This window comes from Chromohalobacter moromii (assembly GCF_023091865.1).
GTDB classification, from domain to species: Bacteria; Pseudomonadota; Gammaproteobacteria; order Pseudomonadales; family Halomonadaceae; genus Chromohalobacter; species Chromohalobacter moromii.
The window spans coordinates 574,904-690,246 of sequence record NZ_JAHXDI010000001.1 but is presented as its reverse complement, the minus strand read 5'-3'; the positions used below and the strand labels follow the sequence as shown (position 1 = coordinate 690,246).

Annotated in this window: 93 protein-coding genes, 1 tRNA gene and 1 pseudogene (1 of these 95 cut by a window edge); 47 read left to right on the top strand and 48 right to left on the bottom strand. The window is 61.2% G+C overall.

The window, feature by feature from the left end:
- Positions 1-1,470: the 3' portion of an aldehyde dehydrogenase (NADP(+)) gene (locus KZO83_RS03115; protein ID WP_178999357.1), read on the top strand. It extends 108 nt beyond the left edge of the window; only the last 1,470 of its 1,578 coding nucleotides appear in the window; its start codon lies off the left edge, out of view; its stop codon occupies positions 1,468-1,470.
- Between the two features lie 145 nt (positions 1,471-1,615).
- On the opposite strand, the gene KZO83_RS03110 is transcribed toward KZO83_RS03115, so the two are convergent.
- Positions 1,616-3,325: a DEAD/DEAH box helicase gene (locus tag KZO83_RS03110; RefSeq protein WP_178999356.1), complete on the bottom strand. Its 1,710-nt coding sequence runs from the start codon at positions 3,323-3,325 to the stop codon at positions 1,616-1,618.
- A 395-nt stretch (positions 3,326-3,720) separates the two neighbouring features.
- Between KZO83_RS03110 and KZO83_RS03105 the strand changes: the two genes are divergently transcribed.
- Positions 3,721-4,179 (top strand): YaiI/YqxD family protein, encoded by a 459-nt coding sequence (locus KZO83_RS03105; RefSeq protein ID WP_178999355.1) that lies wholly within the window; start codon positions 3,721-3,723, stop codon positions 4,177-4,179.
- Positions 4,180-4,188: 9 nt separating this feature from the next.
- On the opposite strand, the gene KZO83_RS03100 is transcribed toward KZO83_RS03105, so the two are convergent.
- Entirely contained in the window at positions 4,189-5,190 is a 1,002-nt protein-coding gene (locus tag KZO83_RS03100) for a glutathione S-transferase family protein (RefSeq protein WP_247619724.1), read from the bottom strand.
- Between the two features lie 115 nt (positions 5,191-5,305).
- Positions 5,306-6,220: a LysR family transcriptional regulator gene (locus tag KZO83_RS03095; protein ID WP_247619723.1), complete on the bottom strand. Its 915-nt coding sequence runs from the start codon at positions 6,218-6,220 to the stop codon at positions 5,306-5,308.
- 93 nt (positions 6,221-6,313) lie between these two features.
- Between KZO83_RS03095 and KZO83_RS03090 the strand changes: the two genes are divergently transcribed.
- Together KZO83_RS03090 and KZO83_RS03085 are read left to right on the top strand one after the other, a co-directional pair.
- Complete coding sequence (locus tag KZO83_RS03090; protein WP_247619722.1) at positions 6,314-7,162, top strand: pirin family protein; 849 nt, start codon at positions 6,314-6,316, stop codon at positions 7,160-7,162.
- Positions 7,163-7,351: 189 nt separating this feature from the next.
- Positions 7,352-9,013, top strand: a complete 1,662-nt coding sequence (locus KZO83_RS03085) for a peptidoglycan DD-metalloendopeptidase family protein (RefSeq protein WP_247619721.1) — start codon at positions 7,352-7,354, stop codon at positions 9,011-9,013.
- 76 nt (positions 9,014-9,089) lie between these two features.
- On the opposite strand, the gene KZO83_RS03080 is transcribed toward KZO83_RS03085, so the two are convergent.
- Positions 9,090-10,304: a CmpA/NrtA family ABC transporter substrate-binding protein gene (locus tag KZO83_RS03080; RefSeq protein ID WP_247619720.1), complete on the bottom strand. Its 1,215-nt coding sequence runs from the start codon at positions 10,302-10,304 to the stop codon at positions 9,090-9,092.
- Between the two features lie 9 nt (positions 10,305-10,313).
- Positions 10,314-10,892, bottom strand: a complete 579-nt coding sequence (locus tag KZO83_RS03075) for an ANTAR domain-containing response regulator (protein WP_040244177.1) — start codon at positions 10,890-10,892, stop codon at positions 10,314-10,316.
- Between the two features lie 363 nt (positions 10,893-11,255).
- Between KZO83_RS03075 and KZO83_RS03070 the strand changes: the two genes are divergently transcribed.
- Positions 11,256-12,611, top strand: coding sequence for an MFS transporter (locus tag KZO83_RS03070; RefSeq protein ID WP_178999349.1), 1,356 nt, complete (start codon positions 11,256-11,258; stop codon positions 12,609-12,611).
- Between the two features lie 98 nt (positions 12,612-12,709).
- Here KZO83_RS03070 and KZO83_RS03065 read toward each other — a convergent pair whose 3' ends face one another.
- The gene (locus KZO83_RS03065; protein WP_247619719.1) at positions 12,710-14,215 is read right to left on the bottom strand and encodes an NCS1 family nucleobase:cation symporter-1; all 1,506 of its coding nucleotides are present in this window, start codon (positions 14,213-14,215) and stop codon (positions 12,710-12,712) included.
- A 623-nt stretch (positions 14,216-14,838) separates the two neighbouring features.
- Between KZO83_RS03065 and KZO83_RS03060 the strand changes: the two genes are divergently transcribed.
- From KZO83_RS03060 to preA, 4 genes are all read left to right on the top strand, one after another.
- Positions 14,839-15,705 (top strand): nitrilase-related carbon-nitrogen hydrolase, encoded by an 867-nt coding sequence (locus KZO83_RS03060; RefSeq protein ID WP_110062116.1) that lies wholly within the window; start codon positions 14,839-14,841, stop codon positions 15,703-15,705.
- Between the two features lie 37 nt (positions 15,706-15,742).
- Complete coding sequence (gene hydA, locus KZO83_RS03055) at positions 15,743-17,185, top strand: dihydropyrimidinase (protein ID WP_247619718.1); 1,443 nt, start codon at positions 15,743-15,745, stop codon at positions 17,183-17,185.
- 186 nt (positions 17,186-17,371) lie between these two features.
- Positions 17,372-18,748 carry an NAD(P)-dependent oxidoreductase gene (locus KZO83_RS03050; RefSeq protein ID WP_247619717.1) on the top strand — a complete coding sequence of 459 codons (1,377 nt, stop codon included), beginning with the start codon at positions 17,372-17,374 and terminating at the stop codon, positions 18,746-18,748.
- Complete coding sequence (gene preA / locus KZO83_RS03045; protein ID WP_247619716.1) at positions 18,748-20,046, top strand: NAD-dependent dihydropyrimidine dehydrogenase subunit PreA; 1,299 nt, start codon at positions 18,748-18,750, stop codon at positions 20,044-20,046. Before KZO83_RS03050 ends, preA begins: the two co-directional genes overlap by 1 nt.
- Before the next feature lie 74 nt (positions 20,047-20,120).
- Here preA and KZO83_RS03040 read toward each other — a convergent pair whose 3' ends face one another.
- Positions 20,121-20,741: a TetR/AcrR family transcriptional regulator gene (locus KZO83_RS03040; RefSeq protein ID WP_075369997.1), complete on the bottom strand. Its 621-nt coding sequence runs from the start codon at positions 20,739-20,741 to the stop codon at positions 20,121-20,123.
- A 174-nt stretch (positions 20,742-20,915) separates the two neighbouring features.
- On the opposite strand from KZO83_RS03040, the gene KZO83_RS03035 reads away from it, so the two are divergent.
- Positions 20,916-21,392, top strand: coding sequence for a peroxiredoxin (locus KZO83_RS03035; protein WP_247619715.1), 477 nt, complete (start codon positions 20,916-20,918; stop codon positions 21,390-21,392).
- A gap of 73 nt (positions 21,393-21,465) precedes the next feature.
- Here the strand turns inward: KZO83_RS03035 and KZO83_RS03030 are convergent, their stop codons facing one another.
- Positions 21,466-21,909 carry an Lrp/AsnC family transcriptional regulator gene (locus KZO83_RS03030; RefSeq protein WP_247619714.1) on the bottom strand — a complete coding sequence of 148 codons (444 nt, stop codon included), beginning with the start codon at positions 21,907-21,909 and terminating at the stop codon, positions 21,466-21,468.
- A gap of 105 nt (positions 21,910-22,014) precedes the next feature.
- On the opposite strand from KZO83_RS03030, the gene KZO83_RS03025 reads away from it, so the two are divergent.
- The 3 genes from KZO83_RS03025 to KZO83_RS03015 all read left to right on the top strand — a co-directional run bounded on the left by KZO83_RS03025 (position 22,015) and on the right by KZO83_RS03015 (position 24,476).
- Positions 22,015-22,614: a LysE family translocator gene (locus KZO83_RS03025; RefSeq protein WP_247619713.1), complete on the top strand. Its 600-nt coding sequence runs from the start codon at positions 22,015-22,017 to the stop codon at positions 22,612-22,614.
- Positions 22,615-22,971: 357 nt separating this feature from the next.
- A complete protein-coding gene (locus KZO83_RS03020; RefSeq protein ID WP_247619712.1) occupies positions 22,972-23,985 on the top strand; it encodes a serine hydrolase domain-containing protein in 1,014 nt (337 codons plus the stop codon).
- Between the two features lie 59 nt (positions 23,986-24,044).
- A complete protein-coding gene (locus tag KZO83_RS03015) occupies positions 24,045-24,476 on the top strand; it encodes a GFA family protein (protein WP_247619711.1) in 432 nt (143 codons plus the stop codon).
- Positions 24,477-24,531: 55 nt separating this feature from the next.
- Here the strand turns inward: KZO83_RS03015 and KZO83_RS03010 are convergent, their stop codons facing one another.
- Entirely contained in the window at positions 24,532-26,022 is a 1,491-nt protein-coding gene (locus tag KZO83_RS03010) for a CoA-acylating methylmalonate-semialdehyde dehydrogenase (RefSeq protein WP_247619710.1), read from the bottom strand.
- 185 nt (positions 26,023-26,207) lie between these two features.
- Positions 26,208-27,551, bottom strand: a complete 1,344-nt coding sequence (gene aptA, locus KZO83_RS03005; RefSeq protein WP_247619709.1) for an omega-aminotransferase AptA — start codon at positions 27,549-27,551, stop codon at positions 26,208-26,210.
- Between the two features lie 169 nt (positions 27,552-27,720).
- On the opposite strand from aptA, the gene KZO83_RS03000 reads away from it, so the two are divergent.
- Positions 27,721-28,662, top strand: a complete 942-nt coding sequence (locus KZO83_RS03000) for a LysR family transcriptional regulator (RefSeq protein WP_247619708.1) — start codon at positions 27,721-27,723, stop codon at positions 28,660-28,662.
- Here KZO83_RS03000 and KZO83_RS02995 read toward each other — a convergent pair.
- Positions 28,646-29,590, bottom strand: coding sequence for a DMT family transporter (locus KZO83_RS02995; RefSeq protein WP_247619707.1), 945 nt, complete (start codon positions 29,588-29,590; stop codon positions 28,646-28,648). The two genes, KZO83_RS03000 and KZO83_RS02995, sit on opposite strands and share 17 nt — an antisense overlap.
- A gap of 96 nt (positions 29,591-29,686) precedes the next feature.
- Between KZO83_RS02995 and KZO83_RS02990 the strand changes: the two genes are divergently transcribed.
- Positions 29,687-30,625 carry a LysR substrate-binding domain-containing protein gene (locus tag KZO83_RS02990; RefSeq protein WP_247619706.1) on the top strand — a complete coding sequence of 313 codons (939 nt, stop codon included), beginning with the start codon at positions 29,687-29,689 and terminating at the stop codon, positions 30,623-30,625.
- Between the two features lie 16 nt (positions 30,626-30,641).
- On the opposite strand, the gene cobA is transcribed toward KZO83_RS02990, so the two are convergent.
- Both cobA and KZO83_RS02980 read right to left on the bottom strand, forming a co-directional pair.
- A complete protein-coding gene (gene cobA, locus KZO83_RS02985) occupies positions 30,642-31,457 on the bottom strand; it encodes a uroporphyrinogen-III C-methyltransferase (RefSeq protein ID WP_247620173.1) in 816 nt (271 codons plus the stop codon).
- A 49-nt stretch (positions 31,458-31,506) separates the two neighbouring features.
- Positions 31,507-34,194 carry a nitrate reductase gene (locus KZO83_RS02980; protein WP_247619705.1) on the bottom strand — a complete coding sequence of 896 codons (2,688 nt, stop codon included), beginning with the start codon at positions 34,192-34,194 and terminating at the stop codon, positions 31,507-31,509.
- Between the two features lie 596 nt (positions 34,195-34,790).
- Between KZO83_RS02980 and KZO83_RS02975 the strand changes: the two genes are divergently transcribed.
- The 3 genes from KZO83_RS02975 to nirD are packed head-to-tail and all read left to right on the top strand — an operon-like array spanning position 34,791 to position 38,987.
- Complete coding sequence (locus KZO83_RS02975) at positions 34,791-36,056, top strand: NAD(P)/FAD-dependent oxidoreductase (RefSeq protein ID WP_247619704.1); 1,266 nt, start codon at positions 34,791-34,793, stop codon at positions 36,054-36,056.
- Between the two features lie 2 nt (positions 36,057-36,058).
- Positions 36,059-38,596, top strand: a complete 2,538-nt coding sequence (nirB, locus tag KZO83_RS02970) for a nitrite reductase large subunit NirB (protein ID WP_247620172.1) — start codon at positions 36,059-36,061, stop codon at positions 38,594-38,596.
- A gap of 28 nt (positions 38,597-38,624) precedes the next feature.
- Entirely contained in the window at positions 38,625-38,987 is a 363-nt protein-coding gene (nirD, locus tag KZO83_RS02965) for a nitrite reductase small subunit NirD (protein WP_247619703.1), read from the top strand.
- A gap of 14 nt (positions 38,988-39,001) precedes the next feature.
- Here nirD and iadA read toward each other — a convergent pair whose 3' ends face one another.
- The 3 genes from iadA to KZO83_RS02950 are packed head-to-tail and all read right to left on the bottom strand — an operon-like array spanning position 39,002 to position 43,658.
- Complete coding sequence (gene iadA, locus KZO83_RS02960) at positions 39,002-40,171, bottom strand: beta-aspartyl-peptidase (protein ID WP_247619702.1); 1,170 nt, start codon at positions 40,169-40,171, stop codon at positions 39,002-39,004.
- On the bottom strand, positions 40,168-42,807 hold the full coding sequence (gene cphA, locus KZO83_RS02955; RefSeq protein ID WP_247619701.1) for a cyanophycin synthetase: 2,640 nt from the start codon (positions 42,805-42,807) through the stop codon (positions 40,168-40,170). Before cphA ends, iadA begins: the two co-directional genes overlap by 4 nt.
- On the bottom strand, positions 42,804-43,658 hold the full coding sequence (locus tag KZO83_RS02950) for a cyanophycinase (protein ID WP_040244207.1): 855 nt from the start codon (positions 43,656-43,658) through the stop codon (positions 42,804-42,806). The genes cphA and KZO83_RS02950 overlap by 4 nt, the downstream gene beginning before the upstream one ends.
- Positions 43,659-44,008: 350 nt before the next feature.
- Here KZO83_RS02950 and KZO83_RS02945 point away from each other — a divergent pair, with 350 nt between their 5' ends.
- The 4 genes from KZO83_RS02945 (at position 44,009) to KZO83_RS02930 (ending at position 50,108) form a co-directional block, all read left to right on the top strand.
- The gene (locus tag KZO83_RS02945) at positions 44,009-45,310 is read left to right on the top strand and encodes an ATP-grasp domain-containing protein (protein WP_247619700.1); all 1,302 of its coding nucleotides are present in this window, start codon (positions 44,009-44,011) and stop codon (positions 45,308-45,310) included.
- A gap of 42 nt (positions 45,311-45,352) precedes the next feature.
- Positions 45,353-47,395 carry a CocE/NonD family hydrolase gene (locus tag KZO83_RS02940; RefSeq protein ID WP_247619699.1) on the top strand — a complete coding sequence of 681 codons (2,043 nt, stop codon included), beginning with the start codon at positions 45,353-45,355 and terminating at the stop codon, positions 47,393-47,395.
- Between the two features lie 159 nt (positions 47,396-47,554).
- Positions 47,555-48,463 carry an NAD-dependent epimerase/dehydratase family protein gene (locus KZO83_RS02935; protein ID WP_247619698.1) on the top strand — a complete coding sequence of 303 codons (909 nt, stop codon included), beginning with the start codon at positions 47,555-47,557 and terminating at the stop codon, positions 48,461-48,463.
- A 232-nt stretch (positions 48,464-48,695) separates the two neighbouring features.
- Positions 48,696-50,108 (top strand): PhoH family protein, encoded by a 1,413-nt coding sequence (locus KZO83_RS02930; protein ID WP_075369981.1) that lies wholly within the window; start codon positions 48,696-48,698, stop codon positions 50,106-50,108.
- A 149-nt stretch (positions 50,109-50,257) separates the two neighbouring features.
- On the opposite strand, the gene KZO83_RS02925 is transcribed toward KZO83_RS02930, so the two are convergent.
- From KZO83_RS02925 to KZO83_RS02910, 4 genes are all read right to left on the bottom strand, one after another.
- Positions 50,258-50,500, bottom strand: coding sequence for a hypothetical protein (locus KZO83_RS02925; RefSeq protein ID WP_245798110.1), 243 nt, complete (start codon positions 50,498-50,500; stop codon positions 50,258-50,260).
- A 133-nt stretch (positions 50,501-50,633) separates the two neighbouring features.
- The gene (locus KZO83_RS02920; RefSeq protein WP_247619697.1) at positions 50,634-51,266 is read right to left on the bottom strand and encodes a DUF938 domain-containing protein; all 633 of its coding nucleotides are present in this window, start codon (positions 51,264-51,266) and stop codon (positions 50,634-50,636) included.
- Positions 51,266-51,940, bottom strand: coding sequence for an alpha/beta hydrolase (locus KZO83_RS02915; RefSeq protein WP_075369980.1), 675 nt, complete (start codon positions 51,938-51,940; stop codon positions 51,266-51,268). Before KZO83_RS02915 ends, KZO83_RS02920 begins: the two co-directional genes overlap by 1 nt.
- 121 nt (positions 51,941-52,061) lie before the next feature.
- Positions 52,062-53,831 (bottom strand): SLC13 family permease, encoded by a 1,770-nt coding sequence (locus KZO83_RS02910; protein ID WP_075369979.1) that lies wholly within the window; start codon positions 53,829-53,831, stop codon positions 52,062-52,064.
- A gap of 120 nt (positions 53,832-53,951) precedes the next feature.
- Here KZO83_RS02910 and KZO83_RS02905 point away from each other — a divergent pair, with 120 nt between their 5' ends.
- Positions 53,952-55,529, top strand: a complete 1,578-nt coding sequence (locus KZO83_RS02905) for an alkaline phosphatase family protein (RefSeq protein WP_247619696.1) — start codon at positions 53,952-53,954, stop codon at positions 55,527-55,529.
- Positions 55,530-55,554: 25 nt separating this feature from the next.
- On the opposite strand, the gene KZO83_RS02900 is transcribed toward KZO83_RS02905, so the two are convergent.
- The 3 genes from KZO83_RS02900 to KZO83_RS02890 all read right to left on the bottom strand — a co-directional run bounded on the left by KZO83_RS02900 (position 55,555) and on the right by KZO83_RS02890 (position 59,309).
- Positions 55,555-56,544 carry a TerC/Alx family metal homeostasis membrane protein gene (locus tag KZO83_RS02900; protein ID WP_178999326.1) on the bottom strand — a complete coding sequence of 330 codons (990 nt, stop codon included), beginning with the start codon at positions 56,542-56,544 and terminating at the stop codon, positions 55,555-55,557.
- Positions 56,545-56,768: 224 nt separating this feature from the next.
- Entirely contained in the window at positions 56,769-57,014 is a 246-nt protein-coding gene (locus tag KZO83_RS02895; protein WP_075369976.1) for a hypothetical protein, read from the bottom strand.
- Positions 57,015-57,215: 201 nt separating this feature from the next.
- Positions 57,216-59,309 (bottom strand): methyl-accepting chemotaxis protein, encoded by a 2,094-nt coding sequence (locus KZO83_RS02890; RefSeq protein WP_247619695.1) that lies wholly within the window; start codon positions 59,307-59,309, stop codon positions 57,216-57,218.
- Between the two features lie 376 nt (positions 59,310-59,685).
- Here KZO83_RS02890 and KZO83_RS02885 point away from each other — a divergent pair, with 376 nt between their 5' ends.
- The 7 genes from KZO83_RS02885 to KZO83_RS02855 all read left to right on the top strand — a co-directional run bounded on the left by KZO83_RS02885 (position 59,686) and on the right by KZO83_RS02855 (position 64,017).
- A complete protein-coding gene (locus tag KZO83_RS02885) occupies positions 59,686-60,300 on the top strand; it encodes a sigma-70 family RNA polymerase sigma factor (RefSeq protein ID WP_247619694.1) in 615 nt (204 codons plus the stop codon).
- On the top strand, positions 60,297-61,070 hold the full coding sequence (locus tag KZO83_RS02880; RefSeq protein ID WP_247619693.1) for an anti-sigma factor: 774 nt from the start codon (positions 60,297-60,299) through the stop codon (positions 61,068-61,070). The genes KZO83_RS02885 and KZO83_RS02880 overlap by 4 nt, the downstream gene beginning before the upstream one ends.
- Positions 61,071-61,183: 113 nt before the next feature.
- Positions 61,184-61,615, top strand: a complete 432-nt coding sequence (locus tag KZO83_RS02875; protein ID WP_247619692.1) for a DUF7282 domain-containing protein — start codon at positions 61,184-61,186, stop codon at positions 61,613-61,615.
- A 232-nt stretch (positions 61,616-61,847) separates the two neighbouring features.
- Entirely contained in the window at positions 61,848-62,444 is a 597-nt protein-coding gene (locus KZO83_RS02870; protein WP_247619691.1) for a GbsR/MarR family transcriptional regulator, read from the top strand.
- Positions 62,431-63,105: a cysteine hydrolase family protein gene (locus tag KZO83_RS02865; protein WP_247619690.1), complete on the top strand. Its 675-nt coding sequence runs from the start codon at positions 62,431-62,433 to the stop codon at positions 63,103-63,105. The genes KZO83_RS02870 and KZO83_RS02865 overlap by 14 nt, the downstream gene beginning before the upstream one ends.
- 28 nt (positions 63,106-63,133) lie before the next feature.
- Positions 63,134-63,577, top strand: coding sequence for a glycine betaine ABC transporter substrate-binding protein (locus tag KZO83_RS02860; protein WP_247619689.1), 444 nt, complete (start codon positions 63,134-63,136; stop codon positions 63,575-63,577).
- Positions 63,502-64,017, top strand: coding sequence for a glycine betaine ABC transporter substrate-binding protein (locus tag KZO83_RS02855; RefSeq protein WP_247619688.1), 516 nt, complete (start codon positions 63,502-63,504; stop codon positions 64,015-64,017). The genes KZO83_RS02860 and KZO83_RS02855 overlap by 76 nt, the downstream gene beginning before the upstream one ends.
- 157 nt (positions 64,018-64,174) lie before the next feature.
- Here the strand turns inward: KZO83_RS02855 and KZO83_RS02850 are convergent, their stop codons facing one another.
- The 8 genes from KZO83_RS02850 to KZO83_RS02815 all read right to left on the bottom strand — a co-directional run bounded on the left by KZO83_RS02850 (position 64,175) and on the right by KZO83_RS02815 (position 73,817).
- The gene (locus tag KZO83_RS02850) at positions 64,175-66,856 is read right to left on the bottom strand and encodes a bifunctional acetate--CoA ligase family protein/GNAT family N-acetyltransferase (protein WP_247619687.1); all 2,682 of its coding nucleotides are present in this window, start codon (positions 66,854-66,856) and stop codon (positions 64,175-64,177) included.
- A gap of 35 nt (positions 66,857-66,891) precedes the next feature.
- The gene (locus tag KZO83_RS02845) at positions 66,892-67,920 is read right to left on the bottom strand and encodes a zinc-dependent alcohol dehydrogenase family protein (RefSeq protein ID WP_247619686.1); all 1,029 of its coding nucleotides are present in this window, start codon (positions 67,918-67,920) and stop codon (positions 66,892-66,894) included.
- Between the two features lie 106 nt (positions 67,921-68,026).
- Positions 68,027-68,569 (bottom strand): 2,4'-dihydroxyacetophenone dioxygenase family protein, encoded by a 543-nt coding sequence (locus tag KZO83_RS02840; RefSeq protein WP_247619685.1) that lies wholly within the window; start codon positions 68,567-68,569, stop codon positions 68,027-68,029.
- A gap of 91 nt (positions 68,570-68,660) precedes the next feature.
- Entirely contained in the window at positions 68,661-70,115 is a 1,455-nt protein-coding gene (locus tag KZO83_RS02835) for a carbohydrate porin (protein ID WP_247619684.1), read from the bottom strand.
- A 64-nt stretch (positions 70,116-70,179) separates the two neighbouring features.
- Positions 70,180-71,466 (bottom strand): MFS transporter, encoded by a 1,287-nt coding sequence (locus tag KZO83_RS02830; protein ID WP_247619683.1) that lies wholly within the window; start codon positions 71,464-71,466, stop codon positions 70,180-70,182.
- Positions 71,447-72,463 (bottom strand): alcohol dehydrogenase catalytic domain-containing protein, encoded by a 1,017-nt coding sequence (locus KZO83_RS02825; RefSeq protein WP_247619682.1) that lies wholly within the window; start codon positions 72,461-72,463, stop codon positions 71,447-71,449. Before KZO83_RS02825 ends, KZO83_RS02830 begins: the two co-directional genes overlap by 20 nt.
- On the bottom strand, positions 72,463-73,281 hold the full coding sequence (locus KZO83_RS02820; protein WP_247619681.1) for an SDR family NAD(P)-dependent oxidoreductase: 819 nt from the start codon (positions 73,279-73,281) through the stop codon (positions 72,463-72,465). The genes KZO83_RS02825 and KZO83_RS02820 overlap by 1 nt, the downstream gene beginning before the upstream one ends.
- Before the next feature lie 8 nt (positions 73,282-73,289).
- Positions 73,290-73,817: a 2,4'-dihydroxyacetophenone dioxygenase family protein gene (locus KZO83_RS02815; RefSeq protein ID WP_247619680.1), complete on the bottom strand. Its 528-nt coding sequence runs from the start codon at positions 73,815-73,817 to the stop codon at positions 73,290-73,292.
- Positions 73,818-74,087: 270 nt separating this feature from the next.
- Here KZO83_RS02815 and KZO83_RS02810 point away from each other — a divergent pair, with 270 nt between their 5' ends.
- Both KZO83_RS02810 and KZO83_RS02805 read left to right on the top strand, forming a co-directional pair.
- On the top strand, positions 74,088-75,884 hold the full coding sequence (locus KZO83_RS02810; protein ID WP_247619679.1) for a sigma-54-dependent Fis family transcriptional regulator: 1,797 nt from the start codon (positions 74,088-74,090) through the stop codon (positions 75,882-75,884).
- A 248-nt stretch (positions 75,885-76,132) separates the two neighbouring features.
- Positions 76,133-77,155 (top strand): annotated as a pseudogene (locus KZO83_RS02805) (integrase core domain-containing protein); the annotation flags it as partial.
- Positions 77,156-77,217: 62 nt separating this feature from the next.
- Here the strand turns inward: KZO83_RS02805 and KZO83_RS02800 are convergent.
- The 9 genes from KZO83_RS02800 to KZO83_RS02760 form a co-directional block, all read right to left on the bottom strand.
- Positions 77,218-78,249: a DNA cytosine methyltransferase gene (locus KZO83_RS02800; protein WP_247619678.1), complete on the bottom strand. Its 1,032-nt coding sequence runs from the start codon at positions 78,247-78,249 to the stop codon at positions 77,218-77,220.
- Between the two features lie 18 nt (positions 78,250-78,267).
- Positions 78,268-80,037 carry an ATP-dependent nuclease gene (locus tag KZO83_RS02795; protein ID WP_247619677.1) on the bottom strand — a complete coding sequence of 590 codons (1,770 nt, stop codon included), beginning with the start codon at positions 80,035-80,037 and terminating at the stop codon, positions 78,268-78,270.
- A gap of 324 nt (positions 80,038-80,361) precedes the next feature.
- Complete coding sequence (locus tag KZO83_RS02790) at positions 80,362-80,730, bottom strand: nucleotide pyrophosphohydrolase (protein ID WP_247619676.1); 369 nt, start codon at positions 80,728-80,730, stop codon at positions 80,362-80,364.
- A 107-nt stretch (positions 80,731-80,837) separates the two neighbouring features.
- Complete coding sequence (locus tag KZO83_RS02785) at positions 80,838-83,228, bottom strand: DNA/RNA helicase domain-containing protein (protein WP_247619675.1); 2,391 nt, start codon at positions 83,226-83,228, stop codon at positions 80,838-80,840.
- Positions 83,229-83,336: 108 nt separating this feature from the next.
- Complete coding sequence (locus KZO83_RS02780; protein WP_247619674.1) at positions 83,337-84,005, bottom strand: GntR family transcriptional regulator; 669 nt, start codon at positions 84,003-84,005, stop codon at positions 83,337-83,339.
- Between the two features lie 63 nt (positions 84,006-84,068).
- Complete coding sequence (locus tag KZO83_RS02775) at positions 84,069-85,268, bottom strand: alpha-hydroxy acid oxidase (protein ID WP_247619673.1); 1,200 nt, start codon at positions 85,266-85,268, stop codon at positions 84,069-84,071.
- Between the two features lie 14 nt (positions 85,269-85,282).
- Positions 85,283-86,563: a TRAP transporter large permease gene (locus tag KZO83_RS02770; protein ID WP_247619672.1), complete on the bottom strand. Its 1,281-nt coding sequence runs from the start codon at positions 86,561-86,563 to the stop codon at positions 85,283-85,285.
- Positions 86,560-87,078, bottom strand: a complete 519-nt coding sequence (locus tag KZO83_RS02765; RefSeq protein ID WP_178998018.1) for a TRAP transporter small permease — start codon at positions 87,076-87,078, stop codon at positions 86,560-86,562. Before KZO83_RS02765 ends, KZO83_RS02770 begins: the two co-directional genes overlap by 4 nt.
- A 72-nt stretch (positions 87,079-87,150) precedes the next feature.
- Positions 87,151-88,155, bottom strand: a complete 1,005-nt coding sequence (locus KZO83_RS02760; protein WP_247619671.1) for a TRAP transporter substrate-binding protein — start codon at positions 88,153-88,155, stop codon at positions 87,151-87,153.
- Positions 88,156-88,463: 308 nt separating this feature from the next.
- Here KZO83_RS02760 and KZO83_RS02755 point away from each other — a divergent pair, with 308 nt between their 5' ends.
- The gene (locus KZO83_RS02755; RefSeq protein ID WP_247619670.1) at positions 88,464-89,612 is read left to right on the top strand and encodes a PD-(D/E)XK nuclease family protein; all 1,149 of its coding nucleotides are present in this window, start codon (positions 88,464-88,466) and stop codon (positions 89,610-89,612) included.
- Positions 89,613-89,640: 28 nt separating this feature from the next.
- On the opposite strand, the gene KZO83_RS02750 is transcribed toward KZO83_RS02755, so the two are convergent.
- Both KZO83_RS02750 and KZO83_RS02745 read right to left on the bottom strand, forming a co-directional pair.
- Entirely contained in the window at positions 89,641-90,078 is a 438-nt protein-coding gene (locus tag KZO83_RS02750) for a type II toxin-antitoxin system VapC family toxin (protein WP_261505556.1), read from the bottom strand.
- Positions 90,075-90,317 (bottom strand): FitA-like ribbon-helix-helix domain-containing protein, encoded by a 243-nt coding sequence (locus KZO83_RS02745; protein WP_247619669.1) that lies wholly within the window; start codon positions 90,315-90,317, stop codon positions 90,075-90,077. The genes KZO83_RS02750 and KZO83_RS02745 overlap by 4 nt, the downstream gene beginning before the upstream one ends.
- A gap of 269 nt (positions 90,318-90,586) precedes the next feature.
- Here KZO83_RS02745 and KZO83_RS02740 point away from each other — a divergent pair, with 269 nt between their 5' ends.
- Complete coding sequence (locus tag KZO83_RS02740) at positions 90,587-91,819, top strand: cation:proton antiporter (RefSeq protein ID WP_247619668.1); 1,233 nt, start codon at positions 90,587-90,589, stop codon at positions 91,817-91,819.
- Between the two features lie 315 nt (positions 91,820-92,134).
- Here the strand turns inward: KZO83_RS02740 and KZO83_RS02735 are convergent, their stop codons facing one another.
- The 4 genes from KZO83_RS02735 to KZO83_RS02720 all read right to left on the bottom strand — a co-directional run bounded on the left by KZO83_RS02735 (position 92,135) and on the right by KZO83_RS02720 (position 95,175).
- Entirely contained in the window at positions 92,135-93,877 is a 1,743-nt protein-coding gene (locus KZO83_RS02735) for a sodium:solute symporter family protein (protein WP_247619667.1), read from the bottom strand.
- Between the two features lie 329 nt (positions 93,878-94,206).
- Entirely contained in the window at positions 94,207-94,398 is a 192-nt protein-coding gene (locus KZO83_RS02730; RefSeq protein WP_247619666.1) for a hypothetical protein, read from the bottom strand.
- The gene (locus KZO83_RS02725) at positions 94,395-94,985 is read right to left on the bottom strand and encodes an ATPase (RefSeq protein ID WP_247619665.1); all 591 of its coding nucleotides are present in this window, start codon (positions 94,983-94,985) and stop codon (positions 94,395-94,397) included. The genes KZO83_RS02730 and KZO83_RS02725 overlap by 4 nt, the downstream gene beginning before the upstream one ends.
- Before the next feature lie 113 nt (positions 94,986-95,098).
- A tRNA-Ile gene (locus KZO83_RS02720) sits at positions 95,099-95,175 on the bottom strand.
- Positions 95,176-95,270: 95 nt separating this feature from the next.
- Here KZO83_RS02720 and KZO83_RS02715 point away from each other — a divergent pair.
- The 10 genes from KZO83_RS02715 to fhuB all read left to right on the top strand — a co-directional run bounded on the left by KZO83_RS02715 (position 95,271) and on the right by fhuB (position 109,046).
- Positions 95,271-95,879, top strand: coding sequence for a hypothetical protein (locus KZO83_RS02715; protein WP_247619664.1), 609 nt, complete (start codon positions 95,271-95,273; stop codon positions 95,877-95,879).
- Positions 95,880-95,882: 3 nt separating this feature from the next.
- A complete protein-coding gene (locus KZO83_RS02710; RefSeq protein WP_247619663.1) occupies positions 95,883-96,644 on the top strand; it encodes a 4'-phosphopantetheinyl transferase family protein in 762 nt (253 codons plus the stop codon).
- A gap of 128 nt (positions 96,645-96,772) precedes the next feature.
- Positions 96,773-98,869, top strand: a complete 2,097-nt coding sequence (locus tag KZO83_RS02705) for a TonB-dependent receptor (protein ID WP_247619662.1) — start codon at positions 96,773-96,775, stop codon at positions 98,867-98,869.
- 330 nt (positions 98,870-99,199) lie between these two features.
- The gene (locus tag KZO83_RS02700) at positions 99,200-100,792 is read left to right on the top strand and encodes a pyridoxal phosphate-dependent decarboxylase family protein (protein WP_272493570.1); all 1,593 of its coding nucleotides are present in this window, start codon (positions 99,200-99,202) and stop codon (positions 100,790-100,792) included.
- A 28-nt stretch (positions 100,793-100,820) separates the two neighbouring features.
- Positions 100,821-102,200 carry a lysine N(6)-hydroxylase/L-ornithine N(5)-oxygenase family protein gene (locus KZO83_RS02695; protein ID WP_247619661.1) on the top strand — a complete coding sequence of 460 codons (1,380 nt, stop codon included), beginning with the start codon at positions 100,821-100,823 and terminating at the stop codon, positions 102,198-102,200.
- On the top strand, positions 102,197-104,725 hold the full coding sequence (locus KZO83_RS02685) for a GNAT family N-acetyltransferase (protein ID WP_272493569.1): 2,529 nt from the start codon (positions 102,197-102,199) through the stop codon (positions 104,723-104,725). Before KZO83_RS02695 ends, KZO83_RS02685 begins: the two co-directional genes overlap by 4 nt.
- Complete coding sequence (locus KZO83_RS02680; RefSeq protein ID WP_178998001.1) at positions 104,722-105,258, top strand: RNA polymerase sigma factor; 537 nt, start codon at positions 104,722-104,724, stop codon at positions 105,256-105,258. Before KZO83_RS02685 ends, KZO83_RS02680 begins: the two co-directional genes overlap by 4 nt.
- Before the next feature lie 83 nt (positions 105,259-105,341).
- Positions 105,342-106,109 carry an ATP-binding cassette domain-containing protein gene (locus KZO83_RS02675; RefSeq protein WP_011506354.1) on the top strand — a complete coding sequence of 256 codons (768 nt, stop codon included), beginning with the start codon at positions 105,342-105,344 and terminating at the stop codon, positions 106,107-106,109.
- A gap of 8 nt (positions 106,110-106,117) precedes the next feature.
- Positions 106,118-107,044 (top strand): ABC transporter substrate-binding protein, encoded by a 927-nt coding sequence (locus KZO83_RS02670; protein WP_247619660.1) that lies wholly within the window; start codon positions 106,118-106,120, stop codon positions 107,042-107,044.
- A complete protein-coding gene (gene fhuB, locus KZO83_RS02665; protein WP_247619659.1) occupies positions 107,037-109,046 on the top strand; it encodes a Fe(3+)-hydroxamate ABC transporter permease FhuB in 2,010 nt (669 codons plus the stop codon). Before KZO83_RS02670 ends, fhuB begins: the two co-directional genes overlap by 8 nt.
- 194 nt (positions 109,047-109,240) lie before the next feature.
- Here the strand turns inward: fhuB and KZO83_RS02660 are convergent, their stop codons facing one another.
- Together KZO83_RS02660 and KZO83_RS02655 are read right to left on the bottom strand one after the other, a co-directional pair.
- Positions 109,241-111,316 (bottom strand): TonB-dependent siderophore receptor, encoded by a 2,076-nt coding sequence (locus tag KZO83_RS02660; protein WP_247619658.1) that lies wholly within the window; start codon positions 111,314-111,316, stop codon positions 109,241-109,243.
- Between the two features lie 127 nt (positions 111,317-111,443).
- Entirely contained in the window at positions 111,444-113,117 is a 1,674-nt protein-coding gene (locus tag KZO83_RS02655; protein WP_247619657.1) for a multidrug ABC transporter permease/ATP-binding protein, read from the bottom strand.
- Between the two features lie 265 nt (positions 113,118-113,382).
- Between KZO83_RS02655 and KZO83_RS02650 the strand changes: the two genes are divergently transcribed.
- The 3 genes from KZO83_RS02650 to KZO83_RS02640 all read left to right on the top strand — a co-directional run bounded on the left by KZO83_RS02650 (position 113,383) and on the right by KZO83_RS02640 (position 115,166).
- Positions 113,383-114,258 carry an AEC family transporter gene (locus KZO83_RS02650; protein WP_247619656.1) on the top strand — a complete coding sequence of 292 codons (876 nt, stop codon included), beginning with the start codon at positions 113,383-113,385 and terminating at the stop codon, positions 114,256-114,258.
- Positions 114,259-114,377: 119 nt separating this feature from the next.
- The gene (locus KZO83_RS02645; RefSeq protein WP_075369904.1) at positions 114,378-114,575 is read left to right on the top strand and encodes a CsbD family protein; all 198 of its coding nucleotides are present in this window, start codon (positions 114,378-114,380) and stop codon (positions 114,573-114,575) included.
- A gap of 66 nt (positions 114,576-114,641) precedes the next feature.
- Positions 114,642-115,166: a hypothetical protein gene (locus KZO83_RS02640; RefSeq protein ID WP_075369903.1), complete on the top strand. Its 525-nt coding sequence runs from the start codon at positions 114,642-114,644 to the stop codon at positions 115,164-115,166.
- Positions 115,167-115,343 lie beyond the last annotated feature (177 nt).

Here is a 115,343-nt window from a genome sequence, read left to right as displayed (position 1 = left end):
CCCAGTGCCGATAGCAAGCAGGTCGAGCGCGCCTGTCAGCTCGCTTGGGACGCCTTCGATGCGTATCGCGAAACCTCTCTGGAGGAACGGGCCAAGTTTCTGGAGACCATCGCCGAGGAAATCGAACACTTGGGCGGTGGCCTGATCGAACGTGCCATGAGCGAAAGTGGCCTGCCGGTCGCACGCCTGGAAGGCGAGCGTGGACGTACCTGCAACCAGCTACGCCTTTTCGCGGGTGTCGTCCGTGCCGGCGAATGGCTCGATGTCCGTGTCGATCCGGCGCTGCCGGAACGCACGCCCATGCCGCGCCCTGATCTTCGCCAGCGTCACATTCCTCTAGGACCCGTCGCGGTCTTCGGCGCCAGCAACTTCCCGCTAGCCTTCTCCGTGGCCGGCGGTGACACCGCTTCTGCATTGGCATCGGGCTGCCCGGTGATCGTCAAGGCACACTCGGCGCACCCCGGCACCTCCGAGCTAGTGGCACGTGCCATCCAAAGCGCCGCCAAGAAGTGCAACATGCCTGAAGGCGTGTTCTCCATGCTCTTCGATGCCGGTTACGAAGTGGGTACCTCGCTGGTCAAGCATCCCAACATCAAGGCGGTCGGTTTCACCGGCTCGCGCAAGGGTGGCTTGGCGCTGCAACAAGCCGCGCAATCGCGCCCCGAGCCGATCCCGGTCTATGCCGAGATGAGCAGCATCAACCCCGTATTCTTGATGCCCAAAGCGCTTGAAGCACGCGGTACCGATCTCGCCCAAGCCTTCGTCGGCTCTCTTTCCATGGGCGCAGGCCAGTTCTGCACTAACCCTGGCCTAGTGATCGGTCTCAAGAGCCCGGCACTGGATAGCTTCATCGAAGAAGCCGGCAAGGCGCTCAAGGAGACGCCTGCGAATACCATGCTGACGCCCGGAATCCATTCAGCCTACGAGCAGAGCGTCGCCAAGCTGGCGGGCAATGCCAAGGTGAACGAAGTGGGCCGTGGCCTTACCGGCGAAGGCGAAAACCAGTGCCAAGCCGGCCTCTTCACCACGCAAGGCGCCGATGTGCTGGCCGATGAATCGCTGCAGGAAGAAGTGTTCGGCGCCACGTCTCTGGTCGTGATCTGTAGCGACATGGACGAGATGAAGCGTGTGGCCGAAGCACTGGAAGGCCAACTGACCGCTACCCTGCAGATGGACGAAGGCGACACCGACGCCGCCGCACGCCTACTGCCCACGCTGGAACGCAAGGCGGGTCGCATCATGGCCAACGGCTGGCCGACTGGTGTCGAGGTCTCTCATACCATGGTCCACGGTGGTCCCTTCCCGGCCACGACCGATTCACGCACCACCTCCGTAGGCAGCGCCGCGATCTTCCGCTTCCTGCGTCCGGTGTGCTATCAGAACCTGTCCGATTCGCTGCTTCCCGAGGCCCTCAAGGAAGCGAACAGCCTCAGCCTGAAGCGTCTCGTCGACGGCAAGCGCGAGGGATAAACATTCCCTCCTGATGTGCCTGAGCCCTTCCGGACAAGAGCCATCAGCAACGCAAAACGCCCCATGGCAGCAACATTGCCATGGGGCGTTTTTCATGGCCGCTCGTCACCTGACGAGCGGCGCGCGTGAGCCGCTAGCGGCTAGATCACGCTTGCGAGCGCTTCCGCTGAGGAGCGTCTCCGTTTTCACGTTGACGCCGCGGGGCACGCTCCGTCGAGCCGTGATCTTCGGCAATCTCCAGCGGACGGCCGGCGACACGCGCTTGGCCGATACGCGACAGCACAGCGGTCGGCAGCGTACTCGGCAATTCGACCACAGAGAAGGCATTGCGGATGTCGATACGGCCGATTTTGCCACCGTCGATGCCGCCTTCATTGGCCAATGCACCCACCAATTGGCCGGGCTTGACGCCATCCTTGTGACCCACTGACACGCGGTAACGCGTCATACCAGCGCTCGGGCCACGATCACGACGATTGGGTTTTTCGTCGCGACCGCCTCCCTGGCGAGCGGGGCGACGCTCACCCGGCTTCGGCAAGCGACCGATGGGGGCCTCACCGGAACGCGCCATGCTGGCCATGGCACAAGCCAGATCCACGGGATCATAGCCGTCGTCGGCCAAGCCTTCGATCAACTCACGCTGATAGTCGCTGCCTTGCTCCAGCGTCTTCAGCACGCGCTCACGAAACAGCTTGTCGCGATGGGCACGGATGACGGACTCATCGGGCAGTTCGACTTCCTGCATCTGTTGACCGGTCACACGCTCCATATCACGTACGCGGCGCTGCTCGCGGCCACCAGCGAAGGTAATCGCCACGCCCTTGCGCCCAGCGCGCCCCGTCCGCCCGATGCGGTGGGTATACGCCTCGCCGTCTTGCGGCAGGTCGTAGTTGAAAACGTGCGTGATACGCGGCACGTCGAGACCGCGCGCGGCGACGTCGGTGGCGATGAGGACATCGACCTTGCCACGCTTGAGGCGATCGACGGTCCGCTCGCGCAGGCTTTGATCCAGGTCGCCGGACAGCGCCGCCGCGTTCACACCACGCGCCAACAATTGCTCGACCAGCGTGGTGCAGGCGGCACGTGTGCGCACAAAGGCAATAGCGGCGTCCACCGGCTCTACCTCGAGCAAGCGCGATAGCGCCTCCAGCTTGGCGCCACCTTCGATACGCACCAAGCGCTGCTCGATGCCTTCGGCCGTCTTGGTCTTGGTTTCGATCATGATCCTGAGCGGATCGACCAGGTAATGATCGACGATGCGCGAGATTTCGTTGGGCAAGGTCGCGGAGAAAAATACGCGCTGCGCCTCTTTCGGCGTGTCGGAGACCACACGCTTGACGTCATCGATGAAGCCCATGCGCAGCATTTCGTCGGCCTCGTCGAGCACCAACGCATTGAGGCCGTCGAGTTTAAGGCTGCCACGATTGAGGTGGTCGATCACGCGTCCCGGCGTGCCCACGATGACCTGGGCGCCACGGCGTAATCCACTGAGTTGTTCGCGATACTCTTGGCCACCACACAGGCTGAGAACCTCAAGCCCCTTGAGATCACGGCCGTACTGGACGAAAGAAGCGGCAACCTGCTGTGCCAGCTCACGCGTCGGCGCAAGCACCAGCACTTGCGGCTCACGACGCTTGAGGTCAAGACGCGACAGCAGCGGCAAGGCAAAAGCAGCGGTCTTGCCAGTACCGGTCTGGGCTTGACCCAGCACATCGCGCCCTTCAAGCAGCGCGGGAATGGTTTTAGACTGAATCAGTGAGGGCGTCTCATATCCCAATGATTCGAGCGTAGAAAGAAGAACAGACGGCAGCGAAAGCTCGGCGAAAGTCGGCGAGGCAGCGGGAGTCGTGGTCATGTCACACCTTGGATAGCCGGAGCGAACCGGCGGAAAAATTCAAGGCGCCTTCATTGCCCATCGGCCGCTCGGCCTGGGGCATCGAAACAAAAGGCGCCGGTCGCAGCACCTGCGTCCTGCCGCATATGCGGCAGCTGTGGCGACCTTACGCGTCGTGGCGCGCCATCGATGCGGCAAGCGCTCTCACGGCCGGCTCGAAGCGAGCGGGCAATGCGCCTTGCGCAGAAACGTCCTTTAGGCTCTATCCACGTTGGGTGGAAGGCACATCGCACAGGGACGAATACAGGATGGAGGGGTCAACACATGCGAGGAGATGGCATACTACCATCGACTAATGGCTTTGCCCAATCTTATTCGTACATCAAGCTCTATTCGATTATCGAGGAAGTCTCCCCATGCCGACGTTGTGGATCGACGCCGACGCGTGTCCGCGTCATGCCCGCGAAGTCATCGTACGTGCCGCCGAGCGCACTCAAACGCCGACACGCTTCGTCGCCAATCACCGCCTGCCCTTGCCGCCCTCGGCCTGGGTCAGCGCGCTGGCCGTCCCCGGTGGCTTCGATGCCGCCGACGACGCCATCGTCGACCGAGTGGCGCCGGGCGATCTCGTTGTCACCGCCGACCTACCACTGGCGGAAGCCGCGTTGGCGCGCGAGGCCGAGGTCATCACCAATCGTGGCGAAACGCTGACCCGCGACAGTATTCGCGCCCAGGTACAGATGCGTGACTTCATGGAAACCCTGCGCGCCAGCGGCGAGCATACCGGCGGCCCCAAACCTTATGGCGACGTCGAACGACGCACCTTCGCAAATGCGCTCGATCGCTGGCTGACACGCGCCCAGCAGCGACGCTGATACATCGATCTAAGCACCACGAATGCCCCGCCCCGGCAACCGCTCGCGGTCATGGGGACGTTCCAGCGCCAGTACCGGCCCCTTGGGAACGATGCGCGTGGGGTTGATGGTGTCGTGGCTATAATAGTAATGGCGCTTGATGTGATCGAAATTCACCGTCTCGGCAATGCCTGGCCATTGATAGAGCTCGCGCAGATAATTCGACAAATTGGGATAATCTTCGATACGCCGGAGATTGCACTTGAAGTGTCCGTGATAGACGGCGTCGAAGCGGATCAACGTGGTGAATAGCCGAATGTCCGCCTCGGTCAGCCACTCACCGGCAAGATAGCGCTGGGTGTCGAGCCGTGACTCGAGCCGCTCGAGTGCCTCGAACAACGCCGTGACGTGTTTCTCGTAGACCGCCTGCTGCGTGGCGAAGCCGGCCTTGTAAACACCATTGTTGATGTGGTCATAGACATCGGCGTTGACGGCATCGATGGTCTCGCGGAGATCTACCGGGTAAAGATCCAGCCGGTTGCCGGTCAAGTCATCGAATGCCCCGCCCAGCATGCGCACCAAATCGGCGGACTCATTGTTGACGATACGTTCCTCACGCTTGTCCCACAGCGCCGGCACCGTCACGCGCCCTGTATAATGCGCATCGGTCAGCGTATAGAGCTGGTGGTGGTAGTCGACACCATTGAGCGGATCGCCACTCGAGCCTTCATCGGTGGCGTAGGACCAGCCCTGCTCCAGCATCAGCGGACTGGTATGTGATACACCGACCAAGTCCTCGAGCCCCTTGAGCTTGCGCATGATCAGGGTGCGATGCGCCCACGGGCACGCCAGCGACACATACAGATGGAAGCGCCCCGCCTCGGCCGCGATACCCGGCTGGCCTTGCGGTCCCGGCGTACCGTCCGGCGTCACCCAGTCACGCAACTGGGCGGACTCGCGAACGAATTCACCGCCGTGCTTCTTGGTGTCATACCACTGGTCGTGCCAACGTCCTTCGATCAACAGTCCCATATCTGCTCTCCTAAACCGATCCTGACGCTTATTGAGCGGGTGGCCGGCGTCTGGCCACTCTCGATGCCGCTCAGCATAGGACGATTGATTCGATGCTCAAGCGCATTAAAGCGCCCTAATCATTCGTTTCTATCGAATGTTCATCACAGCAATCGGCCACGGCTTCGTGCAGGGCCGCCGCCAACGCCCGCGTGGCAGGCCCGGCGCGGTCCCGGTCGCGAAAGATTAACTGCATCGGCGTTTCGCGACGCCCCCCGAGCGCCAGAGGCAAGGGGACAAGCGTCCCCATACGCAATGCCTCGCGAATGCGGGTCGTCGGCATCCAGGCGAACCCCAACCCACGGCACAGCATGTCGAACGACGTCACCAGGTGACTCAAGGTCCAGCGCTGCTCGGCCTTGAGCCACCCGGCATCCATCGACTGATGTAGCGCCGAATCTCGCACCACCAACTGACGATGCTGCTCCAGATCGCGCAGGTCGAGTTCACGCCCCAGATGCTGCAGGGGATGCTCGGGATGCGAGACAGCCAAAAACTCCACGTTGACCAATGGCTCGCCCAGAAACCCCTGGGCGGCGATGCCAGACACCACCAGGTCCGCTCGTCCATCGTAGAGCATCTCGACACCGCCATTGAGTACGGTTTCATGCAATTGCACGCGAACATGGGGATAGTGGCGCGAGACACTGTCCAACGCATGCGCCAAGGCATCCGGCGGAAAGATCTGATCGACGGCGATCACCACCTCGGCTTCGAGCCCCTCGCCCAAGCGTCCGGCGACATCTTCCAGAGCCTCGGCGCTTTCCAGCAATTGCCGGGCACGACGTAGCAACATGTCGCCCGCCTCGGTCAATCGCACCTGGCGCCCCACGGGTTCCAGCACCTGGACGCCTAACTGCTCTTCAAGCTTGTGTACCGCGTGATTGAGCGTGGAAGGACTCTTGTGCACGGCTTCGGCGGCACGCGCGAAACCACCATGATCGACCACGGCGGCGAGCATTCTCCATTGCGCTAACGTGACATTGACCATTCGATTATCCCGAAGGTTAGGAGCAAAAATATGCGATTAATTTTCGAAAAATACGAACTAGAATGCCAGGCATGGTCATCAAGAGGGCTCACCATGACACATACGACGCGGACTGACCGCCAGATCAAACACATTCGCCCCAGCCACCCAAGCCAGGATGGCGATGGCGTCAAGATCAAACGCCTCCACGACTTCGAGGGTGGGCTCGATCCGTTCCTCATGCTCGACGAACTGGGCTCCGATCGTCCCGATGACTATATCGGAGGCTTTCCTCCGCACCCACACCGAGGCATGCAGACGCTCACCTATGTCATTCACGGGGGGCTAACGCACGAAGACCACCTCGGCCACAGCAGCACCATTCATGCCGGCGATGCGCAATGGATGCACACCGGACGCGGGATGATTCATTCCGAGATGCCGCTGACCGACAGCCAAGGACTCCACGCCTTTCAGTTGTGGATCAACCTGCCGGCACGCGACAAACTAAGCACAGCCACTTACCGCGATATACGCGCGCGGGACATGCCACACCTTGAAGGGCAAGCCGCGCACTTGATCGCTCTCGGCGGTCGCTGGCAAAACGCCACGGCCAGCGTCGACGGCCCTCTCGATGCCTTGGCGGGTAATGCCGGCGTCGCCGATGTGCGGGTCGAATCGGGCACCGTGTCGCTGACGCAGCTCGGTGACGAGACTCTGCTGGTATATACCTATTTAGGGACGGTAAAGATTGGTAACCAAGTGGTAAATACTGGTCATCTCGCAGTACTGGAGGAAGGCGATACGCTCACTCTGGAAGCTGACGGTAAGGCCGGTGCCTTACTCTTGCGTGGCACTCCGCATCGCGAGCCCATCGCTCACTATGGACCTTTCGTGATGAATTCACGCGACGAGCTCGAGGCCGCCATGCAGGCCTATCGAGACGGCAGCTTGACCGACTAAAGTCATGTCGCTACGGTACATCGCGTGGCACCGGTAAAGGACTACCAACATAGCCACGTTATAGGCAAGCGGATAACATCGGCTTGCCTATACTGTATGCATGAACAGGATAGGCATTTCATTTAGCATGAGTTATCGTTTCGATGCCTTTTATTTATTTAACGTTCACGTATACGGCTTCTATTCATCATGCTGCGGATTCTTCATTCGCTGCCCCGCACACATAAATTAATTCTGTTACCGGTCGCCACCATGGTGACCGTGCTGGGCGCGCACAAAATCGTTACCGTCATCGACGATAATGGTGGCAATTCAGCCACTCACCAGATCACTCAGGACGTCGACACTTCTCGTTCGTCGTCTCCTTCGCTGGCGAGCAATGCCCTCGACACCCTGGAAACCGTCACCACGCACGACATTCCGCTGAGTGAGCTCAAGGCTCAGGAAATCGTCGATGTCGACTTCGTCGACAAGGCGCATGCGGCTGATGACACCGTGGCCGAGGCGCCCGCTTTCAAGGCGCACGCAGCTCCTCCTTACCTCGCCGCCGATGCCCTTCACGTGGCCATCCAGTTACCTGGACTTCTCTCCGAGGACGAGCTCGACGATGCAACATTAGGCGGAACGTCCTACGAAGACTTTTCCATCGACCCGACGGAATTGCACGACGAGGACGGCCCCCCCGATCTTGAGCGCGAGATCGCTACACAGCAGGAATTCGTGCCGGAATGGGAAACCTATACGGTACAGAAAGGCGATACGTTCGCCTTGACGGCGGAGCGTACCCTGGGCCTGGGATACAGCGATGTCATGCACATTCTGGACAGCATTCCCGACAAGAGCGCTTTGACCCGCTGGCGTGTCGGGCGCTCGTTCGATTACAAGCTCGATCAGGAAGGCGACCTGCTCGCACTGCGTGTCATGAAAAATGCACGTGAAGGCTACTTGATCGAGCGTAAGTCTCCCCAAGACGATTTCGACGTCTCCAACATCCTCAAGGCCACCGAACCGTCTCAACGCCTTTTTGCCGGCACGGTCAACGGAAGCTTCACTCTGTCGGCGGAATCCACAGGGCTTTCTCGCGCCGAAGTCGCCCAATTGACGAGCCTACTCTCGAAGAAACTGGATTTCCGCCGTAATACGCGTGCTGGCGATCATTTCCAGGTACTCGTCGAATCCGACATGCTGGAAGGCGAAAGCGTCGATTCACGGATTCTCGCCGCTCAGTACCAAGGCGATCGTATGAATCTGACCGTCGTACGCAATAACGCCGACGACCAGTTTTATACACCCGACGGCCAGAGCCTCGATCCCGCCTTCAACCGGTATCCGTTCGAAGGCCACTATCGCATAAGCTCGCCGTTCAACCTGCGACGCACGCATCCGATCACCGGACGCATCAGCCCGCACCGGGGCACGGACTTCGCCATGCGTACCGGCACGCCCGTCGATGCACCGGCTGCCGGCCGCGTCATCAAGTCCGCCTATCAGGCGGGTGGCGCCGGCAACTACCTCGTCATTCGCCACGACAACGGCTACAAGACGCGCTACATGCATCTCTCCAAACGCCTCGTCTCTGAAGGTGATCGTGTCGAGATGGGTCAAAAAATCGCCTTATCCGGTAACACGGGCGGTAGCACGGGCCCACACCTGCACTACGAGGTAATGGTCAACAACCGTTCCGTGGACGCTATGCGCGTCAAGTTGCCCGAAAACCAGAGTCTGGAAGGCAAGGCATTGGCGGCATTCCAGAAGGAATCCAAACCGTTACTCGCCAAGCTGGAAAACGACGCCGATACTCCGGCCATCGCCAGCGTGCATCTCGACGAGGACACCGGCGACGAAGGTTGATCCCGGCAACGATTTTCGAGCAATAAATGCCACGCCCCACCTAATGGTGGGGCGTGGCATTTATGGGGCGTCATGGCTAAGGGGCGTGATGGAACCGGGCACCGCCCAGCAGTCGGTCGCCGCCCATATCGAGCGGACCATGCCGCCCTTCCATCACCCAGTCGCTCCCATGCTCGCCCTCGCTTTTGGTATCCACCAGCGGGTAATTGACGCCCAGATCATCGGCGGCCTCACGAAACAGGTCCGGTCGAACACAACGGACCAGGCATTCCTCAAGTATCGGCTCGCTGACATCCAGGTGCTGCCAACGCCGCATCTGTTCAGCATACCAACGTAGATGAGACCGCCAGGGGAAGTTCGCGGCATACCGATAGAATACACTCGCGCCATGCGGCGCCGGTGTACCTTCCGCCGCCATGCTTTCCTCCACCACAGTGGGGGGCACGTCCAGATAGCCCTTTTCGCACATCAAACGTGCCGCCTCGATACGCTGCGCCGGAGTGTCCAGCCAGGCGCAAGCCTCGAGTAGCGCTCTTAGCACTGCGCGGTGCGTGGCCGGATAGGCATCGGCCCATGCCTCGCGTACCGCAAAGACCTTTTCCTGCCCATGCTGCCAAATGGCATGACTGCCGATCAGCACGCGGCCGCTATCCCGACGCGCCGCGAGCGTATTCCAGGGTTCGCCGACACAATAGCCATCCAGCCAACCGGCCTCGAGTTGCTCCGCTACCAAGGGCGGGGGCACCACGCGTAACTCGAGATCACGATCGGGGTCGACACCGCCTTCCGCCAGCCAATAGCGTAGCTGATAGCGGTGCGAAGAAAATGGATACACGCTAGCGAAACGCAACGCCGGCTCGCCGGCGGCCCGTCGTTGGCGCACCACCGCTGCCAATGCACGGGCGGAGATCGGTGACTGCGCCATGGCCTCAGGGTCGGCTGCCTGCATGCTGGCATACAACGCATTGGACACAGTGATGGCATTACCCCCGAGGTTCAGCGTCAGCGCCGAAAGCATCGGTGTAGAGCGTCCATCGAGTCCCAATGTCGAGGCCAGCGGCATCAAGGGCAGCATCTGCGCACCATCGAGGAGTCCGAGCTGCATACCATCGCGCAAGCCCGCCCACGACGACTCGACGTGCAGCGACACATCTAGCCCATGCGTCGCGAAGAAGCCGCGTTCTAGCGCCACCACCAGTGGCGCAGCATCGTTGAGCGGCAACATGCCCAGGGTCAATGTATCGCGCTCGGGCAAGGGCCACTCGCTTCGAGGCGTTTGGGGCTCATTCATCATTGTCTCCTACGACTCGACGTCATCGCTGGCCAGGACGGCCTGAGCCACCTCGTGAATGGTCAGCCGACGATTCATGGCGCGTTTGCGTAGCCATTGATAGGCGGCGTCTTCACTGAACGCGTGCATTTCCATCAATTGGCTCTTGGCGCGCTCAATGGTGCGTCGCTGAGAGAGCGTGGTCTGCGTCTTGGTCAATTCGCCCTTGAGAGCGCGATGCGCTTCGAAGCTCGCAATCGCCACGTTAACCATCGAACGCACCAGCGCCGGTTGCACGTCCTCGACCACGTAGGCGCTGACGCCTGCACTCGTCGCTTCGCGCGTCAAGTCCGGCGTTTCTTCCTCGGCAAGCATGATCATCGGCTTCGGGAAGCGGCGACCCAGTTGCCCCATGTGCTCCAAGGTATCGCGACTGGGCAGCGCCGCATCGATGATCACCGCATCCGGTTTGACGCGCGTCATGATGGCGTAGAGATCGTCATGCTCGTCGGCACGCGTCACGACCTCGAATCCCGCGTCACGCAACGCATGTTCGAGTGCTCGCGAACGTTCCGGACGCGCATCCACGATCAGCACCTTCACGGTCATGCGCTTTCCTCTCCTGGGTGCTTGTCGATTTGTAATGCAGGTTACATGCCAGGTAATGCCCTTCGGCAGCCCATACCACACGGACTCTGCACATCAGCAGTGCGTCATCGGTGCATTACTACGGTGCGATAGCGCTTCAAGACGCACCAAAAGCATGCCAGTGAGTCGTCATGGACCGCTAAGCCGGGACATGCATCCTCGCCCTGCTTCATTGGCATGCCTTTTGCTTTTTATAGGACAGCAAGACGTGGACCAGGCTCACCAGGTGAGTACGAGTGCGTCGAACCCCAGGACCGGCCCTTCATGACGAAGGTTGCCGACGTCTCGTTCGACCACCGCTACGCCAACGTTAGAGGATGAGCCATGGAAATCCGCAACAAAGCCAACAAGATACGGCTTTTCAGCCTCAAGACACCGCAGATGCGCGCCTTCCACATGTCATGGTTCGCGTTCCATGTCTGCTTCTTCGGCTGGTTCGGTATCGCGCCCTTGATGGCCGTGGTGCGCGAAGATCTCGACCTGAGCAAGGCCCAGATCGGCAATACCATCATCGCTTCCGTCGCCATCACGGTGCTGGTCCGCCTGGTCATCGGCCTGCTCTGCGACAAGATCGGGCCACGCAAGGCCTACACCTGGCTGCTATGCCTCGGCTCGCTTCCCGTGATGTTGATCGGCCTGGCCGACAGCTTCGAGACCTTCCTGCTGGCACGACTGGCGATCGGGGCCATCGGCGCTTCTTTCGTGATCACTCAATATCATTCCTCGATCATGTTCGGGCCCAATGTCGTCGGCACCGCCAACGCGACCACGGCCGGCTGGGGCAACCTGGGGGGCGGCACCACGCAGATCCTGATGCCACTGGTCTTCTCCGGCATTCTGATGCTGGGCGTCAACGAAGCGCTCGGCTGGCGTCTGGCCATGGTCGTGCCCGGTATCGTGCTGTTCCTGACCGGCATTGCCTATTACGTCTTCACGCAGGACGCACCGAACGGCAACTTCGACGCACTGCGGGCGCGCGGAGAACTCCCCTATCCCGAAAAGGAACACGGTATGGCGCACAGCTTCGGCGCCGCCATGCGGGACGTGCGCGTCTGGGCGCTGTTCATCGTCTACGCGGCCTGCTTCGGCGTCGAGCTGACCATCAACAATATCGCCGCCATTTACTTCTTCGATAACTTCGAGCTCGACTTGGCCACTGCCGGACTCATCGCCGGGCTATTTGGGCTAATGAACCTGTTCGCTCGTACCTTGGGCGGCATCTTCTCGGATCTTTTTGCCCGCCAGGGTGGTCTCAAGGGCCGCGTGCGCTGGCTGTTCATCGCCATGTTCTGCGAAGGCATCGCGCTGATGGGCTTCGCCCAGATGCAGACGCTGGCACTCGCCATCGGCATCATGCTGGTCTTCAGCCTGTTCACCCAGATGGCGGAAGGCGCCACCTTCGGCGTCGTCCCCTTCATCAACAAGAAGGCGCTCGGCGCCGTGGCCGGCATCGTGGGAGCCGGCGGCAACGCTGGCGCCGTGGCGGCGGGCTTTCTGTTCCGCAGCGAATCGCTGAGTTATCAGCAAGGGCTGTTTTATCTTGGCCTAGCCGTACTGCTGGCATCGTTCTGTGCCTTGCTGGTGCGCTTCTCGCCGCAGGTCCTCGCCGAAGAAGATGCCGCCTATCGCGACGCCGCCGCAGGCAACGCAACCCCCGTCGATGCCATCGCGGCGCGCTGAACCACATCTTCCTTATTGACCCACGTAAAAACCACCGCCCTTGGGCGGTGGTTTGCGTGTAGAGAGCAAGGACATCACGATGACCGCATCGCGCTCGCTCAGGTGCCCACTTTGTCGGACACGACATCATCCTGGCGCACTGACTTGGCGAGTCGGTGGCTCGCCACATAATAGATCGCTGCCCCCAACGCCGATCCGGTGAACCAGCCGTAATCGTAGAACCAGGTCCAGGCGCCCGTCGTCAGCGAGAAGACAGTCAGCGCCACCGGCACGAAGAAGGCGATGAAACCGGCCGGATTGTAAGCCGGATAGGCCGCACCGTCCTTGTACAGGCTGGCGACATCGAGTTTCTGGCGCTTGATCAGGAAGTAATCGACGATCATGATCCCAGCGATCGGCCCCAACAGGCTCGAATATCCCAGCAACCAGTTGGAATACAGGCTTTCGAGGGTCACGTCGGAAACGATCACGCCGGCTTTCTGCAGCAGGTCATACCCCATCAGCAGCACACCCACCAGACCGGTCATCAGCGTGCCGCGCGTCTGGTTGATCAGCTTGGGCGCGATGTTTTGAAAGTCGTTGGTCGGCGACACGATATTGCCGGCGGTATTGGTCGAGATCGTCGCGATGATGATCAGCACCATGGCGATGACCACCCAAAAAGGATTGTCGATACGCCCGATCAAGTTCACCGGGTCGGCAATCGTTTCACCCACCAGCGACGCCGACGCCGCCGTCATGACAACGCCGAGCGAGGCAAAGAAGAACATCGTCAGCGGTAATCCGATGATCTGGCCGACGATCTGGTCCTTCTGACTCTTGGCAAAACGGCTGAAGTCGGGAATATTGAGCGACAGGGTCGCCCAGAAGCCCACCATGGCCGTAAGCCCGGCAAAAAAGTATCCGTATACCGGCTCGCCCTCGGGACGCGATGGCGGCTGGCTCAACAGCTCAGTCATCGACACGTGCGGCATGGCCCAGGCCATCAAGCCAACAGCGACCGCCAACAGCAGCGGCGCCGAAAGGGTTTCCAGCCACTTGATCGACTCAGCACCGCGGATCACTACATAAAGATTCATGGCACCGAACAGGAAGAAGCCGATCACCTCGCCGAGCCCGTCCAGCGTCCGCCACGGCGGAAAGATCGCCGACAGTAATAGGTGAATCGCCAGCCCACCGAACATCGTCTGAATACCGAACCAGCCGCACCCGACCAGCGCCCTGATCAGGCAGGGAACGTTGGAGCCACGAATACCGAACGACGAGCGCAATACCACCGGAAATGGAATGCCGAACTTGGTGCCAGGGAAGGCGTTCAGCGTCAGGGGCACCAGGATCACGATATTGGCAATCAAGATCGTGACCAGCGCCTCGCTCACCGAGAGGCCGAAGTAAGCGGTCAGGATGCCGCCCAGCGTGTAGGTCGGTACGCAAATCGACAGACCGACCCACAAAGCCGCGACGTTCCAACGCGACCAAGTACGCTCTTCGAGTCGTGTCGGGGCGATATCCTCATTGAAGCGTGAACTTTCCCGAACATCGTCACCGACCTCGAGCTCGACGAGATCGCCACGCTGTACCGAGCGTGAAGTGTTTGCCGTCATTGTTGTTATCTCCTCATGCGGCCGCCAACTCCCCGCACCGGGAAGCCGTGCGTTGTGTTGAATACTGACTGTCGCCTGCCACTTTCCCGCAAAAAGCGTGCCCAAATTGACGTTTTGATGAAGGAGCACCCTTGAAAGCCGCCCTCGGCGACCCTGGCCGCTTGCAACAAGTCATTGATTTCAATAAATCAATCAATCCTGCCCATATCGTCAACTTTTGATCGATATCATCACTACGAAAATTAAACATGCCTTATCGGGCTGGTTGGCAAGCACCCTGACACTCTAGACAATTTCTACAATGGTGCATAACAACGCTAATCAGGCTGCCCATTTGTCTTGATAAATATCATATCTATATGTTTTAAAAGTAAAAAAATAACTCATATTTTTAATGAAAGGCTTGGTGCATGCCCTGCATCCTTATAGGGAATTCGTTGTTAATTAATGAGTTACGTTATTTTAAAGCCATTACAAAAAATTTAAAAAAACCTTGAAATAATACCTAAATAGCGACTAGGTTTTTACTATCCTGACTCTACAGACAGGTTTTAGGAAAAGCGAATCAATACACGCCGACGCATGACGAGCGTTAACAACAAGCACAAGATGAGGATTGATTGATGGAAAAAGTAAAGATCGGCTTGATCCAGATGGCCTTGAAGGTCGAGACCGACCTCGAGCCGGCCGCCATTCGCGATGCCATGAACGAGGCGCATTTGCCCTACATCGAGCAAGCCGCCGAGGCCGGTGTCCAGGTGCTGTGTTTCCAGGAAGTCTTCAACCAGCCCTATTTCTGCCCCAGCCAGGACAAGAAGTGGTACGCCGCCGCCGAGAAAGTCCCCGAAGGGCCGACCTGCCAGATGATGCAGAAACTCGCCGCCAAGCATCACATGGTAATCATCGTGCCCATCTTCGAGGAGACCGCCCCGGGCATCTACTACAACACTGCGGCAGTGTTTGACGCCGACGGCAGCTATCTCGGCAAGTACCACAAGACACACATTCCCCAGGTCGCCGGCTTCTGGGAGAAGTACTTCTTCAAGCCGGGCAAGTCGAACTGGCCGGTCTTCGACACCGCCTACGGCAAGATCGGCGTATATATCTGCTACGACCGCCACTTCCCCGAAGGCTGGCGCGCCCTGGCACTCAACGGCGCCGAGATCATCTTCAATCCCTCGGCGACCGTCGCCGGCCTGTCGCAATACCTGTGGGAACTCGAACAGCCCGCCTCGGCCGCCGCCAACGGCTGCTTCGTCGCCGCCATCAACCGCGTCGGCACTGAAGCGCCTTGGAACATCGGCGAGTTCTACGGCAACTCCTATATCGCCAACCCGCGCGGCCAGATCGAAGCCAAGGCCAGCGCCAGCGAGGACGAACTGCTGATTCACGAGGTTGATCTGGCGATGGTCCGCGAAATCCGCAACACCTGGCAGTTCTTCCGCGACCGCCGGCCCGAGACGTATACACGGCTAACCGACGGCGAATAGGGAAACAACGGCTAACAATTCCAAGAGGTTTGAAATCATGACCATCCTGATCCGTGGCGGCACCGTCGTCACCCATGACGCCACCTACCGCGCCGACGTGCTCTGCGTGGACGGCAAGATCGCCACCGTCGGCGTCGACCTCGAAGCCCCGGCCGACGCCGAGGTAATCGACGCCAACGGCCAGTACGTAATGCCCGGTGGCATCGACCCGCATACCCACATGCAGTTGCCGTTCATGGGCACCGTGGCCAGCGAGGATTTCTACACCGGCACCGCCGCCGGGCTCGCCGGCGGCACTACCACGATCATCGACTTCGTGATTCCCAATCCCGGCCAGCCACTGATGGAAGCCTTCGAGACCTGGCGCGGCTGGGCCGAGAAGGCCGCCAGCGACTACGCCTTCCATGTCGCGGTGACCTGGTGGGACGACAGTGTCCACGAAGACATGGGCACCCTGGTGCGCGAACACGGCGTCAATAGCTTCAAGCACTTCATGGCCTACAAGAACGCCATCATGGCCACCGACGACATCCTGGTGGCCAGCTTCACCCGCTGCCTGGAGCTTGGCGCGGTGCCCACCGTGCATGCCGAGAACGGCGAGTTGGTCTATCACATGCAGCAGAAACTGCTCGCTCAAGGGCTCACCGGTCCCGAAGCGCATCCGCTGTCGCGCCCACCGCAGGTCGAAGGCGAAGCCGCCAGCCGTGCCATCCGCATCGCCGGCACGCTGGGCGCACCGATCTACGTGGTTCACGTCTCCTGTCGCGACGCGCTTGACGAGATCACCTACGCCCGCCGCCAGGGCCAGCCGGTCTACGGCGAATGTCTCGCCGGGCACCTGATGATCGACGACAGCGTCTACCGCAACGCGGACTGGGCCAAGGCCGCCGCCCACGTGATGAGTCCCCCGTTTCGCAGCAAGGAGCATCAAGACGCGCTTTGGACCGGTCTGCAATCCGGCAACCTGCAGACCACTGCCACCGACCACTGCTGCTTCTGCGCCGAACAGAAGGCGATGGGCAAGGACGACTTCACCAAGATCCCCAACGGCACCGCCGGGATCGAAGATCGCATGGCGGTAATCTGGGACGAAGGCGTCAACGGCGGGCGTATCTCGATGCAGGATTTCGTCGCCGTCACCTCCACCAACACCGCCAAGATATTCAACATGTACCCGCGCAAGGGCGCGATCCAGGAGGGCGCCGACGCCGACCTGGTGGTCTGGGACCCCAACGCCACGCGCACGATTTCCGCCAAGACCCACCATCAGAACGTCGACTTCAACATCTTCGAGGGCAAGACGGTGCGCGGCATCCCGCGCCATACCATCAGCCAAGGCAAGTGGGTGTGGCGCGATGGCAAGGACTTGCACGCCGAACGCGGCGCCGGTCGCTATATCGAGCGGCCCGCCTACCCCGGGGTCTATGACGTACTCAAGAAACGTGCCGAGCGCAACGCGGCCACCGCCGTCGAGCGCTGAATCGCCGAGAACCGTCATCCAATAACAATTCTCGGCTGATGCTGAAAATCAGGCGAGCGAAGGTCAGACAAGGCAAAAATTGGCGAAAAATGCGGAGTTTACTGAAGTAAATGAGCAATTTAAGCCAATTTTTAACGCCGTATGACCGAGCGCAGCCATTTTCAGAAGAGCCGAAGGAGTTCTACCGTGACTCATCCCCTGGATCATCTATCCCGCGCCGGTGACGACACCCGCGATAGCGCCTCGCTCGAGGCCAACTTCAGCGACCTGCACCCGCCGCTGACCCAGCGCCAGGCATTCATCGAGAGCCAGCGCTGCCTGTACTGCTACGATGCACCGTGCGTGGAAGCTTGCCCGTCAGACATCGACATCCCGCGCTTCATCCGCGAGATCGCCGAGGACAATATCAACGGCGCCGCACAGACCATCCTCGAAGAGAACATCCTCGGGGGCAGCTGCGCCCGCGTCTGCCCCACCGAGATCCTCTGCGAGCAGAGTTGCGTGCGCAATCACGACGCCGAGTGCCAACCGGTGCTGATCGGCCTGCTACAACGCCACGCCGTCGATCACATGCACTTCGACGGCCATCCATTCATGCGCGCCGCCGACACCGGCAAGCATATTGCCATCGTCGGCGCTGGGCCGGCCGGACTGTCTTGCGCGCATCGCCTGGCCACCTACGGCCACCGGGTGACGATCTTCGAGGCCGAAGCCAAGACCGGCGGCCTCAACGAATACGGCATTGCCCGCTACAAGCTGGTCGACGACTACGCACAAAAGGAAATCGACTTCCTGCTCGAGATCGGTGGCATCGAGATCCGTCACGGCCAGCGCCTGGGTGACAACCTCGACCTCGAGACCCTGCAGCATGGCTATGATTCGGTATTTTTGGGCCTGGGCCTCGGCACCAGCCGCCAGCTCGGTTTGAGCGGCGAACACGCCGTGGGCTTGATGCCCGCCACCGACTACATCAAGGAGCTGCGCCAGACCGATGACCTGAGCGAGTTGCCGCTGGCGAAGCGCTGCGTGGTGATTGGCGCCGGCAATACCGCCATCGACATGGCAGTGCAGATGGCCCGCCTGGGTGCCGACGCAGTCACCCTGGTGTACCGGCGCGGGGTCGAGTCGATGGCCGCCACCGGCCACGAACAGGAAATCGCCAAGGCCAACGGCGTACGCATCGTTACCTGGGCCCAGCCCGAGAGGATTCTGCTCGACGATGCCGGACGCGTGGCCGGCATGCGTTTCGCGCGCACCGAGTCCCGCGGCGGGGCACTGGTCACCACCGGCGAGACCCTGGACATCCCCACCGATGCGGTGTTCACGGCAATCGGTCAAGCCTTCGAGGCCGCCAGCCTGAGCGACGCCAGAGCCAGCCAGCTCGGCCACGAAGCCGGCAAGATCGAGGTCGACGGCAACTTTCGCACCTCTCTGGCCGGCGTGTTTGCCGGCGGCGACTGCATCGCAGCCGGACAGGATCTTACCGTACAGGCTGTGCAGCACGGCAAGTTGGCCGCCCAGGCCATCCACAACGAGATCATGGCCCAGCAGGAGGTCGCGTAATGAAAGCATTCGCGAAAAAGCCCGACGTCGATCTGAGTATCGAATTCGCCGGCATCCGCTCGCCCAACCCTTTCTGGCTGGCATCCGCCCCGCCCACCGACAAGGCCTACAACGTCGAGCGCGCCTATGAGGCCGGTTGGGGTGGCGTGGTCTGGAAGACCCTCGGTGAGGATCCGGCGGCGGTCAACGTGTCGTCGCGCTACTCGGCGCACTTCGGCAAGAATCGTGAAGTGTTGGGCTTCAACAACATCGAGCTGATCACCGACCGAAGCCTGGAGATCAACCTGCGCGAGATCACCGAGGTCAAGAAGCGCTGGCCCGACCGCGCGCTGATCGTCTCGCTGATGGTGCCCTGCGTCGAGGAGAGCTGGAAGGCGATTCTGCCGCTGGTGGAGGCCACCGGCGCTGACGGCATCGAACTCAACCTGGGTTGCCCGCACGGCATGCCCGAGCGCGGCATGGGCGCCGCGGTAGGCCAGAATCCCGATCTCATCGAACAGGTCACACGCTGGTGCAAGCAGTATTACTCCAAGCCGGTGATCGTCAAACTGACGCCCAACATCACCGATATCCGTGTACCCGCGCGGGCGGCAATGCGCGGCGGCGCCGACGCGGTTTCGCTAATCAATACCATCAACTCGATCACCTCCATCGACCTCGACAACATGGTCGCCAAACCCACCGTGGGCAGCCAGAGCACCCACGGCGGCTACTGCGGGGCAGCGGTCAAGCCGATCGCCATGAACATGGTCGCCGAGATCGCCCGCGATCCGGAAACCCAGGGCCTGCCGATCTGCGGTATCGGCGGCATCTCCAACTGGCGCGACGCCGCGGAGTTCGCCGCGCTGGGGGCCGGCGCGATGCAGGTATGTACCGCCGCCATGCTCCACGGCTTTCGCATCGTCGAGGAAATGCAGGACGGTCTGGCGCGCTGGATGGCCGAGAAGGGCTATCGCAGTCTCGCCGAGTTCTCCGGCAAGGCGGTGGCCAATACCACCGACTGGAAGTATCTGGACATGAACTTCCAGACCATCGCGCACATCGATCAGGACACGTGCATCCAATGCGGGCGCTGCTATATCGCTTGTGAGGATACCTCGCATCAGTCGATCGCCAAGCTGATCGACGCCAGCGGCGCGCGGCGCTACGAGGTGATCGAGGAGGAGTGTGTGGGCTGCAACCTGTGCCAGATCACCTGCCCGGTCGAAGATTGCATCAGCATGGTGCCGCAGCCAAGCGACAAACCCTACATGAGCTGGAACGAGGACCCGCGCAATCCGTTTCGTGAGTCCGCCTGAACACGTTCCTGCCCACTCGAGCGGTACCCCTGGCAACAATGCTGGGGGCGTCTTCCGCTCATAGGACGGTCATGTCACGGCGATAACCCTATCCCACGCAAGATAACGCTAGTCACCGACTGCACCGCATGCTCGAACTGAGTGTCGTCGAGGGGTGCATCATCGTTGAGGAGATAAATCTGGTAATCGAAATCGGCATAATGCTGGGTCGATGCCCAGATCATGTACAGCAAATAGGACGGCTCGACAGGCCAGATCTGCCCTGCCTCGACCCATTCACGTATCTTCGCCTCCTTGAGCTTGGCCCATTCATAGAGGTTATCGCGAAGTGAATCGCCGATGACCGCGCCCCCTTGCATGACTTCGGCTGCCCAGACCTTGGATCCTGCCGCGCGGCCGCGCGAATGGTTCATCTTGGCGCGAATGTAAGTTGAGAGCACGATGCGCGGATCATCATAAAGCTCGAAGCACAGCGCATCCTGCTTCCACACCTCGAGGAGTTCGAGCAGGACGTCACGGTACAGCTCTTCCTTGGTGGAAAAGTAGTAGTGCACATTGGACTTGGGAAGCCCCGCCAATTGCGCGATCTCCCCCATCGAGGCGCCGGCATACCCTTTCTCTGCAAACACCTGCTCCGCCGCCAGCAGGATCTTCTCCACGTTCTGCTGACGAATCCATCCCTTTCGTCTGGCCATTGTTCTCTCTATCCGATTGAATCCTCACGCTGTTGTGCGAGTCTACCACTGCTCTCACCACACTTGGCGTCATGCACCCCAACCGGCAAGACCGCCTGATGCTCGAGGGTTGCGGTATGCCGACTTGATAGCGCACTGTGAATGATCAGGATCGATCATCTAAAGGAGTTGACCATGACCATCGTGCAAGGCGACAAGCTGCCCAGCGTCACCCTCAAGACCAACGGTGCCAACGGCCCCGAAGACCTCGATACCGGCGAACTGTTCGCCGGCAAGCGTGTGGTGCTGTTCGCGGTGCCCGGCGCGTTCACGCCGGGATGCTCCAACACCCATATGCCGGGCTTCGTGATCAATGCTGACGACATTCTCGCCAAGGGGGTGGATACCATCGCCTGCCTGGCCGTCAACGACGCTTTCGTGCTCGGCGCCTGGCAGCAGGATCAAAACGCCCAGGCGATCACCATGCTTGCCGACGGCCACGCCGACTTCACTCACGCCATCGGCATGGAAAAGGACGCCAGCGGCGCTGGCATGGGCACCCGCAGCCAGCGTTACGCCATGATCGTCGACGATGGCGTGGTGAGCTATCTGGGCGTCGATGAAAAGGGCGTCGAGAAGAGCAGCGCCGAAACCATCCTCGCCAATCTATAAGACTATGTATCGGCGTCCTGCCGATGCCTTCTCCTACCTCCCTCGGCCGGTGCATCGGGCACCGGCCGCTCGATCAACGCCGCTCGTCTTTCGGTGAACTCATCACGATATGCGTCGTGATCGCACTGACATGGGGCTGCGTCCCCAGCATTTCGGTATGAAAGCGCTTGTAGCTTGCCAAGTCCTGACTTTCGACTCGCAGGAGATACTCGAACGTGCCGGCGATGTTGTGACATTCGACCACGTCGGAGGCGACATACATGGCACGCTCGAAGGTTTCCTGAGCAGCCTTGGTATGCGATGACAGTCCCACCGTGACATAGGCGACGAACCCGCGCCCCATTTGCTGGGGATCGGTCACCGCACGATAGCCGCGAATCACGCCCGTGCGCTCGAGTTCCTGGACACGACGCAAGCATGCCGAAGGCGATAATGCGACACGCTCGGCCAACTGCACGTTGCTGATACGACCATCCTGTGTGAGCTCTTGCAATATCCTGCGGTCTACAGCATCCATTTCATTCCTTCATTGCATGAAACGCGCAAAAACGACGATATAAGGGCCAATATTGCGCCACGATTCTCTTAAAATTTCACGCCACGTGCAAAGAGAGGATCGTCCATGAATTTCCCCACCCTCGCCGCCCTGCTGGGCTTCGCGTTGGTCACCACCGCGACCCCGGGACCGAACAACCTCATGCTCATGGCGTCCGGTGCCAACTTCGGATTTCGCAGGACAGTGCCGCACATGATCGGCATCGTCGGTGGCTTGACCGTATTGACCTTGATGGCTGGTATCGGGCTGATGGCGCTGTTTGACGCTTTCCCCCTCCTGCGTAACGTTCTGGAAGTCATCTCCATCGGTTATCTGCTCTGGCTGGCCTGGAAAGTCGCTACGGCCGCGCCGCTGAAAGACACGGCGACCGGTGGTCAACCGATGACCTTCTGGCAAGCCGCGGCTTTTCAGTGGGTGAATCCCAAGGCATGGGCGATGGGCCTGTCGGCGATCACGCTCTACGCGCCCGACCGCTCGCTACTGTCCATCATGCTGGTGGCGGCTGCCTTCGCCCTGGTCTGCTTCCCGGCGATTTCCATTTGGGCCTGGCTGGGCACGGTGGTTCGCCAGTGGCTCTCAAGCGCTCGGCGGCGGCGCGCGTTCAATATCGCCATGGCCGCATTGCTCGTAGCCTCGCTCTATCCGGTGTTGGGCATCGGCGGGTAATTGCTGCTCACTCATGGTGCGCCAATCCCATGCAATTCTCCGTCTTGACGCATCGTTTTCCCGCACCACTGTCATCTCGGTATTCGACAATGATGCTTACATTACTAAGTAATTGTTATATATACTTTTTATAAAAAGTGGCACGTACTTCGCTATCTATAAGATACGAAGAACGCCAACCATCGAATCCGGCGCCTTCTTCCCCTTTTTCAACGTCGCTGATGACAGCGATGAACCGAGTGAGCTGGCGTGCTCCCCTAGTCCCCTTCTTGGGGACTTTTTTTTGCGCCGCATACGTTGGGGATATCGCTTGGCATCGGCCACACTATTGCTTTGTCTGCAATGAAGGCTTGCCGCATGCTATCCCGATTCATGCATCCCTGGCGCCTGCCGGTCCTTGCCCTCGCCTTCGCCGTCATGACACCGCATGCCATGGCGGCCATCGATCGTCCGGCCCTGGAGGACGCCGCGCAACGGCTCGGCGACTTGCCGCGCACGCATACCCTGCTCATCGCCGTCGACGGCGAAACTCTCGTCGCCCGTGGCTGGCGCGGCCACTCCCCCGACGACATCACCAACATCAAGTCGCTCTCCAAGACACTCATCTCGGCTTTGGTGGGCGCCGCTATCGCCCGTGACGTCATCCAGGGCGTCGACCAGCCGATCACCGAGCTGCTGGATGGCCGGGTGCCTCGTGACGCCGATCCTCGTGTCCAGGACATCGAGGTCGGCCACCTGCTGTCGATGCAGGCCGGACTCGAGCGCACCTCCGGCGCCAACTACGGTGGCTGGGTGGCCAGCGACGACTGGGTCGGCAATGCCTTGTCGCGCCCCTTCGTCGCCGATCCCGGCGGTCGCATGCTGTATTCGACCGGCAACAGCCACCTGCTGTCGGCCGCGCTGACCGACGCCAGTGGCCGCGATACGCTCTCGTTGATGCGCGAGTGGCTGGGGACGCCCTTGGACATCGAGATACCGCCCTGGACGCGTGACCCGCAAGGCATCTATTTCGGAGGCAACGAAATGGGGCTCACGCCACGCGCCTTGTTGAAGATCGGTGAACTCTACCGGCAGCAGGGCATGCATGACGGCCAGCGCGTGTTGCCCGCCTCGTGGATCGAGCGTTCCTGGCAGCCGCGTACCCGCTCGCACTTCAATCAGGACGACTACGGCTATGGCTGGTTCATGACGGAGCTCGCCGAGACCCCGGTCTACTATGGTTGGGGGTATGGCGGGCAACTGCTCTTCGTGGTGCCGGCGCATGACGCCACCCTTGTCATGACCAGCGACCCCACGCCGCCCTCCAACGGCAGCGATTACTTGAATCGCGTCAAGACGGCCGTCGCCGATGCCATCGAGGCCATTGACTGACTCCCCCATTCCTGACGACATTGCCGGTCTTCATCGACCCTCACCAGAAGGAGCCCACCATGTCAGCATCCCAAGAGAGCCGAGGTACCTGCCTGTGCGGCGCCGTCAGCATCCGTGTCACGCTCGAGCGTCATGACGTGAGCATTTGTCACTGCCGCATGTGCCAGACCTGGAGCGGCGGTCCGATGTTCGCCCTCGAAAGCGACGCGCCCATGACCCTCGAGGGCGAGGAAAACGTCGGCGTCTATGCTTCCTCGGACTGGGCCGAGCGCGGCTTCTGCCGCCAGTGCGGTACGCACCTTTTCTATCGTCTCACCCAGGGGCAGCACTACGCCTTCCCCGTCGGTTTGCTGGATGCCGGCGAACCCTGGACCATCGGCCAGCAAATTTTCATCGACGAAAAACCGAGCTTCTACGATTTCGCCAACGACACTCCGAGCCTGACCGGCGACGAGGTCTTCGCGCAATTCGCGGGCAGTGCCGGCAGCTAGGTACTGCTGCTAGCCAAGGAAGCGATGGCCCCGTTTCAAACGGGGCCATCGAGCGTCAGGAAGGAAAGGAGAACTGCGCGCCCTCTCGGACGCCGGCCGACGGCCAGCGCTGGGTCACGGTCTTGCGCTTGGTGTAAAAGCGCACGGCGTCCGGCCCGTAGGCGGCCAGGTCGCCGAACAGCGAGCGCTTCCAGCCGCCGAAGCTGTGATAGGACACCGGCACCGGCAACGGCACGTTGATGCCGACCATGCCCACCTGGATACGATCGCTGAAGTAACGCGCCGCCTCACCGTCACGGGTGTAGATGCAAGTGCCGTTGCCATATTCGTGATCGTCGATCAGCCGCATGGCCTCTTCCATTGTGCCGACACGCACCACCAGCAGCACCGGCCCGAAGATCTCCTCGAGATAGCAGGTCATGTCGGGCGTGACGCGGTCGATCAGCGTCCCGCCGACATAAAAGCCATGCTCGTGCCCCGGTACCTGGATACGGCGACCATCGACCACGATATCGGCGCCCTGCTGCTCGGCGCTGTCGATGTGGCCGCAGACCTTTTCCTGATGGGCCTTGGTGATCACCGGGCCGAAGTCGTTGTCGGCGTCATGGAAGGGGCCGACCTTCAGGGTCTTCATCTGCGTCTGCATCTTGGCGATCAACGCGTCGGCGGTCTCGTCGCCCACGGCCACCGCCACCGACAGCGCCATGCAGCGTTCCCCCGAGGAGCCGAAGGCAGCCCCGTTCAGGGAATTGACCACGTTGTCCATGTCGGCGTCGGGCATCACGATGGCGTGGTTCTTGGCGCCGCCTAGGGCCTGGCAGCGCTTGCCGTTGGCACTGGCGCGCTGGTAGATGGTTTCAGCGATCGGCGTGGAACCGACGAAGCTCACGGCCTTCACGCGGTCGTCGTCGAGCAGGGTATCGACCGCCTCTTTGTCGCCGTTGACCACGTTCAGCACGCCGGCAGGCAGGCCCGCTTCAAGGGCCAGTTCGGCGATGTAGAGCGCCGAGGTCGGGTCGCGCTCGGAGGGCTTGAGCACGAAGGTGTTGCCGCAGGCGATGGCCATGGGATACATCCACAGCGGCACCATGGCCGGGAAGTTGAACGGCGTGATGCCGGCCACCACGCCCAGCGCGTGGAACTCGCTCCAGGCGTCGATGCCGGGCCCGGTGTTCTTGCTGTACTCGCCCTTGAGCAGCTCCGGCACGCCACAGGCGTATTCCACGTTCTCGATGCCGCGCTGCAGTTCGCCCTTGGCGTCATGGACGATCTTGCCGTGCTCCTGGCCGATCAGCCGGGCAATCTCGTCGGCGTTCTGCTCCAGCAACTGCTTGAAGTTGAACATCACCCGCGCCCGCTTGGCGGGCGGCGTATCGCGCCAAGCCGGATAGGCGGCCTGGGCGGCGGCGATGCCATCCTCGACGGTGGCCTTGCTGGCCAGGCTCACCTGGCCGCCGACCTCACCGGTGGAGGGATTGAAGATATCCTGGGTGCGTCCTTCTCCGGCGACGCGTGAGCCGTTGATCAGATGGCCGAGTGTGGTCATGTATCACCTCTTGAATGCAACCGTAAGAGAAATGCTTGAGTGCCGGCGTTCCGATACGCTTTTCCGTGGACAAGTCTTCGCGAGGGCGCTGTAGACCCTTCCCTGGGCGCTACATCCGTCATCCATGACGGATGACCCTCGCTGCGCCTTATCCCCGGCGCGCATCTCGACAGGCGTCGTCTGATTTATTCCAGTTCGCCGATGGTGTCGCCCAGCACATTGACGAGGCGATCGATCTCCTCGCGCTCGACGATGAACGGCAGGCCGAGCTGGATGGTGTCGCCGCCATAGCGCACGTAGTAGCCCTTTTCCCAGCACTTCATGGCGATCTCGAAAGGACGCCGCCCCGGTTCGCCGGGATACGGTTCGATCTGCAAGGCGCCGGCGAGGCCGTAATTGCGGATGTCGCTGATGTAGCGCGTCCCCTTGAGAGAATGCAGCGCACTTTCGAAGATCGGCGCCATCTCTTTGACTCGCTCGATGAGGCGGTCGTTCTCGAGCACATCCAGTGCGGCCAAGGCGGCGGCACAAGCCACCGGGTGTCCCGAATAGGTATAGCCGTGGGGCAGCTCGAGCATGTAGTCGGGGCCGCCCTGCTCCATGAAGGTCCGATAGATCTCGCCCTGCACGATCACCGCCCCCATGGGTACTGCACCATTGGTCAACTGCTTGGCGACGTTGAGAAGGTCCGGCACCACGCCGAACTCCTCAGCCCCCGTCATCGATCCCATGCGCCCGAAGCCGGTGATGACCTCGTCGAAGATTAGCAGGATGTCGTGCTTATCGCAGATCTCACGCAGGCGCTTGAGATAGCCTTTGGGCGGCGGAATCACTCCCGCAGAGCCGGCCAGCGGCTCGACGATCACCGCCGCGATATTGGAGGCATCATGCAGCGCGATCAGCTCCAGCAACTCATCGGCGCGCTCGGCGCCCCGCTCGGGCATGCCCTGGGTGAAGGCGTTTTCCTTCAACAGGGTATGGGGCAGGTGGTCGGCATCCACGCCCTGGCCGAACATGGTGCGATTGGCGCCGATGCCGCCCAGGCTGAAACCGCCGAAGTTGACGCCGTGATACCCCTTGGAACGCCCGATCAGCTTGGTCTTGCTCGGCTTGCCTTTCTTGCGCCAGTAGGCACGCGCTATCTTCAGCGAGGTATCGGCGCTCTCCGAGCCCGAGCCGGTGAAGAACACGTGATCGAGGCCCTGAGGCGTCAATTCCCGCAGACGATGGGCCAGCTCGAAGGCCTTGGGGTGGCCGTACTGGAAGGCCGGCGAGTAGTCCAACTCGCCGAGCTGACGGCTGACCGCCTCGGTGATCTCGGGGCGGCAATGCCCCGCGCCGCAGGTCCACAGCCCCGAGAGCGCATCGAAGACTTGGCGACCCTGGGCATCGGTAAGATAGCTGCCCTTGGCGCCCACGATGAGGCGTGGATCGCGCTTGAATTGCCGATTGCCGGTATACGGCATCCAGTAGGCGTCCAGCTGCTCCGGGCTCAAACCCGCCATGGGGGGAAACTCGCGATCCGACATGTCTTCTCCTGCCGATAGACGGTGATGGATGGTGCTATCGAAAAAGCTAGGCGGGTCGGCGGATAAGTTAAATCCAGAAATACTGAATCTCATTCAAGTCACCGGTTAACTTTACGGGCTGACAGGGCTATCCTCGCAGGTGTCCGTCGTCGAGATGAGGAATCCCGCCATGCCTTCCCGCAGCGAGACCCTGATGGGGCAGCCGAGCGATGCCGACCTGCGCCTGCTGAGGATCTACCGCAAGGTCGTGGAGTGCGGCGGGTTCTCCGCCGCCGAAGTGGAACTCAACATCAGCCGTGCGGCGATCAGCATGGCGATGAGCGACCTGGAGACACGGCTCGGCCTGCGGCTCTGCCAGCGAGGACGCGGCGGCTTTGCCCTCACCGACGAGGGCGCCGAGGTCTACGATGCCACCCTCCAGCTGCAGACGGCCGTGGCGGGATTCCGGACACGTGTCAATGGCCTGCATGCCCGTCTCAAGGGCGAGCTCAGCATCGGCATCACCGATAACCTGGTGACCATGCCCGAGATGTATATCACCGATGCCCTCAGCGCGCTCAAGGCGCGGGGGCCCGAGGTGCGCATCAATATCCGCATGATTCCGCCCAGCGACATCGAACTGGGCGTGCTGGACGGTCGCTTGCATACCGGCGTGATCCCGGCGCTCAAGACATTGCCGGGGCTTGCGTATCTGCCGCTCTACGAGGAAGCGTCGCGGCTCTACTGCGCCGCCGATCATCCACTCTTCGACGTCGAGGACGTGGACGAGGAGCGACTCGCGATACATGACGCCGTGGTACCCGCCTACGCCCAGACCCCGGAGGTCAAGGCGTGCCATGCTCCGCTCAAGGCCGCCGCCTCGGCGACCGACCGCGAAGGCATCGCCTTCTTGATCTTGTCCGGCCGCTATATCGGCTACTTGCCGACCCACTATGCCGAACGCTGGGTGCGCGACGGCCGCATGCGTGCCTTGAATCCCGAGCGCTGGCATTACCTGACCCACTACAGCGCCATCACCCGCAAGGGCGCGCCCCCCAACCTGGTCGTGGAAAGCTACCTCGAGGAACTGGGACGCCTGACCCAGACATCTGCCATCACGCCTGGCGACTGACCAGCACGATCCCCAGCAGAATCGCCGCCCCGCCGAGCAGGAAGTTCCAGCTCAAGGGCTCGCCCAGCAGCACGGCGCCGAAGAGCACCCCGAAGATCGGTGACAAGAACGACAACACGCCCAGTTGCGAGGCCCAGTAACGGCGCAGCAGGGCGAACCACAACAGCAGGGCACCGAACGAGATGACCAGCGTCTGGAAGGTCATGCTCGCCACGGCCATGGCGCTGGGCGTGGCCTGCTGCCAATCGCCCAGCCATAGGGTGATGGGCAACAACAGCGCGCCCGCGGTCAGGAGTTGGTACGTCAGGGTCTGCACGGGGGGCGCTTCGGAGAGCGAGGAGCGACGCACCACCAGGGTGGTGGCGGCCCATGACAGCCCCGCCAGCAAGCCCAGCGCGTCGCCCAGGAGAATGTCGCCGGCCGGCGCCCCGGGCGCGGCCGAGGGCGCCATGGCGACCAGCATGCCCACGAATGCCACGCCGATCCCCCACCATTGGTGCCGCGCCAACTGTTCGCCCGGCACCCAGAGATGCAGTCCCAGAGCGGCGAACACCGGCGCCGTGTACAGAAACACCGACATGTGCGATGCCAGGGTGTAGTTGAGCCCCCAGGCGACGAAACCGAACTCCCCCGCAAAGCCCAGGCCGACGAGAATGCCTGCACCCAGCCGACCGCGAAACGCCGCCAGGCCGATGCCCTGAATACGCGCGACGATCAGCACCATTACCCCCGCCAGCAGCGAGCGCAACGCGATCTGGCTCAAGGGCGTGATATCGTCGGCCACGGCCTTGATGGCCACCTGCTGCAGTCCCAGCACCAAGCAAAACCCGGTCATCGCGATGCCGGCAGGCATATCCAGGCCGCGGCGCAATCGAGGCGACGCCTCCCCCGACCTTCCCACGACAGCTTCCGAAGTCGACTCCGTCATGATCGCACCTCCATTGAATCGAGACTCAGTGGAGCATTTGCCGCGCTGCGATCCAAACGATTAATCTTCAGCCTCAGGCTCAGGAAAACTCAACTCATGAAGATAGAGCGATTGCCTCTTAACGCGCTGCGCGCCTTCTCGGAAGCCGCACGAGCGGGAAGCTTCAAAACAGCGGCGGAGCATTTGGCCGTGACACCCGGCGCGGTTAGTCGACAAATCAAGCAGCTCGAAGAACGGCTAGGCGTGGCGCTGTTCGAGCGTCATGCCAAGGGCGTGCACGTCACCGATGCCGGCCACCTGCTGGCCGAGGATGTCGATGCCGGTCTGGCACGCATCGCCAACGGCGTACAAGCCGTACATGAACGCGCCTATGCGGCCACCACGCTGACTCTCAGCGCACCGCCCTCCTTCACTCAATTCTGGCTACTCCCGCGTCTGGCGGCATTCGAAGCACTGGAAAGTCACGTCGAGATCTCCCTGGACGCGGACCAGAACCTGAGCGACCCGATATGGCACGGTGATGGCGCACGGCTCGCCCTGCGCTACGGACGCGGCCCCTGGCCCGGCGTTCACAGCGAGCGGCTGCTCGAGGACGCATTATTCCCCGTCTGCTCGCCCGCCCTATTGGAACGATCCCCCATCGACACCCCCGTCGACCTGCTTGCCCACCCCTTGCTCGAGGTGGTCTGGCAATCGCGACAGAACGTCGACTTCCCCGGCTGGCGAGACTGGTTCGACGCCGCCGGACTACCGGGCAAGACCCTGCCGATCCAGCAGCGATATTCCCTCTACGGCCTGGCCCTGGACCAAGCGATCGCCGGGCGCGGCGTGATGCTCGCCAACCCTGCCATCGTCGCCGACCGCCTCGCCAGCGGCGTATTGGTACGCCCCTTCGGAGATCGCCACGTGATCGACTCACCGTTCACCTACGACTTGATCCTCCCCGACACCGGTCAAGCCCCACCTGCGATCCAGCACTTCATCGACTGGTTGCTCGACGAAGCGGCCAGGTTTCGAGACGGCGGCATTGGCTGACACACCAATGTCAGCGTCATGCCTGCGTAACGACGCAGTCTGCGTGGCGGGTCGTGTCGGCCATCGTGACCACGCTGCCCACGACGATCAGGCACGGTGAGGGCAGCGGCGTGGCGGCGAGCTTTTCGGGCATGTCGCCGAGCGTGCCGATCAGGGTTTGCTGTTCGGGCAGCGAGGCGTTGGCGGCAAGCATGATCGGCCAGTCGTCGGGCAGGCCGGCGTCGCGCAATCCGCGACAGATCGCGTCGACCTTGGAAAGCCCCATGTAGAACACCAGCGTCTCGTCACGCCGCGCCAGATCGTGCCAGTTCGGCTCGCCACCTTCGCGGCAGTGCTGGGCGGTCACCAGACGCAACTGCTGTGCATGGGCACGGTCGGTGAGCGGCATGCCGAGGGTGGCGGCGACGGCGGAGGCCGCTGTGATGCCGGGAACGACCTCCGTGGGCAGGCCGGCCTCGCCGAGAATTGCGAGTTCCTCGCCCATGCGACCGAAAATTCCGGGATCGCCGCCCTTCAGACGCACGACCGACTTCCCTTCCCGCGCCAGCCGAGCCAGCAAGGCGCCGATCTCGGCCTGTGGCACGCTGTGATGCCCGCGGGCCTTGCCGACGTAATAGCGTTCGCGCGACGGGGGAATCATGGCCAGGATATCGTCGCCGACCAGGCGGTCATAGACGATGGCATCGACTTGCGTAAGAAGACGCCAGGCACGCAGGGTCAGCAGGTCCGCACTGCCCGCCCCTGCTCCCACCAGATAGACATGGCCGGGTCGCGTGGCACGACCCACCGCTGGTGTGCGAGCGAGCGATGCCCCGCTGCGATCTTCCCGCATACCGGGCCACCAACTCGCCAGCAAGGCACTCACGCTTGCGATAGATGTATCAGGCCGTTTCCAGCGCTTCATCAGTCCCAGCATGCGCCACCTCCTCTTCGAGCAATGACTTGAGTTCGGGAATGCAGGAGCCGCATTGCGTCCCGCAGGCCAGGCGCGCGCCGAGCGCATCGACACTCGCATCGCCACGCCGAATGGCCTCGCGAATCGTCTTGGCGCCGACCTGGTGACAACTGCACACCACCGGGCCCGTATCGGCCTCCCCCGAGGCGCTGCCCGCCAGGACGCGGCGACGCTGTTCGTCGGTCAGCGCGGCATCGCCGAACCGCGCATCGAGCCAGGCCAAGCCCGGCAGTTCACTGGGCGGCCCGACCATCAGCCACCACACCAGACGCCCATCGCGAAGCCCCGCGGCCCGCAGGCGGCCGCCGGTCGCGTCCTCGCACCACAGCGTCGCCTCGACGCCGAACCGCGCGGCGCACCAGGTCAGCCAGTCGCGCGACGTGGCGCTGGCGATCTGCCAGCGCTGGGCGTGATTCAGCGGCATTCGCGCCCAGTAGGCATCGTCGCTCCGAAGGGGATCTCGAGCGCACGTCGGCGCCAGCAGGAGGGTCGCCTCCTCGGCCACGTCGAGCGGCTCGCAGGCCACCGCGCCGTGCTTGGTCTCCGGCTGTCCCGAGAGTGGATCGGTCAGCGGCGCGAACAGCGTGCCGACACGCCCGGCCCCGGTGAACTGGGCGTTCCAGTGGATGGGGATGAAGACATCGCCACGCCGCTGCGACGTGGCGACACGCACCCGTACCCGGGCTTCGCCCCAACGGTTGAAGACCCGCGCCAGCCCCCCGTCGACGAGGGCGTGCGCCTGGGCATCCTGCGGGTGGATATCGATATAGGGTTCGGCGCGATGATTGAGCAGGCGAGGCGCGCGCGCGGTACGCGTCATGGTATGCCATTGATCGCGCACGCGACCGCTGTTGAGGCGTAGCGGGTAGCAAGCTTCCAACGCCTGCTCGGGCGTCACCGGACGCACCGGCACCAAGCGTGCCAGGCCGTCCGGGGTGGCGAAGCGCCCCGTCTCGAATAACCGGGCGGTGCCACGCGGCGCCTCGGCGGTCACCGGCCACTGCAGCGGCACCAGCGCGTCATAGGCGTTACGGTCCAGATCACTCAGGGCGGAAATATCGAACAGCCGCGGTATCCCCCCGGCGTGGTTGCCATACCCCGAGAGTCGCGCGTGCTCGACAAAGATATCGCGAGGATGGCTATATTCGAACGCTTCTTCATACCCCAGATGCTTGGCGACCTGGGCGATGATCCACCAGTCGTGGCGCGCCTCACCGGGCGGTGGCAGCATGCCGCGCTGGCGCGAAATACGCCGCTCGGAATTGGTGACGGTGCCGTCCTTTTCCGACCAGGAACTGGCCGGCAGCACGATGTCGGCATAGGCCAGGGTGTCGGTATCCGCCATGCATTCGGAGACGATCACCAACGGGCAGGCCGCCAGCGCACGCTTGACCTGATCCGCGTCGGGCAAGCTGACCACCGGGTTGGTGGCCATGATCCACAGCGCCTGGATCTCGCCGCGCTCTACCGCCGCGAATAGCTCGACGGCCTTCAGGCCCGGCTCCTCGGGCAGGTGGGGCGCATCCCAGAACGCCGTGACCAGCGCCTGAGCCCCCGGCGTGTGGTAGTCCATGTGCGCCGCCAGTTGATTGGCCAATCCGCCCACCTCGCGACCGCCCATGGCGTTGGGCTGGCCGGTGATCGAGAACGGCCCCGCACCCGGTAGGCCCAGCTTGCCGCCCGCCAGATGGCAATTGATGATGGCATTGCACTTGTCGGTGCCACTGGTGGACTGGTTGATGCCCTGGGAATACAGCGTCACCACGTGCAATTGCGAAGCGAACCAGTAATAGAAGGTTTCCAGGGCCTCGATGTCCAAGCCGCAATCGTCGGCGATACCCGCAAGCGTCGTCGCTTCGTCACGGGCCGCCGCCAAGGCATCGTCTAACCCTTGAGTGTGGCGTTCCAGATAGACCGCATCCAGCTTGCCCTTGTCGGCCATGAAGGCCAGCAGTCCATTGAAGAGCCGCGCGTCGCTGCCGGGGGCGATGGGCAGATACAGATCGGCAACCTCGCAGGTGTCGGTCACCCGGGGATCGATCACCACCACGCGCATCAACGGGTTGCGCTGCTTGGCGGTGCGCAAGCGCTGGAAAAGCACCGGATGGTTCCAGGCCAGGTTGCTGCCCACCAGCACCACCAGCTCGGCCTCTTCCAGGTCCTCGTAATTGCACGGCACGGCATCGGCGCCGAAGGCGCGCTTGTAGCCCGCCACCGCGGACGCCATGCAGAGCCGCGAGTTGGTATCCAGATGCGGTGACCCCAAAAAGCCCTTGAACAGCTTGTTGGCGGCGTAATAGTCCTCGGTGAGCAACTGGCCGGAGAGATAGCCGGCAATCGCCTGGCCGCCATGTTCATCGCGCACCGCCGCCAGGCGTGTCGCCACCTGGTCGAGCGCAGCGTCCCAGCTCACCTCGCGCCCATCGACGCGGGGCGCGAGCAGACGCCCGTGGTCGCCCAGCGTTTCATGCAATGCCGAGCCCTTCACGCATAGCCGGCCGTAATTGGCGGGATGCGCCCGGTCGCCTTCGACGCCCGTCATGACGCCGTTCTCGATGGTTGCCGCGACGCCGCAACCGACGCCGCAATATGGGCAGGTCGTGTGCTGCTGCATGCTGTCTCGCCCTCCACCTGCAAACGCAAAAGGCCCGACCCCGCCGCAGCAGGATCAGGCCTCTTTGCCTGGTAGGACGACCGTGCAGGCCGCCCGCCAATGATGAATTGCGTCTCGCCGCCGTTGGCGTTTTCGGCGCACCGTGGCCGAAAAGATGACGTACACCATGCCTGCAAATCCAGCGCCATCTTGGATCTAATTCCTTTTAAACAACCACTTGGGCTGACACCTGGCTGTCCATCACACACCTACCCATACCCAAAGGCACCAGCCTGGTGCAATCCGCGCACCATTCGCACAGCCAGTGCGCACGTCTCGCCATCCATCGCCATCGACGCGTGCTACCGAAACCGCCCAAACGACTGAAAAGAAAGCCTTAGCAGACGATTGGCATGCCTCTGGCATAAATCATGGCAAGGCGGGTCAACGTCGACCCCTTGGGCGTGAGACGCACACATGTCTCGCGCCGGCCGGAGCCGACACAGGGCTCGCGACAACACGATTCTCTTCAGGCAAAGGCGCCTGGCATCCGGTTTCCCCGCCGGGTGTCAGGCGCTTTTGCGTTTCTGCTTCACACTGTCAGGGAGGCAGACGGCATGAGTGCATACGACGAACATCTGGTGATCGTCGGCAACGGCATGGCCGGGCACCGGTTGCTCGAGACCGTGCTGGCGCACCCTCACCGCCCGCGCCATATCACGATTCTCGGCGACGAGCCGGCAACGGCCTACAACCGTATCCTGCTCTCGCCCTGGCTGGCCGGCGACATGGACCGCGAGGCCCTGACGCTGCGCCACCCCGACTGGTATGCCGCGCAGGGCGTTTCGCTGATCGTCGGCGAGCGCGTCACCGCCATCGACCGGCAGTGCCGGACATTGACCACCGACCAGGGGCGCCGACTCGCCTACGACCGGCTGGTGCTCGCCACCGGATCGCGTGCCGCACGCCCCGCGGTGCCGGGCAGCGACCTCGACGGCATCCACGCCTTTCGTGATCTGGAGGACGGCGAGCGGCTGGCCAGCCTGGCCGACGCGGGCGGCCGCGCCGTGGTCATCGGTGGCGGCCTGCTCGGCCTGGAGGCTGCCGAAGGCATGCGCAAGCGCGGCATGACGGTCAGCGTCGTGCACCGCGCAACGCACCTGATGAATCGTCAACTCGACCCCACCGCCGCCGACATGCTCGCCGCCGAGCTGGGCGCCCGAGGCCTCGAAATCCACACCGGCGCCGATCTCGCGGCCTATGCCCCGGATGCCGACGGCCAGCGCGCCACCGGCGTCGTCCTGAGCGACGGGACCACGCTCACGGCCGACTGCGTCGTCGCGGCGATCGGCATCGTGCCCAACACCTCACTCGCCGAACGCGCCGGTCTGGCGACCGCGCGCGGCATCCAGGTCGATGCCTTCATGACCACGTCCGATCCGCACATTTCGGCGCTCGGCGAATGTTGCGAGTTCGAGGGCACCACCTACGGTCTCGTCGAACCCATCTGGCGCCAGGCCGAGGTCCTTGCCGCCCGGCTATGCGGCGACACGCCCGCGCCTTATCGCGAACGCCCCTGCGCCACCAAGCTCAAGGTCAGCGGTATCTCGCTGTACGCCTTCGGCCCGATCGCGCCCACCTCGGCGCACGAGGTGCTGACCTATCACGATCCGCAGCACGGCGACTACCGCCGCCTGCTGCTGCGTGACGGGGTCATCGACGGTGCGGTGCTGTACGGCGACACCGGCGACGGGCCCTGGTACTTCCAGTGCGCCCTGGCCGGCGAGGATCTGAGCGCCTGTCGCCAGGCCCTGCTGTTCGGCGCCAGCGACGCGCAACCGTTACTCGATAAGCCCGACACTCTATCGGAGGAAGCCGCATGAGCATGCCCACGTCCCCCAACGCACCGCGCTTGATCATCATCGGCAACGGCATGGTCGGCCACCACCTGGTCGAGCAGCTCATCGCATGCGGTGCGCCCCGCGACTACGCCATCACCGTGTTCGGCGAGGAACGTCACATCGCCTATGACCGGGTCCACCTGTCCGAGTACTTCAGCGGGCGCGATGCCGACTCGCTGGCGCTTGCCAGCGCCGACGACTACGCCGCGCACGGCATCGACCTGCGCCTGCACGACACGGTGACCGCCATCGACCGCAACGCCAACGAGGTCGTCACCGAGTCCGGACGTCATCCTTATGATCGCCTAGTCCTGGCGACCGGCTCCTATCCGTTCGTGCCGCCAATTCCCGGCAACGACCGCGAGAAATGCCTGGTCTATCGCACCCTGGACGACCTCGACGCCATTCGCGAGGCCGCCGAGGATGCCACCACCGGCGTGGTCGTCGGCGGTGGCCTGCTGGGCCTGGAGGCTGCCAACGCCCTGCGCGGTCTGAACCTGGATACCGCCGTGGTCGAGTTCGCGCCCCGCTTGATGCCCATGCAGGTAGACGCCGAAGGCGGCGCGTTGCTGCGCGAGAAGATCGAAGCCCTGGGCGTGCAGGTCCTCACCGATCGCGCCACGCAGCGCATCGAGGCCGGCGAGACGAGTTTTCACCGCATGGTCTTCCAGGACGACAAGATGCTGGAAACCGACCTCATCGTGTTCTCCGCCGGCATCCGGCCCCGCGATCAACTGGCGCGTGACTGCGCCCTGGAAATCGGCGAACGCGGCGGCGTGGTCATCGACGATCGCTGCCTGACCAGCGACCCCGCGATCCTCGCCGTCGGCGAGGTCGCATTGTGGAATCAAAGTATCTTCGGGTTGGTCGCACCGGGCTACCAGATGGCGAAAGTCGCCGCCGCCACGCTGACCGAGGGCAATGCGACCTTCACCGGCGCCGACATGAGCACCAAGCTCAAGCTGCTGGGCGTGGATGTCGGTGCCATCGGCGATGCCCATGGCGATCGCACGCCCGGCGCTCGCACCTTCCGCTACCTGGACGAGCTCAAGCAGGAGTACCGCAAGCTGGTGGTCTCCAGCGACGGCAAGAAGCTGCTGGGTGCCATGCTGGTGGGCGACAACGCCACCTACGACACCCTGATGCAGTACTACGCCAACGGGCTGGCATTGCCCGACGACCCCGCGTCGTTGATCCTGCCATCCAGCGACGGCGCGCCGACGCTGGGGCCGGATGCCCTGCCGGACACCGCCACCCTGTGCTCGTGCCACAACGTCACCAAGGGGGACGTCTGCGCGACGCTCGACGCCGGCGCCCTGGACCTGGCCAGCGTCAAAGACGAGACCAGGGCCAGCACCGGCTGCGGCGGCTGCGCGGCGCTGCTCAAGAGCGTCGTCGACCACGAGCTGGCGGCCCGCGGGGTCGAGGTCGACCAGTCGATCTGCGAGCACTTCGCGCATACCCGCCAGGAGCTCTACTCCCTCGTTCGCGTGGAGGGCATCAAGACCTTCAGCGAACTGCTCGAAAAACACGGCACGACCACCGGTCACGGCCTCGGCTCTTCATCAGCCCCGAAACTTGGCTGCGATATCTGCAAGCCCGCCGTGGCCTCGATCCTCGCCGCCTGCTTCAACGAGCCGATCACCGATGCTGCTCACGTGCCGTTGCAAGACACCAACGACACCTTCATGGCCAACATGCAGAAAAACGGCACCTATTCGGTCGTTCCGCGCATCCCGGGCGGCGAGATCACGCCCGAGAAGCTGATCGTGCTGGGCGAAGTCGGCAAGAAATACGGCCTCTACACCAAGATCACCGGCGGACAGCGCGTCGACCTGTTCGGCGCCCAGTTGCATCAGCTCCCCAACATCTGGGGCGAACTGATCGAGGCCGGCTTCGAGACCGGCCACGCCTACGGCAAGGCCACGCGTACCGTGAAGTCCTGCGTGGGCAGTACCTGGTGCCGCTATGGCGTGCAGGACAGCGTGGGCATGGCGATCCGGCTCGAGGAGCGCTACAAGGGGCTGCGCTCACCGCACAAGCTCAAGTTCGCCGTCTCAGGTTGCACTCGCGAGTGCGCCGAAGCGCAAAGCAAGGACGTCGGCGTGATCGCCACCGAACACGGCTGGAACCTCTACGTCTGCGGCAACGGCGGCATGCGCCCGCGCCACGGCGAACTCTTCGCCACCGATCTCGACGACGCGCAGTTGATCCGCACCATCGACCGCTTCCTGATGTTCTACATCCGCACCGCCGACCGCCTGCAGCGCACCTCGGTATGGCGCGAGAATCTCGAAGGGGGACTCGACTATCTCAAGGACGTGGTGCTCGACGACAGTCTCGGCCTCGCAGACGAGCTGGAGGCACAGATGCAGCACGTCATCGACACCTACGAGTGCGAATGGGCCAACACCCTCTCCAATCCGGAGAAGCTCAAGCGCTTTCGCACCTTCGTCAATGACAGTCGCCCCGACCCGGACATCATTGCCACCGAGGAGCGCGGCCAGCTAAGGCCCGCCTAAGCTATTGGACACTAATGAGGAAAACACCATGAACACTGCAACAGCCCTCAAGAGCGAAGTGGCCTGGCAGACGCTGTGCTCAAAGGCCGATCTGGTGGCCCATTCCGGCGTGGCCGCCTGGCTGGACGGCACCGACACGCAAGTCGCGCTTCTGTACCTGCCCGGCCGGACGCCCGAGGCCTACGCCGTGGACAACCACGACCCGTTTTCCAACGCCAACGTCATCGCGCGCGGCATCGTCGGCGATATAAAAGGCGAGCCGGTCATCGCCTCGCCACTCTACAAGCAGCACTTCCGCTTGAGCGACGGCGTCTGCGTCGAGGACGAAAGCGTTCGCCTGCATACCTGGGAGATCAAGATCGACGGCGACGACGTCATGATCAGAGCATGACGTCTACCGATCATCTAGGCGTCGACATCGCCGTATACGCAGCGCCCCGCGACGAAGGTACGCTGGGGACGCAAGGCCTTGTCGAGCAGCGTGATATCGGCATCGAACCCCAGCGTCAGGCGACCCTTGTGAGCATGCAGACCCAACACGCGGGCAACGTTAGCGGTCAGCAGCCCCAGCGCCGCTTCGAGTGGCAATACCTCGTCATGCACGAGCCGCTGCCAATCCGCGATCAGCGCCGTATTGCGCGCCACCTGCATGCCCACATAGGCACCATCGGCATCGAATTCCGGCAGGCTACCATTGCAGTCCGAACTCAGGGTGATGCGTGCCGGCGATACGCCACGCGCCAGCAGGCGCGACACCGCCTCGAACGCGGAAAGCCCATCGCCGGCATCCTCGAACGCGGTGACATCCACGCTGGCATCGAACGCCAGCGCGAAATCCGCCGCTTCCTCGAGTAGCTCAGGACGGCGGTTCACATGGGTGGGGATGATCTGATCGGCAGGAATCTCGGTCTCTTCAAGCAGGCGCCTCAGAGGCGCCAGGCCTCGCTTGCCGTCGCCGAGATGGAAATGACAGATCCCCCGCTTGCCGGCCAGCATGGCGCCGACCCGCGCGTCGCTCACCAGCCGTTCGAGTTCATCCTGACGCGGCTGGCTCGAGCGGTGATCCGAAATGGCGATTTCGCCCACCCCGATGACCTCGGGAATCCAGGCCAGATCGCGCTGGATATCGCCGGTGAGGGTCGGCGCCGGCACTCGATACGCCCCCGTGTACATGTAGGCGGCCAGTCCGTCGGCCGCCAGTCCTCGCACCGCGGCCAGCAAGTCGGCCGGCGAGCGGCTGATGCTGTCGGTGCCCAGCACGCCCACCACCGTGCCGATGCCCATCGACGCAATGTCATGGGCGCTGATCGGCGGGCAGCGCGTACCGCAACCGCCCTCGCCTCCGCCCCCGGTGACGTGCACGTGCTGGTCGATGAAGGCGGGCACGGCGATCAGATGGCGCGCATCCACTTCTCGCACAGGCCAACCATGAGGTACGGCAAGATCCTGTCCCAGCGCCACGATTTTCCCACCGGCCATGAGAATATCCGTCGCCTCGCATCGCTCGGGGGTAAACGTCTCGCCGACACGCAGCAGGGTCAGCGTATCGGCAGGGCGTGCCTTGTTAGGGCTCATGGACGAACTCCCACGCCACCTTTTGAGGGCATCGGGGGCTCGAAACGCTGCCCACGCAAACGCTCGGTGACGGCATCGACATCATCCACCAGCAACACCAGTAGATCACCCTCGGCGGCCTCGTCGAGCGCCCGATCAACTGCATCGACTTCTTGCATAACGGTCTCGACCCGACACTCATTTGGCACCGACGCCGCCCCCTCGCACAGCAAATCGATGGTTTCCCCCTCGGGACGACCCCGCGGCGCGGTCTCGCAGAAGAATATGACGTCATGCATATGCGCAAGCAGCGCCCCCAGCGCAACCAGATCCTCGTCACGCCGATTGCCTGGCGCGCTGGCCACGCCGATACGCCGTTGCGCCGGGATACGGCTGACCAGCTCGCTCAAGGCCTCGAGTGCCGGCACATTGTGGCCGTAGTCGATCAACACCTTCACGCCCCCGGCATCGATCAGGTTGGTGCGCCCTGGATTCTGCCCCGGCGTCGGATGGAAGGTCTGCAAGCCCAACTGTATATCGGCGATACTGAGCCCCAGTGCATGCGCGGCAGCACTTGCCGCCAGGGCGTTGGCGATATTGAAGCGCGCGAACCCATCGAAGGTGATCGGCGCGTTGGCCACGGGAAGTACCTCAGCCACCACCTGGCCTTGCAGCATCACGATATGGCCGTGATGCACCGTGAAAGCGACGCCATGCTCACGCACATGTTCGCGCACGACCGGCGAGTCGGGGTCCAGCGCGAAATAGATGATATCGCCACGCGCCCATTCACCACTCGCCAGAACGCGCGGATCATCCGCATTGAGCACCGCCGTGCCGGACTCACCGACCGCATCGATCACCACGCTCTTGCAACGCGCCAACTCGTCCAAGGTATGGATGTCGCTCTCGCCCAAGTGGTCGCTGGCGATGTTCAGCAGCACGCCGACCTGGCATTCATCGAACCCCAGCCCCCGGCGCATGATGCCGCCACGGGCGACCTCGAGCACGGCATACTCGACGGTGGGTTCGCGCAGAACCGTCGTGGCGGCCTGCGGGCCGCTGTAGTCGCCGCGCATGATGACGTGATTGTCGATCTCGATGGCCCCGGTGCACGCCGTACCGACACTGCGCCCCGCCTGGCGCAATAAATGCGAGATCAGGCGCACCGTGGTCGTCTTGCCGTTGGTGCCGGTGACCGCCACGATGGGAATACGGCCGTTATCCTCGCTATCCGGGAATAGCATATCGACCACATGTGCACCGACATCGCGACCGATGCCATGAGTCGGCGACAGGTGCATGCGAAAGCCCGGTCCGGCGTTGACCTCGACCACGGCCGCCGATTGTTCCTCCAGCGGACGCGTCAACGTCTCGGCAAGCAGGTCGATGCCGATGATATCGAGACCCACCAGGCGCGCGATGCGCTCCGCCGTGTAGATCACATCGGGATGGACGTCTTCGGTGACATCCGTCGCCGTGCCACCGGTGCTCAGATTCGCGGTGGGCTTGAGATAGACGATTTCGTCGCTTGAGATGACGCTGTCCAGCGTCAGGTTCTGCTGCGCCAGTAGCCGAAGCGTCTGTGCATCGACATCGATCTGCGTCAGCAGGTTTTCATGGCCGATGCCACGGCGCGGGTCGTGGTTCTCGTTATCGATCAAGGTCCGCAGCGTGCTCTTGCCATCGCCGACCACATGGGCCGGACGCCGCCTGGCCGCCGCCACGAGCTTGCCGTCGATCACCAGCAGCCGGTGATCTTCTCCCCGTATATACTGCTCGATGATGACTGCCGCGTTGTGACCGGACGCGACCGCAAACGCATTCTCCAAGGACTGGTCATCCTCGATGTCCGTGCTGACACCGCGACCGTGATTGCCGATCAACGGTTTAACGACGACTGGATAGCCGATTTCATGTGCGGTTTCGAGCGCCTCGTCGCGTGAATGGCAAACGTGTCCACGCGGTACAGGGATACCCGCCTCGCCAAGAATCCGTTTGGTCCAATCCTTGTCGTGGGCGATGCCATGGCCGAGCAGGTTCGTGCGACAGGTCACCGTCGCCTGAAAGTGTTGTTGGCGATAACCATGCCCTAATTGTACGTAACTGGTGTCTTCGTCAAGGCGCGCATAGGGAATTCCACGGCGCTGCGCGGCCGCCACGATCGAAGCGGTCGATGGCCCCAGCATGTGTGCGTCACGTACATCCTTGAGGCGGGCGATGATCGCATCGATATCGCTATCTTCACCGGCGAAAAGCCGAGTGACGATCTCCACCGCCTCGACCCCAGCCGCCAGTCCACATGCCTCGTCGCGGTAGCGATAGACGACGTTATAGATCCCCGTCTCGTAGGAATCGACCGTCTTTCCATACCCGACCGAGAAGCCGATCAGGTTCTGCAACTCGATCGCCACATGCTCGACGACATGGCCGGCCCAGGTACCACGCGTTAGTCGTTCTAGAAAGCCCCCTGGACGCCCCACCGAGCAACGATGTTCCTCCAGTGTCGGCAACAGCTGGGTGATGCGCTCGACGATACCGGGCACGGTATCGCTTGGCCGCGCCTCGAGTTCCTCGATATCCAGACGCATGAAAATCGCCGGATAACGGCTGTAGTAGTTCGGTCCTCGCAATGCACGATGCTCGAGAATCTTCATTCTTGGTGCCTCCCTGCCAATACCGCTTTCAGTTCCTCGGCCACCAGATAGCGACGCGCATCGAGATCGTAGCCGTGGCCGCTGACCATGGCGTGCAGGATCATGTTCTCGATGGCGACCGGCTCGCCCATTTCCAGTTCCGCAATGTTGGAACTCGCCAGATCCCGGCTATCGATGATGATCACATGCCCGGGTCCGATGGTTTCGAGGATACGATTGGGATAGATGATGACGGCGGCGTCTTCGCCCAGGCCGACCCCCAACTGCTCGGGATTGCTGGCCCCTACTTCCATGAGACGCGTGAAGCGACCACGCTCGAGAAAATGGCTGTCGATGACCATGCCGCGCACGAAACCAAGGCCGAAGGTCATGTTCACCGCGCCTTTGCGCAGCGCATCCGAGGCCGATCCGTTGTAGATCATGGTGCTGGGCATCGCCGCCGCCCCGGCACTGGTACCCGCCACTACGGCGCCCGCTCGCAAGCGCTCGCGGATGGCACGCAACGTGGCGGAGCCTCCCAGCACGGTGGTCAGGCGCAGTTGGTCGCCCCCGGTGAAGAAGATCACCCCACTACGTTTGATCAACTGGGCATTGTCGGCATCGGCAGCTTGCTGGCGATCCTGAATATCCAGCGCATGGACCTGGGTCGCGCCCAAGCGCTCGAAGGCGGCTTCATAGCTGGGAAGAACCTGCTCGGGAATACTGCTGGCCGTCGCGATGACGGCAACTTCGTGATTATCCTCGGGCGCTAGCTCGAAAACGCGCTTGAGAATGGCAAGCTCCGAAGACCTGTCCTCGGCACCACCAATGGCCACGATGTGGCCGCATACGGCAGGGGGTCGTGACGTCATATTCCTCTCGTCGCCTCGCAACGCTTTTTAGGAAATACTGAACCATTACCTCTTATACAGGTAATGTTGTATCGCGTGACAATCGAACCCGGTTCTTCACTTATAACAGCCTTACCTCATCCCCGCCAGATTAATGACACCCCGCCGGCACGGACTATTCTTTTCCCGTAAAACAATGAGATTCCCGTTTACCCCCATATTGGTCCAGCGCATTCGTCACAACACGCTATTCTTCAGACATTGGCACCTCCCATTCCCAGCCTAAAAGGGCAGGACAACCAAGAGCGGTACGAACCATTGCGCTTCGGCTACAAGGAAACCAGCAGCCGAGCTTGCGCCAGGAGGCGATTATGAGCGACAAGAACGTGTTCGTTGTCGGGTTGGATGAACTCAATAGGAAACGCCTTGAACATCTGCGCGGTGCCGAAAACTACCGGTTCCATGGTGTGATCGAACCATCGGAGGTTTACGACACGGAGATCTTCCCCATCGAAGATATGCTGTCCCGGGCCGAGACGCAGCTGAATGAATTCCATGATTCGATCGACGCCATCGTCGGCTACATGGACTTCCCCGTGTCGACCATGCTGCCCTTACTCTGCGAGCGTTTTGGTACGCGCTCCACCAGCCTGGAAAGCTTGCTCAAATGTGAACACAAATATTGGAGCCGGTGCGTACAACGTGAGGTCATCGGCGACTACATTCCCCGCTTTACCGCATTTGATCCCTTCGACTCTGAGGCGCTACACAAAATAGGTGAAGAGGGTCTTTACTTCCCTTTCTTTGTCAAGCCGATCAAGTCATCGGGCTCACGCCTGGGGTTTCGTATCGAGAGCCCTGAAGATTTCGAACAGGCCATCTCACGACTTTGTGAAGACATCGGGACGATTTCCGAGCCTTTCAATTTTGTCCTAGATCACGCCAAACTACCCGATGACGTGCGCGCCATCGACGGTGGCCATTGCATGGCTGAAGAGATCATAGGGGGCTGGCAATGCACGGTGGAAGGGTATGTCTTTCAGGGCGAAGTCATTCCCTACGGCGTCGTCGACTCGATTCGCTATCCTCAGGTATTAAGCTTCTTCTATTATCGATACCCATCACGCCTTCCCGATCATATTCAAGAAAAAATGCGAGAACTCACTCGCCAAGTAATGAAACATATCGGCTATGACAACGCCGCCTTCAACATCGAGTATTTCTGGGATGAAGTACAAGATCGCATCTGGCTATTGGAGATCAATACGCGTATCGCGCAATCGCATTGCGATCTTTTCGAAAAGGTCGACGGGGTCAGTCACCAACAGATAACGGTCGACCTGGCGCTAGGCCAACTACCCGACATGCCTTATCGGAAAGGAGATTTCAAAGTCGCGGCGAAATTCTTCTACCGGGTGTTCTTCGTCGATGCCACTATTAGCCGCGTGCCGACGGAAGAAGAAATAGATGCCTTGGAGCAAGCATTTCCCGGTACCGTCATCACACTGCAAGCCGAGACCGGCACGCGCCTGTCCTCCCTTCCCGAGCAAGATAGCTATAGTTTCGCCCTGGCTTATATATGGATGGGCGCGGACGACGATACTTCACTGGAAGAAAACTACGCGCGGCTCGCCGAGCAGCTACATTTCGAGTTCGAGGAGATCATCGGCTAGCGTTCTTACCGTCGTCCTAAACCTCACTCACGGGAGCACTGCATGCACATCGTTCGCCATTTTCCCCGCCAGATTCACGAGGAGGAAGACTGGATCACGCTCGCCGATGGTTGCCGGCTGGCCGTGCGTATCTGGCGCCCAATGGATGCCGAACGCGAGCCCGTACCGGCGATACTCGAGTATCTGCCTTACCGCAAGCGCGACCTGACGGCGATGCGCGACGCTCAGTCGCATGCCTACTGGGCCGGCCACGGATACGCCGGGGTGCGCGTCGACATTCGCGGTAGTGGTGAATCGGATGGCGTGCTGCGTGATGAATACCTACAGCAAGAGCTCGACGATGGCGTCGAAATTCTGAAGTGGCTGGGGCAACAAACGTGGTGTACCGGAGATGTCGGCATGATCGGCATTTCCTGGGGCGGCTTCAACGGCCTGCAAATCGCGGCATTGCAGCCCCCTGAGCTCAAGGCGGTCATCACCCTGTGCTCGACCGATGACCGCTACGCCGACGACGTCCATCACATGGGCGGCTGTCTGCTCGGCGACAACTTGTCATGGGCCTCGACCATGTTCGATGCCAATACATGTCCACCCGATCCAATGCTCGTCGGCGAGCGCTGGCGCGAGATGTGGCAGGAGCGCCTCGAGGGCAGCGGCTTGTGGCTGGCAAAATGGCTTAAGCATCAACGTCGTGACGACTATTGGAAACATGGCTCGGTGTGCGAGGACTTCTCGCGCATTCGCTGCCCCGTCTACGCTGTCAGCGGCTGGGCCGATGGCTACTGCAACGCCGTGTTTCGCCTACTCGCGGGGCTCGAGGTCCCCCGCAAAGGCCTAGTGGGCCCCTGGTCGCACAAGTATCCCCATCTCGGCGTACCGGGCCCCGCCATCGGCTTTCTACAGGAATCGCTGCGCTGGTGGGATCACTGGCTGAAGGACAAAGACACCGGGATCATGGACGAGCCTATGCTGCGCGTCTGGATGCAGGAGTCGGTGCCGCCCTCGGCCCGCTACGAGACACGCCCCGGGCGCTGGGTATCAGAGCCCAGTTGGCCGTCACCGCGCATCGATATGCAGCCCTTTCGCCTGACCAGCGGCCACGACCTGCTGCCGATGACGACGGCATCCACTCTGCCCGAGAACCACGACGAGACGCCGCTGACGATACGCTCACCGCTATCGGTGGGACTTTTTGCGGGCAAGTGGTGCTCCTACAACGCACCGCCGGATCTACCGCACGACCAACGCGACGAAGACGGCGGCGCGCTGGTTTTCCAGACGGCACGGCTCGACCAGGACATCGAGATCTGCGGGCAGCCCGTGGTCGAACTCGAGATTGAGGCCGACCAACCGGTGGCGATGGTCGCCATACGCCTCAGCGACATCGCCGAGGACGACAAAGCCACGCGAATTTCCTATGGCCTGCTCAACCTGACCCACCGTGACAGCGACGAACATCCTCAGCCACTGGAACCGGGCGAGCGCTATCACGTGCGCGTGCTACTCAAGCATATCGCCCAGCAGTTCCCCGCAGGCAACGCCATTCGGCTATCGATCTCGAGCAGCTACTGGCCGCTAGCTTGGCCCGCACCAGCGCCCGTCAAGCTGACGATTCATCCCGCCGGCAGCCGATTGCTATTGCCGTGTCGCTCGCCTCAGCCCCAAGAAGAAGCCGCGCTGCCCGCATTTGCGCCACCAGAGGCCGCCCCGCCGCTCGCCAAGACGCTGGTACAGCCCAGCCAGGAAACGTGGCGGGTGATACGCGATCTCGCCAATGACCAGACCACGCTCGAAGTCATCAACGACGAGGGCACCTTCCGCCTTGATGACATCGATCTTGAACTCTCGGTGCGTATCACCGAGCGCTACACCTACGCCTACGGCAACTACGACAGCATCAGCGGTTGGACGCAATGGGAGCGTTGTTTCCGGCGAGGCGACTGGATGGTACGCAGCGTGACCCGCACCTTGATGACCTCCACCGCGGAAAGCTTTCGATTGCGTGCCACGCTGGATGCCTACGAAGACGACAGTCGAGTCTTCGCCAAGAGTTGGGATGAGGAGATTCCACGCGACCTCGTTTAGTACGTTGCCTGAGCCTCCCCCCTATTCCTCCGCCATCCGGGGTGGCGCGATACATCACGCGCCGCTCCACCGGCCATTCCTCAGCCTCTATTCTGACCTACTCATGCCTACCGGCCATGCAGTACAGTGCATATTGATCCGATCTCGAGGAGGAACGGTATGACCCAACGTATTTTGTTTACCGGCGGTAGTGGCAAGGCGGGCCGACATGTCGTCCCCTATCTGCTGGAGCGCGGGCACCGGGTCGTCAACGTCGACCTGACGCCGCTGGACCATCCCGGTGTCGATAACATCATCGCCGACGTCACCGACAGCGGCCAGATGTTCAACGCATTGAGCGGCTATGCCGCCTTAGACGAACTGGAACCCGGCACCGGTGTCCCGCACTTCGACGCTGTCGTGCACTTCGCCGCGGTGCCGCGCATTCTCATCAAGCCGGACAACGAGACGTTCCGCGTCAATACGATGGGCACCTATAACGTCATCGAAGCCGCCGTAAAGCTCGGCATCCGCAAGATCGTTTTTGCCTCGTCCGAGACCACCTATGGCGTCTGTTTTGCCGATGGTGTCGTCCAGCCGCATGTGCTGCCGGTGGACGAGGAACACCCGACCGAGCCGATGGACAGCTACGGCATGTCCAAGGTCGTCAACGAGCGCACCGCACAGGCGTTCCAGAAGCGCACGGGCGTCGACATCTACGGCCTGCGGATCGGCAATGTCGTCGAGCCCCACGAATACGCGGAGAACTTCCCGGCCTACTTCGCCGATCCGTCGCTGCGGCGGCGCAATGTCTTCTGCTACATCGATGCGCGTGATCTCGGCCAGATCGTCGATCGCTGCCTGACGACCGACGGCCTCGGCTATCAGATCTTCAACGCCGGCAACGACGATAATTCCGTCAATCTGACGACGCGGGAGATCATCGAGCGCTTCTATCCCGAAGTCCCCGTGAGCCGCGAACTGGGCGAATACGAGGCGCTGTACTCGAATCGCAAGATCCGCGACATGCTCGGATTCCGTGAAGCGCATGCGTGGCGGCATTATGTCGCCGACCCACGAAACAAATAGAGTCGTCGTCAGTATCAAGCTCGGCACGCAAACGACTAGCGCCTCAAAAATTGCATTTTTTTGTCGCTCGACCATGCTTAAGCCATATGACACGCGAAAGGAGAATGCCCGACACCCCACCTCGACCGGACTGTTTCGCAGGCGACGCTGCCAGGGGGTGTCGAGCGCCATAGAGGCGCAACATCATCCTGTCAGGGTCGGAGAAGCCGTTAACCAAGGAGTGCTTCCCCCGATGGTGAGACTCGACAAGAAAGTGACCCGGCTCTACGTGCTGGATACCAATGTCCTGATCCATGACCCCGCAGCCCTGTACCACTTCGAGGAACATGATGTCGTCATTCCCATGACGGTGCTCGAGGAGCTCGACAAGCACAAGAATGGGATTCGTGAAATCGCCCAGACCGCGCGACAAATCAGCCGCACCTTGTCCGACCTGACGTCTCGCTTCACCCCCGAGCAAATTCAAGAGGGCATCCCATTACCCGTGAGCAACGGCCCTAGCGGCCGCCTGCGTTTCCTGTGCTACACCGACCTCAAGACGCTCGACCCATTGGTCGACTCCCCCGATAACCGTCTGCTCGCCGAAACCTGCCGCCTGCGTGACGAACGTCCCGACGCGTCGGTGATTCTGGTCACCAAGGACATCAACCTGCGCGTCAAGGCGGCAGCGTTGAACGTTCCGGTGGAGGATTACCTCAACGATCGCGCCTTCGACGATCTCGACGCCATGATCGAGGGCGCCAAGGTCTACGCAGAGGCCGGTGTGGAAGGCCGAGGACTGTGGGATCGACTCAACGTCGAAGTCGATGTCGAGCGCACCGAAGACGGCACCTTCTACCACCTCGCTGGCGAGCTCCCCAAGGATTGGCACGTCGGCATGCTGGTATCGGACAGCGACAACGGCGCCGGTTTCGAGGCTATCGTACGCTCGCTCGCGCCGAGCCGTGCCACGCTGCAACTGCTGACCAACTACCGCCATCACGACGGCGTATGGGGCGTGCATGCCCACGACAGCCGACAGAACTTCACCCTCAACCTGCTGATGGATCCCGAAATCGACCTGGTCACCATCGCCGGCAACGCCGGGACCGGCAAGACCTACATGACACTGGCGGCGGCCTTCCAGCAAACCCTGGATAGCAAACACTTCGAGCGTATCGTCTTTACCCGTGCACCGATTCCCATGGGTGAGGATATCGGCTTCCTCCCCGGCACCGAGGAAGAAAAGATGTCGCCCTGGATGGGCGCCTTCCACGACAACATGGACAACCTGCTGCGCGATGAACAACACGGCAGCTCAAGCTGGAGTGACGGCGCCACCCGTCAGTTGATCGGTTCCCGCGTGCAAATCCGCTCGCCGAGTTTCATGCGCGGGCGCACCCTGAGCGATACCTTCCTGATCATCGACGAGGCACAGAACTTCACCCCCAAGCAACTCAAGGCACTGATCACGCGGGCGGGGCGCAATACCAAGCTGGTACTGCTAGGTAATGTCGGGCAGATCGACACGCCCTACCTCACTGCCAACACCTGCGGCATGGCCTACGCTGTGGAACGCTTCCGCGACTGGCCGCATGCCGGTCACGTGACGCTGAAAAGCGTCGAACGCTCACGCCTCGCCCTCGCCGCGGAGGAACTGCTCTGACACCGCGTCGCTAACACGACGTCTCTTTCCTCCCTCTCAACGTAACGCGCCCCGGCCACAAGGCCGGGGCGCGCGCTTTTAAACTGTCGTTACCGCTAATTCTTACAATGACCTAAGCGAGCATCGGATCATGCAACGACGCAGTGGATCTATTCTTCGGTAGAGGACGGCTTGCGGTTGTTGACCACGTCCTCAATGAGCTGCTCGTTCTCGCTGCGCGGCATCTCGTCGAGCATCTTCTTGGCGGTCTGGTAATCGCCGATCTCGGTATTGCATGAGCTGCAGAACACACGGTCATCGGGCTTCTGTGCCTGGGAGACCGTCACCTTGTGGCTACCGCAATTCGGGCATGCCTTGGGCAAACGCAACTCGACGGAAAAGTCCTCGTTCATCGCCATTCCTCCATGAGCCTGCGGAAAGGGATCGAGACCCACGCCGCTTGCGCCGACGCCGCCACAATCCATGTACTTCCCTTAGTGTTTGGGGCCGTGGGCGAGAAATCAAGGCAGAAACGTGCAACCGTCGTTAGCGCCGCCGAAAGACCACGCCCAGATTGTTCGCCGGCAATTCGTCGACACGCTGCAGGTCGAGCCCGCACGCCTCTGCCTCGGCCGTGACGTCCTCGAGCGACCTGATGCCCCAGGCCGGATCGCGGCGGCGCAGGTCAGCATCGAAGGCCGCATTGCTCGCAGCGGTATGTTCGCCATTGCGCATGAACGGGCCATAGACGACCAGCACGCCATCTTCGGGCAAGCGACGCCCCGCCTCGCGCAAGAGCGCCTGGGTCGCCGCCCAGGGCGAGATGTGCAGCATGTTGATGCAGACCATGGCCGACGGCTCGTCAGCCGACTCGGGCCAAGCCCCGGTGACGTCCAGCGCGAGCGGCGCCTCGAGGTTCGTCAGACCCACGTGACGCCGCCAGGCGTCGATGGAGCGCCGGGCCTGCGCGCTGGGATCGCTGGGTTGCCAGACGAGCGCGGGCAGATGCGTCGCGAAATACACGCCATGCTCGCCACTACCACTGGCGATCTCCAGCACACGCCCCGTGGCGGGCAACACCTCATGCAACAAAGCCAGGATCGGCTCGCGGTTGCGCTTCGCGGCGGGCGTGGAAAGGCGCACGCCGTCACCATTCTCGGGCGTTTCCATGCTCTGCATCACGCCTCCTTCGCGCCCAGGCGAGCGTTCAGCCAAGGGCCGATATCACCGATCTGTTCGGGGCACAGCGCATGCTGCATGGGGTAAGTACGGTAATTCACCGCGTACCCCAGCGCCTCGGCCCGTTCGGCGCCCTCGTGGCCCAAGGTTTCGGGCACCACCGGGTCGAAGCTACCGTGATGCACCTCAATGGGCAGCGCGCGATTGGCCTCGCTGGGCTGGATCGACTCAGCCGTGGCGAAATAGGTCGAAAGTGCCAACAGGCCCGCCAGTGGCTGGGGGTAGGTCAACGCCGCGTGGTAGGCCACCGCCCCGCCCTGCGAAAATCCGGCCACGACGATGCGGCGGCTATCGATACCCTTGGCGATCTCGGCATCGATCAGCGCATGCACTCTGTCCGCCGAGGCCTTGAGCTGAGCCTCGTCGATGCGTCGGCCAAGGTTCATGTCGAGGATGTCATACCACGCCGGCATCTCCATGCCGCCGTTCACTGTCACCGCTAGGCGTGGCGCATGCGGCAGGATGAAGCGAACCGCCAGCGCGTCATCCAACGGCAAGGCCGGCACCAGCGGCTCGAAATCGTGGCCATCGGCACCCAGCCCATGCAACAGAATCACTGTCGCATCGGCGGTGCGGTGCTGGGGTTCGATGATCAGTGGCGCAGAATCGGCCATCGGCTCGGCTCCTTGAAAGGCATTCGAAGATACAAAGACTCAGGATGTGCAAAACGCCCAGCGCTGTCCATGCCGGCGACGATGTTTAGCCGCCACGGCCTAGATCGCGTCTGAAAAGCACCTAGAAAGGCCAGACCATCGGGGTCAGTACTAGTGTCATCATGCCCACCAACACACTCAATCCACCGCCCACACGCAGATAATCGCTGAAGCGATACCCGCCGGGCCCATAGACCATCAAATTGGTCTGGTAGCCAATGGGCGTCAAAAAACTCGCCGAGGCGGCGAACATCACCACGATCACGAACGGCATGACATCCACCCCCAGTTGCTGTGCGGCGCCGGTGACGATGGGGAAGCTGATCACCGCCGCCGCGTTGTTGGTGACGATCTCGGTGAGCAGCGCCACGACCAGATAGGTACCGATCAGCAGCAGGTACGGGTTGCCATCGGCCAGTGCCAAGGCGACTTGGGCCAAGGCCGAAGCGGCACCGGAACTTTCCATCGCCGCCCCCAGGCCGAATGCAGCGGCGATGGTCAGCAACACCTGCGTATCCAGCCCCCGCCGCGCGGCACTGATCGTGCAGCAACCGGTCATCAACGCCAAGGCGGCGCCGAGCATCGCCGCCTTGAGCAGGCTCAACACGCCGAACGCCGCCAGGGCGACCACCCCCAGCATGATCGACCACGCCAACCAGGCACGCTCATGGTGCGGGCGCGCCTGGCCGTTGAGCTCGCTGATCAGCAGGAAATCTCGCGACTGGCGATGGCGCTCGATGAACGCCGGGCGTACTTCCATGAGCAGCACGTCCGCCGGCTGTAGCTGGATCTGCCCAAGATTGCCGGAAACCCGCTCCCCATGGCGACAAACCGCCAGTACCGAAGCGCCGTAGAAGGTACGGAAATGCCCTTCGCGCAGCCGTCGTCCCAAAAACTGGCATTGCTCGGACACCACCGCCTCGACCAGGCGCCGCTCGGCGAAGGACTTCTTGAGACTCGACTGCCCCTGCCCGGTAGGCCGCAGACCGCGAATCTGCTGCAGCTCCACCGCCGCTTCCGTGGTACCGGCAAACACCAGGCGGTCATTGGCCTTGAGACGCTCGCCGCGCCCCACGACCGAGACGATATTACCCTCACGTTCGATCTCGACCAGAAACAACCCATCAAGGTGGCGAAGTCCCGCCTCTTCGACGCTCTTGTCGACGATGGGGCCTTGCGGGTCGACCTGCATCTCGATGGTGTACTCGCGCGGGTTCTCGAATACATCCGCCGCCGTGCGACGCTTGGGCAGCAGCCAGCGCCCCACCAACATCAAATACGTCAGCCCCACCAACGCCACGGGCACGCCGACCCAGGCGATGTCGAACAGATGCAGGGCCCGCTCGGGATAACGCTCGCGCAGCAAGCCATCGACCACCAGGTTGGTACTGGTACCGAGCAGCGAACAGGTACCGCCCAGAATCGAGGCGAAGCTCAGCGGCATCAGCAAGCGGTGTGCCGGCAAACGTAGACGCCGGCTCCAGCTCAGCACCGCCGGCAGAAACGTCGCCACTACCGGCGTGTTGTTGAGAAAGGCGCTGGTCGCCGAGACCGGAAGCAGCAATCGCACCTGAGCGCCCAGCTCATGGCGCGGACGCCCCAGCACGTAGCGGATGAGCAGGTCGATACCGCCCGTCTCGCGTATGCTGGCCACCAGGATGTACATGAAGGCCACGGTGAAAAGGCCGGTGTTGGAAAAGCCGGCCAGGGCCTCGTCGGCGTTGATGACGCCAGCACCGAACAGCGCGATCACCGCGCCCATGAGAATCACGTCCGGGCCAAGGCGACTCGTCGCCATCAACAGAAAAGACGCCGCCACAATGGCCAGCGTCAGCCAAGCATCGAATGGCATACCGCCAGTGTCCTAACAAGAGATACGATGCCCGCATTGTGACGAACCGCGAATATTCCAGGAAGTTATTTGTGGGAATGGCCTTAGATACTTTTTGATCTATACAGACAAGGAAAGCCCATGGTTCGCTGGTGGCTGACACTGCTACTCGTCAATGCCGCGCTCATCGCCACGGCACTTCCCCGCCTCGGCAGCGCCGCCATGCCCTGGCTGGCGTTGGAGGGGCTGATACTGGTCGGCGTGCTGAGCCTATGGCCCCGGCAGCGCCTGGCGCGCCGGCTATTGTCGTACGCCAGCGCCGTGCTGATCGTGCTGGCGTTGGCTTGCGCGTTGGGCGATGCGATCACCCAGGAGATCCAGGGCCGGCCGCTCAATCTCTATCTCGATGCCTCGCAGGTACCGATCCTGCTGGAGCTGTTGCGCGACAATCTGGGCCTGCCGGTGAGTATCGCCCTGGTGACCGCGACGCTTCTCGCGCTGCTGGCCATCGGCCTGGGCTTGGGCCATCTGCTGGCGAGCCTGCCACGCCACGGCGCACCTAGCCGCTGCGCCTGGGGCACGCTGGTGCTTGGCGTGGGGCTGGCACTTCTCGGCCTGTGGCGCGACATGGCGCCCATCGGCACGCCCGGCATCACCCTGCTCACCGAGCAGGCCACCCGTGCCTATGAAACGCGTGCGTCGTTGCGCGATTTCGATGCACGCCTATCGACGCGTGAATCTCCGCTCGACGCGCCGGGCGGTCAGCCCTTGCCCGGCCTCGCCAAGACCGATGTCATTCTGGCGTTCGTGGAATCCTACGGCATGGCCGCGCTCGAACGTGCTCCCTTTGCCGGCCCCGTGAACGCACGCCTCGACGCCATGGCCGAGGCCTTCGCACAAGCAGGGCTCAGCGTGGCCAGCGGCCGGATCACTTCACCCACGCTCGGCGGGCAGTCACGTCTGGCGCATGCCAGCGTGCTCAGCGGCTTATGGGTAAGTTCACCGCTACGCTACGCACGATTGCTCGAGAGCCCGCGCGCCACCTTGATCGACGACTTCGAGCGCACAGGACACACCAGCGTGGCCATGATGCCGGCGATCTATCGGGATTGGCCGGCGGGACGTCGACTGGGCTATGACGAGATCCACGACGACGCGCGGCTCGACTATCGCGGTCCGCGCCTGGGCTGGGTGACGATACCCGATCAGTTCGTCTGGCATCGCCTGCGCCAGGTACGCCGCGAACATCGCAATCCGCTGTTCGCCGAACTGGCCCTGATCAGCAGCCATGCGCCTTGGGTACCGGTGATCGAACCGCTGCCATGGGACGCACTCGACGACGGCCACGCCTTCACGCGCTGGGAAGGCGAAGGCAGCGACTTCCTCGAACTTTGGGGGGACAACGACGGCATGCGGCAACGCTACGGCCCTGCGCTGGCCTATTCGCTGGCAGTCGCCGGCGAATACGCCGCGCGTTACGTGAACGACGAGACCCTGATGATTTTGCTTGGCGATCACCAGGCCGCGCCGGGGATGCTCGGCTTCACGCCCGACCGCGAAGTACCGGTGCACGTCATCAGCGGCGACCCCGACTTGATCGCGCCACTCCTCGAGCACGGATTCCAGCGTGGAATGCAACCGTCCCACGACAAGCCCGCGCGCTCGATGGCCGAGCTGCGCGGGCTACTGCACCGGCTTTATGGCGTCGAGGCCAACTGACGCCCGCCGCCCTACCATCATACGATCAGGCACGCGCCCGGTCGCGGCGATCCTTGATCAAGCTCGCCACGCCAGTGCTCACCAGCGCGCCAACGATGATGGTCATCGACAACCAGATGGGGATCTCGGGAATCGACTCGATGGGATGGCCGCCGTTGATGAACGGCAGCGTGTTCTCGTGCAGCGCTTCCATCACCAGCTTGACGCCGATGAAACCCAGGATCACCGACAGCCCCAGCCCCAGATAAACCAAGCGCGACAATAAGCCACCCAGCAGGAAATAGAGCTGCAGCAATCCCAACAACGCGAAAGCGTTCGCCGTAAAGACGATATAGGGCTCACGCGTCAGCCCATAGATGGCCGGAATGGAATCCAGCGCGAACAAAAGATCGGTGAAGCCCAGCGCCACGATCACCATGAAAAGTGGCGTCACCAACCGCTTACCGCCGATCTTCGCGATCAAGCGTTGGCCATGATACTCCTCGGTTACCGGTAGCCAGCGCTGTGCCAATCGCACCGCCAGATTGGGGCGGTATTCCTCTTCTTCGTCATGCTCCTCGAAGCTTTCTTTACCCAGTTTGTAGGCCGTCCACAGCAGGAAGGCACCGAAGATATAGAATACCCAACTGAACTGATGGATCGCCGCCGCGCCCACGGCGATGAAAATGCCGCGCATGATCAAGGCGATGACGATGCCGATCAAAAGCGCTTTCTGTTGGTGAATACGCGGCACCGCGAACTTGCTCATGATGATCACGAACACGAACAGATTATCCACCGACAGACTTTTCTCGGTGATGAAGCCGGCGAAATACTCGGCGCCGTGCTGCGGCCCCCAAACCAGCCACAGTCCTGCCCCGAACACCATGGCCAAGGCGATGTACACACAGCTCCATGCCGCCGACTCCTTGAAGCTCGGCGCATGCGGCTTGCGGACATGTGAGAAGAAATCGAAAACGAACAGCGCGATGATGCCGGCCACAGTGGCCAGCCATACCCACAGGGGGACGTGCATAGGTCTACCTCCGGTCAACGGTCAACGTTGCCGAAGGTCTCTCCCGCTTGGCATGAATGCCGAGCCGCTGTCACCGGGGCGTTGCGCCCGTGCTGACGATGACAGCGCGAAGCTACAGGCCTGGCGACCCGCTTCGGGAATACTCCCCTTCCGCTGCGGCGCATTGTGGGGCGAGGCATGCCACAACGCAACGTTTATCGTCGCGGCGGCATGCCTGGATCACCTCAACCCCAGCAATACACGTAGCGATAGGCCGTTTCCGCCAGGCGCGAATCAAGCCCCCAAGGCGAAAAACGCCGCACCATCTCATCGATGACATCGCGCAGCGGACGTGATGCCTCGCGAACTTTCGCTTCGATGATGGTCCCGATCGTGAACAAGGCACTGTTTTCAGGGCTGGTGTCATCCACACGTGGGGTGTCCAACCACGGCGCATTGCGCGCCAGCTCGACATCTTCCTGGGTAATCATCTCCCAACCTCCCGATACATTTGCTGTCTCGCTTGTTGTGTGTAACTCACGGCTACTTATACGACTTTAGTTCAAAGAGCGAAGTTCCGCCATGCGTCACATCAACGCAATCGTCATGTGGTAAAGCGCGCTTTTCTACCCTACGCAAGAAACCCGCCGGCGATGTCCGGCGGGTTTTCGTAGTGGCCCGAGGGCCGCGCATCAGCGCGCGTGCGAGTCGCTCGGCAACGCAGCCGGCTGGCTTTCCCCTTCGCCACGCTCACGCAGCGTAAAGGCGCCGACGGTCTCGGCAAGGCGCTGTGACTGGGCCTTGAGCTCGGCGGCGGCGGTGGCGCTCTGTTCGACCATGGCGGCATTCTGCTGCGTCATGTTGTCCAGATCGGTCACCGCTACGTTGACCTGGCCGATGCCGTCACGCTGCTCGCTGGTCGCGGCGCTGATCTCGTTGAGCACATCCGTGACGCGTGTCACGCCATCGACGATCTCGTTCATCGCCGTGCCTGCGCTGCGCGCCAGTTCGGCGCCGCTCTGGGTCTTGCTCGAGGCGTTGTCGATCAGCGACTTGATCTCACGGGCGGCGTCGGCGCTGCGCGTGGCGAGCTGGCGCACCTCGCTGGCGACCACTGCGAAGCCACGCCCTTCCTCACCGGCACGCGCCGCCTCGACGGAGGCGTTCAGAGCCAGCAGGTTGGTCTGGAAGGCGATACCATCCATGGTGGTGACGATCTCGGCGACTTGCTGCGAAGCCGTCTCGATCTCGTCCATGGTCTTGACCACATCCCCGACGACCTCGCCACCGCGCGTCGCCGACTGACTGGCCGATTGGGCCAGGCCGCTGGCCTGACTCGCCGAGTCTGCGGTATGCGAAACGGTGCTGGTCAATTCCTCCATCGAGGCCGAGGTTTCCTGCAGACTGGAGGCCGTAGTGTCCGTTCGTCCGGCAAGATCCTGGCTCGCCGAGGCGATCTCCGAGGACGCCACGCGGACCGAATCGCTGCTATCGCGGACATCCAACAGCACATCGTTCATCTTGTCGGCGAAGGCGTTGAACTGCGTCGCCAGCTCGGCGATCTCGTTGCGACCGCGTACCGGTAGACGCTGTGTCAGGTCGCCGCCACCGGAGGCAATGTCACGCATACGGCCGGCCAACTGGCGCAGCGGCCGTGACAGGCTGCCGCCCAGCAGCCAGCTGACCAGCAGCCCCAATGCCGCGATGACCGCACCGACCGCGATCATGCCAAACATATCGGCCCGGCGCTGATCCTCGAGATCCCCCTGGAGGGTATCGGCCCCCGCCATGACCACATCGGCCGGTAGACGAATCATCACCGTCCACGGCTCGCTGTCTTCCATCAACTTAAACGGCCAATACAGCTCGATCATCTCGCCCGAATCGTCGCGTACCGGGTCGCCGGCCTTGGCCCGCTGCAACTGCGAAACCACCGTCTCGTCGAAAACATCTTCCGCCTGCTGGCCCGCCGCCTCGGCATGGCCGGTGGAGGCGGTAATCCCACCGCGCGGTGCGATCAGCGCCATTTCCCCGGCACCGTCAAACAGCGTCTCGTTGGCGTCGCTCAACAAGGTCTGGATGAAATCCACTGACAGATCGACCCCGGCGCTACCCCGGAACTCGCCATCGACCATTACCGGCACGTTGAACGACGTCACCATCAAGGTCTTGCCGTTATAGTCGTAAGGGGCCGGGTCGATGACGCAAGGCTTCTGGGTCTCGCGGGGGCAGAGATAGTATTCGCCCTCACGGATGCCGCTGTCCTGAAGTGTTTGGCTTTCCATGGTCTCGCCCAGGGGCAGCACCTCGATATCGCCGGACTCCGTGCGATACCACCACGGCATGAAACGGCCATTCGGGCCGTAGCCGGCGTCTTCACGGCCCGTGTATTCGCTGTCATCGCCGAAGGCGTTGGGCTCCCAACCGATGAAGGCATCCAAAAGATCGGGGTTTTCAGCCACCGTGTCGCGGACGACGTTCGACATCTCTTCACGGGACAACGAGACACCCCGGTCCTCGCCCATCAGCTCGTTGAGCGAGGCGAGGTTGCGCGCCTGATCCAGTGCCTGGGTCAGCCGCGCCTTGATCCGCTCGGCCTGGGTCGAGGCCACCGCGTCCAAACGTTGCTCGATGTTTTGCTCGAGCAGTCCTCGCGTTTGTTTCTCGACGAACTCCGCCGACCGAGAATTAGCAAAGGTCGCATAGCCGACCAAGGCCACCACCAGCACCACGATGCAGGCCCCGACAAGCGTCGCGACCAAGGTGCGAATCGATTTGAAATGCATGCTCATACCTCCCGCCGTGACGGCTCGGTAAAGGAACATGCAAGGCGTGGCGACGCCGATACGGCACCGCCCGCCACGTGGAAGCACATGGTCAAGCAAGACAACATGGAAACGATCTCGTTTGGGAGAGGGTTCGAACTGGGAAGGAGCATGGAATCGATGCCCCGTACCCACGCGTATCGGCATGTCATAAGTAAACTTTAGGCCGTACGCCTGATCGCGCCCGGTTGTGGTGCCAGGCCTACAGCACCGCAAGCGTCAGGCGCACACGCCCTGCTTGTAATGACCACGGGGGTTTTGCAAACTGCCTCGCGATGGCGCGGATACAGATGCGCCGCCGACAGCATGCCCCAACGACGACAACAGGGAACGTGGTATGTCCGATGCCTCAAGACGCTCTCCGAGGCGCTCCTCGATAGCGGCGGATGATGCCTCCGCCGCGCCTTCCACTGCAGGAGAACGCCTGCCCGAACTGCTTCGGCGCGTGGCCCAGCGTGATCGCCGCGCCTTCGAGCAGTTGTATGCGGCCACGTCGGCGAAACTCTATGGCACGGTACTGCGTATCTTGAAGGAGCGGGGTCGGGCCGATGACGTGGTTCAGGAAGCCTACGTCACGATCTGGCAAAAGGCGGCACAGTTCGACACCGGGCGTGCCTCGCCGATTGCCTGGATGGTCGCCATCGCCCGCCATGCCGCCATCGACGAGCTGCGGCGCCAGCCCCGCGCGCCTCACGAGCCGGAAGAGACGTTGGCCCACACGCCCGCCGGTGGGCCCAGCGCCCGTGAGCACCTAGAGCACGAGCAGGACGCCAAGCGGCTGCATGCGTGCCTGGAAGCGCTCGAGGCCGAGCGCCGGGACATGGTCCGCCTCGCGTATCTGGACGGCTGGTCGCGCGCCGATCTGGCCACGCATTTCGAGCAGCCGGTGAATACCGTCAAGACCTGGCTCCATCGGGCCTTGAAGCAACTCAAGGGGTGCCTGGCACCATGACCGACCACGACGACATCGACATGCTGGCCGCCGAGTACGTACTGGGCACCCTCGACGCCGAGGAACGCGCCGAGGTGGCCCGGCGTCGGCGGCACGACGCCGATCTGGACGCGCGCATTCTCGCCTGGGAAGCACGCCTCGCCCCGCTCGGCGACGAGGTCGAGACCATCGCCCCGGGGCCGGACCTGCTGGTCCGGATCGAGCGTCGCATCGACGCGCTCGAGACCCAGCCGGACGACACCACCGACGACAGGCGCGAAACCGGCAACACAGACGGCACCGCCCAGGTGATCGCGCTGCGTCGCCGCCTCGGCTTCTGGCGCGGGTGCGCCGGCCTGGCCACGGCTGCGGCGCTGATACTCGCCGTCGTGCTGATCGTGCCGTTCAATGAGACACCGAACGCCCCACCCCTGGTGGCTGTTTTCCAACAGGACGACCAGCAGCCGGCCTTCATGCTGTCCGTCGACCTCGACAGCCGCCGGCTCAACGTGCGACCGGTGACCGCCAAGCCACTGCCGGACCGCAGCTATCAGCTATGGATCAAGGCCGAGGCGCTGGGATCCAATCCTCGCTCCGTGGGCGTGCTCAACGATAACTTGAGCCTGCCGGCCGACGCCCTGAGCGACTACGACCCCGAGCTGCTCAAGCAGGCCACCTTCGGCATCAGCATCGAGCCACCGGGCGGCTCCCCCACCGGCCAGCCGACGGGTCCCGCGATTCACGGCTACCTCTACGCCACCGATCAGGACGCGGTATCGCAGCATTTGTGAATTTTTTTCGCGTCGAGGTGAAACCTTGCCCGCGCTCCTTGCGTAACTAGGAGCACGCCCATCGCAACGACTTCGCACAAGATGGGGCGTGCTCAGAACTCAAGGAGAGAATGATGATGACCAAGCTCATGGCAAGCGCATTCGTATCCGCCACCCTGCTCGCCGGCGCCTCTCTGGCCCAGGCGGACATGAACGGTGACATGCACCCACAAGTCTGGGCCGACGATCAGTCCGTCGCCGACGGCACGGTCACAGCGGAAAAGGTCACGGCGAACAGCAACGGCTGGCTAGTGGTCCATCGCACCGACGAGAGCATGAAACCCGGCCCCGTGGTCGGTCACGCCCCGCTCAAGGAAGGCGAAAACATGGACGTCACCGCGCTACTGACCGAAGACGTCATGGCCGGCGACCACCTGATGCTGATGGTCCATAGCGAAGAAGGTGGCATGGAGCCCGGCGTGTTCGAGTACACCCTCGGCGCCAAGGAAGACGGCCCCATCAAGATGGACGGCAAGCTCGTGACCGAGACCATCACCGCGCAGTAAACGTCATCCGGCATGCCGAGAGACGGAAGGGGCCTGCGGGCCCCTTTTTTGTGCCTCGCGCCGTGCTCGCTGGTTCATTCCGCAGGAAGCTTTTATTTCAGCACTTCCAGGGAATAGACCCAGTTGGCCATGATCGTCGATGCGGTCAAACCAAATAGGCAATTTGACGGCACTCATCTATTTGTCTAAATTGTTCAAAACATTTTGAACAAACTGAACAAAAGAGCGTGCCATGCAGAAAACCGACACACAGCGCCTGGAAGAAGCGCGCGATGTCATGATCAGCGCCCTTGCCCAAAGCATGGTGGCCTACGGCGTTACGCCCTCGGTGGGACGAATCTACGCCGTGCTCTATTTCTCCGCCTCACCGCTGACACTGGACGACATCAAGGACGAGGTCGCCATGAGTAAGGCGAGCGTCAGTACCGGTGTCCGCGAGTTGATCGACACCGGCATGGTGTCGAAGGTGTGGAAGAAGGGCGACCGCAAGGACCACTACATCGCCGAGAAGGACTTCTTCAAGAATTTCCTGAACTTCATGGTCAGGATGCTGCGCCTGGAACGCGGCATCATTCATAAGGCGGTCGAACAGACCGAGCCGGTGATGCGTGAGATCGCGGATCACGGGGCGGACAGCGAGACCAGGGAGATGGCTGCAAAAGACCAGGCCTTGATCAGCGGTTCGAAAACGTACCTGACCTGGATCACACAGCTGGCCAATGCCATGGAGTCGGGAGACATCTTCGAGCATTTCCCCCGGCCCGAGCGCGATACGCCGCTGTCGGACCGCCATTCCCCCCAAGAGAACATCAAGCATGAAGACAAGTGAAACCGCCCTGGTCGTGATCGATGTGCAGAAGGAAAGCGGCTTCAGCCTGCGCGGGATGGACGGCGTGGTGCGCAACACCCAGCGCATGATCGAAGCCTGCCGAGCGGCCGGCATCCCGGTCATCTACACGCGCCAAATCAATCGCCGTGACGGTATCGGCCTCTCGCTCGACGAGCCCCGCCAGGCCAGCGGCGAACCGCATTTCTACGCCGACAACCGTGACAGCATCGAGATTGTCGACGAGATCCGGCCACAGAAAACCGACATCGTGATCGACAAATACCGCTGGAGCGCCTTCTTCGAAACCAGCCTGGACCTGATGCTGAAAAGCCTCGGCGTGAAGAACCTGATCATCGGCGGCGTGGTGACGGACGGTTGCCTGATGACCTCGGTCTTCGACGCCTACTTCCGCGACTACCGCATCCAACTGGTTCACGACATGTGCACCGCCTCCAACGAAGGCGCCCACATGGCCGCGATGCTCCACATGGCCAACTGGGTCTACTCCCTGGAAGTGCTGAATACCGACAACATGATCAACTGCGTGGAAGGGCACGCGTATGCCGCCTGGCAAGCGGATGACGCCGATGCCCTGCAGTTCACGCCGGAAACCCTGCGCGAGACCTTCGCCACGCTTACCGCTGCTGCCAACAAGCAGTGATCGAAACACTCGAACACAGGAGAACAACATGAGGTTCACACAATTATCGACATTGCTGACTGCCACATTGATGACGGCAGGCGTCCAAGCCGCCGACCAGCCTCCGCTGACCGCTGACGGTGTCGAAAACGCCACCATCACCTTCGGTATGCCGGCCTGGACCAGTACCGAAGCACCAACGGCCATTGCCGAGCAGATTTTGGAAGAGGCAGGCTACAACGTCGAAAAGACACTGCTTGCTCAACCAGCCATCTTCCAGGGCATGCAGGCCAAACAGATCGATTTTTTCATGGACGCCTGGCTGCCCTACACCGAGCAGGCACTGTGGCGTGAATACCAGGATGATCTGCAGAAAGTTGCCACCAGCTATGAAAACGTGCCGCTAGGCTGGGTGGGGTGGTCCCTGCCTATGTCGAAGAAGAGACCATCGGCGATCTGGAAGGTAAAGCGGATAAATTCGACGGCCAAATAGTGACCATCGGCGCCGGAGCGGGCATCGTCGACCTCTCCGAGCAGGTAATGGCGGATGAAGACTATGACCTCGATGGGTATCAACTTGCCTATACCAGCGAAGCCGCCATGATGGGCGTAATCAGGGACAAGATGCCCAACGAAGAGCCGTTCATCATTACCGGCTGGCGTCCGCACTCCATGTTCTCGCAATACGATTTGAAGTTCCTGGAAGATACGGAAGGACACTTCAAATATGACAACGTCTACGTCCTCTCCTATCAGGGTATCGAAGATAAATACCCGCGCGCTTACGACATCATGTCCCGCTGGAGCATCAACGTGGACGATCTGGAAGCGATGATGGCTGCGTACGAAAACGACAATGTGTCATTTGAGGACTCCGCCGCCGCCTGGATCAAAGATAACCGCAAGCACGTGGACGAGATGCTCGGGTATTGATTGGATGCCTGCATAGCAACATAGACGCAGGCAATGCCGACGACATTTCCCTCCTCGGGACCATGCCGGCGAACACCTCGCGATTGGCGTCGTCTACATCTTGTCTCCTCGAGGATCGGCCGGGGTGCCCGGCCGCTTTTCCCCATGGATCGTGTCGTTACGGCCCGGATCGTGTCAGATCGAGACTCAGTGTCACGGTGTCCGCGGTGTCGCCGGTGGGCTGCGTCACGAACCCCAGCTCCGCCGCCATCTGCCGCATGGGGTGGTTGTCGCGCAGGACATCGGCGAAGATCTGGCGAATGCCGGTCTCGCGGGCGTAGCCGATAATCTGCTCCATCAGCCGATAACCGAGGCCGGTGCCTTTCATGTCACTCCGCACCATGATCGCGAACTCGGCCTTTTCCTTGTCGGGGTCGGCGGAGAGCCGCACCACGCCGACGATGGCCGAATCCCCCGGCAAGGTCGCCACGAAGGCCATCTCGCGGTCGTAGTCGATCTGCGTCAGGCGCGCGGCGAAGGCATGATCGAAGAGCTTGATGGCCGCGAAGAAACGCAGCCGCACATCCTCCGGCGTGGAATTGCGCAGCATCTCGACCAGCGCGCCCTCGTCCTCGGGGCGAATGGGGCGCAGGCAGTAACGCTGCCCGGCCCGCGTCTCGATTTCTTCCTCCAGCTGCTGCGGGTACGGCCGAATCGCCAGGGGTTTGCGCTGGTCGCCCTCAGCGCGGACCACGATGCGCGCATCCAGGGCGATCACCCCGCTGGCATCCGTCAGCAGCGGATTGATGTCGAGCTCGACCACGCGCGCCAGGTCGCTGACCAGTTGCGAGACCTTGATGAGCGTCGCGGTCACGGCCTCGAGGTCGGCCGCCGGGCGATCTCGATAGCCACGCAACAATCGCGCCACGCGCGTCGAGGCGATCATGTCCCGCGCCAGCAGTGGATTGAGCGGCGGCAGCCCCACCACCCGGTCGCCGATGACCTCGACCGCCGTGCCGCCCTGGCCGAACACGATCACCGGCCCGAAGAGGCTGTCTTCGGCGACGCCCACGATCAACTCATGCGCGCCCGGCCGGCGGATCATCGGTTGCACGTTGAAGCCCTCCACACGGGCCTCGGGCTGGGCACGCCGCACCGCCGCGAGCATGTCCTCGGCGGCCTGCGTCACGGCGCCGGACGAGGCCAGATTCAACTGCACCCCACCGACATCCGATTTATGCGAGATATCCGGCGAAAGGATCTTCAACACCACCGGAAAGCCCAGCCGCTGCGCCGCCTGACTGGCCTCTTCCAGGGTCCGCGCCACGATGGCGGGTACCGTGGGGATGTCATAGGCCGCGAGCACCGCCACCGCCTCCGGCTCGGTCAGCACGCTGCGCCCCGCCGCGATCACGCCGTCGATGACCGCCTCCGCCTTGGCCGGCTCGAGGGTAACGGCCTCGGCCAGCGCCGGGGGCGTTTCCATCAGCGCCTGCTGGTTGCGCCGGTAGCTGAACAGGTGCGAGAAGGCTCGGATGGCCTGCTCCGGCGTCTCGTAGGTGGGCAGGCGCTGCGCGGCGAACAGATGCCGTGCCTGGTCGGGCGCGCCCTCGCCCAGCCAGCAGGTCAGCACCGCCGCCTGCCGCGTGCCGAGCGTCTCGACCACCGCCCGGGCCGCATCCAGGCTATCGACGACCGCCGCCGGACAGTTCATGACCAGAATCGCATCCGCGCCGCGTTCGTCGAGCAACGCCTCGAGGGCGAGCGCGTAGCGCCTCCCCGGCGCATCGCCCAGAATGTCCACGGGATTGGCATGCGACCACGCCTCGGGCAGCGCCTCGTTCAGGCGTGCCAGCGTCGTCTCGGAGAGTTCGGCCAGGTGACCGTTCGCGGCGGCCAGCGCGTCCACCGCCAGCACGCCGATGCCGCCGCCATTGGTAAGAATCGCCAGCCGGTCGCCCTTCACGCGGATACCGGTCGCCAGGGTGCCAGCGGCCTGGAAAAGCTCGTCCAGCGTTGACACCCGAAGCATCCCCGCGCGCCGGAACGCCGCATCGTAGACGGCATCCGCCCCGGCCAGCGCCCCCGTGTGCGACAGCGCCGCCTTGGCTCCCGCCGTACTGCGCCCAGTCTTGACCACCACCACGGGCTTGTTGCGCGAGGCCATGCGCGCTGCCGAGAGAAACTTGCGCACCTCGGTCACCGCCTCGACGTAGAGCAGGATCGAGCGGGTCTTGGGGGCCAGGGCCAGGTAGTCGAGCATGTCGCCGAAATCGACATCGCTCATCGCCCCCAGCGAGACGACGTGCGAAAAGCCGATGCCGCGCGCCGAGGCCCAGTCGAGAATGGACGTCGCCACCGCGCCGGACTGGGTCACGAAGGCGACGTCGCCCTTGGCAGGCGTGAGATGCGCGAAACTGGCGTTGATGCCCACGTGCGGCGCCAGAATTCCCAGGCAATTGGGCCCGACGATGCGCATCAAATAAGGCTTGGCGGCATCGAGCATCGCCTGCTTGAGCGCCATGCCCTCAGGGCGCGCGCCCTCGCCGAAGCCCGCCGAGATCACCACCGCCGCGCGACAGCCACGCTCGCCAAGCTCGCGGATCAGCCCCGGCACGCTCTCCGCCGGCGTGGCGATGATGGCCAGGTCCGGCGCCAGCGGCAGCTCGGCGATACTGTGGTAGTTGAGGGTCGAGCGGATGGCCCGCTCGTGCGGGTTCACGGTCAGAATGGGCCCCGCGAAACCGGCCTCCAGCAGATTGCGTGCCAGCACCGCCCCCACCGAGCCCGGCCGGTTGCTCGCCCCGATCAGGGCGATCGTGGCCGGGGCGAACAACGCATCCAGATTGCGAATCGACATCGAGCCTCTCCGGTCCGTTCAGCGAGCGGCAGCCATCAGGCGGTCAGCAGCATCTTGATGGCCTTTTCCGACGCGGCACGCGAGAACACCTCGTACGCCTTTTCGATCTCGTCCAGCGCGAAACGGTGGGTGATCAGGCTTTCGGCATCGATGCCGCCGGTCTCGAGAAACCGCATGAGCACGGGAATGGTGTTGGTGTTCACCAACCCGGTGCGGACCGTGACGTTCTTGATCCACAGCTCCTCGAGGCGCAATTCGACGCTGCGGCCATGCACGCCGATGTTGGCGAGCCGTCCGCCCGGACGCAGGATGCGCTGGCAGGTATCGAACGTCTCGGGGATGCCCACGGCCTCCATGGCCACGTCGACGCCCTCGCCGTCGGTGAGCGACATGACCGTCTCCACCGGATCGGCACTGACGGTATCGGTCGCGCCCAGTTGCCGCGCCACGGCCAGGCGGTTCTCGTCCGGGTCGACCATAATGATGCGCCCTGGCGAATAGAAGCGCGAGGTCAACAAGGCGGCCAGCCCGATGGGCCCAGCACCGACGATGGCCACGGTATCCCCCAGCGAGACCTCGCCGTTCAACGCACCGATCTCGTGGCCGGTGGGCAGGATGTCGCTCAGCATCAGCGCCGCGGCGGGCTCCAACCCCGGCGGCAACCGGTACAGGCTGTTGGCGGCATGCGGAATGCGCACGACCTCGGCCTGGGTGCCATCGATCTTGTGACCGAGAATCCACCCGCCATCGCGGCAATGCGCATACATGCCCGGCTTGCAGTAATCGCAGTGCCCGCACGACGTGATGCACGAGATCAGTACCTGATCGCCGACCGCGAGGCCGCTGACGGCCCCGCCAACTTCCTCGATCACCCCGATGCCTTCATGGCCCAGGGTGCGCCCCGGCGTCACCGCCGGCACATCGCCCTTGAGGATGTGCAGGTCGGTGCCGCAAATGGTGGTATGCGTCACCCGCACGATGGCATCCGTGGGTTGCTCGATTGCGGGCCGCTCCTTCTCCTTCCAGGCCCGCTGCCCCACTCCCTCATAGACAAGCGCTTTCATGTCACCCTCCCCGGGTAACGCCCACCGCGACTCGGCAGGCACTCCGACTGAGTATAGGAAGGGCTGGGGAATGGGGATTGATCAGGGTCAAGTCTTTGGAAGTCAGTCAAATATAGAGTTGTGGGTTAATAGGAATATCGTTTTCACGGCAATAAGTTTCATAGTGGTTGATGAACCACCATACATCCGCAGTCTGCACGAATTGTGCATTTTCATCATAAAAATCAATCGCTCCCTGCATCCAGCCAAAGAGCTTCGTTCCCTGTGGATGCTCAGTGACTAGTGTGTGAGCCTCACCAGGAACCTCCTGAATAAAACCGCCTGGATAGGCGACCCAGTCGTACTCAAGATAGCGTGCACTCCCCTCGAGACATATCATCACGATACGTCCTCGATGGTAATGAGTGCCTATCACCCCGGGTTTCTTTATCCAGAGGACATTGCTGAAAACATTATTGCTCACATCAAAAGCCAGATGACGTATCGCTGCGTTTTCCCCAAACGGGACCCACGGGCTATCTTTTTCAGACGGACCAATGAAGGTTCCTTGACCACCACGACGCTCAAAAACCTCTCGAAACGGGTCCGGAACATCGACAACCTTGAATGCTGTCGATGGTGGAACGTCCATAATTTCTTTGTTTTTCATGATTACCTCCTCATGGTTAGCTTCTTTTTCAAGAACCGCTGACAGCGAGACCTTAGGCAATGGATAACTGGAAATTGCAATGCCCCCGTTCTCAATCCGACGGAGTCAAGCCCATGGCCTTGCCGAGATTGATGCCAAACTGCAAAGCGACCACGAGCCCGTCATTATTGAGGTGGCGCGCTGTCGGGTTATAGAAGTTACTGGGATTGATGACATACTGCACCGAAGGCTCAAGGAATATATAACCGGGCAAACCAAGGTGGTAATTCGTCTCGATACGATACACGTTTCTGGATCCGGTATCGGCCGACCCTCCATTTGCCATGCGTGCGTCGCGCTGCGCCTTGAGCTGACGACTCCCCAGGCGGGCATAGCTCACCTTGATATTGGCCATGTCGGTAGGCCTATCAAAGGGATTCAAATAGGTTAGCCCCGTTTCGACAAAGCCTTGGTAGGGTTGGTTGTCACCAGGCGCCGCTTCGATCGATCCAAACACAAGAAGAGATTCTGGATCCTTGATGCCTCGTGTCCCTCCATCCGGGCGCCATAACGCCTGACGAAACTTGAACATGACGCCGGCGGTGCCACTCTCGTCACGTTCGCCGGTACGTGGATCGTACTGGTCGCTGGTGTTGTAGAACCCGATGAGCTCGTATCGGCCCGGGTAGGCTTCTTCCGAGAACGTCGTCTCGTGCCCGATCGCGGCCAGGATACTTTCCCCGGCGGAATCCGATGGATTCCAGTCGAAGCCATGCCCCTCATCCAGATACTGCCCAGGGTCGGATTCAAAGACACCCAGCTTCAGACTCTTATGGTTGCCTATCTGAAGCTGCCCAAATGCCCCCCACGACGCGTACGGTGGCGGGAGCGATCCCGTTGCGTTATCCCAAATGGGATCATTGCAGGCCACGACACTTGAGCAATTATTCTCGAAGAAATAGCGCCTGGCGTTGGTACGCCCCACCACGGCCTGCAGTCGGCCATCGAAATAGTCTTGCTCATAAGAAAATTGCGACAAGTAACCGCCGGAAATATCGTTGCGTGCCGGCGATCCCCCAAAATAACTTCCCGCCGCACCGGCATACGCAGGGCCCGTAGGCTGCCCTACATTCTGGTTACCAGGAAAGAACGTATACTCTAGATGAAAGGTGGCATCGGGAATGCTTAGAATATTTTCCAAGTCAAAGTCAGAACCGGCAAATATATTGTTGGTGACAGCATGGCTCCCCTCCCTCGGCCCCGTCGAAGGGTTGCCGACCCACAGCGACCAGAGCGATAAATGAGGGGTGATTCCGGAAGCCTCTAGCTCTCTTCCCAGCTCGCTGAAAAGGGGCTCTCCTTGGGTTAGGCGTGAAGCGTTTCGATTATCATCGAGTCGCTCCGATATTTCCGAGTTCCTTGCCCAGGCGTTGGACGAGACTGCCATGATGACTGCTGCCAATAAGCTCATCTTGGCAACCTTCAACATGTTGCACTCAGGAGTTTTCTTACTAGAAAGGCCATCTTGCCTTTCGACATTTCGGCGTGAACTGATTGAATGATTCATTATTATCCTTGTATTTTATCGGCGTGCATTTATAAATTTTATTTTTCGACACTCGGCTTTTAACTCAATTGAGAGATGGCGAGGCTAGAGTCTCTTGCGACCGCTTGGCCAAAACCGCTGGTGCTGTCTCCTGAAGACCCAGTGCCAGAATGCCTGCAAGGACACAGATACCGCTCATCAACCACAGAGGCGCGGCCTGGCCGGCAATGTCGGCTGCAGCACCGGCCAAGGTAGGGAAAACACCGCCACCAAAGACTTCGCCGATACCACACACGAAGCCAAGGGCGGTGGCGATGTATCGTGAGTCGACTGTCTCGGACGGGACGATGGCCATGAACAGTGGGAATATGCCATTCAAGGACCAACCGAAGAAAAACAGAATGGCCAGGATGAAGGCATGACCTTGGAAGTACATCGCACCAAGGGTCAGAATCAGCCCCATGAAGGGCGTAATGATCATGACCGGCTTACGGCCCACCTTGTCGGAGATGCCGCTGACCACGAAGCTTCCGACGGCAGCCGAGATGCCCAGAGTCCCCATCAACCAGCCCATGGCTTGGGGAGAATAGCCCCGAACACTGGTGAGGTAGATAGGCATGAAGGACCAGCAGACCACCAGATAGCCGACCAGCAGGATCGCCATCAGTGAGCAAATGACCATGTTCCGGTGCGCGAGCATCTCCTTGATACTCGGTCGCCGTGAGGCGGGTTTGTCACCCACCGCGGACGGCACCGGAGAGACGCCAGGTTCACGCATCAGCCACCAGAGAAGTCCTGCGGCAAGCAGCCCCGGCATACCGGCAAGGAAGAAGGCCTCTCGCCAACCAAAGGCCGAGGCCACGGCGACCAGCACCACCGGGGCCGCGAAAGAGCCCAACAGGTTCGACCCGAAGTTCTGCATCACGCCCATGGCCACACCCCGGCGTTCGGGTGTCACTTCCATGGCCGTCACCGTCTGCGATATCGGCAGGATGGGGCCCTCTGCAACCCCCATGAGCAGCCGTGCACCGAGCAGCAGCAGAAAGGAAGTGGCGAGCCCGGTCAGAAAGGAGCAGAGGGAGAAAATGATGGTGGCCAGAATGAGAAAAATCTTTCTTCGCCCGCTGCGATCGGACATGGCACCAAATATCAGGCCCGATATGGCCCAGGTAATCGACAGCGCAGAGGCCGTCAGGCCTATCTGGGTATTCGTCAACCCGAGTTCTGGTTGGACGAATGGCATCAGGAAGTTCAGCGCATTCCTGTCGAAAAAGACGATACCGAAGTTCAAGCTCAGCAGTGCGACCAGGATGATCTGATAGCGTGAGCTGGCGCGCGTGTTAGGCATGGCATTAGCATTGTTGTTGTTCATGGCTGATTAGCACCTTGCATTGGCGAGTGCGGCTTTTCAGAGACTCGAATACCGTCGGCACGTTTTTCAGCGGCACCGTCTCGGTAATCAAGTGGCGAGGTTCAATAGCACCGGCATCGAGCACATCCAGAGCACTTTCGTACTCGCGCCGGGAAAAGAAGGCAGCCGTTTGAAGGCGTACCTCTTTCGACAGGGCGGCGAAGGGGACGAAGCTATCGGGCTTGGTACACAGGCCGAGGAGCAGAATCGTGCCATGTGGCCTGACCTGATCGATGGCCTGTGCGATGAGACCTGGAACACCGGCACACTCGAAAACGATGTCCGCTTTCCCACCGAGCTCACGCTCCGCGCTCCCCACGGGATCGTTTGGCGTGCAGACGAAACCGGTTGCCCCCATGTCTTGGGCCCGCTGCTCCTGGTAACGGGCGATATCCTGGACGACGACCTGTCTCGCTCCGAAGCGACGCGCCCAGAAGGCGGCCGCCAGACCAATAGGACCGGCGCCGAGAATCAGCACGCGATCGCCGGGCTGCAGGCCGGAAAGCCGAACCCCGTGAAGCGCCACGGCCAGGGGTTCGACGATCGCGCCGTCCTCCGTGCTCACGCCATCGGGCAGCGCAATGCACTGGCGTGCCGCGGTGGCCGCGTACTCGCCATAGCCCCCGCCTTCGAGCACCATCTGTCGACACCAGGCCGGATCCCCCGACAGGCAGGAGAGACAGCGCCCGCAGCTTCGGAATGGCATGACGGAGACCTGCTGCCCCGGGCGCAGATTGTCGACCGCTGTGCCGCAGGCGACGACCTCGCCGGCATACTCGTGCCCCAGCACATCGCCGGGGCAGAGACCGAACACGGCGTCTTCGGTCATGTGCAGGTCCGAGCCGCAGATTCCACAGCGCTTCACCTGGATGACGACTTCGTCATCGCCCGGCGTAGGATCCGGAAGCTCACGGATTTCCAAAGGCCGATACAACTCATGAAAGACGGCAGCACGCATCAGTCGATCCTCCCGAGAGAAGTTCCGCCATCGATGACTAGCTGTGCGCCCGTCATGTACGAGGACGCTTCCGAGGCCAGATAGAGTGCGAGCGCCTTGATCTGCTCAGGGTCCGCTATTCGCCCGAGGGGCACCTTGGCGTCCCAGCTTCGCCGTACGGCTTCATCTTTGAGCCAGCCCCCACCGATATTGGTGGCAAAACCGCCCGGCGCGATGGTATTGACGCGTATCCCGAACTCAGCGAGCTCCAGGGCCAACTGGCGGACCATGTGGGACACACCGGCCTTGGCCGGCATGTAGGGGAGCCCTACCACGGGCTCGGTGATGATGGCGGCATTCGACGAGGTGACGACGATGGATCCGCGACGACGAGGTTTCATGTATTTCGCCGCCATGCGCACGGTGTTGAAGGTACCGGTCAGGTTGATGGCGATCGTCCGGTCCCAGCGTGCCGGGTCCAGCGTATCGACCTGCCCCTCTTCGTTGCGCCACCCGGCCGGATTCCAAAAGCCCGCGCCCGGGTCGATTCCGGCATTGGCGAAGACGATATCCAGATCGTCGAAGCGGCGGACATGTTCCTCGAATGCCAGGTCAGTCTGATCTCTGTCGGCCACATCGAGCGACTGGGCGTATACCTCGAAACCCCGCTCTCTCAATCGACCTGCTTCACGCTCCGCGGTTTCGATATCAATATCCGCGAGCGTGACCCTGGCGCCGTTTTCCGCCAACACTTCGACATACGCGAGCCCCAGACCCGACGCACCGCCCGTGACCAATGCCGAGCGCCCCTCGACGCTGAACCGTTCAAAAAAGCTCATGACATTCCTCACAGAAACAGTTGTTCGTTGATGGGAATGCCGTTTTCTTCGCAGTAGGTTACGTAGTGGTTGATGAACCAGAAGACGTCTAGAGTCTCTGCCCATTCCCCATTTTCGTCATAGAATTCATTGGCCCCCTGCATCCAGAAAAGCGCTTTCATGCCATTCGGTTCATCGGTCACCAGCGTGTGTGCCTGACCAGGCATTTCGGTGATGAATTCACCGGGCCCGCAGGTCCAGTCGTACTCCAGATAGCGGAAACTCCCCTCCATGCCGACGGCCCAGACCATGCCACGGTGCTTGTGCGTGCCAATGACGCCAGGTCCCTTTATCCACAAAATATTGCAGTAAACATTGTTCCTGACATCGAAAGCGAGATGGCGTATGGCAGCGTTTTCGCCAAAAGGAACCCACGGACTTTCCTCTTCCGAGAGCCCGACGTAACTCCCCTCTTTCCCGAATCGATCCTGCATTGCCTTCATCGGCTCTGGTACTTCGACGATTTTATAAGCATTGCTTGCGGGTGCATTCGACATGGTCTTTCTCCTCTAAATGCTAAGTCATACTGCTTTCCCATTAACTAAGAGCAAGCGGTATGCCACCAACAAATAGGAATAGACCTTTGTATAAGTAATAGGCATAACCCCCCATTGGGAAAGCAAAATATCACTCGCCCTAAAGACCAATGGATAACGGCAAGATAAAGCGCATTCTTTTAGGCTTTATAAAATTCATTATTTTCACAAAAAATTTTGAAAACTGAGGCCGGATAGAATTAATTCCTGCGACTTTGGTAGGGTAAATATATGCCCAGAAAACTGCGCCTTTCGGAGATCGCTGCGCAAGCTCAGCGAGCCAATTCTGTCGAAGATTCGCTGCATACCGGAGATCCGCCGACGCTACACGATTTGACGGAGAGCCTTCGCTTCACACCCAACGACGGACGGATCTGGTTCGATACCCGCCGCATGCTGCTGTTCGGCGCCAACTCTTTTGGCGCCTTGCGTCGAGAGCTGATCGAGGCCCTGGGGCCCATCGGCGCACGCGACCTGCTGATGCGAGTCGGCTTCTCGGCCGGCGCCTCGGATGCCGCGTTCGTGCGAAAACATTGGCCAGATAGCGACGATGCCGGGGTCTTGACCGCGGGTGAGCGCCTACATGCAGTGATGGGGATGGTGAAGGTCGAGACGATACGCCGCGATCACGACATTCCGAACGGCACCTTCGATGCGGAGTTTCTCTGGCATGACTCCATCGAAGCCGCCGAGCACATCAAGGCGTACGGTCTTTCTCCGGAGCCTATCTGCTGGATGCAGCTCGGCTACGCGAGTGGCTATGCCAGCGCTTTCTATGGCAAGCGCGTGATCTACCGTGAGCTCGAATGCGCCGGCTGTGGCTCTTCGCACTGCCGTATCGTGGGTGAAACGACCAATGAGCGCATGGACGACATCGATGATCTCAGCTGGCTGCAGCTCGATCGGCATACGCTGCCAAACACCGAGACACCGACTCGCACCTCTCGCAGAAAGACCGAGATGTCGTCTTCCCCCGGGGGCACCCCCACCGGAGGCGACTTCCAAAGAATCGTGGGGGTGTCTGCCGCTGTCAGCATTGCCTTGCAAAAGATCGAACGCGTCGCCCCCACACCAGCTACCGTGCTGCTCAACGGCGAGTCGGGCGTGGGCAAAGATCTCTTCGCCAATGCACTGCACCGTAACAGCCTGCTGGCCGATGGCCCCTTCGTCGCCCTCAACTGCGCGGCAATTCCCGAGACACTGATAGAAGCCGAGCTGTTCGGCGTGGAAAAAGGCGCCTTCACGGGGGCGGAACGCAGCCGGCCCGGACGCTTCGAACGCGCCGATGGCGGCACTCTCTTTCTCGATGAAATCCCGTCACTGAGTCTGGAAGCCCAGGGCAAGCTGCTGCGCACGCTGCAGGACGGCGAGATCGAACGCGTAGGCGGGGGCCAGTCGATCCGGGTCGACGTTCGGATCGTCGCCGCCTCGAACAAGGATCTCTTCCAGGAGGTGCAGGCTGGCCGGTTCAGAGAGGACCTCTACTACCGCCTGAACGTCTTCCCTATCCGCCTTCCACCGCTCAGGGAACGGCGCGATGATATCCCGCTGCTGGTCGAGCATTTTTCACGCCACTACGCCGAGCGCTATCGGAAATCCATTACCGGGCTTACCCGGAAGGCCTCCGACGCCCTGTTGGAATATGACTATCCCGGCAACATCCGCGAGCTCCAGAACCTGGTGGAACGAGGCGTCATCAATGCCATCGATGGCGGGCCGATCGATGTTTTCCACCTGTTCGAGGACACCGGCTTCTCCTCGAACCCTGGCCCCAAACTACGAATCAACGACGCGGGAGATCTCGAGACGGCCAGCCCCGCCGACTCCGCTGAGGTCAAAAGATCTGACACGACGAGCAAGCCCGCTGCCGAGCAAGAAGTAGAAATGCTCGAAAGAATACTCAGAGAGACCGAAGGCAACGTCTCCCTCGCCGCCCGTGAACTGGGCATCACACGGGCCAAGCTGGCCTACCGGCTTCAAAAGCTGGAACTGGATCCTGGCGCGTACCGCTACCCACGAAGACCATAAGAGTCGCCAGAAGGGCAGACGCTTATAGCATCGTTCACCGACGTAGGTTCCAGAACTTGCTCCACCGCCGATGCGGGTTTCCTCTTCCTTTACCCTGATGGCAGAGACGTTTGTGTGAGATGTGACGGTATTTACCTGACAGTTGACCACTGAAAGCGAGTTGGCCATAGCGCTCCCCGTGGACTGTAGGGAAAATGTCTGAAGATCGGCCGTAAAACTATAAGGAAACGACTAAGGCCAGCGAATAAAAAGTAGCACAGCGCCAGCTCAGCCTCCTAAAGCTGGCCAAGGGTCTGCAGAATGTAAGCATGGACTGCAAGCTGATGGACTACTCGCGACAGCAGTTCTATGAGATACGGCGCAACTATCAAACCTTCGGCTCCGATGGGCTCGTCGACAAGCTTCCCGGGCCGCGGGGACCACACCGCAATTGCGTCAGCGAAGAGATCAAAACGGCCATTCTCGAGCACAGACTGGCCTTCCCCACCCACGGTCCGGTTCGCGTCGCTCAAGAACTGGCGCTACGTGGCATCCAGGTCAGCTCTACGGGCGTCAGAGGCGTCTAGGGACGCCATGATTTGTGACCCGTCATGAGCGCCTGCTGCGACTCGAGCGCGCCACGCGTGAGTAGAAAATCGAGCTCACTGAAGACCAGGTACGCCAGCTCGAACGCTTTAGCCCTGAGTTCCGTGAACAGCATATCGAAGTCCACCACACCGGCGAGTGGCACCTTCTTCGTCGGAACGCTCAAGGGGGTCGGCAAGGTCTATCTGCAGTCCGTCATCGACTGCTTCAGCCGCTACGCCTGGGGGCGCCTCTACACCAGCAAACTGCCCACCACGGCAGTACATGTGCTCAACAACGACGTACTGCCTTTCTTCGAGGCCCACGCCAAAGTCAGCACGGTACTCAGCCACAACGGCCGAGAGTTCTGCGGCCGGAAGGATCAGCATCCGTATGAGCTGTTCCTTCAACTCGAAGAGATCGAGCACCGCACCACCAAGGTTCGGCGACCGCAGAGCAACGGCTTCGTCGAGCGGCTGCACCGCACCCTGCTGGACGAGCACTTCCGCATCCAGGGGCGCACCAAGTGGTACGAGGCCCTGGAAGAGATGCAGCAGGACCTGAACGATTATCTGGTCATCTACAACACGAAACGGCCGCATCAGGGCCGCAACATGAAGGGGACGACGCCCTATGCCGTCTTCAAGAAAGGACTCCCCAAGGGGACGAAGAAGGAGCCCAGGAAAACGGCAGAAAACACTGCTTAACTATAGGGAGCCCACGGGGGCATGTGTCAGGCGAACACCATCACTGTACATTCAAAATTCGACTAGCCGTCCATCAGCAATTTTTTTAATGAGTCAGCATGGGCTCTTATGAAGGGGGGTGGCAAAGCATTCCCCACCATTAAAGCAATACTTTCTTTACCATGGCTTGAAATAAACCTATATTGCTCAGGAAATCCCTGTAAAATAGCAGCCTCCCTAAGAGTTATTGCACGATTATCTTCTGGGTGCAAAAACCTACCTTTTGAGGGATTGTGGCACCCACTTGTAATGGTTGGTGAAACTTTATCCCATGACATTCTCCCATAAACATCCCTAAAGCCTCCGCTCCTTTTGTAACATGCCAAATGATACTTCTCTGGGAGCTCAAACCTACTCCCACCGTCTTTAGGTATCATCGATATGATGTTCTTGACTTCCTTGCTTCTTTTCTCAGGCATGTCATGAATCTCGTCGCCGCTATCACCGGCAGCTCCTAAGCCTTCTATAGCATGCCTGACTGTATTTTTCTTCAAGCTCTTTTCGGCCAGAGTCACCTTGCCAACTCTAGAGCCAAGCAATATCAACCTTTTTCTGCGCTGTGGAACATTGTAATCAGAGGCATCCAAGACATCGTAAACACATTGATACCCAGCTTTATTGAGCTCCTCATACACTTTTAAAAACCTATCATCGTCCGCAATAGAAGGAACGTTTTCAAGCATTACGCACTTTGGCTTGATTGCGTTAACAAAAACAAAAAAACTTTCAATCAAGTCATTGCGTTCATCTCTTACAGAACCTGACTTGTTCTTAGTCCTTAGCCTAGAGAAGCCTTGGCATGGAGGGCAGCCAGCAATAAGATCAACTTCACCCGGCTTCACATTAAGCTTTTCCATAAGCTCAACAGGATCAATTCTTTTTATATCTTCATTCAGCAATGAGACTTCTGGATGATTCAGTCTGTATGTTTCAGCCGCCTTCAAGTCTAGTTCTATAGCGGCAAGAACAGAAAAGCCTGAATGTTTCAGGCCTTCGCTTAAGCCACCGCAGCCGCTAAAAAGGTCTATAGCAACTAACTGTTTATCTTTAACCATAGCTAAACTTAAAAGACCTCATCCAAGCCATTCTCTAATTTGCCGTCTTATCTCAACAAAAGTGGCATTACTTTCAGGAATATTATCCAAATAAACTTTGAGCGCCACGGCTTCTTCGCCGGGACCTAAGCTGCTTGGAAGCTGTTTCCTCAGCCCCAGCTTAGCCGCATCAGAATCTTGAAAGCTACCTGGAGCGATACCAAAAATCTCTTCCAAAAAAAATTCTTCCGGATATTGACAGGGGAGATACCTTAAACGCTTTCCAACCCATTCAAGATACTCTTTCTGCTTTTCTATTTTTTCTTTCTGAGTTCCCTTGGGGTTATTACCGCCACTTAGTGAGAATTTGGGGTTTACACCCACTTCCGCAAGTATTATACCACCGAATTGATGACTTTGGGAGTCAGGTATAGAGCTTGGTTTTGTGAACTCATGAACGTTCCTCTGATCACCATCTAAAAGAACGTAACAGTCGCTCCCTGATATAATATGCCCAGGCACCTGATAACACAAAATCTCATTCGCACCACCTGGCGCCACTACAACCTCGCATGCCTCTACTTCACCATGGTCCATTGCACTTAACGCATGCTCAACCAAGACTTTGGCCAAAACATCCTCTACATAAATGGCCTTCTTTCCGGTTTTTTTGCCAAGCCTATTTAGGGCCACATAGGGAGAGCACTCGTTTAATATGATAGATTTTCCATTATCTTGCGCCTCCACCACTTTTATTGCCTTATCAGGCAAGCCTGATAAAAACTCCATCGAATGAGTTGAAACTACAACCTGTAGCTTTTTTCTTTTAATTTGTTCGAGGAGAAAGCTCAGGAGTTCTCTTTGAGCTCCTGGGTGCAGAGATGTCTCAGGTTCATCAATAAGAACGAGGGCGTAATCATCAGCTGAGAGAACATTAACTACAATCTCAACTACTGAGACCTCACCACTCCCTGCAAAAGCCTCTGAGTACTCTATCCCCCTATCAAAAACGACACTAACATCTTCACTTTTTTGCCCAGAATAAAGGGAGTGCCTTAGATAATAGGCGGATTTGTACTCCCTGCCTAGAATACAAGAGATCCAGCTAACTTCTTCATTACTTAAAACTCTGTTTTCAAAAACTCTCTCCGGCCCTCCGCTGACATGCCAGCTTTCAATCCCCTCTCGCAAAACACGTTTAATTCTTTTCGCCCCGGCTTTCATCTCGGCATGTTTTTTTCGTAAATCTGACAAGGGAAGCCCATAACTAAAAGCCCTATCAAAAGCCCCAACTACGCTCCTCATGTTCAGGTTAACAACCTGCCGAACAACGGGATTCCATCTATCTTGATCTTTCCTTGAATATTTTCCAGACGGCATACTAGCCATACCGTCGCCTTTGGTAGCCTTAGTTGGTTCCCAATACTCATACTTCCTGACTGTACTATAGACACGTGCCTTTCTGGTCTCTACATAATTCTTATATTCTTCGTGCCAATGCGAATATATGTATCGCGGCGGATTATTCCTCTTTGCTTCAATTGGGTCTAATTCAGTTGAGAACCAGTAAACCGCAGTACTCTCGCCCTCAGGCATCCCATGTAAAGCATGTAAAACAGAACTTTTCCCCGATCCATTTGCTCCTACGACTGCAGTAAACGGAAAGTCGAACTTTATCTCTGAATCTTTCTCTAGGCCCTTGAAATTCGGGAATCGCGCGCTTCCTATAAAGTTCTTAAGCTGCGAGCCTGGCTTAAAGTTATAAACAATATCCACTAACGTCTTTATTTTTTGCTCACAATTACTCATGCTATTCCCTGCAGTTCTCAAAATATTTACTTTCGCATTTTCATGAAACGAAGAAATTTACGCGGATATTTATCTCTTTTTTATTTTATTAAATCCTGGGCAAATACAGCCCTTTTACTCAAGGGGACCTCCTATCCCTGAAGCCTTCCGCCCTGGTACCACCTCGCCGCTACCTTTCCGGCTAGTCGGTATCCGTCCCTGTCTGCTTGAGCGTCTTCCGTGCCTGCTCGATCTCCAGGCTGATCTGTCCTACTTCCTCAATTGCCCGATCTTTCATCGGCCACAGCGATTACTTCGGCCAACAGCATCAGGGGCAGCCCCACATCAATCCGCTTCACCATCAACGTAATGTGTGTACTTTTTCGCACTTCCCTTCACCTGGTCGGCGGGATACTTCTCCGCATTCTTCTCCATCTTCGCCCGGCATGCCGCTTCGATATCCACGTCCAGCTTGCCCGCCAGCCGGATCAGATAGAGCTGCACATCGGCAATTTCGTCGCGCACGGCGGCCAGTTGCTGCTCATCCAGCTCCCTGGACTGCGCCTCGGTCAGCCACTGGAAGCACTCCTGCAGCTCGGCTGCCTCCACCGTCAGCGCCATGGCCAGGTTCTTGGGCGAGTGGAACTGGTCCCAGTCGCGCTCGGTGGCGAACTGGTCCATGGAATCACGGAGCTGCTTGAATGGGTCTGACATCTAGGGCTCACCTGGTTCTGCGGTATCGGATAGCGGTGAGCATGCCTGCTCTGCCGCTCGCTATCTAGCCTACATCGGTATAGGCGGCTATCCGGCCGCCTGCTTGCTCACAGCACGGAGAGGAATTCGCCGATGACCTTCAGATCCTCAAGCTCGTCTTCGAGCACGATGTCCTTGTAACCGAAGGCGTTGGTCTGGGGCTTCAGCACGATTCGCTGGTTCACGTACTCGCCGTACTCCTCGATCTTCTCGCTCTGATACAGCTTGATCGTGAAGCTGCCGCCGTGGTCGGGGTCCTCGATGGCGCGATGCTGCACCACGACGACCTTGCCTTGCCGTGTGCCACCAGGGTTGGCACGGAACAGGCACCAGGCGCCATTGGGGATGCGCCGATTCATCGACTCCCCCACTACCCGGCTGACGAACAGGTCGGGGCTTACTCGCATGAAGTCCGGCAGTTCGACCCAGTGCTCGGCGTCGGCGATCTGCATCTCGCTGAACTCGCCAGCGGCGAAGCTCAAGTCGTACACGGGCACATGGCGCTCGAACGGTGCTGCCTGGTCACGCGTCACGATGGGCAGATGCAAGCCATCCAGCATCTCGGCATCCTCGGAAGCGTCCAGTCGCTCTGTCGCTGCTTGAGAGCGAGCAAAGGCTGCGAAGTACTCGCGAGTCTCGGGATCCGTGGCATAGACGTAACAGCCCTTCTGGCCCCGCGTCATCAGCGTGCGATAAGTGTTCTTGACGATCTGGTCCGCAATGGCGCGGGCATGCTCGGGCTGCTCCTTGAGCATCTTCTTGTAGCCATGCACGGAACGATCCTGCCCTGCCCGCTTCCCCGCGTCCGTCACCACGCGACCGTCACGAATCACGAAGTCGTCGCCGATGATGACGCCGACGTAGTCGAATTCGAGTCCTTGGCAGGTGTGGATGCAGCCGACCTGAACGACAGAATCCTCGGCGATGGCCCAAAGCATGCCGTCGTCATCGAGGTTCCACTGGGCCGCGAAGCCATACTCGGGAAACACGATGTCCATGGCGTGCTTGTCCTTCTTGCTCGCCCAGGGCCAACAGTAGCCCGCCACCATGCGTGCCTTGTTGGCCTTGCGGTTCTTATCGAGAATCGCCCGGCGCATGGCGCTCGGGTCATCGAACACCTGGAAGTCGTAGTCGATGTCATCCAGATCGGTGTTGGCCGTGGTGCGAATCTGAAGGGCGTGATCGAGCCATGCCAGGTAACCGTCCGAACCGTTGCAGCGAAACTGCGACGCCAGCTCTAGCTCGTGGACATCGGCTCCAGACTCCGCCGCCCGTCGCCGGATCTCCTCTACCGTCCCCACATCTTTCAGCGTCACGCGCTGCGCTTCATCGATGAAGAAGATCGAGAAGCGTGAGGCGGCGATCACCTCCTTGATCTGGCTCTCGCCCAGGTTCTGGTACATGCCGGACTTTTCATTCAGCCGATGCGCCTCGTCGACGATCAGCGCATGGAAGGTATCCGGCTCCGCGTTAACGTAGCTGCCCGAGCCCTTGAACAGGTTATCGATGTGGGTCTTCTTGCGCGTACCGGTCAGCTTTTTCTTAAAGACTTCCCGTGGGGCCGAGTTACGCGACACGTACTGCGTCATCATCTCGCGCTTCGTCAGCTCCACCAGCAGATTGATGGCCACCACCGACTTGCCGGTGCCCGGACCACCCTTGACGATCAGGCACTGCTTGCCGCCTTTTTCCGCACGATGAGCAAGATCAAGCGCGGTTTCATAGACCAGTTTCTGCTCATCGATCATCAGGAACTCGGCATTGCCCTGCATCATCGATGCCAGAGCATCCGCCAGGTTCTTGCTCGGCTTGATCACACCATGTTCGATGCGATACATAATGTCGTTGCTGTCGCCGTACTTGATGTGCTGGCTGAGAAACTCCGAGAGCTTCAGGGCATCCTGCGAGATGAAGACCGGCGCACGGCTTGTGTGGTGCTCGTAGAAGGGATCATTGATGGCATCGGCCTGCTTCATGTTGTGCAGGTAGGCACAGGGCACCAGGCGGATCGATTCGGAGCGTACCGTCTCGTTGTAGTCCTCGATCAGCGCGCCATAGGACCATGCCTGATACGACGGGTGATTGGTCTCGCGGACACCGCCACCAAGCTGAGTACGCACGATGGCATCCTTTTTGGTCACCTCGACGGACTGCCACTGCTTCAGTTCCACGATGACGGCGGCATCGTCTCGCTGGTGATTCTTGCCGGTCAGGATGAAATCCACGCGGCGATTGGTCAGCGGAATGTTGTACTCGATGGCCACCCCGGCCGACGCGGGAATTCCCTCATCGAGCAGAACGCTCATCATGAAGCGAAGGGAGTTTTCCCACGACGTCACCTCACCACGCGGCGAGTTGCGGTTCAGTCTGCGCGCCACCTCGTTCTCGATGGCATCGCTTATTACATTCGCACGCACATCATCGATAAACTGCTGCTTGGTGGCGTTATAGACCAGCATTACCCAGGAATTCCTTTAAAACCATCAGTATACCAACACGCTTACAATGTAAGCTTACAGCACGCCACCTAGGCTTATCGATAATAAATCAGCGCAGGGCAAGCCCCCTCAAGACAGATATTCCGAGTAGCTTTCGGCGAGCTTCTGGATGTTCTCATCCATGTACTGCAAATGCGCTTTCATGGCGATTTCCGCAGCGTCGGGATCGCGGTTGGCGATGGCGTCGATGATCCGCGTGTGTTCCTCGACGATGGCGGGCACGCGCTGTTCGTTGAGAAACAGCATCCGCACTCGGTTGATATGCAGCTGAACGTGGTAAATGATTTGCCAGACTGAGGGTTGCCCAGCGATGTCGGCAATCTTCTGATGAAGCTCTTCGTCGAGGGTTTCGATCTTGTAGTATTGCCCTTGCCGATACACGAGCCGCTGATGCTCGAGATTGTCGCACAGATCTCGAGCATCGCGGTCGCTGCACTGCATGGCGGCGTCGCGTATCAGGGCGCATTCCAGCACCGAGCGCGTGTAGTGGGCCGCCTTGACGACTTCGAGACGAATGGGCGTCACGAAGGTGCCGCGCTGGGCGAAGATATCGACGAAACCGTCGTAGCGCAGTCGCATCAGGGCCTCGCGAATCGGCGTGCGGCTGATGCCGAACTCTTCCGACAGCGCTTTTTCATGAATCCTTTCACCGGGTTTCAGTACGGTGGTAATGATCTTGTCGCGTATATCGCTATAGGCCCGATCACTCGACGACCGTTCCTGCACCCCTTTCATCATGCTTTTGGCTCCTGGCTGACGCGGCCGATTACGCTCTGTTACCGCCCATCCTACCCTTCCGACCTATGCGGGGCTAACCGTTGGCGGCGCGCACGCATCGCGTATCAAGGAGCGATCAAGCTCCTGCAGGTTGCTGCATCCGAGAAGCCCCAGGGTGCGGTCCATCTCCTTGTGCAGTAAGCCAAGTGCATGATCGACGCCCGCCTGGCCGCCTGCGCCGAGCCCGTAGAGCGTCGTGCGGCCGAGCAATACCGCGTCTGCTCCCAGAAGTACCGCCTTGAGAATATCGCTGCCGCGCCTGAAACCGCCGTCCAGCAAGATGGTGAGCGCATCGCCGACGGCTGCCCTGACATCGGGGAGGATCTCCATCGGCGAGACGGAGCTGTCCAGTTGGCGCCCGCCGTGGTTGGACAGCACGATGCCGTCGATGCCGTATTCCACCGCCGTGCGGGCTTCTTCCACCGACAGGATGCCCTTGATCAGCAGGTTGCCGGACCAGTTATCCCGCAGCCAGCGAATGTCCTCCCAGTTCAGGGAAGGCATCAAGTGCTTGCCTATCTCGGCGGCTGCGCCCTGCACGGAGGAATCCTCGGGCGGCAACAGATCCCCCAGGTTCTTGAAGGTCGGCACGCCATGCGGATACAGCACATCTTTCATCCAGCCGGGCCTGCTCAACACATGCAGCTTGTTGCGCCAGTTGAGCACGAAGGGGCGCGCGTAATTGCGCGTGTCCCACTCCCGGTTGCCGTAGATGGCGCTGTCCGTGGTCACGACGATGGTGTCGTAGCCCGACGCCCGACAGCGGTCGACCAGGTTCTTCACATAGTCGTGGTCGCGATAGAAGTAGATCTGCATCCATGGCCATCCACCGGGAACCTTGGCAATCTCCTCCAGCGGCTCGGTCGAGGCATTGCTCAGCGTGAAGGGAATGCCCCGGTCCGCCGCGGCGCGGGCCAATTTGGAGTCTCCGTCCTGGGTGATCATGCCGTTGAACCCCGTCGGCCCGATCACGACCGGCATGCTCACCCGGTGGCCCAACAATTCTCGGCCGAGATCCCGCTGACTGACATCGGTCAGCGTCTTGGGCGTGAACCGGTAGCGGTTGAAGACGGCCCGGTTATTGAGCAGGCTGACTTCGTCGTCGGCACCGCCATGAATGTATTCATAGACGAAGTTCGGAAGCCGTCGGCGTGCGATCTCGGCAAGCTCCGCGATGCTCAGTGCCTGATCGTAGCGCCATCTACGCGGCATGATTCTTTTCATGTCAGCTCCATCATTCAACCGTTGTGCAGAATACTTAAGGGATAGGTCACGATCTCGGGGAAGAGAATCAGTGCAAACAGGATCGCCACGTACATCAACAGCATCGGCCATATGCCGCGCGAAATGTCGATGATGCTGATTCGGCTGATGCTGCACCCCACATAGAGCACCGTGCCCACCGGCGGTGTGATCAAGCCGATGGAGAGGTTGATGATCATCACCACACCGAAGTAGATGGGATCGATACCGAGCTGCTCGATCACCGGGATCAGCACGGGCGCGAAAATCAGCACGGCGGGTGTCATGTCCATCACGCAGCCGAACAGCAGCAGTATGACCATGATGATCAAGAGCATCAGGGTCGGGCTATCGGTAATGCTCGTGAGCCCTGCCGCGATCTGGGCGGGAACCTGCGCTACCGTGATCGCATATGCCGTGACAATGGCCGCCGAGGCGATCAGCATCACGATGGCCGTGGTCTTGGCGGTATTGGTGAGCACATCGAAAAGCTGCGTCAGGCGAATTTCTCGATAGCAAAGGCTGATCAAGAACGCGTATACCGCGGCGACGACGCCCGCTTCTGTCGGCGTGAACACGCCGCCACGCAGTCCGACGATGATGATCAGGGGCAGCAGCAAGGCCCAGAAGGCACGCTTGAAGCTGTGAAGCCGCGCTTGCCAGCTTGCACGCTCGAGCCGCTTGGTATCAGCTTTGCGCGCGACCAGCCACCAGGTGAACGTCATGCCGATCGCCATGAGAATACCGGGCACGATGCCACCCATGAACAACCCGGTAATCGAGACGCCGCCCACGACCCCGTAAAGAATCAAGGGGATGCTCGGGGGAATCACGGTGCCCACGATGCCGACGGACGCCACCAGCGCGGTCGAGCGCTTCTTCTCGTAGCCTTGCGCCACCATCATGGGAATGAGGATCGAGCCCAGCGCCGCAGTATCGGCAACGGCGGAGCCGGATAACCCGGCAAAGATCACACCGGCCACGATGGCGACATACCCCAGGCCGCCTTTCACATGGCCTACCAGTGACGAGGCAAAGTCGACGATGCGCTTGGAAACACCCCCGGCATTCATGATCTCGCCGGTCAGGATGAAAAAGGGAATGGCCATCAAGGCAAAGCTATTGGCCCCGGTGATGAAGTGCTCGGCCAGTGTCGTGACATTGAACATGTCCTGGGTCCACATCATCACCACGGCGGAGCTGAGCATGGCAAAGGCGATCGGCATGCCGATCAGCATCAATGAGAAAAGGACAGCGAGAAAAACGACAACCATCATGACGTGGATTCCTCATCATGATCATATGCCCACGAGGGACCATTTCGCCCGGTCAGGACAAAGCTCAATGCTTGGTATGCCATCACCGCGGACATCAAAATGGCCGCAATCATGCCGGCATAATAGTAATTGTTGATGGGAATATCGGTGGCGGGGCCCGTAATCCCCACATTCAGCTCGATCAGGGCCAAAAGCCCTTTGACCACGAGCGTCATCACCGCCACGGTCAGGGCCGTCGTCAGCAGGAAAAACAGCTTCTGAAGCCAGCCGGGAATGTGGCGCACCAGGATATCTACGCCCAGGTGGCTATGTTCCACCACGGCGAGGATGGAGCCCAGAAAAACGACCCATACGAAGAGGTATCGCGCCACCTCACTGGACCATGTCAGCCCACTATCGAAGGCATAGCGGAGCACGACATTGGTAAAGACGAACCCCACCATCAGCACCAGTGCCACGGCAATGGCCAGCCTGATGGATTTTTTCAAGAAACCGAACAAGGTCGTCATCGACATGAAACCACCCCTTATCCACTCGGTTTTACCATGCGAACTTCAGGAGTTCGCATGGCATTCATATGACGAACCTCAGGAGCCTTCACGTACCATGTTGACCATGTCTTCAGCCCAATCATACTGACTGTAAAAGTCGTCATAGATCGGCTGAACGGCCTTCACCATTTCATCGTGAAGTTCTTGGCTCGGCTCCGTCACTTCCAGGCCAGCCTTCTCGAGATCCTTCTTGATCTCGGAAGCGGATTCACGCATCAAATTCCATTCCATCTCCATGGATTGGCGAGAAGCTTCCTGGATGACGTCTTTCTCTGAATCGCTCAGATTGTCGTAAAACTGTTGGTTCATCAGGTACACGTTGGGGCTGAACATATGCCGACTTTCCAGCACATTGTTCTGTACCTCGTACCACCCTGAGCGATAAAGCGTGGCGAGAGGGTTATCCTGCCCGTCGATCACTCCCTGCTCGAGCGCCGGGTAGACTTCGGACATGCCCATGGTCTGCACATTGGCGCCTAACGCCTGCCCCACGTCCACGTACAGTTCCAGGTTGGGCATTCTCAGCTTGAAGCCATCGAAGTCGTCCATGCTGTCGATTTTTTCCTTGCTCGAGAAAACCCGGAACCCATTCGCCGTCCACGCCAGGGGCTCTACACCCAGCTCACGGAAATAGGGATCGATTTTCTCGCCGACAGGACCATTCAGCATCGACTGCGCTTGATCATAGTCTTCGAACAGGAAGGGCCACTCGGGAAACCCGATTTGCGGCTTGGCGGTCTGCAGCCCCATTCCGGCAATCGCCATTTCGATGCTGCCGGTTCTGACGCCATTGGTGTATTGCCGCTCGTCACCGAGCGAGCTGTTGGGGTAGATCTTCACCTGCATGTCGGAATGGCTTTCGACATACGGTTTGAATTTTTCGCGGATAGCCACGTTTTGCGGATGATCTTCCGCGAAGTAACTCGCGACCTTGATGGTCGCCGTGCTTTGTGCGTAGACATGTCCGGCAAACATGGTCGTTCCCAGCAATGCGGAACCAACCAGAGTGCGGCCTATGATGGCTGAGAGTGAGTGTGTCATTTGTTGTGCTCCCCGTTAGCTGATACAGGCGCTGGCATCGAAGGCTCTCTATGGAGCCAACTGATATACTAGTATTCACTTTGGAGAGCGCCTAGAAAGACTTTTGTCTAAATCCAAACGTCTGGCGCTTGTACTGGCGATGAATAGGGAGGTCGAGGCGTGCAGGTCAGGAGAGAGCGATGGCCCCTTCGCAATGGTCCTTCACAATGACCACCGGGCTTGGGATCGCGCCCTTTCCGAGGTACCTTTACGCGCCTTGCGCGCCGTGACACATGGCGCCCCTTCCCTTTACTGCCAGGACTGCATCGATGGACGACTCCCTGCTGGTCAGCCTCCGCCGCTATCGCCCCCGAGAAGGCCGCGATAGCCTCGAGGATTACCTCACCGAGATTTTCGCCTGGCTGCTGCGGAATTCCCGCGAGGTGGCCGATGCCTTTCTCGACACCGTCATGACCCATGTGCCGGAGGCAGATCGCCTTGAGCTGCCTGATACCGATCAGGACATCACCTGGGAGACACAAGCGCCCTATCCGGGTGCGCGGCTCGACATGCTCGCCCAGTGGCCGGGCGGCGCCCTACTTTTCGAGCACAAGGTGCATGCGCCGCTCTTGGCCGAGCAGGTGAACAAGTATCGCGAGCTGGCGGCGTCGGAGTTTCCCGGCAAGTCCGCGCGGGTGATCGTGGTCTCCGCCAATACCGGTCAGCATCGGCCGGAAGCGCACGGCTGCCTGTGCTGGGAGGACGTGTACAAACTACTCGAGGCACGCCACGAAACGCTGAGCGACCCGGCGGAGCACTTTCATATCGCCAGCTTCCTGGCCCTGCTACGGCACGAGGGGCTGCATCCGGCGGCGCCGATCAGCCATCAGGCGGTGGCGTTCTATCCGGTAGCGTGGCGTTTGCCGGAGCAACTGGCGGATACGCTGACGCCGCTGGCGTACGAGAAATGGCCGCTCGCGGAGCGCTATGAAGGACGCAGCCCCAAGACGCGCTGGGGCCGGCTGGGGTTCGAGCTGATCCCCGCCGACGGGCCCCTTCATTGGATGCCGGGGCTGTTCGTCGGGGTGATTCTCGACGGGCGCGACCACCTGGTGCAGAACCGGCAGACCGACCGGGTGATGCTGAACGTCATTCTCGACTTCTCGGTCAAGCTGCACGACATCTACCCGCAACTGCCGAGCTATCAGAAGCTCGTGAACCAGCTTAAAGAGCTGACGCCAGGCAAAGGCTGGAGCTTCTACGATCACCTCGAGGAACGCCCGGCCAATCGCTATCACCCTCTATACCTGGAGACGCCCCTGCTCGACGTGCTGCGCGGGACGACCACCATGGAAGAACAACGCGACGCTATTCGCCGCGCCGTTTGTGACGCGCTCAAGCTGCTGCAGCACGATGACGCCCTGAAGACGCTGACCGATGAAGTCCGGCGCAAGGCAACCTTGTTGACTGAAGCCTGAAGCCAATAACGCGGGAGTGCCCCGGCGTTTAAGATCTTGGCGCTGAGCGACGCTCCCACGGGTTGAGTATGTCGATGCCAAGCGACTCGAAGTCCTTCACATTGCGTGTCGCCAGCGTCGCGTGATGCTGTCGACAGATCGCGGCGAGTTGAGCGTCAGCGGTATGCACTACCCTGCCTGCACGCTCACTGATTGCTACTTGTTCTGCGTGGTGCACCGCCACGACCTCATCGAACGGCAGAATGCGGCCTGCAAAATCTTCCTCGAACATCGCTGCTGCCATGGCGGCGAAACGGCGTTGGCGCTTGCCGCTGGGCATGCGCTCGATGCCATAGAGAATTTCCGCCACGGTAATAGCGGTAATAGTCACGGCGCTCGCGTCCTGGCTATCCAACCAGTCGACAACGCATGCGTCTGGTTCGGGCCGCATAAGCTCGGATAGCACATTGGTATCCAGGACGATCATACGTCGAGGTCCGGAGCGCGAGGCTTGTCAGACCTGGCTGGCACCTCCAGCTCAACACCTCCCGCTGCCGCAAAGCGCTCTCGTATACGGCTGCCTAATCCCCCTTTTTGAGGCTGGCTCAAGGCGCCGCGAAGAATAATACGCACCTCCTCTTCCATGGAGTGGCCATGCTTGGCCGCTTCCATACGAAGCTGAGCCTTTATCTGCTCATCCAGATTGCGAATCGTGATCGATGCCATACCAGCCTCTCCTATGCGATCTCAATGCAATCAATGCTAGCAGAAAACTGTCAAAAGCGCCTGCTCGACAGAGGGCATGATTGATGTTCTATGGCGGGAGATGAGTGGCTAGTGACAGCCCTTTGAGCATCGCGCTATCGGCGTCTACGTTTCGCAATCTGGGGCAAAAATCATTCCTCGACGTTCAACTACCCTAGCGTCAGTAGCATGGAACACGCTCTGCGCCTGCTGGCACTGTGCCGCAGCTGCACTATGGGAGAGTTATTCGAATGGAAGCGCATATCTATTTTCTTGGTGGTTTCGGGCTGCTGATTTTACTGGTGGCCTGGTTTCCGGTTTTCATCCGCAACCTACCCCTGACCTTGCCGATCATCTGCGTAATGATTGGTTACGCCATATTCACGGTAGCCGGGATTGAGCTTAATCCACGCGATTACCCCAACACCCTTTCCCTGCTGGTGGAGCTGACCATCATCGTTTCTCTCACAGGAGCGGGACTGAGTATCGATAAAAGGCTCAAATGGCGAAAATGGATAGACACAGCGCGGCTACTCGGCATCGCGATGCCTGTCTCGGTAGCGGCGGTCGCGGGGCTAGCGGCCTATTTCCTTGGCCTCCCCTGGGAGACAGCAGCGCTCCTCGGCGCTGTTCTCGCACCCACAGATCCGGTACTGGCCTCTGACGTACGTGTGGGCCCTCCCATGGAAGGGCCGGAGGATGGGGTAAGGTTTAATCTGACTACCGAAGCGGGCCTTAACGATGGCGTGGGATTCCCTTTCACTTTCCTAGCAATAGGCTTGGCTGCCCACGGTGGTTCCCTGGGAGCCTGGACCTGGGAATGGCTGGCTGTCGATGTGGTTTGGCGAAGTATCGCCGGTTTCGTAGCTGGATGGTGCATAGGACGGTTACTTGGCAATATCGTATACCGTGTCGGGAGCAAGATTATTGCCCGGACGGGGCAAGGGTTCGCCACCCTCGGTATTACTTTTGTGGCCTACGCCAGCGCGGAATTCATTCATGGTTATGGATTTATTGCGGTCTTTGTGGCGGCGCTAGTGCTCCGTCGGCGCGACGGTGACCATGTATACAACACTCGCCTGCATGATTTTACCGAACAGACCGAGCATCTACTGATGATGGTTTTACTTGTACTGTTCGGAGGGGCGCTGGCCGGCTCTGCGCTAGAGGGTTTGACCTGGAAAATCGCCCTCGCCACGGTCATCATCCTGTTCTGCATCCGGCCCTTGGCGGGCATGCTCAGCCTAGCGGGTAGCCCAATGCTTCGATGCGAGCGGACCGTCGTCAGCCTGTTCGGGATTCGTGGCGTTGGCTCCTTTTATTATCTTGCCTACGCAGCGAGTATGCAGGACTTCCGACAGGCCGACATTGTCTGGACCACGACTAGCTTCGTTGTGCTGGTCTCCGTCTTCGCCTACGGCATGGTTTCAGCCCCAGTGATGGGGTGGTTGGATCGACGTAAAGCGGAGGAGCAGAGCGGCTGAGGTTCGCCACGAGTACCCGCAGGCCTAATTTCAGCGGCTCCGCTAGCCTGTGAGGCTAGCGATCAGGCCTCATGTTAGCCGCGGGGAGTTTCGGAACCTTCATAGTCCTGAGTATCGCCCGGCTGCGACCCCGGCTCGTTAGAGGTCTCGCGTTCGTAATTACGAGCAGCCTCGATGGCTTGCGGCTCCGTATCATGCAGGGAGACTCACGCATCTCGTTAGGGTCCGTGACGTCCATCACACGCCAACCAGACACTTGAATGCTCTCTTGCGTTTCTTGCGTGATGCGCTCGACCACCGGCCCGGGAGTCTCGCTCAGGGCTTCGCCATGCGGGCGCTGCCGACTTTCGTGCTGCGTGCGCTCACCAGGCGGAAGCCCACCGCACCGGCGATCACCAGCATGACGCCGCAGCCCGTCGCCAGCAGGTAGGCGCCGTTCACTGCGCTATCGGCCACGCCGAAACGTCCGGCCAGCGCCGCCAGCGAGCCGGCGTACTGCCACCATAGAAAGGCCCCCACCGCGACGCCGGCCAGCATGGTCGCCCCGGCCACCCGTCGGCTGACCGCCGCCCAGCTGCGCTCGTTCTCCACCGGACTACGATGCAGAAAGGTGCGGTACTCACTCTCTGCCTGGCTGACATGGGTCAACTTGGAGGCGGTCACGATCGCCACCAGCGCCACCAGGGTGCTCAGTATCACCGGGTGAAGATATACCGGCAGCGAGACCCATTCCGCCTGCACCATCAGCGACAAGATCAGGTTGCCGACGAAGCCGACCCCAAGGCCCCAGCCGGCACCCGCGGCGGTAATCCGACGGCTCCAGATGCTCATCAGCGCCACCGGCCCCCAGGAGGAGGCGAACAGCGTGGCGGCGAACCACACCACCGCCATCACCGCCGGCGGCTGAAAGAGCGCCAGCAGCAGTGCTGCCAACCCGGCCACCAGCACGCCGATACGGCTCGCCCGCATGGCGCCGCGCTCGCCGCGCGAAGCGGGAAGAATGTCATGGGCGAGGCTGAAGCCGATGATCGACAGAAAGGTCGAGCACGAGGAGAGTCCGGCGGCAAACACGCCGGTGAGGATGATGATTCCGAGCCAGCTCGGCAGCACGTTGAGCGCCGCCCACACCATGGCACGCTCGCCGTCGAGCGTCGGGTCGTAGAGGTTGATCGCCGCGCCGGTCATCATCATAAGCGCGTAGAAGACCGCCAGCACCACGGCGGTGAGCATGGCCGAGCGCATCACCACGTGCTCGTTGCGCGCCATCAGATAGCGGCTCGCCTGCCAGGGGCTGGCCGCCAGCACCGTGGCCCATACCAGCCCCAGCGTCAGCCCCCAGATGAGCGCTTCACCGGGTGATGAGAAGGTCGCTCCCTCACCCTCGATCACGCCGTGCCATAGCGCGATGCCGGGCTTGTCGGACTGCGCCAGCAGCCCCTCGATCACCCCCGACCAGCCGCCGAGATCGCTGATGATGTAGAGCGAGCCGCCCACCGCGGCGATGGAGAAAATCACGAACATCACGGTGTCGGTGAGCACCACGCCTTGGGAGCCGGAGTAGAGAATGAACCCGGTGTAGGTGAGCCATACCAGTACCAACCCGGCCCAATAGGGCAAGCCGGTGAGCTCCTCGAACATGATGCCAGCCCCCTGCATCACGCCCAGCAAGTAAGCCCCCAACCCGAATACGGTGGTGAGCCCGGCGATCATCTGCACGCGTTTCGAAGCGAAGCGCTTGCCGAAGAACTCAGGCACCGTCAGCGCCTCGCTGCGACGCAGGTAACGGCCGAACACCAGCGCCCCGAGCAGACAGCCCGAGGTGCTGATGGCGGCGAAGATCAGCATGACGAAGGGATACCCCTGGTAGGCGAAACCGGTCTCGCCCAGAAAGGCACTGGTACTCAGGTAGCTGGCGACCAAGGTGCCGAGGATCATCAACGTGGGGGCGTTACGCCCGGCGACCAGGTAGTCGTCGAGATTCTTGACCCGGCGGCCGGCCAGATTGCCGATAATGAAGTAGCCGACGAGGCTCAAGAGGATGGCAGCGGTATAGACCATGACGAATTACACTTGTTGTTGAAATTCGCAGTCATGATAAGCACTTATATATGGATCACTGTCTTCGTAGCGACATACACCTCAATCAACGCGACTCGTCTTTGGTATCCAGGACGATCACGCGTCGAGGGCCGGAGCGCGAGGCTTATCAGACCTAGCTGGCACCTCCAGCCCGACACTTCTCTCTGCCGCAAAGCGTTCCTGTATACGCCTACTCGACAGAGGGCATGATTGATGTTCTATGATGGGAGATGAGTGGCTAGTGGCAGCCTTTGAGTGTCGCGCAAATAGATGCCGGCGCGCTGCGAAACTGCACACTTGGAAAGAAGTCAGTCCAGTGCCTGGCCGCCAGGTGATTGTCGATCAACCTGATCAGGAGCGTCTTCGCCAACTAACATAGGCTTATCGTCCTGCCAGATAACAGCATAGTGGCCCAAACGCTGCTTGCGCTCCAAGGTCTCCGACACAGCAGCACGGAGGCTATCCAACATTTCCTGAGTATCAGGTGTGAGCTGTGTCATGATCGCGCCTCCCGAGTGAGAACATTAAACAGCCTTTCATTAAGAACTTGCCGATCTTCACCGCACTGCTCAAATACAGGTTCCGGCGCCCCACCGCTATTCATGAAGCAGCGCGTGCGGCTAACCAAAGGTGCATACAACGTCAGCAAATTATGCAGGCTACGCGGAAATCGACGCTGAATGTCTTTCAGGGGGATATTATGGCCACCGTGGGACACTCGTTCGGCAACGCGTAACTTCGACATGTCTAGCGATGGTAGTGCCAGGTAAACGAGCTCAACTCTCCATCCTTCAGCCAACAAGCGTTCCACGAGCTTTGAGTAGCCACGCCCTGCCAGGGTCGTCTCAAAAGCGAAGTCCTCTTCCTCACCGATGGCTTCTTCAATTTCCTGAAGGAAAATACGGCTAGCAGCAAGGAGTTCACGTTCTGGAGCCAATGGGGAAAGACCCGCAGCAATAAGGTCTGCGTTGATGAAGCGAGTACAATTGGCCACGTGGGGAAGATAGTTAAGAGCAAAGGTTGTCTTGCCAGCTCCATTGGGCCCCGCAACAATCCAACAAGTCGCTCTACGAACGTTATGGGTCACTGCGCGTCCCTCCTGAATGGGCACATACAAGAAGTGTCCAAGCTAGCCTGTATTCGCTACGGTCAATTCTAGGCTATAGGCCAGGCAGTACGTCAGTCGACTATTAAAGTTTGTGGTGGGCCCAGGCGGACTCGAACCGCCGACCAAGGGATTATGAGTCCCCTGCTCTAACCAACTGAGCTATAGGCCCTATCGCAACGGGGCAGTATCATAGCGGAAGCCGATAAACGAGACTAGGGGTGATTGGCTCCTGGAATGTAATTCCATCCCATGGAGGGTTTGGTGATGTATCAGATGAAGCGAATAGCGCGTCGTGTTGCTTGGGCGGCGGCGTTGGGCGTGGTCGCGCTGCCTTGCGTGGCGCAGGCGGATTGGCAGCTCGATCCGGAGAAGTCACGCGTCGAGGCGACGATCACCGAGATCACGTCGTCCGGCGAGTCGGTGGCGCATCGCCATGCATTGAAGCGCATGGCCGGTCATATCGCCGAGGATGGCACGCTGCGCCTGCCCGTGCGGCTCAATCAAACCGATGTGCTGGAGCAGCTGGGCGACCTGCCACCGTGGATGGAGAGCCTGTCGGATACCGAGCTGACCACGGTGGTCACGCAACTGGACCCGAGCGTGCTCGAGAACCTGCCCGTCGGCGAGTCCCGTACCGAGACGCTGATGCTCAGCGTGAAGGATGGCGATGCCTCGCAGCAGGAGCCGCTGAAGGTGCGTTTCACGCGTGAGAGCGAAGGCGAGATACGCGTTCGCAATACCGAGGCGGTGGCCCTGGATGGCCAGGTCATCATGCAGAACCAGACCGCACGCACGGTGCTCGGCCTGCTCGGCTATCAGCAGATCGACGACGAGGTGCCGGTCGAGCTCGACGCGGTGCTGGTGGACCGCTGACGCATGCAGGAAGCGCTCGACCTCCCCCCCGGCTGTCAGGACTGGCGGCAGACGTGGCCCTGGCCGCATGCGCTGCCTCATGTCGTCTGGCGGGGGGTGACGTTCACGGCGGACGCGATGTGCGAAGCGGCCTTTGCCGAGCACGGCATCGCCCTGCCGACGGGGCTGGGGTCGGCGGTTGCCAAGCGCCGCGCGGAGTTTCTCGCCGGACGCCTGTGCGCGCGCGATGCCCTGCGCGCCGTGACGGGCCATGCCGAGGTGCCGGGAGTCGCCGAGACACGGGCCCCATGCTGGCCGGCGGGCACGGTTGGAAGCATCACGCACAGTGCCGATTTCGCCGCCGCCCTGGCGGCGCCGGCTCGCCATTGGCAAGGGCTGGGGCTGGATGCCGAGACGCCCATGCCGGCGGCACGCGCGACGCGCCTCGCACCGCAGATTCTCACGCCTCGGGAATGCGACTGGCGCGACCGGCTCCCCGCCGAGGCGCAGGCACTGTTCACCACCCTGGCCTTTTCCTGCAAGGAAAGCCTGTTCAAGGCACTGTTTCCGCTCGTGCAGCGGCGCTTTTATTTTCAGGATGCCGAACTCGCGGACTGGCAGCCCGAGGAAGGCCGCGTCACGCTTCGTCTTCTCACCACGCTTGCCCCCGACTGGCCTGCAGACACACCGTGCCATGGCCAGTACGTGGCGGACCCACGGCGGCTCTTGAGCGTGATCGCGTTACCCCAGGCGCACGAGCCCCCGCGCATTCTTGAACGAACCTGAGTCTGCCCCCTGTGTGTCTTCCTGCTTGTTGAACGCCCTCTAATAATAATGATTATCGTTGAGTTTTGTTTTCGCATGCGTATGCTGGCACGCGCATACGAATAACACTCAATCTCAAGGGACCCGTCATGAAGAAGACTCTGTCACTCGGCCTGGTCGTCGCCACTGGGGGCGTGGCGCTTGGCGCCTCGGCGCAGGAGACCGGGGAGACGATGGTGGTGGTCGGCGCGCGCACGCCCACGGAAATCAGCCAGATCCCCGGGGCGGTCTGGGTCGTGGATGAAGCACAGATCCAGCAGCAATTGCGTTCGGGGCAGTCCCTGAAGTCGGCCCTGGGGCGGCTGATTCCGGGATTCGACTTCGGCTCGAGCACCAACCGCACCAACTACGCCCAGAACTTCCGGGGCCGCGATGCGCTGGTGATGATCAACGGTGTGTCGCTGAACAACTCGCGCAGTCTGTCGCGTCAGTTCGATTCCATCGACCCTTTCAACATCGCGCGCATAGAGGTGCTCTCCGGCGCGAGCAGCCTCTATGGGGGCGGCGCCACCGGCGGCATCATCAACATCATCACCAAGAAGGGCGAGCAAGGCGGCCCGCATTTCGAAAGCGAGCTGGGCCTGACCAGCGGCTTCAATGCCTCGGACGACCTGTCTCGGCGCGCCGCGCAATCGGTCTCGGGCGGCAACGAGCGCGTTCAGGGGCGACTGGCCGTGGCGGTGCAGGAAAACGGCTCGTTCTACGATGCCGACGGGGACATCATCAAGCCCGACATCGCCCAGACGGGACTCCAGGAAAATCGCTCCGTCGACCTGATGGGCAATATCGAGGCCAAGCTGAGCGACCATGAGCGCCTGGATATCACCGCCCAGTATTACGACTCCGCCTACGTGGGCGACAAGGGGCTCTACTACCCGAATTACGAGAGCGGCGCGGAATATTCGGACAAGATTCAGAACAGCGAGGTCCGCGACGGCTACGACTCGGACGTCGACCCCGAGACCGAGCGGCTGTATCTCAACGCCAACTACCATCACGATGCCCTGCTCGGCCAGCGCTTCTATTTCCAGGCCTACCACCGCGAAGAGTCCTCGGTCTTCAACCCGTTCCCCGGCGGCAGCACCTTCACCGTCTCGGAACAGAACACCGACTTGACCGGCGCCAAGGCGGTCTTCACGGCATCACCGAGCGACCCGCTGAGCGTGACCTACGGGCTCGACGCCTCGCGGGAGGAATTCGATTCCAAGCGCTATACGCTGGCGCCTTCCGAGGGCGGCCTGGAACTCGACCAGACCGACGTGCTCGACCCGTATTATCCATCGTTCCAGGCCGATACCCTGGCCGCGTTCGTGCAGGCGGATTATCAGCTCACCTCGAACCTGCAGCTGTCCGGCGGCGCGCGGGTGGAGCAAACCGATGTCGAGGTCGAGCCTCAGGGCGGCAACGACGGCGGCTCCAATGACTACGACGTCTCGCTGTTCAATCTCAAGGCGCTCTACGACTTCCAGAACGGGCAGCAGACCTGGCTGGCGTATACCCAGGGCTTCGAGATTCCGGACATCGCCAAGGCGTATCGCGACGTCAGCTTCGACATCTCCGACAACCCCGTGGATGGCATCAAGACCCAGCAGCTAGAGGCCGGCTGGCGCCTCACCGGGCGCGATTGGCAATCGCAGATCGCCGCGTATTACAGCTGGTCGGACAAGGCGATCGACTATCTCTATACCAACGATGGCGAACTCGAGATCGGGGTGACCACCATCGACAAGGACGTGAGAACGTACGGCCTGGAAGGCAAGATCGAGCGCTTCGTCGGCGCCAACTGGCTGTTCGGCTCGGCCTTCAACTGGGTCAAGTCGGAGGAGAAGGTCGGCGGTGAATGGGTCGATACCAGCGTCACCGAAGCCAGCCTGCCCACCGCCACCCTGTATGGCGAATGGTCGGACGTCGATACCCGCGCGCGCCTGCAGGTCAACCGTGCCTTCGGCATCGACGACGCCTCGGGCAACGAGATCGACGGCTTCACCACGGTGGACGCCACCGCCAGCCAGGACACGTCCTACGGCACCTTCAGCCTGGGCGTCGAAAACCTGCTCGACGAGCGCTACGTGACGATCTGGGGACAACGCGCCGCCGTGTTCTATGAAGCCTATGGCGCGCAATCCCTGTGGGATCTCCAGGGACGCGGGCGCACCTATACCCTGACATGGTCGCACGCCTACTAGGCACTGTCTGGAAAGTTCCTGAGCCGCCTCCCAAGGCCACTATACCTCAAGACCGCACACTCACGACGGCCCGCTACCCAGGCGGGCCGTCTTGCGTGCCAGCCTCGACGCAACCAAGCCGTCATTCCTCCGCCGTCTTCCCCGCGGCACCAGCCCGGATGGCAAAACCGGATGAAAAAAAGTTGTCCGCTCGGTTCAGAAACCGGGGCCGGCATCGTCTTCCTGTAGGCAACACTGACTTGTTAACGATTATCATTAACACAAGGAAGAAAGTCGCAACCTCATGATGTCCGTTGCGACCTCTTACGCCACCAGGACATAGGTGATGCCATGAGTCAAAACGCTGCCATTCGGATGGCGCCGCTTTCTTCCCGGCCGCTCGCATCTCGGGCGATGGGCGAAGACGCGAACCATGCCCTGTTCATGCCGCGCAATGCCGATGCCTATCGTCAGGGCATGCAGCGCTGCATCGAACTCGTGCAACGCAAGTTGACCGAGACCGGCCAGCCGTTCTCGGGAATTCTGCCCAGCGAGATGCAGCGACGCTTCGAAGGGCTGGATCTGAACCGTCGGCTCGACGACCTCGACGCCGTGCTGGCGGAAGTCGAACGGCTGTATCTCGACGACGCGGTGTATTTTCATCATCCGCGTTATGTCGCGCACCTCAACTGTCCGATCACCTTGGCGTCGATCCTCGCCGAAGCGATCGCCACCCCGATCAACACCGCCGTCGAGACCTGGGACCAAAGCGCCGGCGGCACCTTCATCGAGCAGGCGCTGATCGACTGGACGGTCCGCCGTATCGGCCTGGGCGATGACGCGGACGGTGTCTTCACCAGCGGCGGCACCCAGTCCAACCTGATGGCCCTGTTGATCGCGCGCGATCATCGCTGCGCAGCTCTCGACGGACATCAGGGCAATCGCGAACACGGCCTGCCCGCCGACGCGGCCAGGTTGCGCATCTTCGCCTCCGAGGCGAGCCACGTCAGTCTGCAAAAGGCCGCCGCGTTGCTGGGGCTGGGACACCGTGCCGTGGTGCCGATTCCCTGCGACGACCGCTACCGCATGGTCACCGGGGCGCTGGCACGCGCCCTGGCCGAGAGCCGGCAAGCAGGAACGATTCCGATGGCCGTGGTCGCCACGGCCGGCACCACGGATTTCGGCAGCATCGACCCGCTGGCGGATATCGCCACGCTCTGCCATCAGCATGGGGTGTGGCTGCACGTCGATGCCGCGTACGGCGGCGGCCTGCTGACATCGCCACGGCACCGCCACTGGCTGGCCGGTATCGAACAGGCGGATTCGGTCAGCGTCGACTACCACAAGTCCTTCTTTCAGCCGGTCAGTTGCAGCGCCTTCATGGTCGCCGAGCGCCAGAGGCTCGGCTATGTCACTCATCACGCCGATTACCTGAACCCGGCCGGCCGGCACGACGACGCACCGCCGGACCTGGTCGACAAGAGCCTGCAGACCACGCGCCGCCTCGACGCCCTGAAGCTGTGGATGACCTTGCGCCTGCTGGGGCCGGATGCCCTGGGCGAGCTGTTCGATCGCGTCATCGCGCTGACCCGCGAGGCGTACCATCTGCTGCGGACCGCGCCGGACATCGAGGTGGTCACGGCACCACAGCTCACCACGCTGGTATTTCGCTACCGACCGCGTGGCCACGACCTGGACGACGCCAGCCTGGATGCGCTCAACACCCATATCCGACAGGCCCTCTCGCGCCACGGCGAGGCGGTCGTCGCGGCGACGCGTGTCCGGGGGCGCCGATACCTCAAGTTCACGCTGCTCAACCCGGAGACCGGCATCGACGATCTCGCCACGGTCGTGGAGCGCCTTCAGGCCCATGGCGCCGACTTCCTGACGCGCGACGATGCCGCGCCACCCAGGCGGCATGACCTCGCTGCCGCTTTCTCCTGATCCCCGGCCTTCAACGATGAGAGCCATCATGCCAACGCCGATTCACGACTTCATCGCCATCGGACTGGGCCCTTTCAACCTGGGCCTGGCCTGCCTGACGGACCCGCTCGAGGACGTCAACGGCCTTTTCCTGGAGCGCAAGGCCGGCTTCGACTGGCACCCCGGCATGCTGCTGGAAGACGCCACCCTGCAGACGCCTTTCCTGGCCGACCTGGTCACCCTGGCCGACCCCACCAGCCGGTTCAGTTTCCTCAACTACCTCAAGCGCCAGGACAAGCTCTACGCCTTCTACATTCGCGAGAACTTCTTCCCGTTGCGACGCGAATACAACCATTACTGCCAGTGGGCCATCGATCAGCTCACGTCGATCCGCTTCCATCACGAGGTGCAGCGCATCGACTTCGATGCCGACGACGATTGCTATGTCGTGCACTGCGTGGATACCGCCCGCGATACCGCGACGAGCCATCGGGCCCGCAAGCTGGTACTCGGCACCGGCACGCAGCCCGACCTGCCCGCATGCTGCCGGCCGCACGCCGGGCGGATCACCCACAGCGCCGACTACCTTGCGCACAAGGCCTGGCTCCAGCAGCAGCCGGCGATCACGCTGGTGGGCAGCGGCCAGAGCGCCGCGGAGATCTACAAGGACCTGCTGCAGGACATCGACCGCTACGGTTACACCCTGAGCTGGATCACCCGCTCGCCGCGCTTCTTTCCTCTCGAATACGGCAAGCTGACGCTGGAAATGACCTCGCCGGAGTACATCGACTACTTCCACGCCCTGCCGCAGGCCACCCGCGATGAATTGATGTCGCAACAGGCGAACCTCTACAAGGGCATCGATCTGGCGCTGGTCAACGAGATCTACGACCTGCTGTATGCCAAGCGGCTCGGTGGTCCCGTCGACACGCACCTGCTGACCAACGCCGAGCTGCAGGACTGTCACTACGACGCGGCACGCGCCACGTTCGAACTCGACCTTTACCAGACCGAACAACGACGGCCCTACCGCCATACGACCCCGGCGCTGGTGATGGCCACCGGTTATCGCTATCGGGAGCCGGGCTTCCTGTCGCCCATCCACGCGCACATTCGCCGCGACACCGCCGGGCGTTTCGCGGTGGACCGCTTCTACAGCATCGATCATGACCGCTCGCGCCTCTTCGTGCAGAACGCCGAGCGACACACGCACGGCCTGGCGGCACCGGACCTGGGCATGGCCTGCTATCGCAACGCCTGCATCATCCGCGAGCTGACGGGGGTCGAGCATTATCCCATCGAGCGTCGCATCGCCTTCCAGACGTTCGGCACGCCCGACAACGCCGTCTTCCGCCCCGCGCCCCGGCCGGCCCGGCGCCAGCCAACCGCCGACGAGACCGCCCCGTTGACCTGTGAGGTGCCGAAATGACGACATCCGCCTTTCTCAGCCCGCTGTACGATCCAGGCAATACCTACACCGACGCCATTCCCGGGCTCGGCCGCTTCCATCTACGCGCCATCCACTGCGATTCGGACAGCGTCCTGATTCATGACTGGGTCAGCCGCGACTACGCCCGCTTCTGGGGCATGCGCGGCGACAGCCGCGAGCAGGTGGCGACGTTCTATCGAGGACTGCATGAAAGTCCGCACAGCCAAGGCTATCTGGGCTTTTTCGAAGGCCGCCCCGCCTTTCTGGTCGAGTGCTACCAGCCTCAACACGATCCCATCGGCGCGCATTACGACGTGCGCCCCGGCGACCGGGGCATGCACGTGCTGGTGGCACCACCGGAAACGCGCATCCCCCGCTTCACCTGGGGCGTGCTCAGCAGCGTGATGACGCTGATGTTCAGCGATCCCGCCACTAAACGCGTGGTCGTCGAACCCGATGTCCGCAACGAACGTATCCATCCGCTCAACCGCCGGGTGGGCTTTCGCTACGACCGCCAAGTGCACCTGCCGGAGAAAACCGCGCATCTGGCGTTCTGCACCCGTGCCCAATTCCACGCCGCTTATTACCAGGCGCTGGCAGCGCTCTCCCGCGAACGCCTGCCAGCCAGAGAACCACTGCCATCCAGGGAACAGGAGACCACCGCCATGGAGACGCCTCCGGCAATCGACACGCGCCTCGCCCATCTCGACCCCGAGCGCTGGGCCCGGGCCAACCGTCAGTTGATCCGCAAGGCCATCGCCGAATTCGCCCACGAACGCCTCGTGGCGCCCCGCCGGCTCGACCGGCAAGGCGATTGGGGCGACTACACCTTGCCCATTCCCGGTGCGAACGGCCATTACCGCTTCCGGGCGCGTCGCATGCAGCTCGATCACTGGTGGATCGCCCCCGGCTCCCTCGCAAAGATCGTCGACGACGAGCCCGCCGAGCTGGACGCGCAGCGTTTCATCATCGAATTCAGCGCCGTGCTCGGCCTCGATGACGAGACGCTCCCCGTATATCTGGAGGAGATCGGCAGCACCTTGTCCGGCAGTGCCTACAAGCAGGCGCATCAGCGACTCACGGCGCCCGAGCTGGCACATGGCGACTTCCAGGCCATCGAAAGCGCCATGACCGAGGGCCACCCGAGCTTCGTCGCCAACAACGGACGCATCGGCTTCGACGCCGACGACTACCATGCCTACGCCCCCGAGGCCGGCGCCGACATCCATCTGGTGTGGCTGGCCGTGCATACGCAGTGTGCCGAATTCAGCAGCCTGAGCGATCTGCCCTACACCGAACTGCTCGAACAGGAGCTGGGCCACGACACCGTGGCACGCTTCCACCGTCACTTGCAGGCATGGGGACTGGACCCTGGCGCGTACCTGCTCATGCCGCTGCATCCCTGGCAATGGCACAACAAGCTGGCGACCAGCTTTGCCAGCGAGATCGCCAACCGGCGCATCGTGTACCTGGGTACCGGCGACGACCGCTATCGTGCCCAGCAATCGATTCGTACGATGTTCAATACCTCGCAGCCCCAGCGCCGGTACGTGAAGACGGCGCTCTCGATCCTCAACATGGGCTTCATGCGCGGCCTCTCGCCTTACTACATGCAGGCGACGCCGGCCATCAATGAATGGCTCAAGACACTGCTCGACGGCGACGCCTTCCTGGCCGACAACGGCTTCACCCTGCTGCGCGAGGAAGCCGCCATCGGGTATCGCAACGCCTATTTCGAGGATGCCGTCGCCCGTGACAGCCCTCACAAGAAGATGCTCGCCTGCCTGTGGCGTGAAAGTCCGCTCAATCATCTGCCGCCCGGTCAGCGCCTGATGACCATGGCCGCACTGCTGCATCGCGACAAGGACGGCCAGGCACTCCTGCCGGCGCTTGTCGAGGCCTCGGGGCTCGCGCCCCGCGACTGGCTACGGCGTTATCTCACCGCCTACCTGACACCGATACTGCACTGCTTCTACGCCCATGACCTGGTCTTCATGCCCCACGGCGAAAACGTGATCCTGCAGCTCGATGCCCACGTGCCGGTGCGCGCGATCATGAAGGACATCGCCGAGGAAAGCGCGATCATGGACCCCGACGCCGCGCTTCCCGAAGGCGTGAAACGCCTGGCCGTAGCCGTGCCGGAACACCTCAAGGTGCTGTCGCTGTTCACCGATACCTTCGACTGCTTTTTTCGCTACCTGGCCCCGGTCATGGTCGAGCATGGCGAGGCTCGGGGCGATTTCACCGAATCCGACTTCTGGCACGGCGTCGCCGAATGCATTCTCGATTACCAGCGTCGCCATCCCGAATTCGCTGATAAATTCGCGCGTCACGACCTGTTCGCGCCGACCTTCGCGCGCTCTTGTCTCAACCGCCTGCAACTGGGCAACAACCGGCAGATGATCGACCTCGCCGATCCGTCCAAAAATCTGCAGCTGGTCGGCGAGCTGGATAACCCCATCGCCCCCTGGCGACCAAGCGCGCATGACACGGACGACGCTCGGCGCCACACCGAGACGGCATGACGCCATCACGCGACGCTACCCACGGACGGACCCGACATATGGTCGATACACTCGATAGACTGTTCATGGAGCATTCCCGGGAGCTTGTCGGCTATCTGGCCGGCAAGCTGGATACGCCGGAGCTGGCGGCCGACCTCTGCCAGGAGGTGTATCTGCGCCTGCAGCGCGCGAGACTCACTCAGCCGCTCGCCAATCCTCGCGCCTACCTGTTCCGCATTGCCCGCAACCTGCTGATCGATCATCAGCGCCAGGCTAGGGCGCGGCCCGAGACGATTCCCCTGGAAGACACCACCACCGGGCTCGCCTGCGCACGGCCTTGCCCCGAGGCCGATGTCTGCCAGGCCCAGCGCCTAGCGTGCGTACGCACCTGCCTGCGACGGCAGCCTCGCCACGTCCGTCAGGCGTTGCTATGGCATCGCCTCGAGGGACTGCCCCAACGCGAGATCGCGGCCCGCCTCGGGGTCTCGGAACGCATGGCCGGGCGTTACATCGAGCAAGCGCTGCACGCCTGCCGCCAAGCCATTGACGCCTGACATGATGGAGCAAGGAGTTTTGATAACCGTTCTTATTTGAATTACGATTGCGCCCTACGCTTTTCCCGCTTGGGGTCCACCTGATGTTCAACGTCGACGCTGCCAGCTTCGAGGTCAACGGCCAGTGCCTGTTGCACCCCACCGACCTCGCCTTCGAGGAAGGCAAGGTGTATGGGCTGATCGGCCACAATGGCTCGGGCAAGTCGACCCTGCTCAAGCTCCTCGCGCAGCAGCAGGCCCCGAGCCGAGGCGAGATCCGCCTCGACAAGCGCCCACTCGCCGACTGGGGCACGCGCGAGTTCGCCCGTCACGTGGCGTACCTGCCACAGCACCTGCCCGGCGCCGACAACCTCACCGGCCGCGAGCTGGTGGGATTCGGACGCTATCCCTGGCACGGCCTGCTCGGCCGGCTCAACGGCAAGGACAAGACCCAGATCGAACGCGCCATCGCACTGACCCACACCGAGGCCTTCGCCGACCGGCTGGTCGACACTCTCTCCGGTGGCGAGCGGCAGCGCGTCTGGCTCGCCATGCTGCTGGCCCAGGAAAGCCGGTTTCTGCTGCTGGACGAACCGCTGGCAGCGCTGGACATCGCCCATCAGGTGGAAGTGCTGGCCCTGGTGCGCTCGCTGTGCCGCGAGCTGGGGCTGGGCGTGGTGATCGTGCTGCACGACGTCAACATGGCGGCACGTTACTGCGATCATCTGGTCGCCCTGCACAGCGGGCAGGTCCTGGCCCAGGGCGCGCCCCGCGAGTTGATGTGCGATAGCACGCTGGAAGCCATCTATGGCATCCCCATGCGTGTCATGTCCCACCCCGGCGGCGAGCACCCCATCGCCGTCTTGCACTAGGAGTCGATGTGAGGCCATTTTGGAACCGTGAAGGCCTGCGTCGCTCGCGGCTCATGACATTGCTGACGCTGGTGCTGCTGGTCTGGTCCCATGTCGCCAATGCCGAGACACCGCGTATCGCCACCGTCGACTGGACCATCGCCGAAACCTTGCTGGCCCTCGGCGTGACGCCCGTGGGCGTGGCACAAACCGACGCCTACCGCGAATGGGTCGGCGCGCCAACGCTGCCCGCCGAGGTGGCCGACATCGGCCTGCGGGCGCAACCCAACCGGGAATTGCTGGCCCAGTTGTCGCCCGACCGCATTCTGATCTCGCCGATGTTCAGCACCCTGAAGCCAAGCCTCGAACGTATCGCACCGACGAGCACGGTGTCGCTGTATACGCCGGGTAGCGACCTGTGGACGCGACTCGAGAAAGCCACCCGTGAAATCGCCGCCTTCGTGAATCGCGAGGAGCGCGCGGACACGCTGCTCGCCTCGCTGGAAGCGCACCTGGCCGAGCTGCGGGACGGGTTGAGCGACGCGGCCAAGGCACGGCCCCTGCTCGTGGTGCAGTTCATGGATGCCCGCCATGTGCGCGTGTTCGGCGACCATAGCCTCTATAACGCCGTCATGCAGCGCCTGGGGCTGGAGAACGCGTGGCAGCGGGAAACTAATTACTGGGGCTTCTCCATGGTAGGCCTGGAAGCCCTGGCCGGGCTGGACGACGCTCGCCTGGTCGTGGTCGATCCAATGCCCGTGGGCGTCGAGGAACGCCTCGAGACGAGCGCGCTCTGGCAACACCTGCCGTCCGTGCGTCGCGATGACGTTCTCACGCTGCCACCGGTATGGAGCTTCGGTGGCGCCCCTTCGGCACGGCGTTTCGCCGACAACCTGACCCAGGCCCTGCATGAGGCGCCTCGCACCGCTGCCCACCGCGAGGCACCCGATGCGTGACTGGATCTCTCGCTCCTTGCCGTTTCCTCATGTCGTGATGACCCCGGCACGCCTGTGCGTACTGCTGGCCCTGGCCTGCCTGGCCTTGAGTGGCTACTCGCTGGCCACGCAGTTGCCGGCCGCACAGTGGGCGCAAGCCTTGTTCGTGCCCGATGAACGCAATATCGAACAGGTACTCACGCACTACAGCTGGCTGCCGCGTTGGACGATCTCTCTGCTGGCGGGCGGTGCCCTGGGCATCGCGGGGGTGCTGATGCAGCAGGTGCTGCGCAACCCCCTGGCCGCGCCCACGACCCTGGGCGTCGCCACCGGTGCACAGCTCGCCCTGCTGCTCGCCACCCTGTTCGCACCGGGATTGCTCGTTCTCGGCCGCGAGTGGGTGGCCGTGGCGGGCGGCGGCCTGGCCATGGGGCTGGTGTTCGCGCTGGCCTGGCGACGCGGCCTGGCGCCCATGGTGGTGGTGCTCGCGGGGCTGGTGGTCAACCTTTACCTGGGCGCGGTCAGCACCACGCTGATCCTCTTCCATCAGGAAGAGCTGCGCGGCCTGATGGTCTGGGGCGCGGGCTCGCTCTCGCAGAACAGCTGGGACGGCGTGCTCTATCTGCTCCCGCGGTTGCTCATCGCGCTTGCCCTGGCCGCGCTCATGCTGCGCCCGCTGGCGATTCTCGAGCTCGACGACGTCAATGCCCGCAGCCTCGGGGTCTCGCTCAGGCATCTGCGCTTGCTGAGCCTCGGGCTGGCGGTCTTCATCACCGCCTGTGTCGTCAGCGTGGTGGGCATCATCGGCTTCATTGGCCTGGCGGCACCGGCCATCGTCCGCCTGCTGGGGGCGCGCACGCTGCCCCAGCGCTTGCTGTGGGCGCCGCTGCTCGGCGCCTTGCTGCTGACCACCACCGACCAGCTCCTGCAGCATGTTTCCGGCGCGCTGCCGACGATGATTCCCACCGGCGCGACCACCGCCGCCCTCGGCGCCCCGCTGCTGCTCTGGCTGATTCCGCGCCTCAAGCTCGGCGGCGATCGCCCCCAGACCGCCCCCATGCTGGCGGCGCCACGTCGTCGGCATCCGATGCGCCTGCAGCTGGCACTGGGGCTGGCATTGCTGGTCGCGCTCGCGGCATCCCTGCTGCTCGGCCAGGACGGCCAAGGCTGGGCCCTGCCCTCGTGGTCGGTGTGGCAAGCCACCCACGAATGGCGCTTGCCGCGTACCCTGGCGGCGGCGGGTGCCGGGACGTTACTCGCCCTGGCCGGCACGCTGATCCAGCGCGTCACCGGCAATCCCATGGCCAGTCCGGAAGTCGTCGGGATCAGTGGCGGCACCGCCATCGGCCTGATCGGCGTGGTCATGTTCGTGCCCGATGTGGGCCTGCCGATGCTACTGATCGCCGGCACCCTGAGCGCCTTGGCGACGCTAGGGGTACTGCTGCTGATCAACCGCCGCAGCGGCTTTCAACCGGAGCGCGTGCTGCTGACGGGGATCGCCATCACCGCCCTGTTCGACCCCCTGCGCAGTATCGTGCTGGCCAACGGCGACCCGCGCACGCAGCAACTGCTCGCCTGGATGTCCGGCTCGACCTATTACGTCGACACCGTGCTGGCCGTCGCCGTGGCGGCAAGCGCCGTGATCTTGACGCTGGCGATGCAATCCCTGTCGCGCTGGCTGGACCTGTTGCCGATGGGCAACTCCAGCGCCCGTGCGCTGGGCGTCAATGTCGACCGGGCGCGTCTCGCGCTGCTGGGCGTCGTCGCCTTGCTCACCGCCGCCGCCACCTTGGTGGTCGGGCCGCTTTCCTTCGTCGGCCTGCTCGCACCGCACATGGCACGCCTGCTGGGCGCGGCGCGAGCACGCGCGCACCTGCTCGCCGCCGCCCTGCTGGGGGCGCTCTTGATGGTGCTGGCCGACTGGCTGGGACGCCAGTGGCTATTCCCCCAGGAAATTCCCGCCGGCTTGATGTCCTCCCTGCTCGGCGGCGCCTACTTCATGTGGACGCTGCGGCGGCTGTAGGAAGAAGACGGAAGACGGAAGACGGAAGACGGAAGACGGAAGACGGAAGACGGAAGACGGAAGACGGAAGACGGAAGACGGAAGACGGAAGACAATGATGCCGGCATATGGGGCATAAAGGTCAATAAAAAATGGCCCGGGATTCCCCGGGCCATTTTCTTACATCGTTCTTCTGACTTCGTATAATTTTCCGCTTACCAACGGTACTTGAGGCTGCCAATCACACTGCGCGACTCGCCGTAGTAGCAATAGAAGTCAGCCTCACAACTTGCCACATACTCTTCATCGGTGACATTGTTAACGTTAACTTGAGCAGTCCAATGACTATTGAAGTCGTAGCTCGCCATGGCATCTGCCACAGTATAGTCAGGCACCGTAATGGTGCTGCCGCCAGAGGACTCGCCTACATAACGGACACCCGCACCGGCCTTCAGCCCATCAAGTGCCGTCCCCTCAAAATCATAATCGAGCCAAGCCGATGCTTGATGGCGTGGGATCAAGTCTTTGCGCTCACCATTCTCGCCTTCAGCGTCAGTGTAAGTATAGGCGGCAGTGAGCTGCAGTTGGTTGGTCAAATAACTGACACCCTCTAACTCGACACCCTGAGATGTCTGCTTACCGCTCTGCTCCTGACGGCCACCGCTTGATGAGGCCACGAGGCTATTACGTTGCTCAAGATCGAAAACTGCAACTGTAAAATAGCCATCCCAGCCAGGCGGGGCGACCTTAACACCTAACTCCCACTGTTCACCCTCAAGAGGCTCATAGAGATTACCACCATCGTCAACGCTAGTTTGCGGCTCAAAAGATTCGGTATAACTGAGATATGGGTTGATGCCTTGATTCCCGAGATACATCACTCCACCGGACCAAGACACTTGGTTATCATCGGCCCGTTCCGTTGTATCAGCAGTACGGTCAGCATTATCAGTCTCTGCCTGATCGTAGCGAACAGCTCCCAGAAGCACCCATCGGTCGTCGATACGCAACTGATCCTGTACATAGAGACCTAGTTGCTCTTTATCGATTCGGCGGCGTTTTAGTTGATCGTCGGGAACAGCAGCGATATCTCCTTGTGGGTCAAAGATATCGACGGTGTCGTAACCACTAAACTCACTATCGTATTCCTTGCCATCGAGACTGAGATTTTGGTAATCCACCCCAAGCAGTAGCGTATTTTCCGTGCGCTCGGTATACCACTTACCCATCATTCGATTATCGATGGTAAAGCTATCTATATCGCCATCACGCTGAAGGTGACCACGAGTAGCTGTCCGCTCGTCAATACGTGACAAGATATAGGTGCTACGCAAATCCAAATCAAGGTGGCTATAGCGGAAATCCTGCTCGAATTTCCAAGTGTCATCAAGCTGATGCTTGAATTCGTAACCGATGGCCGTCTGCGTATGCTCGTCCTTGTCGTAGTCCGGAGCACCATAATTCGTCTCCGGGTCGACTTTGCCGAACGGCGTGTCCTGCACCGTGCCATAGGGCGTCTTGAATGGATTGACGGGAACACCATCGTCCTTCTGGTAGCTGGCCAGCACGGTCAACTGGGTATCATCGGAGATATCCCACTCAAGACTCGGCGCAAAGTAAACTCGCTCATTATCAGTTCCTTCTAGGTCGCCATCACGCTCCTTGTACAGTCCCACGAAACGGTAGCGCATATCACCGCTCTCGGTGACAGGCCCCGAAGTATCTACCCCGAATTGGCGATGATTACGGTTACCGGCCTGAATCTCAATCTCACCACGCTTCTCAGCAGTAGGCCGTTTGCTCACGGCATTGATCAGGCCACCAGAGGGCGCCTCGCCATAGAGGATGGAAGCAGGCCCTTTGAACACTTCTACTCGATCTAGACCATAGGGCTCGGGTAACCACTGATAGTATCCCGTGCGGTAAATGCGCAGACCATCCTGATAAGTTGCCTGGTCAAAGCCCCGGATCTTGAGCCAATCGGTATTGTTATCAGCACCGTATTGGCCGGACAGCACACCTGAGCGATAGCGTAGCGTCTCGTCGAGGCTCTGGACATTACGCTCTTCCAGTTCCTCTCGCTGGACAGTCGACACAGCACGCGGCGTCTCCACCAGTGGAGTAGCAACCTTCAACGCCGTCGCGGTCACGACCACGGTGTCGCTCTGGGCGACGTCGTCTTGTGCCTGCGCCGCTAGCGGGCAGCCGAGCAGCAGCGTTGCCATCGCCACGCGGCGGGCCGGTGACGACAGCACGTTGAAAGGTAGAGGCGAGGGATGGGAGCGGGACATGAGGTTTCCTTGTGAGATTTTATTAGCGGACGGCCGGGCGCGCGCATAAAGCAAAGCCTATCGCATATGATAAGAATTGTGATTTGTTTTCACAATGACGAACGTTCAACGCTGCCCCTGCTCGCCATCACACCTCGCCTGATGTGTTCTCGAGCCGTGCCACGGCGTCGCGGCTGACGCGCTCGCGCATCTCGCCGGTCAGTTCGCTCAACTGCCCCGCGCGCATTTCCAGTAGTCGATCAGCGTGCTGGAAGTAGTGATCGTCGTGGCTGATGGCGAAGACGGTCTTGCCATGTTCGCGCAGCAAGGGCAGCAGCTCGCGGTAGAAGATGCGCCGGAACTGCGGGTCCTGGTCCGCCGCCCATTCGTCGAGTAGTAGGATATCGCGCTGCTCGGCCACCGCCAGCAGCAACGCCAGGCGCTTGCGCTGCCCCTGGGAGAGCTGCGTGTCGGTCACCCGCCAGCCATCGAAATGCAGCTTCTCGCCCATGCCCAGGCGCGCGATCCAGGCTTCGGTCAGGGCCGTGTCCGGTGCCTCGCCATCAGGGCCGATCACCTGATCGAAGAGATGAAAGTCGGTGAATACGGCGGCGAAGCGACTACGAAACGCCTGCCAGCCGGCCTCGTTCACAGGGGCGCCATCGATGAGAATTTCACCGCTGCGGGGCTGGTAGAGCCCGGTCAGCAGGCGCGCCAGTGTCGATTTTCCGCTGCCGTTGCCACCGATCAGAAACACCAGTTCACCACGCGATAAGGTGAGATCGACCGGCCCCACTTCGAATCCCTTGCCATGCTCGCCCGCAGCATAGGCAAAGGTCACGCCGCGCAGCTCCAGTGTCTGCCAGTCGCCGTGCGCGGCGCTCTCGCCGAACTCGGCGCGATACTCGGTCAACGCCAGCGTCTTGAGCTTGTCGAAGGCGACCTGGGCACTGAGCAGCGTGGGCAACGCCCCCACCGCCTGAATCAGGGGCGTACGCAGGAACAAAAGCGTCAGCGAATAGGTCGCCGCCACGTTGGTATTGGCCCAACCGAGACCATTGGCGAGGAAGAACACCATGCCAATGGCGCCCAGCATCATGATGTTCGACCAGTTCACCGCACTCAGATGGAAGGTGTCAGAGCGGATGATGTGATGCCGATAGGCCTTGGCGTCGCGCTCGTAGACATCCTCGTACAGCGTCTTGGCACGGTCGCGGTTGAGCGCCAATTCCTTGCGACCGTCGATCACCGCCTCGTAATCCTTGTAGAGCCGATCCTCTGTCTCGCGCACCTGCCCCAAATGGCGATACACATGCGATACCAGATACCAGCCCCCTACCACGGTCACCGCCACCCAAAGCGCAGTGATGAATAGCATCCCCGGCGAGAGCCAGGCCAGATAAGCGGCCGAGCCCAGTGTCAGGATCACACCCTGTACCAGCTCGGGAAGTCGCACGAAGGCGATGGTGATATTACGGATGTCGCTGGATAAGCTTGCCAGCAGATGCGCGCTGCCCAGACGCTCGATACGCTCGATGTCGGTATCCAGAATTCGCTTGATGAGACGCCCGCGCAGTCGATAGACGAAATGGTGACCAAGCACGGTCAGCGCCAATTGCGAACCGAGCGTGACCGCCAGCAGCAAGGCGATCAGTCCCAGGAACTGGGGTAGCACCAGCAGCGGGTCGCCTTGGGCCTCGATCAAGTACTGGTTGATGAAGGCGATGACCCCGATACCGAGCCCCGCGCTGGCTAGGCTCAACACCATGACGCCGATGAACGGCCAGCGGTAATCGCGATAGACGACGCGCAAAAGTTCCATGCAATTCTCTAAACGTATTTTTGAAAGTGGCGACGCGCCGCGTTATACGCGACGCCGATGAATGTCAGCGTGGCCCATGATTCTTGCCAATTCTCGCGCCACGTCAAGGTAAAGGATTCTCGTTTTCGTATGCACGTTGCAACGATTCACCACGATTGGCGACAATAGCCCCCCATATGGCACTTTCCGCGACCCTCACAGTCGCGTTCAACATCGTCCCGTCCACCTCCGCACCGTGGACGCAGACCCTGAATCAGGCTCGCGCATGCTCGCCCAACTCTTCGCTGTCATGGCCCCCGTGTTCGTGGGCGCCAGTATCGGATTTTTCTGGATACGCCTGGGATACACGTATCCCACCGACTTCGTCACCAAGCTGGTCTTCAATGTCGGCACGCCGTCGTTGATCCTCGCCTCGCTCTCCGGCGCCAACATCGATGCCCATATCTTCGGGCGTACCATGCTGAGCACGCTGGGCGTGCTCCTGGTCATGGCGCTGGCTACCTGGCTGATGGCGATCCTACTGCGCAAGAACTGGCGCGTGCTATTGGCGCCCATGATGTATCCCAACACCGGCAATATGGGCTTACCGGTGGCACTTTATGCGTTTGGCAGCGAGGGCTTCGCCTACGCCATTACCGTGATGGTGACGGTCGCCCTGGTGCAGTTCACCTTCGGCGTGATGATGATCAGCCGCAGCAATCCGCTGAAGAGTCTGCTGCGTACGCCCACCGTGTATAGCATCCTGCTATCGGTGGCCATCCTGCTGACGGATACCGACCTGCCGTTGTGGATCGACAACACCGTGGAGTTGATCTCCGGCTTCACCGTGCCCTTGATGCTGATCACCCTCGGCGTCTCGCTGGCCAACATCCAGGTGCGCAGCTTGTCCTCGGGGCTCGCCTTCAGCCTGCTGCGCACGGTACTCGCCGTTTGCGTGGCCTTCGGCGTGGGGTGGCTTCTAAACCTCCCGCCCCTAGCGCAGAGCGTGCTCGTGCTGCAAATGAGCATGCCGGTGGCCGTCTACAACTATCTCTTCGCGCAACGTTCACGGCGCGAACCGCAATATGTCGCCAGCCTGGTGTTCTGTTCCACTTTACTGGCCTTCATCTACGTGCCACTGCTGCTGGCGCTGTTCATGTAGCGGGTGTGCCCTGGCGCATGGCGTGTAATTGTCAAAGCACACATCTCTGTTATTCTTCGTAATGAACGCGACGTGCAGGAAGCGCGCGCGTTGTTGGCAAACGTTCAGGAGGAACCGCCATGAATTGGGATCAGATAGAAGGCCGTTGGACGGAGATCAAAGGCAAGGCCAAAGCGTCCTGGGGCGAAATGACCGACGACGAACTCGACCAAGTCGCCGGCAAGCGCGATCAATTGATCGGCAAGCTGCAAGCCAAATACGGGATCACCAAGGAAGAAGCCGAAAAGCGCGCCGATGACTGGGCTCGTTCGATCTAATTACCCATCCTGCCAGCGATTCGACACCCATCGAATAGATAGAACCGACGAAGAAGGAGCTTCTCAATGCGCCATTCACTGCATCGTATGACGCAAACCGCCATTCTCATCGGCGGCCTGAGCCTGACAGGGGCTGCCCTCGCGCAGTCCGAGACGCAGCCTCAAGGGCTGTACTCGGCCGATGAATTGATGGATGCTGACGTCTTTCTCACTGAAAACCCCAATGAAGATGTGGGTGATGTCGAGGACGTGCTGCTAGGCGAAGACATGAGCGTTCAAGCCTTGGTCATCGAAACCGGGGGCGTACTCGACCTCGGCGATACACATCGTGTTATCGATCGCGACAACTTTACCCTCGAGACACAGAACGCCGATGACCTCGACGACTTGGACTATCGCGTCACGCTCGACATGACGCGCGATGATGTCGCCAAGCTACCTGAGTACGATAACGACTGGTGGCAGGATGCCAAAGGGCAGGCCCGCCAAGCATGGAAAGACACCAAGCAAGGCGCCGAAAGCGCTTGGCAAAGCACCAAGTCGGCTACCGCCGACCTGCTGGACGATGCCAGCGATGCCATCAGCGACTGATCGTCAGACTCTCCGCCCATAACGGGTGAAGGCATGAAAAAGGCTCGCCATGATGGCGAGCCTTTTTCATGTCGACTTAGCGGCAACGGAACTAACGAGCCGCTCTCGAGACGTCCTTGAGAAAGCCCAACACGAAAAAGGCCACCCGAAGGTGGCCCATTCCGCGAAGCTTATATC

Bases quoted from the DNA above. Each gene is read 5' to 3' on its own strand.
- KZO83_RS03110 (WP_178999356.1), bottom strand. From the start codon at position 3,325: ATGACCACGACTCCCGCTGCCTCGCCGACTTTCGCCGAGCTTTCGCTG.
- KZO83_RS03105 (WP_178999355.1), top strand. From the start codon at position 3,721: ATGCCGACGTTGTGGATCGACGCCGACGCGTGTCCGCGTCATGCCCGC.
- KZO83_RS03100 (WP_247619724.1), bottom strand. From the start codon at position 5,190: ATGGGACTGTTGATCGAAGGACGTTGGCACGACCAGTGGTATGACACC.
- KZO83_RS03095 (WP_247619723.1), bottom strand. From the start codon at position 6,220: ATGGTCAATGTCACGTTAGCGCAATGGAGAATGCTCGCCGCCGTGGTC.
- KZO83_RS03090 (WP_247619722.1), top strand. From the start codon at position 6,314: ATGACACATACGACGCGGACTGACCGCCAGATCAAACACATTCGCCCC.
- KZO83_RS03085 (WP_247619721.1), top strand. From the start codon at position 7,352: ATGCTGCGGATTCTTCATTCGCTGCCCCGCACACATAAATTAATTCTG.
- KZO83_RS03080 (WP_247619720.1), bottom strand. From the start codon at position 10,304: ATGAATGAGCCCCAAACGCCTCGAAGCGAGTGGCCCTTGCCCGAGCGC.
- KZO83_RS03075 (WP_040244177.1), bottom strand. From the start codon at position 10,892: ATGACCGTGAAGGTGCTGATCGTGGATGCGCGTCCGGAACGTTCGCGA.
- KZO83_RS03070 (WP_178999349.1), top strand. From the start codon at position 11,256: ATGGAAATCCGCAACAAAGCCAACAAGATACGGCTTTTCAGCCTCAAG.
- KZO83_RS03065 (WP_247619719.1), bottom strand. From the start codon at position 14,215: ATGACGGCAAACACTTCACGCTCGGTACAGCGTGGCGATCTCGTCGAG.
- KZO83_RS03060 (WP_110062116.1), top strand. From the start codon at position 14,839: ATGGAAAAAGTAAAGATCGGCTTGATCCAGATGGCCTTGAAGGTCGAG.
- hydA (WP_247619718.1), top strand. From the start codon at position 15,743: ATGACCATCCTGATCCGTGGCGGCACCGTCGTCACCCATGACGCCACC.
- preA (WP_247619716.1), top strand. From the start codon at position 18,748: ATGAAAGCATTCGCGAAAAAGCCCGACGTCGATCTGAGTATCGAATTC.
- KZO83_RS03040 (WP_075369997.1), bottom strand. From the start codon at position 20,741: ATGGCCAGACGAAAGGGATGGATTCGTCAGCAGAACGTGGAGAAGATC.
- KZO83_RS03035 (WP_247619715.1), top strand. From the start codon at position 20,916: ATGACCATCGTGCAAGGCGACAAGCTGCCCAGCGTCACCCTCAAGACC.
- KZO83_RS03030 (WP_247619714.1), bottom strand. From the start codon at position 21,909: ATGGATGCTGTAGACCGCAGGATATTGCAAGAGCTCACACAGGATGGT.
- KZO83_RS03025 (WP_247619713.1), top strand. From the start codon at position 22,015: ATGAATTTCCCCACCCTCGCCGCCCTGCTGGGCTTCGCGTTGGTCACC.
- KZO83_RS03020 (WP_247619712.1), top strand. From the start codon at position 22,972: ATGCTATCCCGATTCATGCATCCCTGGCGCCTGCCGGTCCTTGCCCTC.
- KZO83_RS03015 (WP_247619711.1), top strand. From the start codon at position 24,045: ATGTCAGCATCCCAAGAGAGCCGAGGTACCTGCCTGTGCGGCGCCGTC.
- KZO83_RS03010 (WP_247619710.1), bottom strand. From the start codon at position 26,022: ATGACCACACTCGGCCATCTGATCAACGGCTCACGCGTCGCCGGAGAA.
- aptA (WP_247619709.1), bottom strand. From the start codon at position 27,551: ATGTCGGATCGCGAGTTTCCCCCCATGGCGGGTTTGAGCCCGGAGCAG.
- KZO83_RS03000 (WP_247619708.1), top strand. From the start codon at position 27,721: ATGCCTTCCCGCAGCGAGACCCTGATGGGGCAGCCGAGCGATGCCGAC.
- KZO83_RS02995 (WP_247619707.1), bottom strand. From the start codon at position 29,590: ATGACGGAGTCGACTTCGGAAGCTGTCGTGGGAAGGTCGGGGGAGGCG.
- KZO83_RS02990 (WP_247619706.1), top strand. From the start codon at position 29,687: ATGAAGATAGAGCGATTGCCTCTTAACGCGCTGCGCGCCTTCTCGGAA.
- cobA (WP_247620173.1), bottom strand. From the start codon at position 31,457: ATGCGGGAAGATCGCAGCGGGGCATCGCTCGCTCGCACACCAGCGGTG.
- KZO83_RS02980 (WP_247619705.1), bottom strand. From the start codon at position 34,194: ATGCAGCAGCACACGACCTGCCCATATTGCGGCGTCGGTTGCGGCGTC.
- KZO83_RS02975 (WP_247619704.1), top strand. From the start codon at position 34,791: ATGAGTGCATACGACGAACATCTGGTGATCGTCGGCAACGGCATGGCC.
- nirB (WP_247620172.1), top strand. From the start codon at position 36,059: ATGCCCACGTCCCCCAACGCACCGCGCTTGATCATCATCGGCAACGGC.
- nirD (WP_247619703.1), top strand. From the start codon at position 38,625: ATGAACACTGCAACAGCCCTCAAGAGCGAAGTGGCCTGGCAGACGCTG.
- iadA (WP_247619702.1), bottom strand. From the start codon at position 40,171: ATGAGCCCTAACAAGGCACGCCCTGCCGATACGCTGACCCTGCTGCGT.
- cphA (WP_247619701.1), bottom strand. From the start codon at position 42,807: ATGAAGATTCTCGAGCATCGTGCATTGCGAGGACCGAACTACTACAGC.
- KZO83_RS02950 (WP_040244207.1), bottom strand. From the start codon at position 43,658: ATGACGTCACGACCCCCTGCCGTATGCGGCCACATCGTGGCCATTGGT.
- KZO83_RS02945 (WP_247619700.1), top strand. From the start codon at position 44,009: ATGAGCGACAAGAACGTGTTCGTTGTCGGGTTGGATGAACTCAATAGG.
- KZO83_RS02940 (WP_247619699.1), top strand. From the start codon at position 45,353: ATGCACATCGTTCGCCATTTTCCCCGCCAGATTCACGAGGAGGAAGAC.
- KZO83_RS02935 (WP_247619698.1), top strand. From the start codon at position 47,555: ATGACCCAACGTATTTTGTTTACCGGCGGTAGTGGCAAGGCGGGCCGA.
- KZO83_RS02930 (WP_075369981.1), top strand. From the start codon at position 48,696: ATGGTGAGACTCGACAAGAAAGTGACCCGGCTCTACGTGCTGGATACC.
- KZO83_RS02925 (WP_245798110.1), bottom strand. From the start codon at position 50,500: ATGAACGAGGACTTTTCCGTCGAGTTGCGTTTGCCCAAGGCATGCCCG.
- KZO83_RS02920 (WP_247619697.1), bottom strand. From the start codon at position 51,266: ATGCAGAGCATGGAAACGCCCGAGAATGGTGACGGCGTGCGCCTTTCC.
- KZO83_RS02915 (WP_075369980.1), bottom strand. From the start codon at position 51,940: ATGGCCGATTCTGCGCCACTGATCATCGAACCCCAGCACCGCACCGCC.
- KZO83_RS02910 (WP_075369979.1), bottom strand. From the start codon at position 53,831: ATGCCATTCGATGCTTGGCTGACGCTGGCCATTGTGGCGGCGTCTTTT.
- KZO83_RS02905 (WP_247619696.1), top strand. From the start codon at position 53,952: ATGGTTCGCTGGTGGCTGACACTGCTACTCGTCAATGCCGCGCTCATC.
- KZO83_RS02900 (WP_178999326.1), bottom strand. From the start codon at position 56,544: ATGCACGTCCCCCTGTGGGTATGGCTGGCCACTGTGGCCGGCATCATC.
- KZO83_RS02895 (WP_075369976.1), bottom strand. From the start codon at position 57,014: ATGATTACCCAGGAAGATGTCGAGCTGGCGCGCAATGCGCCGTGGTTG.
- KZO83_RS02890 (WP_247619695.1), bottom strand. From the start codon at position 59,309: ATGCATTTCAAATCGATTCGCACCTTGGTCGCGACGCTTGTCGGGGCC.
- KZO83_RS02885 (WP_247619694.1), top strand. From the start codon at position 59,686: ATGTCCGATGCCTCAAGACGCTCTCCGAGGCGCTCCTCGATAGCGGCG.
- KZO83_RS02880 (WP_247619693.1), top strand. From the start codon at position 60,297: ATGACCGACCACGACGACATCGACATGCTGGCCGCCGAGTACGTACTG.
- KZO83_RS02875 (WP_247619692.1), top strand. From the start codon at position 61,184: ATGATGACCAAGCTCATGGCAAGCGCATTCGTATCCGCCACCCTGCTC.
- KZO83_RS02870 (WP_247619691.1), top strand. From the start codon at position 61,848: ATGCAGAAAACCGACACACAGCGCCTGGAAGAAGCGCGCGATGTCATG.
- KZO83_RS02865 (WP_247619690.1), top strand. From the start codon at position 62,431: ATGAAGACAAGTGAAACCGCCCTGGTCGTGATCGATGTGCAGAAGGAA.
- KZO83_RS02860 (WP_247619689.1), top strand. From the start codon at position 63,134: ATGAGGTTCACACAATTATCGACATTGCTGACTGCCACATTGATGACG.
- KZO83_RS02850 (WP_247619687.1), bottom strand. From the start codon at position 66,856: ATGTCGATTCGCAATCTGGATGCGTTGTTCGCCCCGGCCACGATCGCC.
- KZO83_RS02845 (WP_247619686.1), bottom strand. From the start codon at position 67,920: ATGAAAGCGCTTGTCTATGAGGGAGTGGGGCAGCGGGCCTGGAAGGAG.
- KZO83_RS02840 (WP_247619685.1), bottom strand. From the start codon at position 68,569: ATGAAAAACAAAGAAATTATGGACGTTCCACCATCGACAGCATTCAAG.
- KZO83_RS02835 (WP_247619684.1), bottom strand. From the start codon at position 70,115: ATGAATCATTCAATCAGTTCACGCCGAAATGTCGAAAGGCAAGATGGC.
- KZO83_RS02830 (WP_247619683.1), bottom strand. From the start codon at position 71,466: ATGAACAACAACAATGCTAATGCCATGCCTAACACGCGCGCCAGCTCA.
- KZO83_RS02825 (WP_247619682.1), bottom strand. From the start codon at position 72,463: ATGCGTGCTGCCGTCTTTCATGAGTTGTATCGGCCTTTGGAAATCCGT.
- KZO83_RS02820 (WP_247619681.1), bottom strand. From the start codon at position 73,281: ATGAGCTTTTTTGAACGGTTCAGCGTCGAGGGGCGCTCGGCATTGGTC.
- KZO83_RS02815 (WP_247619680.1), bottom strand. From the start codon at position 73,817: ATGTCGAATGCACCCGCAAGCAATGCTTATAAAATCGTCGAAGTACCA.
- KZO83_RS02810 (WP_247619679.1), top strand. From the start codon at position 74,088: ATGCCCAGAAAACTGCGCCTTTCGGAGATCGCTGCGCAAGCTCAGCGA.
- KZO83_RS02800 (WP_247619678.1), bottom strand. From the start codon at position 78,249: ATGGTTAAAGATAAACAGTTAGTTGCTATAGACCTTTTTAGCGGCTGC.
- KZO83_RS02795 (WP_247619677.1), bottom strand. From the start codon at position 80,037: ATGAGTAATTGTGAGCAAAAAATAAAGACGTTAGTGGATATTGTTTAT.
- KZO83_RS02790 (WP_247619676.1), bottom strand. From the start codon at position 80,730: ATGTCAGACCCATTCAAGCAGCTCCGTGATTCCATGGACCAGTTCGCC.
- KZO83_RS02785 (WP_247619675.1), bottom strand. From the start codon at position 83,228: ATGCTGGTCTATAACGCCACCAAGCAGCAGTTTATCGATGATGTGCGT.
- KZO83_RS02780 (WP_247619674.1), bottom strand. From the start codon at position 84,005: ATGATGAAAGGGGTGCAGGAACGGTCGTCGAGTGATCGGGCCTATAGC.
- KZO83_RS02775 (WP_247619673.1), bottom strand. From the start codon at position 85,268: ATGAAAAGAATCATGCCGCGTAGATGGCGCTACGATCAGGCACTGAGC.
- KZO83_RS02770 (WP_247619672.1), bottom strand. From the start codon at position 86,563: ATGATGGTTGTCGTTTTTCTCGCTGTCCTTTTCTCATTGATGCTGATC.
- KZO83_RS02765 (WP_178998018.1), bottom strand. From the start codon at position 87,078: ATGTCGATGACGACCTTGTTCGGTTTCTTGAAAAAATCCATCAGGCTG.
- KZO83_RS02760 (WP_247619671.1), bottom strand. From the start codon at position 88,155: ATGACACACTCACTCTCAGCCATCATAGGCCGCACTCTGGTTGGTTCC.
- KZO83_RS02755 (WP_247619670.1), top strand. From the start codon at position 88,464: ATGGACGACTCCCTGCTGGTCAGCCTCCGCCGCTATCGCCCCCGAGAA.
- KZO83_RS02750 (WP_261505556.1), bottom strand. From the start codon at position 90,078: ATGATCGTCCTGGATACCAATGTGCTATCCGAGCTTATGCGGCCCGAA.
- KZO83_RS02745 (WP_247619669.1), bottom strand. From the start codon at position 90,317: ATGGCATCGATCACGATTCGCAATCTGGATGAGCAGATAAAGGCTCAG.
- KZO83_RS02740 (WP_247619668.1), top strand. From the start codon at position 90,587: ATGGAAGCGCATATCTATTTTCTTGGTGGTTTCGGGCTGCTGATTTTA.
- KZO83_RS02735 (WP_247619667.1), bottom strand. From the start codon at position 93,877: ATGGTCTATACCGCTGCCATCCTCTTGAGCCTCGTCGGCTACTTCATT.
- KZO83_RS02730 (WP_247619666.1), bottom strand. From the start codon at position 94,398: ATGACACAGCTCACACCTGATACTCAGGAAATGTTGGATAGCCTCCGT.
- KZO83_RS02715 (WP_247619664.1), top strand. From the start codon at position 95,271: ATGTATCAGATGAAGCGAATAGCGCGTCGTGTTGCTTGGGCGGCGGCG.
- KZO83_RS02710 (WP_247619663.1), top strand. From the start codon at position 95,883: ATGCAGGAAGCGCTCGACCTCCCCCCCGGCTGTCAGGACTGGCGGCAG.
- KZO83_RS02705 (WP_247619662.1), top strand. From the start codon at position 96,773: ATGAAGAAGACTCTGTCACTCGGCCTGGTCGTCGCCACTGGGGGCGTG.
- KZO83_RS02700 (WP_272493570.1), top strand. From the start codon at position 99,200: ATGAGTCAAAACGCTGCCATTCGGATGGCGCCGCTTTCTTCCCGGCCG.
- KZO83_RS02695 (WP_247619661.1), top strand. From the start codon at position 100,821: ATGCCAACGCCGATTCACGACTTCATCGCCATCGGACTGGGCCCTTTC.
- KZO83_RS02685 (WP_272493569.1), top strand. From the start codon at position 102,197: ATGACGACATCCGCCTTTCTCAGCCCGCTGTACGATCCAGGCAATACC.
- KZO83_RS02680 (WP_178998001.1), top strand. From the start codon at position 104,722: ATGACGCCATCACGCGACGCTACCCACGGACGGACCCGACATATGGTC.
- KZO83_RS02675 (WP_011506354.1), top strand. From the start codon at position 105,342: ATGTTCAACGTCGACGCTGCCAGCTTCGAGGTCAACGGCCAGTGCCTG.
- fhuB (WP_247619659.1), top strand. From the start codon at position 107,037: ATGCGTGACTGGATCTCTCGCTCCTTGCCGTTTCCTCATGTCGTGATG.
- KZO83_RS02660 (WP_247619658.1), bottom strand. From the start codon at position 111,316: ATGTCCCGCTCCCATCCCTCGCCTCTACCTTTCAACGTGCTGTCGTCA.
- KZO83_RS02655 (WP_247619657.1), bottom strand. From the start codon at position 113,117: ATGGAACTTTTGCGCGTCGTCTATCGCGATTACCGCTGGCCGTTCATC.
- KZO83_RS02650 (WP_247619656.1), top strand. From the start codon at position 113,383: ATGCTCGCCCAACTCTTCGCTGTCATGGCCCCCGTGTTCGTGGGCGCC.
- KZO83_RS02645 (WP_075369904.1), top strand. From the start codon at position 114,378: ATGAATTGGGATCAGATAGAAGGCCGTTGGACGGAGATCAAAGGCAAG.
- KZO83_RS02640 (WP_075369903.1), top strand. From the start codon at position 114,642: ATGCGCCATTCACTGCATCGTATGACGCAAACCGCCATTCTCATCGGC.